The following is a 115,343-nucleotide window of genomic DNA, read 5'->3' as shown; positions in this document are numbered from 1 at the left end:
TCTCGATGGAGATCACCGATCCGACCGATTATCTCGGCGGCAGCGCGGAGATCACCGGCTCGATCCTGCTGAACGAGCAGCCTCCAGTCAAACCGGGAGCGGGCGGCAAGCCGATCATCGGCGTCCGGATCCACTTCCAGTACATCTTCAACTGTTCCGGCTTCAACCCGGAGATTCGCACCTTCGACGTCATCGTCTACGCCGACGGCACCTACACCCGCTCCCGGACGATGATCTGAGCCCGTCGAAGGACGGCCGGAGTTTCTGGAACTCCGGCCGTCCGATCAGCGGACGGGAGTGACGGCCGTCAGGTGCCGGCAACCATCATGCGGTCGATCCGGATGGTCGGCGCGTCCATGCCGTAGCGGAACTCCAGGTCGTTGGCGGGCTCCAGCGTCAGGAACATTTCCTTCAGGTTGCTGGCGACCGTCAGCTCGCTGACCGGATAGGCGATCTCGCCGTTCTCGATCCAGAAGCCGGCGGCGCCCCGGCTGTAATCGCCGGTGATCCCGTTGATGCCCATGCCCATCAGTTCGGTGATGTAGAGGCCTTCCTTGATCTCGCCGATCAGTTCCTCCGGCGTGCGGGTTCCCGGCGCCATGTAGAGGTTGCTGGGACCCGGCGACGGCGGGCCGGAGGTGCCGCGCGACGCGTGGCCGGTGGATGTGAGGCCCAACTGGCGGGCGGAGCGCAGGTCGAGCAGCCACGTGGTCAGCCGGCCCTCCTCGATGATGTTCCGCCTGGACATCGCGACGCCCTCGCCGTCGAACGGCTTGGAGCGCAGACCGCGCCGGACATGCGGATCGTCAACGATGGTGACGCCGGGGCGGAACAGCTGTTCCCCCATCTTGTCCTTGAGGAAGCTGGTGCCGCGCGCGATCGACGGCCCGGTGATGGCGCCCGACAGGTGGCCGATCAGGCCACGCGAGACGCGCGGATCGTAGATCACCGGCACCTGGCAGGTCTTGACCTTGCGCGGGTTCAACCGGCGCACCGCCTTCTCGCCGGCGCCCCGGCCGATCTCCTCGGCCGACGCCAGATCCTCGGCGAAGACCTTGGAGCTGTAGTCGTAGTCGCGCTCCATGCCGGTTCCGGTGCCGGCCAGCACCGAGACCGACAGGCTGCGCCGCGAGAGGGAATAGGCGCCGGCGAAGCCATTGCTGGCGGCGATGGCGACATGCGACCGGCTCCAACTAGCCTCGGCCCCTTCGGAATTGGTCACGCCGTCGACCGCCAAGGCCGCTTCCTCGGCGACCCTAGCCTGCTCGATCATCTGTTCGGCCGAGGGTTCGGTCGGATCGTCCATCTCCAGGTCGGTAGGCCAGTCGCGGGCGAGCTGGTCCGGGTCGGCCAAGCCGCTGAACGGGTCCTCGGGGACGTTCCGCGCCATCGCCACGGCGCGCTCGACCAGCGAGGCGAGGGTGTCGTCGCTCCTGTCGGTGGTCGAGACGATCGCCTGGCGCTTGCCGACGAAGACGCGCAGGCCCAGATCACCGGCTTCCGCCCGCTCCAGCCGCTCGGGCTGGCCCAGCCGCTGCGAGAGCGACAGGGACGCGCCGTCGAACAGCACCGCGTCGGCGGCGTCGGCTCCGGCGGCCTTGGCCTTGCCGATCAGGCCTTCGAGCAGCGAGAGGGCGGCGTCATGGGTATCAGAAGGCATCGGGATCTCCGGTCGATTTCAGGTCGCGCTCGTTTGGACGTTCCTATCCAGATGGGCGGCGTTCCCGGAAGATGGCAGGGGGGAGGCGGACATGTCCCGCTTATTTTCACCACGGCGGGTGTTTGACGGGGACGGATCGCCGTCAGTCGGTCGTGCCGGGCGCCGGAACCGCGTCCGGCGAGGGTCGCCGCGCGCCGATCGCCATGAGATAGGCGCCGACCGACAAGGCTCCCGCCACCACCATGACCAGGATCATCGGCATCTGGTCGTCGTCCTTGAGATAGCCCACGGCCACGGTCGCCACCGCCCCGACCGACATCTGGAGAAAGCCCAGCAGGCCCGACGCGGCGCCGGCGACCCGCGGGTTGACGCTAATCGCGGCGGCGATGCCGCTGGGCATGGCGATGCCGCTGCCGACCGCCGCGAGGCACATCGGCAGGAAGATGCCCAGCGCGTGGAAATGGCCCAGAAGCCCGAGCACGCCCATCACGGCGACGCCGGCGATGTTCGTCACCGTGCCGACCAGGACCAGCCGGCGGGCGCCGAGCCGCGTCGCCAGCCGGGCGGCGATGAAGCTGCCCAGCGCGTATCCGGCGGAAACCAGCACGAACAGCGCGCCGTATTCGCTGGGCGGCCGCTTCAGCAGCTCGATCATGATGTACGGCGCCCCCGCCAGGAAGGCGAAGAACACGGCGCTGACGAAGGCGGTGTTGAGGGCGAAGCCCAGATAGGCCCGATTGCGCAGCAGCGCCCCATAGCCCTTGACCATGCCGATGATTCCAGGAAGCGGCTGGCGCTGGAAATTGGTCTCGCGCAGCGATCCGAGGCTCCACAGCCAAACGGCGGCGCCACAGGCCAGGACCATTAGGAAGCTGGCGCGCCAGCCGAACCAGACCTCCAGGAATCCCCCCAGCGCCGGCGCGATGGCGGGCGCCACGGCCATCGCCATGGTGATGTAGGCGAGCGTGCTTGCCGCCTTGTCGCGCTCGTGGACATCACGGACGATGGCGCGGCTCAGCACCATGCCGGCGCAGCCGCCGACCGCCTGGACGATCCGCCCGGCGATCAGCGTTCCGATGCTGGGAGCGAGGGCGCAGACGAGACTGGCCGCGACGAAGATTCCCAGCCCGGCCAGCAGCACCGGGCGCCGTCCGAACCGGTCCGACAGCGGCCCATAGATCAGCTGGCCGCAACCGATGCCAACGAGGTACAGGGTCAGCGCCAGCTGCGCCGTGCCGTAATCGGTCTCGAACACCCGGACCAGTCCGGGGATCGACGGAATGAAGATGTTGAGCGCCATCGGACCGATCGCGGTGATGGCGATCAGGATGGCGATGTGCGGCGGCCGGACGGCGGCGAAACTCATCAGGCTGGCATCATGGGTTTGACTTCGCGGCGGATGAGACAACCGCAAGGGTAACCCGACTCCGCCGACAGCCAACCTTTGTCAGGACATGGCTGGGATGCGCGCGGCCACCTCAGGGATCGTCGCGGCGTTTCGCTGGCAGCGGAAACACGTCGGCGGCCACCCCGCGGCCATTGGGGGCGAGCCGGTCGGGGGCGGGGCTGTCGTAGACCACCAGGACCGACAGGGGTTGGTCCGGCCTCGCGAAGAGCGTGGCGCCCTCGGCGTGGTCGGTGCCGACGCCGTTGGGGATATCCATCACCCGCTCCAGCCGGCTTCGCGGGATGATGGTCTCCTCCCGCTGATTCCAGGCGTCGGGCCAGCGGTACAGCACCACCGGCCCATCCAGATCCATGGTCGGACCAGCCAGAATCAGCAGGTCATCGCCTTCCAGCGACAGTTCGCGGATACCCAACCCGTCGAGATCGAGGAAGTGCTTGCGGTAGCGCTCGCCCTCGGGACCGATCTTGCGGAGCTTCAGCCCGGTGGACTTGGCGTTATGGCCTTTCTCGGCCACCACCAGTTCGAGGATCACCGCCCAGCCGCGCAGCACGGGGCCGCGCATGCCCAGGAAGACCCGCTCGCCGCGCGCGGAGATGCCCTCGATGTCGAAGCCATTGTCCTTGGAGGGAATCGCCATGAAGCGGCCGAGATGTTCGTCCTTGGCGAGCGCCTTCGACAGGGCGTTGGCCCCGGCGGGGTCCATCTTCAGCCGCCCCGCCGTCAGCTCCGCCCCGCCATCATTGGATGGCGCCGACCGGCACAGGGTATAGACGCCATCAGCACCGTCCCTGACCAGGGGAATGCGCCCCAGCAGGTAGCGGTTGGGCTCGCACTCGATCTTGGTCAGCCGCTCCAGCGCCTCCTCGACGCCGTGCTCGTCCAAACTGGGCTTCTTGCGCTTGAGGCTATGCGAGCCGCAAATCCAGAGATAGTCGCCATCGACGGACAAGCCCTCGACATCGACCTCCCCCTTGACCGGCAGGTCGAAGAAGTCGGTCAGGCGGTAGGGAGTGTGCTGGCCGAAGCTCCGCCAGTCGTCGGTGGTCAGGCGCTCGATCGTGTCGGTCTCGTCCGAGGCGACCCAGAGACAGCTTCCGGACTGTTTGACCACCGACAGGTTGCCACGGAGCGGTTCGGTGACCTGCTCGCTCAAGGCGTCATGGTGATGGAAATCGAGCATGACGCGCTCCCGCGCGACCTGCCTCGCCGTGGAAGTCCGCTTCTTGCCCGCCATCGTGTTCCCCCAGTGCTCTTGCCCACGAGGCGACAGTGCGGGGGCCACACCATCATGGCAAGGGCGTGAAAGGTCGGCTGGGAAATCGAAGCCCCAAGATCCGCGCTGGCCGCGACGCCGTCATGGGCGGCGCGGCCAGCGCGGTTCATCAGACGATGTCGAAGGTGGCCAAGGCGCCAGCAACCGTGGCGCAGGTCGTATTGTAGGAGATGTGGCTGCCGGCCGGACCGGTGATCGTGTAGGTGCCGCCGACAACCAAGTCGTTCGTCGGGGAGAGCGCCATCACGGTCACGACGCCAGCGTTGACGGCCGCCGAAGCTCCGTGCCCCACGTAGCCAGTCTCTTTGCCGGTGCCAGTAACGTTGGCGAGGTGGAAATAATTCATAATCGTCTCCATGAAATGACAAGGGAACGCAAGCCCATCCTTGAAATCGCATACGAATGGATGCGCTCAATTCGTGACATGACGCCGAACTTGATAGTTAAATTTAAATAATTTCTCGATTATCTTCTATTAATTACAGGTTTGACTTTGAAATGATTCTTATATCTTAATTTTATATGTCAGAACTTACTTAATCTTAAAAATTCCCTTGCCTCGACATCTTCTCGATTGACTTGAAGATTGGAAAAATCAATTCCGCAGTCAAAACCTATTTGACCGCTTGGCATTTTTGAAACTGTACTCGGTCCAGATCGCCGGGCGCATGTACGCCTCGAAAAAGAACAGGACGGTCGACAGGTCGCGTTCGAGGTCGCTGGTGTCGGCGAATTGAGCGTGTGAATGTATATCGCCGACCTGCGACTCGAAGATGTTCGCGAACCGCAAAGCATCATCATGCGGACTGTTCGCCCGGACCATGGTCGTGGAAGTTCACCTCACCTCGCCCGCACTCAATCGACGGAACGATAGTTGTTCAGCATGTGGTGCCACTGCGCGATCATGGCTTTCCGGTGCCCGCGGGCGAAGGCGGCGGGCCTTTCAGGTCGTTGAACAGGAGGCGGTCACGCTGCTCCCGTATATTGTCGGAGAAGAGGCTGGCGATGTTCCAGCCGATGGGATGATCCTGTTGGCTCCCCACGGCCAGCACCATGACCGCTTCATGGAAAATTCATCTCATTTCCAAATCGGCTTGCCATGGAGCGGGATGCCGTAGCTATCCCATTTGCGGGTGACCTCGTCGATCACGTCGTCGGACATGCGGAGCTGCTGGCCCCATTCGCGTTTGGTCTCGGGCGGCCATTTGTTGGTGGCGTCCAGACCAACCTTGCCGCCCAGACCGCTTTCGGGGCTGGCGAAGTCCAGGTAGTCGATCGGCGTTCCCTCCACCACCGTGATGTCACGGGCCGGGTCCATGCGGGTCGAGACCGCCCACATCACGTCCTTCCAGTCGCGCGCGTTGATGTCGTCGTCCACGACGATCACCCACTTGGTGTACATGAACTGGCGGAGGAACGACCAGACGCCCATCATCACGCGCTTGGCGTGGCCCGGATAGGCCTTCTTCATGGAGACCACGGCGATGCGGTAAGAGCAGCCTTCCGGCGGCAGCCAGAAGTCGACGATCTCCGGGAACTGCTGGATCAGCAAGGGGATGAACACCTCGTTCAGCGCCTCCCCCAGAACGCTCGGCTCGTCCGGCGGCCTGCCGGTGAAGGTGGAGAGGTAGATCGGGTTCCGCCGCATCGTGATGGCGGTGACGTGGAAGACCGGGAACGGCTCGACCGCGTTGTAATAGCCGGTGTGGTCGCCGTACGGTCCCTCGTCGCCGAACTCGTCCAGGCTGACCAGCCCCTCGATCACGATCTCGGCCTGCGCCGGCACCTTCAGCGGAATTGTCTTGCAGTCGACCAGCTCGACCTTGCGCCCGCGCAGCAGTCCCGCGAACTGGTATTCCGACAGCGTGTCCGGCACGGGGGTGACGGATGCCAGGATGGTGCCGGGATCGGCCCCCAGCACGGCGGCGGCCGGCAACGGCTCGCGCTTGCCCGACGCGGCCCAGCGCTGGTGATGCTGGGCGCCGCCACGGTGCTTCAGCCAACGCATCAGCGTCGTGTTCCGCCCGGTCACCTGCATGCGATAGATGCCGAGGTTGAAGTCGTCCTCGCGCTTCTTGCCCGGCCCCTTGGTCACCACCAGCGGCCACGTGATCAGCGGAGCCGGCTCGCCCGGCCAGCAGCCCTGGATCGGCAGGCGGCCCAGGTCGATGTCGTCGCCCTTCAGCACGATCTCCTGGCACGGCGCCGACGAGACCGTCTTCGGCTTCATCGACAACACGGTCTTGGCCAGCGGGATCAGGTCCAGCGCCTCGCGGAAGCCGCCCGGCGGCTCCGGCTGGCGCAGGAAGGCCAGCGTCTCGCCGACGCCGCGCAACTCGTGGGGCTCGCGGTCCATGCCCCAAGCGACCCGTTCCACGGTGCCGAACAGGTTGATCAGCACCGGCATGTCATAGCGCGACCCATCGGGCCGGATGACGTTCTCGAACAGCACGGCCGGTCCCTGCTGGGCGAGCAGCCGGGTGTGGATCTCCGTCATCTCCAGCGCGGGAGAGACCGGCGTCTTGACGCGCACGAGACGGCCCGAGCGTTCCAGCCGGTCCATGAAGTCGCGCAGCGAGGAATAGGGCATTGGATCAGCGTCTCTGAAGGTCTGGGATGGTGGTCTCGACTCAGTCGGCCTAACATCGGCCTGCCGAACGCGCCGTCAAGCGGATTGACGACGCGGCGCGAAGACCGCACCGTCGGCCGCATGGCTTCCACCCCCCTCATCGACCCCGCCGTGATCGCGCTGGCCTGCGGCTATCCCTATGCCTTCGCGGGGTGCTCCTACCTGTTCGAGGGCGGCGAACAGCGCCCGTTGCCGGTCTTGACGCCCGCCTTGCTGGAGGGCCGCGTGCCGGTCATCGCCTGCGGCTCCAACCGGTCGCCCGAACAGCTCGCCCGCAAGTTCGCGGACTGGCCGCTTCCCCTCGCCATTCCGGTCCTGTGCGGTGCCCTGGAGGGCTTCGACGTCGTCCACTCCGCCCATTTCACCCGCTACGGCGCCCTTCCCGCGACCTTGTGCCCGGCGCCGGGCGCCGCCGTTGACATCGCGGTCCAATGGCTGACAGAAACCGAATTGGACCGCATGGACGCCACCGAGGGCATCGGTGTCAATTACGACCGCCGCCGGCTCGACGGCATCACCTTGCGAATCGAGGGGCTGGGCATGATCGGCGCGGCCGACGCCTATCTCAGCCGGCGCGGCGTCCTGACCCGGGACGGAGCGCCCATCGCTTTCGAGTCGATCGCCTGCGCCGGCAGGATCTGGCCGGCGCTGGACCAGCGCGCCGTGCTGGAACTGGCGCGCGACCGCTTGGCGCCGGGAACAGCCCTGGACGGCTTCATCCACCGGATCGTGATGGACCAGGAATACCGCGCCGAAATCACCGCCGTGCTGGCGCGCGACGCCTTGGCGCGAGCCTAGACCGTTCCCAGCAGCCGCCAGACCGTGGTCTCCCGGATCTCCTTGTCCTCCAGGTCGAGTGAGGTCGGCACCAGATAGCGCGCCAATGGCTCCAGCCCGGTCTTCGGGACATAGGCGCGGCCGGGATCGCCGAGCAACACCAGCACGCCGTCCCGGGCGAGCCCGCGCAGCCACGGGATGATCCGGTCGGCCATCGGCTTCTCGTAGCAGACGTCGCCGGCCAGCACGACCTGGATTCCGGGCATCGGGTCGCCGACGATGTCGCGGCGCGAGACCTCGATCGCGACGCCGTTGGCGGCGGCGTTCAACCCGATGGAGGCGACCGCGAAGTCGTCGATCTCCGCCGCGATCACCAGCGCCGCTCCGGCCTTGGCCGCCGCGATGCCGGCCACGCCGCCGCCCGCCGCGAAGTCGAGCACGCGGCGCCCCGCCACCAAGCCCGGATTGTCCAGGACGTGCCGGGCGACCGCCCTGCCGCCGGGCCACGCGAACGCCCAATAGGGCGGCGGCAGGTCGCGGGCGGCGAGGTCGACCTCGGTCGCCTCCCACAACGGCGTCACCTGGGTCGCCAGATGCAACGCCACCTCCGGCAGCAGCGGAGCGGTCGACAGCTCCGTGTTGGCCTGGATGAAGGCCTGCCGGGCGGCCGTCGTGTCACCGGGGGGTGGGCCGACCAAGGGGCCGAGGGGTGGGGAGTCGAGGTTTGGGGAAAAGGTCATCGCGCGGACTTGCCCACAGGGCTTACCCCCACGCAAGGGGATTCGGCGGATCAAGCCATCAGAGCACCCGGCCTGCGACAATGGCGCCCAGCACCAGCCAGCCGAACCAGCGGTTGGACTTGAACTTGACCAAGCAGTCCATTTGGTCGTCCGGCCGCCACGTGCCGACCTGCCACGCGAGTTGCAGCACGGCGGCCAGCAGGACCATCTGGAACCAAATACCCAAACCCGCCACCAGCCCCGCCGCCAGCAACCCGCCATAGGTCAGGGTGTAGAAGCCATAGATCCAGATCTTGGAGGCGTCGCCCAAGCGCAGGGCGGTGGACTTGACGCCGATCCGGGCATCGTCCTCCTTGTCCTGGTGGGCGTAGATCGTGTCGTATCCCAGCGTCCAGACGATGCCGGCGGCGTAGAGCAGGACCGCCGGCAGGTCCAGCCCTCCCGTCACCGCCGCCCAGCCGACCAGGGCGCCCCAGTTGAAGGTCAGCCCCAGGAACGCCTGTGGCCACCAAGTGATGCGCTTCATGGTCGGATAGGTGAAGACCAGCACCAGGGATGCCGCACCCAGCAGGATGGTGAACAGGTTGAACTGGACCAGCACCGCCAGCCCGATCAGCAGTTGAAGCACCAGGAACGCCAAGGCCTGGCGTACCGTCACCTGTCCGCTGGGAATGGGGCGGCTCCGGGTCCGCTCGACCATGCCATCGATGTCGCGGTCCAGGATGTCGTTGACGGTGCAGCCGGCTCCCCGCATCGTCACGGCGCCGACGGCGAACAGGATCATCATCCAGGGGTCCGGCCAGCCCTGCGTCGCCAGCGCCTGGCTCCACCAGCACGGGAATAGCAGCAGCCACGTGCCGATCGGGCGATCGAGGCGGGCCAGCTTCAGATAGGGCCGCGCCGCCGCCGGGGCGAGGCGGTCGATCCATCCGTCCGGCCGAATATCGGTGAACCCGTCGCGGCTCCCGGCTGAGGTCATGGCTGGCATCCGTCCATCAAAATTCCGCGAACCCTTCGGTGACGGCGGCACTCTAGCCCAGGAGATCACCGGTCCGCACCCCGCGATGATGGGAGATTAACGCGCGGCGGGGGTTGCGGTGGCGTCAGGGCGGCGTGCTACAATGCCTGAGTCCCGAGGAGGTTCCATGGCATTCAAGCCTAATTACAACCAGCAGCGCGCTGACCGCAACCGCGCCAAGGATCAGAAGAAACAGGAAAAACTTCGCCTGAAGGAGGAGGCCGCCGCGCAGCGCAAGGCGGGCAACCCCGAGGACGGAGACGCCGAGAGCGATGGCGGCGAGGACGCCGACGCCACGACGGAGGGGGAAACCGGGCAGTCACAGCCGGGTGGAGCCGCGTCGGGCCAAACGTCATAAGCCGATGGAGACGGTGTCGGCGAGTGGAGCCGATGCCCTAGAGAACGCCGCTGACCCTGTATCGCAATTGGGAGAGGGGCAATGGCCCGTAAGAAGCAACCGACGGACAACGCGTATGTCCTATTCGACGTCCTGTACCAGGACGGCGCGCGGACGTCGAACCGCAAGGTCCCCAGCTCGGATATCGGTGGGCTGGACGGCGACGAACCGGCCCGCGCGATCATCGAGGCGCAGGACCGCAAGATCGCGGAGATGTCGGGCAATCCACGTGGCCCGATAAAGACCATCACCCGCTCGCCGAACCAGTAGGCGGAGTGGCTGGAACCGGCGGATGGGCGTTTCCCGTCCGCCGTCCCCGTCCGCTTGGACGATGATTTCATCCAAAGGTTAACCTCTTGGCCAACCGGCGAAAAAATAGGACGGGCCAGGAAATGACCGCCCGCCAGGGGCGTAGTGATGGACGAGCGCCCATCATTTATGTAACGTCCTTAATCGGATGAGTTAAACTAGGTTAACTAACACCCTCCCCGTGAGCACGCTGGCTACCAAACACACGATCTTTCTGGCTGCGGCCGGCGCGGCACTGATGGCGACATCGGCGTACGCCCAAGTCCCGCCGGTGCAAACCGGATCGGGCGGGGCATCGATCGCGCTCGGCTCCATCCTGCTGGGCGCCACGGCCGCCGTTGGCTTGGCGGGATTCGCTTGGCAAACCTGGCGGTTGCGGGGCGAGTCGCGGCGGGCCATGGCCGCCAGAACGGATGCCGCCCGGTTGGAGGCCTTCCTGTCCGCGTCGCCCGACGCGTGGTGCGGCTGGAGCCAGGATGGCGCGCACGCGGTTTCCCCCGGTTTCGCGGCCATGCTCGGCGTCGACCGGTGCGACCGGCTGGAGGATATCGAAACGGCGCTGGCCCCCAGCGACGCGGCGGCGCTGAATGGCGCCTTCGGCCATCTGCGCCGGACCGGCAAGCCGTTCCAGATCGTCGTCTCAACCGCCGATGGCGGCCGGGTGCTCGAGTTGAGCGGGTCGCGCGGCGCTGGCGCTGACAATTTGAGCTTCGACGTGCTGTGGGCGCGCGACATCGGCCACGTCACCGGCGAGATCACCCGCCATACCCAAGCCCGTTCGGCCGCGCTCGAGACGCTGGCCGAGATCCAGTCCGCGCTGGACAGGATGCCCTTTCCGGTCTGGCTGCGCCGGCGCGACCTGTCGATCTCCTGGTGCAACAGCGCCTACGCGGCGGCGCTCGACCTTGGCCGCGACGAGGTCGTGGAGCGTCAGCGGGAACTGGTCCCAGACTTGCCGGAGGAGCCCCGGACCTCGCTGGCCGAACAGGCGCGGAACAGCGGCGAGGTCCAATCCGAGACGCGGCACCTGGTCATCGACGGCGCCCGCCGCCTGATCGCGATCACCGAGGCGCCGATCGCGACCTCCCCCGGAGGTTCGCCAGCCGGAGACCCAACTGGAGATAGGGCGGGATCCCTGGTTGGATTCGCCCTCGACGTCACCGCCCAGGAAGACCTGCAGCGTGAGCTGAACCGCCATATCGCTGCCCATGGCGAGGTGCTGGAGCAGCTTGGATCGCCGATCGCGATCTACGGCGCCGACACCCGCATGCTGTTCTACAATCAGGCCTATGTCTCGTTGTGGGGACTGGACGAGGGCTGGCTGGAGACGGAACCGACCTATGGCGAGGTCATGGAGGACTTGCGGGCCCGCCGCCGTCTGCCGGAACACGCCGACTTCCCGCGCTACAAGCGCGAACAGCTGTCCAAGTTCACCTCGCTGATCGAAGCGGCGGAGGACCTGCTGCACCTGCCCGACGGCACGACGCTCCGCATGCTGATCGTGCCGCACCCGTTTGGCGGCCTGATGTTCATCATGGAGGACGTCACCAACGCCCTGGCGCTGGAATCGTCCTACAACACCTTGATGGCGGTCCAGCAGGAGAGCCTGGACAACCTCGCCGAGGGCATCGCGGTGTTCGGCGGCGATGGCAGGCTCAAGCTGTCAAACCCGTCCTACGCGCGGATCTGGCGGCTGCGGCAGGAGGATCTGAACGGCGAGCCCCATCTGGTCGAACTGGTCGAGAAGATGAAGGACTTCTTCGACTACGGCAACGACTGGGACGGCTTCAAGAACGAGAGCATCGCCAGCACCCTGGAACGGACCGCGCGGAACGGCCGGATCGAGCGCGCGGATGGCTCGGTGGTCGAGTTCTCCAGCGTGCCCCTGCCCGACGGCGCCGTGCTGACCAGCTTCCTGGACGTGACCGACAGCGTGCGGGTCGAGCAGGCGCTGCGCGAGCGCAACGCGGCGCTGGAGGCGGCCGACCGGCTGAAGTCGGAGTTCATCGCCAATGTCTCGTACCAGCTCCGCACGCCGTTGAACGCGATCATGGGCTTCGCCGAGATCCTGGCGAACCAGTATTTCGGCGAGTTGAACGAGCGCCAGCTGGAATACAGCCGCGCCGTGTTGGACAGCGGTCAGCGCCTGCTGCTGCTGATCAACGACATCCTGGACTTGGCCACGGTCGAGGCCGGCTACATGGTGCTGGAGCGGGCCCCCGTGGACATTCCCGCCATGCTCGGCAGCGTGCTCAACCTGACGCGGGACTGGGCGCGGAAGCAGAACCTGAAGCTGGAGGTCGATCACGCCGACGATATCGGCACGATCGACGCCGACGAGAAGCGCCTGAAGCAGGCGGTGTTCAACCTGATCAGCAACGCCATCAAGTTCACCCCGCCCGGTGGCCGCATCCTGGTCTCGGCCGAGCGGGTCGGCGGCTCCTTCGTGCTGGCGGTCAGCGACACCGGCATCGGCATCCCGGCGGCCGACCAGGAGCGGGTGTTCGGTCGCTTCGAACGCGCCAACCCCCAGGCCCGCCAGACCGGCGCCGGCCTTGGCCTGTCGCTGGTCAAGAGCTTCATCGAGCTGCACGGTGGCCGGGTCGAGATCGAGAGCCGCATGAACGAGGGCACCTGCATCCGCTGCATCCTGCCAATCCGCGTCGGAGCGGCCAGCCAGCCCGCCCCCGCCGGAGCGGCGCGCGCCGGAAACTGACCACGCTCCGCGCGCGGAGCGAACCCAAGATCAAAAACGGTCCAAACGCAAAAAGGGGCCTCGGCGATGCCGAGGCCCCTTTTTGCGTCATGGTCGGAGTGAGAGGATTCGAACCTCCGGCCCCTGCCTCCCGAAGACAGTGCTCTACCAGGCTGAGCTACACTCCGTTACCCTGGCCGCCGCCCCCGTGGGTCCGTCACCGGACCGCCGTGGTGCGGCGTGGCGGGTATATACCGGCAAGGCCGGTCCCGCGCAAGCGGCGAATTCCGCGCCGCGCGGACTTTTTGGCGCGTGGCGGCTCAGAACTCCCGGTCGATCACGAAGTCGATCACATCAAGCATCGCGCGCTTCTCCGGACCATCGGGGAACAGGCCCAGGGAGTCGCGGGCGATGGCGCCGTAGTGGCGGGCCCGCTCGACCGTGTCGCGCAGCGCGCCGTGCTGGTTCATCATCGCGATGGCCTTGTCGAGGTCGCCGTCGGTCTGTTCCATCTCCTCGACCGTCCGGCGCCAGAACGCCCGATCCTCGTCGCTGCCCCGCCGGTAGGTCAGGATCACCGGCAGGGTGATCTTGCCCTCGCGGAAGTCGTCGCCAACCGTCTTACCCAGTTGCGCCTGAAGCGCCGAATAGTCCAGCACGTCGTCGACCAACTGGAAGGCGATGCCGAGGTTCAGTCCATAGGCGAACAGGGCGTCGGCCTCGACCGCCGGACGGTTGGAGACCACCGCGCCGATCTGGCAGGCGGCGGCGAACAACTCCGCCGTCTTGGCGCGGATGACGTCCAGATAGGCCTGCTCGCTGGTGCCGGTGTCGTTCGACGTGGTCAGCTGCAGCACCTCCCCCTCCGCGATCACGGCGGAAGCGTGGGAGAGGATGCGCAGCACCTCCAGCGAACCGTCCTCGACCATCAGCTGGAAGGACCGGCTGAACAGGAAGTCGCCGACCAGGACGCTGGCCTTGTTGCCGAAGACGGCGTTCGCCGAGGCGAGACCGCGGCGAAGGTCGCTCTCGTCCACCACGTCGTCGTGGAGCAGCGTCGCGGTGTGGATGAACTCGACACAGGCGGCCAGCGCTTGGTGGCGGCTGCCGTCATAGCCGCACAGCCGGGACGACGCGAGCGTCAGGACCGGCCGCAGCCGCTTGCCCCCGGCGGCGATGATGTATCCGGCGAGTTGAGGGATCAGCTCGACCGGGGACTGCATGCGGTCGATGATCAGGGCGTTGCAGGCCTTGAGGTCGTCAGCGACCAGGTCCGTCAGCTTATCGAGTGCGTTCACGTCGGGTTTTGATCGTTTCAGGCTGAGGTTGGTGACGACCGCCAATTTGGTCTCCAGCATGGCGTGGCAGGGCACGAATCGCTAGCGAGCATAAGGGCAGGACTTCATTGGTCAAGCCCGGTGTCGCGGTCGGATCGGATCAGGAGGCCATGCCCACCCCACGGACGCGCCCTGGAAACCCTATGACGGGGTGGTCATGACCCTCCGTGACACGTTCCACATCGGACGCCATCATGTTATTCGCAAGCCACGCACGTCCTCCGGACCCATCGGCGGATCATTGGGAGGGGGTGGTCCAGGGAATGGCCAGGAAGGAACGACGATGAGGGAGCTGCTGCGGACGGTGGACCCCGTCCTGCTGTCGTGGCTGACATCGCTGCTGGCCGACGCCGGCATCGACACGATCGTGCTCGACACCTACACCAGCATCCTGGAAGGCAGCATCGGCGCCATTCCGCGCCGCCTGATGGTGGTGGAGGAGGATTTCGCCGAGGCGCGCCAGATCCTGGTGGAGGCCGGACATCTCCCCGCCGACTGACGAGCCCGCGCGGACCGTGGACCAAGGCGTGGAATGCACCGCCGACCGGCTGCTAGGCGGCGGGATCAGCCTGCTTCAGCCGCGTGACGGATACCGGGCCGCGATCGACCCCGTGCTGCTGGCGGCCGCCACGCCCGCCATGGCGGGGGAGCGGGTGCTCGATGTCGGCGCCGGGGTCGGGGCCGCGACCTTGTGTCTCGCCTTCCGCGTGCCAGGCGCCGACGTGACCGGGCTGGAGCTTCAGCCAGACCTCGCTGCGCTGGGCGACCGGAACATCCGCGGCAATCGGTTCGAGGACCGTGTCCGCATCATGACCGGTGACCTTTTGTCGCCACCCCCGGAACTGGCTGGCACCGCCTTCGACCGCGTCATGACCAACCCCCCGTTCCAGAAGGCCGGCACCCACACCCCGGCACCCGGCGCCAGCCGGGCGATGGCCCATGGCGAGGGTGCCGCCGACCTGTCCGCCTGGGTGGACTTTTGCGCCCGCCGGGTCAAGCCGCGAGGCACCCTGACGATCATCCACCGCGCCGACCGGCTGGACGAGTTGATGGCGCTGCTCCACGGACGGTTCGGCGCGATCACGCTGATCCCGCTGTGGCCCCGGGCCGGCCAGCCGGCCAAGCGCGTCGTCGTCACCGCCCGGAAAGGGGCGCGCGGCCCGGCGGTGCTGTCGCCGGGCCTGGTCCTGCACCAGGCGGACGGCCGCTTCACATCCACCGCGGAAGCCATCCTGCGCGACGGCGCGGCCCTGGCTCCCTGATACATGGGATATCTTTGAAACACGGGATATCTTTGAAAAGCGAGGGGCCCGACACCATCTTGGGATCCATGCTGATCCGCCGCCTCATGACCGCCCTCGGTCGCAAACCCGCCCCCATCGTCTCCGTCCTGCGGCTCTCCGGCGTCATCGGCGCCGGGGGAGCCCTGCGGCAAGGCATCACCCTGTCGGCCCTGGCTCCCGCGATCCAGAAGGCCTTCGCCGTTCCGGGCCAGCAGGCCGTGGCGCTCCAGATCAACTCGCCCGGCGGGTCGCCGGTGCAGTCGGCGCTGGTCGCCGGGCGCATCCGGCAGCTGGCGGACGAGAAGAAGGTGCCGGTCTTCGCCTTCGCCGAGGATGTCGCGGCATCCGGAGGCTACTGGCTGGCCTGCGCGGCGGACGAGATCTACGCGGACCCCAGTTCGATCATCGGCTCGATCGGCGTCGTGTCGGCCGGGTTTGGCTTCCAGGACCTGATCGCCCGCCACGGAATCGAGCGCCGCGTCCATACCTCCGGCACCAACAAGGCGATGCTGGATCCGTTCAAGCCCGAGCGGGACGAGGACGTCGTCCGGTTGAAGGCGATCCAGACCGAGATCCACGACGCCTTCAAGACCATGGTCCGGAGCCGGCGCGGCGACCGCTTGAAGGGTGGCGACGAGGACCTGTTCACGGGAGAGTTCTGGACCGGCGCCAAGGCGCTCGACCTGGGTTTGATAGACGGCTTGGGCGACTTGCGGTCGGTGATGCGCGGCCGCTTCGGCGAGAAGGTCGATCTGAGACTGGTCCACGCCGACCGGCGCTGGTGGCGCGGCCGGATCAAGACGGAGGGTGGCGCCTTTTCTTCGATGGTGCCGGCGATGCTTCCGACCAATCTGGCCGACGACTTCGCGGGTGCCATGATAAACGCGATCGAGGAACGGGCGATCTGGTCGCGCTTCGGCCTCTGATCCGTCCAGGGGTTGCGCATCGGGGCACCCCGCCCTAACATATGGCGCGTTCTTGAATTTGAATGGCTGGGGTGCCGGTCCCTCGATGGACCGGCTGAGATCATACCCATCGAACCTGTTCGGGTCATGCCGACGAAGGGAGCCTCGTGACGACGACGATATCCTATTTCGAATCCTCCGATAACGCCAACGCCGTCAAACCGTCGGTCGCCATCGTCGGCGCCGGGGTGATCGGGCTTGGCATCGGCTGGCGGCTCGCCGCCGCCGGTTGCCGCGTCGATGTCTTCGACAAGGGTGAGGCCGGCACCGGGGCCAGCCACGCCGCCGCCGGCATGCTAGCCGCCGGGGTGGAGGTGGAGCCCGGCGAGGAGGGGCAGCTTCCGCTCAACCGCCATAGCCAGGAGCTATGGCCCGGATTCGCGGCGGAGCTGCGGGCCGCTTCCGGCATCGACGTCGAGCTGCGAACCGAAGGCACTCTCGTGGTGGCGCTCAACGCCGACGACGTGGCGCGGCTGCGCTTCAACTTCGACCTCCAGAAGAGCCTTGGCCTGGATCACGCGTGGTTGAGCGGGGCGGAGGTCAAGCGGCGGGAGCCCTATCTCCACACCGGCACCGTCGCCGCCATCCACAGCCCCGGCGACCATCAGGTCGACAATCGCAAGGTCGCGGCGGCGCTGAAGGCGGCTTTCGGGCGCGCCGGCGGCATTCTCCACGAGAACACTCCCATCGCCGAAATCCTGACCGAGGGTGGACGGGCCACCGGTGTCTTGCCCGAAGGCGGCGAGCCGCATCGCGCCGATGTCACGGTGCTGGCGGCGGGAGCGTGGTCGCGAGCCATCCCCGGCCTGCCCGACGGAGCCCGTCCACCAGTCCGTCCGGTCAAGGGCCAGATGGCGGCCCTGCGGATGGACCCCCACGAACCGTTACTCCGCCATGTCGTCTGGACCCCTGGCGTCTATCTGGTGCCCCGCCTGGACGGCCGTCTGGTGATAGGGGCCACGGTCGAGGAGCGCGGCTTCGACACCACCTTGACGGCTGGCGGCGTCATGTCGCTGATCGAAGGGGCTTGGCGGGCGTTGCCCGGCATCGAGGAACTGCCGATCGACGAACTTTGGGTGGGGTTCCGCCCCGGATCGCGCGATGACGCACCGATCCTCGGGCCGTCGGCCCTGGACGGGCTGGTGCTGGCGACCGGCCACCACCGCAACGGCATCCTGCTGACACCCATCACCGCCAACGCGGTCTCGGACCTCATCCTGACCGGGCGGATCGCCGATGTCATCCGCCCGTTCGGCATCGACCGGTTCGCGGCGAAAGCGGCGCCAAGCCGCCCCGACTCCATGGCCGATCCCAGGGCCGACCCCAGGAGGGAACAGACATGACCCGGCATATCCACGTGAACGGAAAGACCGAGCCTCTGGCGGCGGCGACCTTGGACGCCCTGCTGCGCGACAAGGGCGTCGCGGCCACCGCGCGGGGCGTCGCCGTGGCCTTGAACGGTGAGGTGGTTCCGGCGGCGAAATGGACGGACACCATCCTTACCGCCGGGGACGAGTTGGAGATCGTCCGCCCCTTCTCCGGCGGCTGAATCCGTTTCACCGCCCGAACGCGATCCCCCGAACGCACTCCACTGAAAGCGAACCAATGTCCGATTCCTTCGAGATCGCGGGCCGCGGCCTGACCTCGCGCCTGTTCATCGGAACCGCCGGCTACCCGAACCGCCAAATCATGCTCGACAGCATCGTGGCGAGCGGAGCCCAGGTCGTGACCGTATCGATCCGCCGGATCAGCCTCGAAGGCTACGCCGAGAGCATGGTCGACCTACTGGGATCCGACTACGTGCTGCTGCCCAACACGGCAGGCTGCTCGACCGCGCGCGAGGCGGTGCTGACCGCGAGGCTCGCCCGCGAGGCGCTGCGCACCAACTGGATCAAGCTGGAGGTGATCGGCGACCGCGAGACGCTGCATCCGGATGTGACCGAGCTGTTGAAAGCGACCGAGGAGTTGGTCGCGGACGGCTTCACCGTGCTGCCCTATTGCAACGACGACCCCGTCTCCTGCCGCAAGCTGGCCGATGCCGGGGCCGCCGCCGTGATGCCGCTGGGCTCGCCGATCGGCTCCGGCATGGGCATCGCCAACCCCCACGCGATCGAGCTGATCTGCGCCCGCAGCACTGTTCCGGTCATCCTGGACGCTGGCATCGGGACCGCGTCGGACGCGACGCTGGCGCTGGAACTGGGCTGCGACGGCGTGCTGCTGAACACGGCGGTCGCCAAGGCGCGCGACCCGCGCCGCATGGCGTCGGCCATGCGCGCCGCGGTGGAGGCCGGCCGCCACGCCTGTCTGGCCGGTCGCATCCCGAAGCGAACCCATGCCGAGGCTTCCAGCCCGCAGCTTGGCCTAATCGGCACGTGATCCAGTATCGCCAAAGTTGCCACCGACGCGGGGCGCCGATCCTCCGGGAATGAGACTAATTAGCCAGTCACTCAACCGTAGGTCGGGTAGAGCGCAGCGGCACCCGACACCAACTCGCCTGCTTGTCGGGTGCCGCTGCGCTCTACCCGACCCACGGCTACGGCCATGCTAGTATTTCGCCAGTCAGTTTCGCCAAAGCGAGAATGGAACCTGTGTGGGATCTCGCTCCCTTCACGCTCCTTTCGCCTTCGGCTGACTCTCAAGCACAACCCTTCGCAAATCGAGAAAGCGATTTGCGAAGGGTTTGGCAAAATGCGAAATCGAATTGAACTGAAACGCCTCGCAATAAACTAAAGACATAAGACATTCTGGCAGTCTTGGACCAGATCAACGAAGCTTTTCGCTCCGTGAGTCCATAAAAATATTCAAGATATATGCGATATGGATTAACTCATCCGTGGCGCGCTTTGTGCATCCTTGTTAGCCCATTGGAAGCCGAACACCAGCTGGGCAGCGGCACGCTGCCCGGTTGTTCGGCTTTGCGTGAGGCGGCCGCAAAAGCGAAGACAAGGAACTCCAGCATCATGAGTCCACTGAGAAGTTTTCAAAACGCGAAGCTCGGCGTGAAACTTGGTCTAGGTTTCATCGTCATGCTTTTGATTTCCTTGATCCTCGTCGTGAACGACCAGCGCTCCATGAGCGATTCCGAGGCGAATTTCGGCGACTTCTCCCTGATCGCGACGAACAGCCTGCTCGTCGCCGACGTGGAGAGCGCATTGCTGACCGTCGCCGTCGGCGCACGCGATTACCAGCTATCGCCAACTCCGCAAAACAAGGAGAAATTCAATACGGGCGTCCAGGCATTCCAGGAAGCCTTGAAGGGTGCCCGGGATAGGGTGAGGAACCCGGAACGGGTGCGTATCCTGGCGGAAATGGACGCCACTTGGCAAAACTATGAGAGCCTGCTTGTCAAGACCATTGGTCTGGTCGACACGCAGACGAGCATCCTCAACGAGGAAATGGCCCCCCTGGGCGCCAGCGCCCGAAGAGAGCTTTCCGCGATGAGCGAGCTTGCCGCCAAGGATGGCAAAATGGAGCTGTCCAGCGACATCGGCAATATCGTCGAATCTTTCCTGCTCGCTCGTTTGAATGTTTATCAATTTCTTCAAACAAACAGCCCGGATAACAAGAAGCGGATCGAAGATGAGCTGACGAAAACCGGAGCATTGTTGAAGGACGCGATGACCTATGCCCAAGACGCCGCGCTTGGCCAGCGTTTGACGTCGCTCACCGCGGAAGTCTCCAAGTATCGCGGTTTGGCCGCCAAGTTCACGGATGCCACCGCGCGGCGGACCGAGACGGCCTCGGAGGCCGTCCGGGTCCGGAGCGTGTTGGTGGGGCAGATAGCCGATGTGATGAAATCGCAGCAGGCCGATCAGTCCAAGCTCCGGCAGTTGGTGGCGGACGACTTTGGCAGCGCCCGCTTGTTCGCCTGGATTGGTCTGGCAGTGGCCCTGCTGATCGGAGCGCTCTGTGCCGTCGGCCTGACGCGGACAATCGCCGGTGCCGTCCAAGCCATGACCAAGGCGATGCAGACCTTGGCCCAGGGCGATACCCAGGTGGAGATCCCCGCCCGCGGCCGGGGTGACGAGATCGGCGCCATGGCGGCCGCCGTCCAGGTCTTCAAGGAAAACGCCATCGAGCGGATCAGGCTGGAAGGCGTGCAGGCGGCCGAAGCCGAGGCGAAGGAGAAGCGGACCAGGGCCGTCGAGCGGCTGATCGGCGATTTCGACGGCCAGATGGCGTCCATCCTGCGCACCGTCTCGTCCGCCGCGACCGAACTGGACAGCACCGCCCAGAGCATGGCGGCGACCGCCGAGGAAACCAGCCGGCAGGCGACGGCGTCGGCCGGCGCCGCCGAACAGACCTCCGCCAATGTCCAGACCGTCGCCTCGGCGGCGGAGGAGATGACCGGATCCCTGATGGAGATCTCGCGTCAGGTCACCCGCTCCACCGGCATCGCCAACGACGCGGTCACCCAGGCCGAGCGGACCGACGGCACGGTGCGGGGTTTGGCCGAAGCGGCGCAGAAGATCAACGACGTGGTCGAACTGATCTCGACCATCGCCGGCCAGACCAACCTGCTGGCGCTCAACGCCACGATCGAGGCGGCACGCGCCGGCGAGCATGGCAAGGGCTTCGCGGTGGTGGCGAGCGAGGTCAAGAACCTCGCCAACCAGACCGCCAAGGCGACGCAGGACATCACCGCCCAGATCGCCGCGATCCAGGCCGAGACCAACGGCGCCGTCACCGCGATCCAGGGCATCGGCGGCACCATCCGGCAGATGAACGAGATCACCACGACGATCGCCGCCGCGGTGGAGGAGCAGAACGCCGCCACGGCCGAGATCTCCCGCAACGTCGCCCAAGCCGCCGCCGGCACCCAGGAGGTCTCCCTCAACGTCGGCCAAGTGATGGAGGCGTCGGCCCAGACCGGCTCGGCGGCCACCCAGGTGCTGGGTGCGGCGGGCGAGTTGTCGCAGCAAGCCGAAATGCTCCGCGCCGAGGTCGAGCGGTTCCTGGCCGGCATCCGCGCCGCCTGACGACCAACCCGCCCCGGCCGAAACGCCGGGGCGGGCAGCACCAATCGATCGTAAGCCGTCCCTCGTCATGGGGCGGTCCTTGACCCGCCCGGTCACCGCGCCGTAATGAAGGCGCATGTTCACGAAGTTCCTCACCCTCGTCCTGCTGATCGTCATCGTGTGGTTCGGGTTCAAGTTCGTGACCCGCGCCAACGCCATCGCGGCGGCGAAGCGGGAAATGGCCGCCCGCCGCGAAGCGGGCCTGCCGCGCCCCCGCCCCCACAACGCGGAGGAGATGATCCGCTGCGCCGCCTGCGCGGTCTACGTCTCCGCCACGAAAGCCAGTGCCTGCGGCCGGCCAGACTGCCCGTACCGGTGAGCCGGATAAGCGCCCGCCAACCTCCCGCACTTGATTCCGCCAGACCGCCCGCGTATCGTCCGCGCACCGCAACAAAACGATAAAGTGTGAGCGAACATGGCGCCTGCAAGCGCGGCGATCCGGCCCTCCAGCGTTCAGGGCCTCAGCTTCCAGGCATTGATCCTGAAGCTCCAGAATTTCTGGGCCGAACAAGGCTGCGTCATCCTCCAGCCCTATGACATGGAGGTCGGCGCCGGCACGTTTCATCCGGCGACGACCCTGCGGGCGCTGGGCCCCCAGTCTTGGCGCGCGGCCTATGTCCAGCCGTCGCGCCGCCCCAAGGATGGCCGGTACGGCGAAAACCCCAACCGCTTGCAGCACTATTACCAGTTCCAGGTGATCCTGAAGCCGTCGCCGGCCGACGCGCAGGACCTGTACCTGAAGAGCCTGTACGCCTTGGGCATCGATCCCAAGCTGCACGACATCCGCTTCGTCGAGGACGACTGGGAGAGCCCGACGCTGGGCGCCTGGGGCCTTGGCTGGGAGGTCTGGTGCGACGGCATGGAGGTTACCCAGTTCACCTATTTCCAGCAGGTCGGCGGCATCGAGTGCGATCCCGTCGCGGTCGAGCTGACCTATGGGCTGGAACGGCTCGCCATGTACGTCCAGGGCGTCGAGAACGTCTACGACCTGGATTTCAACGGCGCCGGCGTCCGCTATGGCGACGTCTTCAAGCGGTCGGAGATCGAGTTCTCCACCTTCAACTTCGAATACGCCAACACCGACCGGCTGCTCCAGCACTTCAAGGACGCCGAGGCCGAGTGCCAGGTGCTGCTGGACGCCAAGCTGGCGTTGCCGGCTTATGACCAATGCATCAAGGCCAGCCACCTGTTCAACCTGCTGGACGCGCGCGGCGTGATCAGCGTGGTCGAGCGGGCCGCCTATATCGGCCGGGTCCGGGCGCTCGCCAAGGGGTGCTGCGAGGCTTGGCTGGCGGGCTTGCCCGCGTCGGCACCGTCCATCGCCGGCCCGACCACCTGATAGACCGCCGGAAACCATGCCCCAGCTTCTGATCGAACTGTTCTCCGAGGATATTCCGGCCCGCATGCAAGCCCGCGCGGCCGAGGATCTCCAGCGTCTCGTCACCACCAAGCTGGCGGCGGCCGGCTTGGAGGCCGGCGTCGCCGCGGCGCATTCCACGCCACGCCGGCTGGCGCTGGTGATCGACGGTTTGGCCGAACGCACCGCCGATGTCCGGGAGGAGCGGAAGGGTCCGCGCGTCGGCTCGCCCGAGCAGGCGGTCGCCGGGTTCCTGCGCGGCGCCGGCCTCTCTAGCCTGGAGCAATGCGAGCAGCGCGACACCGGCAAGGGCGCGTTCTGGTTCGCCGTGGTCGAGAAGCCCGGCCGCGCCACCGCCGAGGTCCTGCCCGGCATCATCGTCGAGACGATCCGCGAGCTGCCGTGGCCCAAGAGCATGCGCTGGGCGACCAGCGACTTCCGCTGGGTCCGCCCGCTCCACCACATCCTGGCGGTGTTCGACGGCAAGCCGGTCGAAGGCTCGTTCGATCTGGGTGGCGGCTTGGGCGTGCTGACATTCGTCGACACCACCAGGGGGCACCGCTTCCTGTCGCCCGACGCCATCGTCCAGGCCACCAGCTTCGACCAGTACCGCGACGGCCTGCGCGCCGCCCACGTGATGCTGTCGCGTGACGAGCGCCGGGCCAAGATCGAGACCGACGCCTCCGAGGTCGCCGGAGGCCATGGCCTCGTGGTGGCGCCGGACGATGGACTGTTGGACGAGGTCACGGGCTTGGTCGAATGGCCGGTCGTGCTGAGCGGCGCCATCGACCAGCAGTTCATGGACGTCCCGCCCGAGGTGCTGACCACCTCGATGCGGACCCATCAGAAATACTTCGCCACGACCGACGCCACCGGCGCCCTGGCGCCGCGCTTCGTCGTGGTCGCCAACATGGCGACGTCGGACGGCGGCGCCGCCGTGATCGCCGGCAACGAGCGCGTGCTGCGCGCCCGGCTGTCGGACGCCAAGTTCTTCTGGGAGCAAGACCGTAAGGTCAAGCTGGAGGAGCGGGTGCCGGCCCTCGAGTCGGTGATCTTCCACGCCCGATTGGGCACCGTGGCGGAAAAGGTCAACCGGCTGGAGACTTTGGCCGCCGAACTGGCCGCCTTCGTACCCGGCGCCGACCCGGATCAGGCGCGCCTCGCCGCCCGCCTCGCCAAGGCCGATCTCGTTTCCGGCATGGTCGGCGAGTTTCCCGAGCTTCAAGGCGTGATGGGCCGCTACTACGCGCTGGGCGAGGGTCTGCCCGCCCCGGTCGCCGACGCCATCGCGGAGCATTACAAGCCGCTCGGCCCCAACGACCGCTGTCCGACGGCTCCCGTCAGCGTCGCGGTGGCCTTGGCCGACAAGCTGGACACGCTGGTGGGATTCTTCGCCATCGACGAGCGGCCGACCGGCTCCAAGGACCCCTACGCGTTGCGCCGCGCCGCCCTTGGCCTGATCCGGCTGATCGTGGACAACGGGCTGCGGCTGGAGCTGGGCCGGGTGTTCGAGCTGGCCCATGGGCTGTACAGGGCTGAAAAGCTGGTGCCCGCGACCCAGACCGGGCCGCAGCTGCTGGAGTTCTTCGCCGACCGGCTGAAGGTCGTGCTGCGCGACCGGGGTGTGCGCCACGATCTGGTGGACGCCGTGTTCGCGCTGGGCGGCGAGGACGATCTGGTCCGCCTGCTGTCGCGCGTCCAGGCGCTCCAGGGTTTCCTGGGCACCGACGACGGCGCCAACCTGCTGACCGCCTATCGCCGCGCCACCAACATCGTCCGGATCGAGGAGAAGAAGGACGGCCGGACCCACGGCGAGGCGCCGGAAGCGGGTCTGCTCGAACTGCCGGAGGAGAAGGCCTTGTTCCAGGCGCTCGCCGACGCGGAACGGGCGGCGGTGCCGCTGCTGGCGTCGGAGGATTTCGGGGGATGCATGGGCGCATTGGCCGCACTCCGCCCGCCGGTGGACGCGTTCTTCGATAGGGTGACGGTCAACGCGGATCAGCCACCCCTACGTGTAAACCGTCTGCGTCTGCTGAGCCAGATTCCCGCGACCTTGAATCGCATAGCGGACTTCTCCAAAATCGAGGGATAAGGTGTCGCCACGAGCGACGCCTGGATCCGCCGTGGGATCAGCGATGAGAACAGCGGAATAGACCTGGAGCATCTCGCCGAGGAATCTTTCAAACTCGGCCAAGCCAGTATTTGAGTTCATCACAGGAGTACCGGGGAGCACCATGGGTAATCAGGTCACAACCCGCTGGGTCTACAGCTTCGGCGACGGCAAGGCCGAAGGCCGGGCGGAAATGAAGAACCTGCTTGGCGGCAAGGGTGCCAACCTTGCGGAGATGAGCAACCTGGGCCTGCCCGTGCCGCCCGGCTTCACCATCACCACCGAGCTCTGCACCTATTATTACAAGAACGACAAGACCTATCCGTCGGACCTGAAGGCGCAGGTGGCGGAAGCCCTGGCGACGGTGGAGCGTAGCATCGGCGCCGGTTTCGGCGATCCCGAGAACCCGCTGCTGGTCTCGGTGCGCTCCGGCGCCCGCGCCTCCATGCCGGGCATGATGGACACCGTGCTGAACTTGGGCCTGACCGACGTGACGGTGCTGGGCCTGGTCAAGCGCAGCGGCGACGCCCGATTCGCCTATGACAGCTATCGCCGCTTCATCCAGATGTACGGCAACGTCGTTCTGGGCGTCGAGCATCACCACTTCGAGGACATTCTCGAGAACGTCAAGCGCGACCGCAACATCACGCTCGACACCGAGCTGGTCGCGACCGACTGGCAAGCGGTGATCGAAGGCTACAAGAAGGTGGTCGAGCACGAGCTTGGCCGGCCGTTCCCGCAGGACGTCCACGAGCAATTGTGGGGCGCCATCGGCGCTGTATTCGGCTCCTGGATGAACCAGCGCGCCATCACCTACCGCCGCCTGCACGAGATCCCGGCCGAGTGGGGCACCGCAGTCAACGTCCAGGCGATGGTGTTCGGCAACATGGGTAACGACTGCGCCACCGGCGTGGCGTTCACCCGCAATCCGTCCACCGGCGAGAACGCCTTCTACGGCGAATATCTCGTCAACGCCCAGGGCGAGGACGTCGTCGCCGGCATCCGCACCCCGCAGCACCTGACCATCGCCGGCAAAGAGGCCAACAAGTCCGACCTGCCGTCCATGGAAGAGGTCATGCCCGAGGTCTTCCATCAGCTCGACGCGGTGCGCCTGAAGCTGGAGGGTCACTACCGGGATATGCAGGACATCGAGTTCACGGTGCAGCAGAACAAGCTGTACATGCTCCAGACCCGCACCGGCAAACGCACCGCCGCGGCGGCGCTGAAGATCTCGGTGGATCTGGCGAACGAGGGCGTGATCGACCGCGCCGAGGCGATCAAGCGGATCGACCCGGCCTCGCTCGACCAGCTCCTGCACCCGACGCTGGACCCGAAGGCCGACCGCACCGTCATCTCGCGTGGTTTGCCGGCCTCGCCCGGCGCCGCGTCGGGCAAGCTGGTGTTCAGCGCCGACGAGGCCGAGACCCAGGCCCAGCTTGGCGAGTCGGTGATCCTGTGCCGGATTGAGACGAGCCCGGAGGACATCCACGGCATGCACGCCGCGCGCGGCATCCTGACCACCCGCGGCGGCATGACCAGCCACGCGGCGGTGGTCGCGCGCGGCATGGGCCGGGCCTGCGTCGCCGGTGCCGGTGACCTGCGGGTCGATTACAAGGCGCAGACCGTCACCGTCCGCGGCGTCACCATCAAGGCCGGCGACACCGTGACGATCGACGGCTCGACCGGCGAGGTCATGCTGGGCGCCGTCCCGACGATCCAGCCGGAGCTGTCGGGCGACTTCGCCACCCTGATGGGCTGGGCCGACGAGATCCGCCGCATGAAGGTCCGGACCAACGCGGAAACCCCGCTGGACGCCCGCACCGCCCGCAAGTTCGGCGCCGAAGGCATCGGCCTGTCGCGCACCGAGCACATGTTCTTCGACGCCGACCGGATCGTCGCCGTTCGCGAGATGATCCTGGCCGAGACCGAACACGGCCGCCGCGCGGCGCTCGCCAAGATCGCGCCGATGCAGCGTCAGGACTTCGTCGAGCTCTTCACCATCATGAAGGGCCTGCCGGTCACCATCCGCCTGCTCGACCCGCCGCTGCACGAGTTCCTGCCCAACTCAGACGAGGAGATGGAGGAGGTCGCCAAGGGGGCGGGCACCGACATCCTGAAGGTGCGCCACCGCGCGTCACAGCTTCACGAGTCGAACCCGATGCTCGGCCACCGCGGCTGCCGTCTCGGCATCTCCTATCCGGAGATCTACGAGATGCAGGCGCGCTCGATCTTCGAGGCCGCCGCGCAGGTCTTCAAGGACAGCGGCGAGACCGTGATCCCCGAGATCATGATCCCGCTGATCAGCACCAAGAAGGAGTTCGACATCCTCAAGGCCGTGATCGACAAGGTCGCGGCCGAGGTGATCAGCAGCAGCGGCCGCAAGATCGAATACCTCGTCGGCACGATGATCGAACTGCCCCGCGCGGCGTTGCGGGCCGGTGATATCGCCGAGACGGCGGAGTTCTTCAGCTTCGGCACCAACGACCTGACCCAGACCACCTTCGGCATCAGCCGCGACGACGCCGGCAGCTTCCTGCCGGACTATCAGCGGAGCGGCATCCTGGAGCACGACCCGTTCGTGACCATCGATGTCGAGGGTGTCGGCGAGTTGGTCAAGATCGCGGCCGAGCGCGGCCGGGCGACCCGTCCGGACATCAAGCTCGGCATCTGCGGCGAGCACGGCGGTGACCCGGCGTCGGTCCACTTCTGCGAGACGATCGGCCTCGATTACGTCTCGTGCTCGCCCTACCGCGTTCCGATCGCCCGTTTGGCGGCGGCGCAGGCGGCGCTGTCGACCGAACGCGCCAACCGGGACTGAGAAGCCCCGTGACGCTGACCAAGCTCCGCGCGTCCCTGGCGCGCGGAGAGAAGGCGGCCCTGGCGGCGGCGCTGGCTGGGATCGAGCGCGATCCCGACGGCGCCGCCACCGCGGACCTGCTGGATGCCGCCCACAACGACCCGATCGCCCGCGTGATCGGCTTGACCGGCCCACCCGGCGTCGGGAAATCGACGCTGACCGGTGCTTTGATCTCGGAATACCGGCGATTGGACCGAACGGTCGGCTGCATCGCGGTCGACCCGTCGTCCCGCCGCAGCGGCGGCGCCCTGCTGGGCGACCGCACCCGCCTTGGCACCGATCCGGAGGACGCTGGCTGCTTCGTCCGCTCGATGGCCGCGCGCGACCGCCTGGGCGGTCTGGCGGGATTGACGGTCGCGGCGATGGTCCTGATGCGGGCCGTCTATGATGTCGTGCTGATCGAGACCGTCGGCGTCGGCCAGTCCGAGACGGATATCGCCGGCACCGCCGACACGGTCGTGTTCTGCGTCCAGCCCGGCTCGGGCGACAGCCTGCAGTTCATGAAGGCTGGCATAGTCGAGATCCCGGACATCGTCGCCGTGACCAAGGCCGACCTCGGCGCCGCCGCCCAGCGGGCCCGGGCCGACGTCAAGGGAGCCTTGAGCCTCGCCGAGGCCGCCCGGGGCGATTGGGAAATCCCCGTGCTGGCCCTGTCGGTCCAGCAACGCCAAGGCATCGGCGATCTGATCCGCGCGCTGGACGATCACGCCGCTTGGCTGGCGCGGACCGGCCGTCTCGCCAGCCAGCGTCAGGATCAGGCGCGGGTCTGGCTGGTGGAGGCGATCCGCGAGCGCTTCGGCCGCGAGGGCGTGCGCCGCGCCGGAACGATCGACTTGGCGCCGGGAACCGCCCCCTTCGGCGAGTTGCGGGCGATTTCCCAGCGTCTGCTCTGATCTCGCCTTTCGGACATGAGGAACCCCCGGAGCGGTGCTCCGAGGGCTCTCCCAGGTGCGTGCGAGGCTGTCGGTCCCCGGCGCGCACCCGGTCCTTCAGGCAACTTGACTACTGGGTATTGCCGCTCGTCGTTCCACCATTGGCGCCGGAAATGCCAGCGGCGCCGGGGGTGGTTCCGTGCTGGTCGGCCGTGGCGCCCGTGTCACCGCTCTTGTTGAACGAGGTCATGGTGTCGTTGTATTCGAATTCCGGCATGCCCTCGACATCGGCCTGTGTCATCCTACTGACCGTCAGGTGATCCTCGTCGCCATCCGCGTCGGCCTGAACCTTGACCTGCCCATAGTTGACGGCGATCTGCTTGGCGCCGATACCGAGGAAGCCGCCGCTGGAAATGACGACCTGCTCGGCCGATCCGGACGTTGGATCGAGGATCACGTCCTGGACGGATCCGATCTTCTCACCGTCGCTCCCCATCACGTCCTTGCCGATCAGATCCTCGGCGCTGGCCTGATCCATCGTCGATCCGGTCGTTGACAGCGCGGAGTTGGCGGACTCGCCCGTCATCGGGGCGGTATCCATGGCGGAGGGAGCGGCGACCGCGGGCGGGTTGGCTGTCGGGGAGGATGGCTCAGTCGTCGAAGTACCCTGCGCGAACGCGGCGCCCGTCATCAGGGCCAAGGCCGAGGCGGCGCCGATCAGTTCCTTACGCATCGAAGAACTCCTTTGAACTGGTTTCAGTCTCGTGTCTTCCCTTTCCCCAACACGCCGTGCGGGAAATCATCACGCACGCCGAATCGATTTTTCTCCGACCATTAACCAATACAGCCGCGGCGCGACCTCAAACGACGCTCACCAGGTGGCCCAATCCGGTTTCACCGGCACGATGGTGGCATCGCCCACCACCAGTGGCAGCCCCTCCGCCCTGGCACGCTCAACCTCCTCCAACCGCAGAAGCGCCAACGCCCGTCCATCGGCCCCGGTCCGCATCTCTCCGGCCTCCTTGTCGCCGAGCATCACGATGGCCCCGGACTCCGGCAGGGAACCCTCGACGGTCACCGGCATCAGGCGCTTCCGCACCAAGCCACGATAGCGGGTGCGGGCGGTCAGTTCCTGGCCCATGTAGCAGCCCTTTTGCCATGAGATCGCCTGTAGATCATCCAGGTTGTTCTCCAGCAGGATCGCCTTGTCGACGATCATGTCGCGGCTGCCGTCGGGCACCCCGGCTTCCAGCCTCAGGCGTTCATAGGCGTCGCCATCGGCCGGTGCGAAGTCCTCCAGCGCGGCGACCTCGGTCCCGCGCGGCAGGATGGCCCGGGCGCCCAGCGCCGCCAAGCGGGGATCGGTGAAGACGACGCCACCCCCCAAGGGAGCGGCGGCACCCGGCTCGGCCGTCAATCCCACCGCCTCCAGCGCGCCCTCGCCGAACAGCGCTGTGACAGAGTAGGCGGCCGTCGCGTCCTCCAGCGTGATCTTGGAGCGCAGCTTGTACATCTTGAGCCGGCGCTGGAGGTCTGCCAGCCTCTCCGCCTCGCAGTCCAGCAACAGCCTGCCATCCACCTCGCTGATGGTGAAGTCGTGCAGGTACTTGCCTTGGGGCGTCAGGAACGCGGAATAGACCGCCTGGGACGGGCCGACCTTGGTGACGTCGTTGGTCACCAGCCCCTGGAGGAAGGCGACGCGGTCGTCGCCGCCGATCGCCAGGATGCCGCGCGGCGCCAGGGTGACGTAGGATTTGGTCATGAAATGGCTCCACGGCGGTTTGTCGATGGGTCGGATCAGGGAACCGGATCAACTGAAAGGATATCATCACGTATTCGCGGGACGCGCCTTTGACAAGGTGACTTCTTGGCTCGCCCGGGCGGGGCGGCTATAAGCCGGGCGCGGTTGACCGTGTCGGAACCCTGGGAGCCAGCCTTGCGTATTCTGTTCATCGGCAACAGCCGTATCGGCGACTTCATCCTGTCGAGCGGCCTGCTGGCCCACTTGATCGACAAGCATCCCGACGCCAGGATCACCGTGGTCTGCGGGCGTATCGTCGCACCCCTGCTCGCCCATGCGCCCAACATCGAGCGCGTCATCGTGATGGAGAAGCGGAAGCGGCACCGGCATTGGCTCGACCTGTGGCTGACGACGGCCGGCACCCGGTGGGATCTCGTGATCGACCTGCGGAACTCGGCCGTCTCCCGCCTGCTGTTGGCGCGCGAGGTCAAACGGGTCGGCCGGGCCAAGGGCCAGCGCCTCCACCGGGTCGAGGAGATCGGCCAGGTTCTCGGCCTCGATCCGCCCCCCGATCCCCGGCTGTGGATCGGCCCCGCCGAGCGGGCCGCCGCGGCGGAATTGATCCCCGATGGTCCGCCCGTGCTGGCACTGGGGCCGGGCTCGACGCACGAGCACAAGCGCTGGCCATCCCAGCGGTTCGCCGAGTTGGCGCTGCGCCTGACCGGCCCCGACGGCATCCTGCCCGGTGGCAGGGTCGCGGTGATCGGCTCCCCGGCGGAGCGTGTCCAGGCGGAACCCGTGCTGGCGGCGATCGAACCGGCCCGCCGCATCGACCTGATGAGCAACACGCCGCTGCTGGTCGCCGCCGCGTGCCTGGAGCGCTGCGCGCTTTATGTCGGCAACGATGGCGGCCAGATGCACCTGTCGGCCGCCACCGGCATCCCCACGGTCGGGCTGTTCGGCCCGACCCCGGCACACCATTACCGCCCCTGGGGCCAACTCGCCGACCACGCCGCCGCCCCCGAGGCGTTCGAGGATCTGGCGGCGCGGATCCCGGACGCGCTTCGCACGGGGGACATCTCCCTGATGGGCGGACTGACCGTCGATGTGGTCGAGGCGACCGTCCGCCGCCTATGGCTGAAAGCCGCTTCGTCCGAAAATGGCCTCATTGGCGGGCGGGCGTCCGCTGTGCTAGGAGGAAGCTCATCGAACGAGGCTGACATCCCCAGCGGCAAACCAGGAACGACGTGATGGCTATCCTGATTGAAGTGGCTCCCGGCGAGCTGATCGACAAATTGACGATCCTGGAGATCAAGAAGGCCAACATCGCCGACCCCGCCAAGCTGCGGAACGTCCAACACGAACATGACGTGCTGGCGCGCGTGCTGGCGGAACAGGTGCCGTCGAGCGATGCCCTGACGGCGCTGACCGCCGACCTGAAGGCGATCAACGAGAGCCTGTGGAGGATCGAGGACGACATCCGCGACCTGGAGCGGGCGCGCGACTTCGGCGGCCCCTTCATCGAACTGGCCCGCGCCGTCTACCACACCAACGACCGCCGCGCCGCCGTCAAGCGCCAGATCAACGAGCTGCTCGACAGCGAGATCGTGGAAGAGAAATCCTACGCGGCCTATTGATCCCCCCGTGGATCCACACGCCGCCATGACCGCCTCACAGCTTGACTCCGCACTGGCCGAAAGCGTCGCCGTCTTCAGCTATGAGGAGATCATTGGCGATGGCCTCTACAAGCTTCCGTTCGTGCGGATGCTGCGCGCGGCCTATCCAACCGCCAGGATAACCTGGATCACCACGCGGAAGACCGTCTACGCCGGGCGGCTCCAGCCGATCATGACCGGGCTGATCGACGAGTTCCGTCAGGACAGCGGCATCGGCGAGAGCGTCGGCGGGGTGTTCCGCCCCCTGCCCTTCCGCCAGCGGTTCTCGGTGATCATTGACACCCAGACGACGCTGTGGCGCACTCTGACGATGCGGAGGATGCCGCACGACCTGTTCGTGTCCGGCTCCTTCGGGTTCCGGCTGTCCGACCGCAAACCGCCACCGAGCCAGATCCGGCCGTCCCACATGGTCGATCGGCTGGCCGACCTGGTGAGGCTGGCCGCCGGCGCCGTGCCGAAGGTCGCGACCGGCCTGCGCCTGCCCGGCGACCTGACGGCCAAGGCGGAGGCGGCGCTGCCGCCGGGGCCGGTCTATGTCGGTCTGGCACCTGGCGCCGGCAAGCGGTTCAAGTGCTGGCCGCTCGACCGCTTCGTCGCGGTCGCCAAGGCGCAGGCCGAACAGGGTCGCGTCCCCGTCTTCATCCTGGGGCCGGACGAGCTGGAATGGCTGCCCCAGCTGGCGGAGGCGGTGCCAACCGCCCTGTTCCCCGAGCAGGACCAGTCCGTCTGGGGCGACGCGTTCACGCCGCTGCGGACCATAGCGCTGGCCCGCCGGTTCAGTGCCGCGATCGCCAACGACAGTGGCGTCAGCCACATGTTCGGCGCCGCCGACATCCCTTTGCTAACCCTTTTTGGCCCCACTCCGGCGGCGAAGTTCCAGCCCAGGGTAACCGTCGGGGGTGCGATCACCGCGCAAGAGTTCGGCGGCCGCGACATGACCGATATTCCGGTGCAAACCGTTATCGAAAGGGTGGATCAGCTTTTGATACACCCGTCAGATGATGGCCACTACTCGAAAAACTGCTGAAATTCCCGCACCTTTTGCTGCATTGTGTCAAACAGACACGGACGAGCTGAGATCATGCCTCCAATCAACAGTGCCCAGACCATCCATCCAGTTCTCCTTTCCGGCGGTTCGGGATCGCGCCTTTGGCCGATCTCGCGGGAAAGCTATCCAAAGCAGCTTCTGCCGCTGGTCGGGGAACGGACCATGCTTCAGGACACCGTGGGCCGCGTCGCGGGTGAGGGTTTCGCGCGGCCGCTGGTGATCTGCAACGACGAGCATCGGTTCGTGATCGCGGAGCAATTGCGCCAGATCTCGGTGACGCCGTTCGCCATCGCCCTGGAGCCGGTCGGCCGCAACACCGCCGCCGCCGCGGCCGTGGCGGCGCTGATCATCGCCGATCAGGACCCCGACGCCCTGCTGCTGCTGCTTCCGGCCGACCACGTGATCCGCGATCCGGCCGCGTTCCACGCCGCCGTGGAGACCGCGGCCGGCGCCGCCGCCGCCGGCAATCTGGTGACGTTCGGCATCACGCCGACCCAGCCCGAGACCGGCTACGGCTATATCCGCCAAGGCGCCGAACTGACCGCCCATTCCGGCGTGTTCCTGGTCGACGCCTTCGTGGAGAAGCCGGGCATCGAGAAGGCGGCCGACATGCTGGCGGCCGGCGGCCATTTCTGGAATGGCGGCATGTTCCTGTTCTCGGCGGCCAAGCTGCTGTCCGAATTGGAAAAGTTCGAGCCGGCCATCGTGGCGGCCTGCCGCGAGGCGATCGCCAAGGGCTCGCGCGATCTCGACTTCTTCCGCCTGGACCCGGACGCCTTCGGCGCCGCTCCCAGCATCTCCATCGACTACGCGGTGATGGAGCGGACGGACAGCGCCGTCGTCGTCCCGGCCAATATCGGCTGGACCGATGTCGGCGCCTGGTCGGCCCTGTGGGACATCGGAGCCAAGAACGAGGACGGCAACGTCTTCGTCGGCGATGTCATGACGGAGGACGCCAAGAACTGCTACATCCGCTCCGAAGGCGTGCTGACCGCCGTCGTCGGGCTGGATGACGTGGTGGTGGTGGCGACCGACGACGCGATCCTGGTGGCCAGCCGCGACAAGGTGCAGGACATCAAGAAGATCGTCGAGCGGCTCAAGAAGGAGGGCCGTCCGGAGGCGAAGATCCACAGCCGCGTCCACCGGCCCTGGGGCTTCTACCAGTGCCTGCACGAGGGCGAGCGCTTCCAGGTCAAGCGCCTGACCGTCAAGCCGGGTGCCACGCTGTCGCTCCAGAAGCACTATCACCGGGCGGAGCACTGGGTCGTCGTCAACGGCACGGCCCTGGTCACCCGCGACGCCGACCAGGTGCTGCTGCGCGAGAACGAGTCGATCTACATCCCGCTGGGCGCCGTCCACCGCCTGGAGAACCCCGGCAAGGTGACGCTGAACCTGATCGAGGTCCAGTCCGGCTCCTACCTGGGCGAGGACGATATCGTCCGCCTGACCGACACCTACGGCCGGGTGTAAGCCCTAACCAAAGCCCCGGCGGGAGTTCTCCTCCCGCCGGGGCTGTCAGTTTCAATGCTTGTGGATCGGATCGACCCAGGCCACGGTCTCGGGCTTCTCGACCATGGGTATGTCCAAGTTGACCACGACCGCCTCCTGGTCGCTCCGCACCAGGACGCATTCCAGCGGCTCGTCGGTGCTGGCGTTGATCTCCTGATGCGGAACGAAGGGCGGGACGTAGATGAAGTCGCCCGGCCCCGCCTCGGCGGTGAACTCCAGCGCATCGCCCCAGCGCATCCGGGCGCGCCCGCGCACGACGTAGATCACGCTTTCCAGGTCGCCGTGGTGATGGGCGCCGGTCTTGGCATCGGGATGGATCGTGACCGTCCCGGCCCATAGCTTCTGGGCGCCGACCCGCGCGTGGTTGATGGCCGCCGCCCGGTTCATCCCCGGCGTCTGAGGCGTGTTGGAGTCGAGCTGGTCGCCCTTGACCACCCGCACGCCGTTCTCCCGCCAGTCCGTCTTATCACCGTCGGTGTTCTCCGGTTCCATGGCCGAACCCTCCCCCTTTGGCCGCGTCAGGCGGCGTAGATGTCCCGGTAGAGGCTGACGATCTCCTCCGCGGTCGGCACGCGCGGGTTGTTTCCGGGCGAGCCCGAACCCAGCGCCTGCTCGGCCATCAGCGTCAGCAGCCCCATGAACCGGCCCTCGTCGATGCCATAGGCCTGGGGAGTCGGCACCTTCAAGTCGGCGTTCAGCGCGTTCAGGGCATCCAGCAGGGCGACGCCGGCCGTCTCGTCGTCGGTGCCGGGAGCGCAGGCCCCCATCGCGCGGGCGCAATCGGCGTATCGGGCGGTCGCGGTCGGCAGCGAGAACGCCGTCACGGCCGGCAGCAGCATCGCGTTGGACAGCCCGTGCGGCACGTGGAAATGCGCGCCGATCGGGCGGCTCATGCCATGGACCAGCGCCACCGACGCGTTGCTGAAGGCGATGCCGGCCTGGTTGGCCGCCAGCATCATCTGCTCGCGGGCCTCGCGGTTGCCCGGCTCGAAACAGGCGGTGCGCAGATGCTTCGCCACCCGCGCCATGGCAGCCAGCGCCATGCTGTCGGAGAACGGGTTGGCCTTGCGGCTGACATAGGCCTCGATCGCGTGGGTCAGCGTGTCGATGCCGGTGTCCGCCGTCAGGCGGAAGGGACAGCTCAGGGTCAGCTCGAAATCGACGATGGCGCCCTGCGGGATCACGCCGGCCCCGGCGATCAGCATCTTCTCGTCGGTTTCGGTATCGGTGATCACGGTGAACTTGGTGGCCTCCGATCCGGTCCCGGCGGTGGTCGGGATCGCCAGCAGCGGCAGGCTCTCGTTGGGGATCGGGTTCGGCACCTTGTAGTCGCGCATCTTGCCCGGATTGGCCGCCATCACGCCCATCGCCTTGGCGGTGTCGATCGGCGAGCCGCCGCCCAGCGCTATCATGCCGTCGAAGCCACCGTCGGACAGCATCCGGGCGCCGGCGTAGACCACCTCGGTGGTCGGATCGGGCACCGTGTCGGCGAACACGTCAAAGGGGATGCCGGCCGCCGTCAACGGGTCGGTCAGCTTGGCGATGGCCCCGCTGTCCCGCATGAACGGATCGGTCACGATCAAGGGACGCTTGATGCCCAGCTTCGCCAGGGTGTCGGCGACCTGGGCGATGGACCCGCCGCCGATCAGCATCAGCTTGGGCATGGCGATGGTGGCGATCATGTTTTTGGTTCCTCCCGCAACTTATGTCTCGCCCTCAACTTGTACGCCGCCCCATGGCCCAGGGGCAAACGCTTCGACGGGGTTGCCCTTCCGGTGGTTGGCGCTATGGTGGGCCCAGCCGGGCGCCGCCCGCGCGTGTACGGTAGGAGGGCGAAGAGATGGCCCGTGATTTCTCCCAGGCCTATGATGTCTCGCAAGAGTGGCAGCGGGTCGCCACCGCCGAACAGCGGGCCAGGAACGTCTTTCTGCAAGCCCAGGAACGCGCCCTCCACCTGCTGAAGTTCCAGGAGCGCGAACGCGCCAACATCGAGAAATCGGCGGCCCAGGCCCATGCCGACTGGATCGCCGCGCGTGCCGCGCTGGACGCCTTCGTGGCCGACTGGCGGGAGTCGATGGCGGGACCGGACGGCGACACCCCCACCGGCTGAGGGTGGACGGCCCTAGGGTGGACGGCCCTAGGGTGGACTGAGGCCTCTTCCGACACATATCAGGCTGCCGACCCCGTTCGGCCGCCTTGTCCGGAGAGCCCCGATGCCCGATACCGTCAGCACCCCGAGCCCATCGCCCCAGGATGGCCCCCGGATGGATGGGCCGCGCTTCGGCTGGTGCTGCCAGTACATCCCACCCGACGGCGACGCCGAGACGGCCAAGCGGATGAACCCCGGCACCGTGACGGTGGCGACGCTGACCAAGCTGGACGGCGCCCGCGCGGCCGCCAAGCTGGAGGAGGTGCTTCGGCGAAACCTCCAATCGCTGCATCTGCAATTGGCCGAGGTGGCACGGCACCCGCCCTATCGCAGGCTGCTGCGCGTCAACAGCGGATTGCTGCCGGTCTACACCCACCCCGTCGGCCTGCCGCTATACAAGGAACCGGCGATCCGGTCGCTGGTCGAAACCGCCCTGGAGCATGCCGGCCGCAAGGCGCGCGAGGCCGGCATCCGGATAGGGCTGCACCCCGACCAGTTCTGCGTCATCAACAGCGCCAGCCCGGCGACCTTGAAGAACTCGATCGACGAGTTGGAATACCACGCCGACATCCTGAGGATCATGGGCCTGACCGGCGGCTGGCATCCCCACGGCGCCCACGTCAACATCCATGGCGGCGGTCGCGGCGAGGGTGTCGCGGGTTTCCGGCGCGGCTTGGCGCTGCTGTCGGACGACGCCCGCAACCTCGTGACGGTCGAGAACGACGAGATGTCCTATGGGCTGGACGACCTGCTGCCGCTGGCCGACGCGGTGCCGATCGTGCTCGACCTCCATCACCACTGGGTCAAGAGCGCCGGGGAGTATATCCGCGCCGAAGATCCCCGCGTCGCCACCATCGTCCAGTCCTGGCGCGGCGTCCGGCCGATCGCCCATGTCAGCGTCTCGCGCGAGGATCTGCTGGACGGCTGGCCCGACCAGGAACTGCCCGACTACGCCGTGTTGAGCGCCCGGGGCTTGAAGGCCCGCGACCTGCGGGCGCATTCCCAGCGGATGTGGAACCACGCGGTCAACCGGCTGGTGGCGGAACACATGGCCTGGGCTGATTTCGAGGTCGAGGCCAAGGCCAAGAACCTGGCGGTGGACGACCTGGAACGCGACGCCCTCGGCCTCGGCGTGGTCTCGGGGGGTACGGTCGGCGCATGACCATCCCGCCCCTGGACGTCGCCCGCATCCTGTACGAGCCGGCGGCGGCGGCGCATCCGCGCGGCCAGCAGATCCTCGACCGCTTTCCCGGCGCCGAGCGCGTCGAGGTCGCTTCGCACTGGAACATCCCCGACCTGCATGGCGACAGCGACAAGGTCGACGAATGGGTCAGGACCAAGCGGGGCGTGCTGGTGATCGGCGTCAAGAAGTCGCTCTCCGTCCGGCCCAACGGGCGGAGTGGCGACTTCATCGCTCCCTCCCACTCCAACGGCTGCGCCATGGCCTGCGTCTACTGCTATGTCTCGCGCCGCAAGGGTTACGCAAATCCCATCACGACCTTCGTCAACATCGAGGGCGTCGCCGCCACGATCGAGCGCCACGCCACCAAGTTGGGGCCCAAGACCGAGCCCAACCAAGTGGACGAGCGAGCCTGGGTCTACGACATCGGCGAGAATGGCGACTGCTCGGTCGATGCCTTGATCTGCGACAACGTCCGCGATCTGACCGCCCTGTTCCGCCGCCTGCCCAACGCCAAGGGCAGTTTCGCCACCAAGCACGTCAACCGCGACCTGCTGGACTACGATCCCGCTGGCCGCATGCGCATCCGTTTTAGCCTGATGCCGGCGGAGCTGGCGCGCACGCTCGACGTGCGGACCTCCCCGATCGCCGAGCGCATCGCGGCGATCGACGACTTCGTCCGCGCCGGCTGGGAGGTTCACCTCAACTTCAGTCCGGTCGTCGTCTATGACGGCTGGACCTCCGACTACACTGACTTGTTCCGGCAGGTCGACGCGGCCCTGTCGGACCGCGCCAAGGAACAACTGGCCGCCGAGGTGATCTTCCTCACCCATAACGAAGCCCTGCACGAGGTCAACCTGCGTTGGCACCCGAAGGCCGAGGACCTGCTGTGGACGCCGCGTTGGCAGGAGGCCAAGGTTTCGGAGAACGGCGCCGCCAATGTCCGGTACCGGGCGCGGATCAAGGGCAAGCTGATCGCCGTCTTCCGCGACCTGCTCGCCCGCGAGATGCCCTATTGCCGCATCCGCTACGCGTTCTGAGGGCGGATGATCCGGGAAGCGCGTAAGACGGCATAAAACTGCAATCATCGGGATATATACCTCCATGCGACCTCATAAATTCAGTCGTATGGAGAGCGAGGATGCTGAGAAAGTTGTTGGTTTCCGCCATTCTGCTCACCCCCGTCACGATCGGCCAGCCCCTTGCCGAAAACCAGCCCAACAGCGCGGATCATTCGCCTTCCCGGGTGACGGTGTCGGAGGATGTGTCCCATGGCTTTCCGGCGGGCCGTCTGAAGCGATTGGATGGCGCCATGGCCGACGCGGTCTCGAAGGGGTTGATCCCAGGCGCGGTGATCCTGATCGCCCGCGATGGCGAAGTGGTCCATGCCAAGGCCTTCGGCACGCTGGGCGGCGCCGGAACCCCGGCGATGCCGGAGAACGCGATCTTCAGGCTCGCCTCGATGACGAAACCCATCGTCACCACCGCCGCGATGATGCTGGTAGAGCGGGGCATGCTCTCGATCGATGAGCCGGTGACCAAGCACATCCCGGAGTTCGCGTCCCTCACGGTCGAGGTTCGCGGGACGGACGCCTCGGGCGCTCCGACCTTGGGCACGGCACCGCCGGCGCGTCCGATGCTGATCCAGGATTTGATGCGGCATACGTCGGGCTTGACCTACAGCTTCACCGGCCCGGCGACCGACCCGATCCGCAAGGCCTATGTCGACCAAGGCATCGAACAGATGACGGCCGATCTTCCGGCTGACGAGATGATCAGCCGCTTGGCCGCCATCCCGCTGGCCCATCAACCCGGAACCACGTTCGAATACGGCGTCTCCACCGACGTGCTGGGCATCATCCTGGAACGCGTCACCGGCAAGCGGTTGGACGCCATCCTGGAAGAGATGATCTTTCGCCCCCTGGGCATGAAGGACAGCGGCTTCGTCGTCAAGCCAGGCGACCACGCGCGGTTGGCCAGCATCCCCGCTGGCGATCCCCTCGGCGGTTGGTTGACCGGCTGGTTGAGGGTGGAGTCCGAGCATCCGGGGGGATACCTCAGCGGCGGCGGCGGCATGGTGTCGACCGCGCGCGATTACTTCCGGTTCGCCCAGATGATCCTGGACGGCGGTGAATTCGACGGAACCCGCCTGCTGTCACGGAAATCGGTCGAATTGATGCTGTCGGACCATCTCGCCGGCCTCGCCGGCGGCCCCACCGGCTATTCCGGTCCCGGCTATGGGTTCGGGCTGGGGTTCGCCGTCCGGACCCGGAAGGGGGAGGCGTCCTATCTTCCGGGCAGCACGGGCGACGCTATGTGGTTCGGGGTCACGGGAACCACCTTCGTGATCGATCCCGAAGAGAGGCTGGTGGCCATCCTGCTGACGCAATCCCCGTCGACGCGGGCGCGGACGAGGCCCCTGTTCAGGAACCTGGTGTACGGCGCGATGGGGGACTGAGCCCGCTCCCCCATCGCTTTAACGCTATTTCTCGCCGCCGCCCGGCTCGGCCATGCTTTTGTGCGCGCGGGCCAGGACGCCCGAGGGGGTGATCGAGGCGATGGCCGTCTGCAGCTTGTTCATCCAGCCGCTGACGACGTCGCCCTCGCCCTTCATCATGGCGTCGAAGCCGGTCTTGGCGACATCGGCGGGATCGTCCTTCTTGGCCTGCCCGATCTTGGTGTCCAGCATATCGGCCCGCGCGAAGAAGTCGGTCTCGGTGGCGCCGGGCATCAGGCAGGTGACGGTGACGCCGGAGTCCTTGACCTCGTGGCGGAGCGCGAAGGAGAAGCTGTCGAGCATCGCCTTGGTTCCGTTGTAGACGGCCTGATATGTGCCTGGCGCGAAACCGGCGATCGACCCGGTGATCAGGATGCGTCCCTCGCCCCGCGCCCGCATGTCGCGTCCGACCTTCTGGAGCAGATGGAGCGTGCCGGTGACGTTGGTGTCGATCACGCGGCGCACCTCGGCGAAGTCCTGGTCGAGGAAGCCCTTGCCCAGCCCGCGGCCCGCATTGGCGAGCAAGGCCGCGACCGGCCTTCCCTTGATCGCGGCGTAAAGCTTGTCGACGCCCTCCATCGTCGCGAGATCGGCCTGGACCACTTCGACCGCGGCTCCGAGCGGCCGCACCACCGACGCCGCCCGCTCGATCTCCGGCTCGTCGGCGGCGATGATCAGGTCGAAGCCGTTCGTGGCGCATACCTTGGCGAGTTCGAGGCCGATTCCGGTGGAGGCGCCGGTCACGACGGCGAGCGGTCTGGTGGTTTGATCGGCCATGGCGGATCCGTTCCTTTGATTTTCCGTCGGTTCATCCGAAATCCAGCGGCTTCAACCGGCCCGGTCCCGTGGGAGTTCCTCTGGAACTTCTCGACGCTCCGGCCGATTGACCACCTGGAAAGCCGGGCTCCACCACCGGAGAAGGAATCAAGCCATGACCGACCGAACATCGGAACTCGCCACCGACCAGTCCCTTGGCGGGCTGGAGCCTGTCGTTCACTTCAGCGGCGCCATGCCGACGGGCGTGAGCGTCTCCCGGACGGGCAGGATCTTCGTCAATTTTCCGAAATGGGGTGACGATGTCCAATTCACCGTCGCCGAGATCCGCGACAGCGCGTGCGTGGCATATCCCGACGAGGCCACCAACAGGACCGATCCGAACGATCCGGCCGCGGCGCTGGTCTCGGTGCAGAGCATCGTCGTGGACCCCAGCGACCGGCTTTGGATACTCGACACCGGTAGTCCCATGTTCCAGCCGACCGAATTTGGCGGACCGAAGCTGCTGTGCGTCGATCTGGAGACCGACAAGGTCGTCAAGAAGATCCTGTTTCCCCAGGACGTGGCGTTGCCGACCACCTATCTGAACGATGTCCGTTTCGACCTGCGGCGTGGCGGTGGCGGCATGGCCTTCATCACCGACTCGTCCGACCAGGGCCCGAACGGCATCATCGTGGTCGACCTGGCATCGGGTGAAAGCTGGCGCAGGTTGCACGAGCATCCCTCGACCAAGGCGCTGCAACCGCCGGAGTTCCTGCCGATCGTCGAAGGCAGGCCCCTGATGGAGCGCGATCCCGATGGCTCCGCCAAACCGGTCAAGATGGGTGCCGATGGCATCGCGATCGGCGCCGACGGCGGGCGCCTGTACTATTGCCCGCTCGCCAGCCGGCATCTCCACAGCGTCTCGATAGACGCGCTGATCGACCGGTCGCTGAACGACCAGGCGGTCGCCGCGACGGTGGTTGACGAGGGTGACAAGGGCGGCGGCTCCGATGGCCTGGAGACGGACGCGGACGGCAACATCTACGCCACCAATTACGAGCACAACGCCATCCTGCGCCTGAACGCCGGGACGGGGCAGTGGGAGACCGTCGTCCACGATCCCAGGCTGCTGTGGCCGGATACCATGTCTGTCGCGGCCGACGGCCATCTCTACGTCACCGCCAACCAGCTCCACCGACAGGCGAAGTACCAGGGCGGCCAGGACCTGCGCCGAAAGCCGTACACCTTGTTCCGCGTCGATCTGGGCATCCGTCCGATCGAGCTTCGCTGACCGGAAGTTGGCTTGAGCATCACCGGGGAAAACTTTATTTCAGCGAGGTATTCCGAAGATGATCGCGTCGGCGGTCGAGTGAAACCAAGGCACCACCCTGAAACCAGTTCCCGTTCCATCGAAGCCACACAATGGCTTTTTCTAGGCGGCACCGTGACAAATCCAGTAAGCGCACGGTCCGCCATCTTGGTTAAAAATAAAGATCCGACTCCGCAACGATATAGGCTGTCCTCGGTTCATGGTGGCGGGATTTGCACCCGTTGAACCTACAGGAACATCGATGTCGGACAAGATGAATGCCGGCCGCGCCGTCGAGGCGGGCGACTACACGGTGCTGGGCGCCACCTGGACTGGAGAAGGCACCAACTTCGCCATCTTCTCGGCCCATGCCGAACGCGTCGAACTGTGCCTCTTCGACGAGAAGAGCGGCGACGAGATCGAGCGCGTCACGCTGCCGGAATTCACAAACGAGGTCTGGCACGGTTTCCTGCCCGGCGTCGGTCCGGGGACCCTCTACGGCTACCGTGTCCACGGCCCCTACGACCCCGAGAACGGCCACCGCTTCAACCCGAACAAGCTGCTGCTGGACCCCTACGCCCGCCAGCTTCACGGCGAGGTCGAGTGGTCGCCAGCCCATTTCGGCTATATCCTGGACGCCGAGGACAAGGACCTGTCGTTCAACGACGCCGACAGCGCCAAGGGCATGCCGAAATGCGTCGTGGTCGATCCCAACGCCTATGACTGGAAGGGCGACGAGAAGCCCCGCGTGCCGTGGAGCAGGACGTTGTTCTACGAGACCCACGTGCGCGGCTTCACCAAGCTGCACGGCGCGGTCCCCGAGGAGCTGCGCGGCACCTTCGACGGAATGGGCGACAAGGCGATCGTCGACTACATCAAGAACCTGGGCATCACGTCGGTGGAGCTGCTGCCGATCCACGCGTTTCCCGATGACGAACACCTGATGTCCAAGGGCCTCACCAATTTCTGGGGCTACAACACCATGGCGTTCTTCGCGCCCGAGCAGCGCTATCTCGGACCGAAGGGCCTCAACGGGTTCCGCGACATGGTGCGGGCGTTCCACGACGCCGGTGTCGAGGTGATCCTGGACGTGGTCTACAACCACACCGCCGAGGGCAACGAGCTGGGGCCGACGCTGTCGTTCAAGGGCATCGACAACTTCAGCTACTACCGGACGATGCCCGACCAAGCCCGCTACTACATCAACGACACGGGCACCGGCAACACCGTCAACACCTCGCACCCGCGCGTCCTCCAGATGGTGCTGGACAGCTTGCGCTACTGGGCGACCGACATGCATGTCGACGGCTTCCGGTTCGACCTGGGCACCATCCTGGGCCGCGAGCCGCACGGCTTCGACCAGCGCGGCGGCTTCTTCGACGCGGTCGGCCAGGATCCCGTGCTGTCCAAGGTCAAGCTGGTCGGGGAGCCGTGGGACATCGGACCGGGCGGCTATCAGGTCGGCGGCTTCCCTCCCGGCTGGGCGGAATGGAACGACAAGTACCGCGACACCGTCCGCGACTACTGGAAGGGCACCGAAGGCGTCATGCAGGACCTCGCGGCCCGCGTCACCGGGTCGGGAGACACCTACGACATCCGCGGCCGGCGTCCTTGGGCGGGCGTCAACTTCATCACCGCCCATGACGGCTTCACCCTCAACGACACCGTCTCGTACAACGAGAAGCACAACGAGGCGAACGGCGAGGACAACAAGGACGGCCATTCGGACAACCGGAGCTTCAACCATGGCGTCGAGGGTCCGACCGACGACGAGGGCATCAAGGCCGTCCGGGAGCGTCAGAAGCGCAATTTCCTGGCCACCCTGCTGCTGTCCCACGGCACGCCGATGATCCTGGCGGGCGACGAGTTCGGCCGCACCCAGGGCGGCAACAACAACGGCTACTGTCAGGACAGCGAGATTTCCTGGGTCGATTGGGACGGCATCGGCGACGAGGGCCGCTCGCTGATGGCCTTCGTCCAGAAGTTGATCACGATCCGCCAATCGCAGACCCTGCTCCGCCGCGAGAGCTTCCGCGACGGCATGGTGGTGAGTTGGCTGAACCCCGGCGGTGGAGAGCAGACGCCGGAGCAATGGGCCGACGCCGGTGTCCGATCGATCGCCTTGCGGCTGACCCGCGAGGATCTGGGCAACGGTGAGGGCGATGGCGAGTGGAACGACGTGATCATCGCCTTCAACGCCTTCGATGGTCCCGTCCCGTTCAAGCTGCCCGAGCGCGAGGGCCGCGTCTGGAAAGCCGAGATCGACACCAACGCTCCCGACGGTGACGGCTTCGAGACGCCCGGCGGAGATGCCGAGATCGAACTGGCGCCGCGTTCGCTGGTTCTGTTCGTCTGATCGGGCGACAGGGGCGGCGCGCGGGCGCCGCCCCTCCCCTTTCGGTATCCGAAGTTCAGCTATCGCCCGGCTTGGCCGGCTTCAGGTTGGGATCGGCGTCGGTCGCCGGTGCCCGCGACGCGCCCTTGCCACCCGAGCCGCCCGAGGTCGTCGTGTCCACCTTGCCGGCGTTGCCTCCGCCCGACGGGATGTCCTGGTCGGTCTTGATCCGCTGCTGATCCTTGGCGGCGGCCTCGGCTTCGTCGGTCATGTCTGAATTCCTCTCCGGTCACGAACGGGGTGCGTGTCGGAGCCATCAACAGCGGGCGGCGGCTTTCGTGTCGGCCGCCTAATCGTCGTCATCGTCACGCGGGGCCGGCAGGATGGCGCCGTCCAGCTTGGTGCCTTCGAAATTCGCTCCGTTGATATTGGCGTCGATCAGGACCGCGTTGGTCATGTCGGCGCCGGTGAGGTCGGCGCCGGCGAGGTTGGCGTCCCGCAGGTTGACCCCCACCAGGCTGGCCCCCACCAGTTTGCATCCACTCAGGTTGGCGGGCCAGCGGCGGCCAGTCGTCTTGCCCGTCCCTGTCTTGAGGTCGACCGAGCCCAGCTTGGCGCCATCCAGCTTGGCGCCGGTCAGATCGCTTCCCCGTAGGTTGGAGCCATCCAGCGTGGCGCCGGTCAGGTCCACGCCGGCGAGCTTCGCGTCCGAGAGATCCGCCATCACGGCGAGCATCTCGCGGAGGGTGGCGCCGGTGAGATCGACACCCCGGAGATTGGCGCCGCTGAGGTTCACCTGGGACAGGTCGATGTGGGAAAGGTCCTGGCCGACCAGTTGGGCGCGTTCCCCCTTGGCTCCACCGGTCTTGACCCAGGCGTAGTGGTTCTCCAGCCCCTGCTGGATGGAGCGGGAAAACTGATCGGCGTTTCTCCGCATGTTGGCGCCGGCGCAATCGACACCGGTCATGTCGACGCCGTCCAGGTTCGCCCCCATCAGGTCGGCGTTCCTCAGGCTGGCGCCCATCAGGTTGGCACCCGCCAAGTTGGCGTCCTTGAGGGAGGCGCCCGACAGGTTGGCGCCGCTCAGATTGGCGCCCTTGAGGTCGGCGGATCCCAGATTGGCATCGCGCAACTGCGCGTTGGTCAGGTTGACGCCCGACATCAGGGCGCCCTGGCAATCGGCGCCATTCAGCCTCGCGTCCGACATGTCGGCACCGGACAGGTTGGCCCGCGCCAGCAGGGCGTCGTCGAAATCGGCGCCGCGCATGTCGGACTGGCGCATGCCGACACCGCCTTTGTGGTCGAGCAGCGCGCCACCCCGGAAATCGGCGCCCCGGAGGTTCGCGCGCCGCAGTCTGGCACCCCGGAGATGGGCGCCCCGCAGATCGGCGCGCGCGAGGTTGGCCCCCGTCAGGTCGGCGCATTTGAGATCGGCGGCGAACAGGTCGGCGTCGGACAGGTCGCTTTCCCGGATGTCGCAGCTGACCAGATTGGCTCCGGATAGCTTGATCCTGCGCAGGTCGGTCTTGGCGAGGTGCATTCCGCGGAGGTCGGCCATCGCCAGCGAGGCCCTGACGCCACCCGAGCGTTGGCCGAGCCAGCGGTCGTGCTTGTCGAAAATGGCCAACAGCTCGTGCGGGGTCATCGACGCTCCTGCGTGCGCAGATTGTGGTTAGTAAACGATGCAATACAATGTTTAAGATTTCCGTGTATTCCGGTATGAGCGCCGCCGACCCCACGGCGGTTTCACCACATCATGCGTGGCTCGACCAGGGCCATGGCTCGAAGAGGCCGGAAGTGATCAAAGGCCGCGTCTTCCACTACGAGATCATGGTTTCCAAAGAGGGTCGCTGGACGATAGACAGCGTCGTCAAAGAAACGGATGCGGGAAACGGCGAACAGGAGGCGGTCGACGAGGCGCGCCTGCTGCTGGCCGGCGGCGACTGCGATGAGGTCAGGATCATCCGGGTCCGGACCATGCCGACCGGCTACTCCACCAAGGCCGAGATCCTTCACGAGGTCAAACCACCGGTCAAGGCGGCGCCCGTCACGATCAAGGGCAAGGTCGACCGGGTCGGTCCGTGCGAGACGGTCGCGGATGTCTATGGCCTGGAAAGCCGTATGATCCTGGCGCGGCTGTTCCGGATGTTCCTGGACAAGCACCAGATCACCACGACCGAGATGCTTCACAACTGGATCTATCTGCGGAAGCTCCAGGACACCGGCAACCTGGTCAACACCGCCACCCACCAGATCGCCATGGCGCAGGCCAAGGAGCTTGGCATCCCCGCCAAGGACCGCATCCGCGCCCTGGAGAAGCTGATCCACACGGGAATGTCGCGGGCCCGAGACATCGTCGCCGAGAAGCGCAAGCTGCCCCGGTTCGATCCCCAGAACATGGAGTATCTGAGCCGCCGGATCACCGCGCGTGAGGGTGACGACAGCCACGACTTCGTGTTCACCGTCCTGGTGTGCGATCACCTGCTGGGCTCCCCCTCGGTCGGCGGCAAGCTGGAAGCGGTGCTGGGCCTGATGACCGAAGGGCTGGACCCGCGCCTGGGGCGGTTGCTGGAGGGGGTCGCCGCCGACGCGCTGGGCAACGCCGACATCGTCAAGGAGTTGCTGGGCCCCCAGCACCATTTGGCGGCTTCGCTGTGCCGTCTGGCCGACTTCCTGCACGGTCGCCTGGACCTCGACGTCAAGGGGACCAACCCGATGCTGGCGCGGCTGGGCGGGTTGATCAAGCGGGGCCAGGCCCCATCTTGCCGGGCGGTGCTGCTGGAGCGCCTGCTGTCGGAACTGAAGCGCGACCATCCCCTCGATCACAAGGAGCCGGACGCCGAGGGCGGGCTGCTGGAGCGGGTCGTCACGCACCTGCGCCGGGATGGAAGCGACGAGATGCTGGGTGGCCCCTTGGCGGAACAGGCGGTGTCGGCCCGGCTGCTCCGCCACCGTCAGGGAGTCATGAGAAAGTCCGGCATGCTGGAGGCGGCGGATGCCTTGGCGCGGACCTGGAAGCCCGATATCAAGCTGATCGGCCGAGGGTCACGCGATAGCTGAACTCGCGCCGCGCGCCCGGCGCCAAGCGCATGATGCCGGGCTTCGCGGAGAACTCGGCGTCGAAACCGGCCGGTGACGAATAGCCGTACCACGGCTCGACGCACAGGAAGTCACCGCCCGGCTTCGACCACAGGCCAAGCTGCTCGAACCCTTCCCACGATATGGTGATGGTTGGTGTTCCCGCCGGCGCCGCCGGGGCGGAATAGCGCACGGACCGGCTCCGAGGCTGGTCCAGGATCAGCGCGTCGGCCTCGAACAGACCGTCGTCCAGCCGCAACCGCCGGCCTTCGACCGGAGTCGGGAAGCTCTCGGGCATCAGCAAACCCTTGTCGATACCCATGTCGATGCGGCGGACCGGGGCTGGCTCCTCCGTCTCGAACTCCAGTTCATGGGCTTCCCTCGGGATGCCGTCGACGAGTGGCCAGCGGAACGCGGGATGGACGCCGAGCGAGGCCGGCAGGTCATCGGTTCCCGGATTAGACACCGCATGCCACACGACCAGCGAGTCACCCTCCAGCGCGAAGGCGATCTCCAGCCGGAAGGCGAAGGGATAGATCCGCCGGGTCTCCCCGTCATCCTCCAGCACCAGCCGGCAGGATGCCGGCCCTTGGTCGATCCAGGAGAAACGGCGGTCGCGGGCGAAGCCATGCTGGGTCATGCGGTGGCTGGCGCCGCCATGGACCAAGGCGTCATCCTTCAACCGCCCGACGATGGGAAACAGCACCGGCGCGTGCCGCGGCCAGACGGGACCGGCCTGCCACAGCAACTCGTCGCCATCCGTCCCGCGGAGCGAGCACAACTCGGCCCCCTCGGCCTTGATGACGGCGCGGAGACGCCCATTGTCGAGTTCGTGCCGATCCTCTTGGTGCTGGTCCGGGTTCATGCCGTGGGTCCCTCCTTCAAAAACGTCATCGATGCTCTCCGCTCCCGAAACATTGTGCCATGGCGGGGTCCTGGGTTGTTGACCACAGGAACACGGACCCAACCGAGCTTCTGGAAGGACGCATGATGGAATACGTCAATCTTGGCAAGACCGGGCTCAAGGTATCGCGCCTGTGCCTTGGCTGCATGACCTATGGCGAGCCCGACCGGGGCAACCACCCGTGGACGCTGGGCGAGGAACAGAGCCGTCCGTTCATCAAGCGGGCGCTGGAGGGGGGCATCAACTTCTTCGACACCGCCAACGTCTATTCCGGCGGGTCGAGCGAGGAGATCGTCGGCCGCGCGCTCCGCGATTTCGCCAAGCGCGACGAGGTGGTCATCGCGACCAAGGTCCATGGCCCCATGCGGAAGGACCCGAACGGCCGGGGCCTGTCGCGGAAGGCCATCATGACCGAGATCGACGCCAGCCTGAGGCGGCTGGGCACCGACCACGTCGATCTGTACCAAATCCACCGCTGGGACAGCGCCACTCCGATCGAGGAAACGCTGGAGGCCCTGTCCGACGTGGTCAAGGCCGGCAAGGCGCTCTACATCGGCGCCTCGTCCATGTTCGCCTGGCAGTTCTCCAAATCGCTCCATCTGGCCGACAGCCATCATTTGAAGCGCTTCGCCACGATGCAGAACCACTACAACCTGCTGTACCGGGAGGAGGAGCGCGAGATGTTGCCCCTGTGCCAAGCGGAAGGCATCGGTGTCATCCCCTGGAGCCCCATGGCGCGCGGGCGGCTGACCCGCGACTGGCGGAACGAGGAGGTCACCAAGCGCGCCGAGACCGACGAGTTCGGCAAGAAGCTCTATCAGACCACCGAGGACGCCGACCGCAAGGTGATCGATCGCGTCGGCGAGATCGCGGAGGCGCGCGGCATCCCGCGCGCGCAGGTGGCCTTGGCGTGGCTGCTGCACAAGCCGGCGGTCACGGCGCCGATCGTCGGCGCCTCGAAACCCCACCACTTGGAGGACGCCCTCGGCGCGCTCTCGGTCAAGCTGTCGGCCGACGAGATCGCCCGGCTGGAGGAACCTTACGTTCCCCACGCCGTCGCGGGCTTCTGAGGGCCAAAGCGCCCCCCTTACCGGGTCGGCGCTTGGTTCCTGATGGCGCGGTCGAGGATGTCCTTGATGACGGCGTCCTCGCTCCGCTTGGTCGCCATGGCCGTGCCCCGGACCAAGGCGTCGGTCAGGTCCATGGCGCGGGTCAGGTCGACCCGCCAGACTCCGTCCTCGCGCACGAAATCGGCGGGGACCATCACCGGGCGCTGGTTGACCACCAGCGTGCCGCTGGCGCGGTCGCCGCGAACGGAGATCCTCTCCATGCCGGCCTGAGTGATGACGTTGGGACCGAGCCAGTTCTTTTGAAGGCCGAACTCGACGATCTGTGCCGGCGTCATGCGCCGCAGCTCCGCCGGCTTCAGGTATTGCCGCAAGCCCAGCGCCCCGAACTTCTCCGACGGGCCGAGGCCGGTCATCTCGCCGTCCAGCGCCGCCTTGCGGGTCCGCTCGACGCGGTCGAGGCTGTCCCTGGACAGCAACTCGATCACGCCGCCGCCATCCTTGGCGAGCAAGGCCTGACGGGCCGCGACGAAGGTTTCGCCGACGGCGGTGACATCCTGATGGGCCGGCGCCGCCTGCGCGCTGGCCGGTGAACCCTGGGGATAGCCGGCGCTGATTCCCGCTCCCGCGAGAATCGCCACACCCAGCAACGCGTTCCGCACCGCGGCAGCAGTCTTCATTCCGTCCATGCCCGCCTAAAAAACCCGCCTTGAACAAGTCTCGGACCGCCATCGTCAAACGGCTGACCGGATCCCACACATAATGCGCGATTGCGGCGGCGCAAAGGCGTGACGCGGCTTGCCGAACCGCCGCCGCCAGCCCATTGTCAGGGGCATGACCGCGACCGACACCCGCTCCCCCACGCCGCTTTCCGGCATCGATGTTTGGATCTTCGATCTGGACAATACGCTTTATCCAGCGTCCAGCAACCTTTTCGCGCAAATCGATCAGCGTATGACCGAATTCATCGGCGAGCGCTTCGATCTGCCCTGGGACGAAGCCCGGCGGCGCCAGAAGCAATACTTCCGCGATTACGGCACGACCCTGCGCGGCTTGATGACCGAGCATGACATCGATCCGATCGAGTTCATGGACTATGTCCACAACATCGACGTCACGCCGGTTTCCCCCAGCCCCGAGTTGGACAAGGCGCTGGAACGGCTGCCCGGCCGCAAGATCGTCTACACCAACGGCTCCTGCCGCCACGCCGACAACGTGCTGGCCCGGCTCGGCATCGCGGGACGCTTCGACGCGATCTACGACATCGTGGCCGCCGGCTATGTGCCGAAGCCGGATCCCCGGCCCTATGCCGACATGATCCAAAAGCACGGCGTCGATCCCAGCCGCGCCTGCATGGTCGAGGACATCGCCCGCAACCTCGTCCCCGCCGCGGCGCTTGGGATGACGACGGTATGGGTCCGCACCGAGGCCGATTACGCGCGGCCGGACCACGGCGGCGTCGGCCATGGCGACCACATCCACCACGCGGTGGATGACTTGATCCCCTGGCTGGTCGAGTTGAGCGGGTCCGTCGGGAAGTGACCCGCTGGACGGTTGAGGAACTGTTCGAATGACTATGTTCCTGAACCGAATAGACTGATCACAGGTCAATTGTTAAACGCTAAAATTTAAACTCGCCAGCTGGTCAATCCAAGTATGTTGACAAGTTGGCGATCCGATCTCGCATGACTTCGATCGACCATCAACTCATGGAGACGACCTGTGAGTACGACCACGAATGTGACTGTGGGCAGCGGAACTTGGACGGTCGTGGCTCCAGACCATGTGACGGTCACGGCGCCAGTTCAGGGATCGCAGGTTTTTCAGATCAGTGTCGATTATACGCCGACGGCCATCTTTGGCGGCGCCGCCCATGGCATCACCGATATCGTGTTCACGGAGCCGGCCGGAGACGCCGCGAACGGGAACGGATTCAGGTTCTCGGATTTCCGGTTCCAGTTCACCAATGACCTTGGTGTTCCAGTGGATGGTTTCGTCCTTTACAACGCCAATGAATCCCCGCCCGCCACGCCTGATGTTGGCAGTCCACATCCCACCAACTACGCGCATTTCCATGGCGTCGAGGAAAATACCTTCGCTCCCCTCGAAAGCAGGGTGCTGCTCCAGGATTTCGTGACACCGGCCAATTTCGGACCGGTTGGCACCACTTCCCCGGAAATTCCGACTTACTCGGCACCCGGACAGATCCAGGCTTCCGGGACGATCCAGAATGGCCAGACGATCAACGGCGCGTCGATGACCCTCCATCAGGGGGAGAACACCGGGGTCAACGATAGCTTCCACATAGCCTTCTTCCCAATCCTCGACAGTGGTCAGGAACTTCTGGCCATGTCGGCGGGGGAGTTGACCCTCGCGGAGGGCACCGAGGGCACCACGACCACTTACACTTTCACGGCGCTGCGTGGCGGCGCCAGCGACGCCATCAACGCCAACACCACCACGGTGGACTACTCGATCGTACCGACCGGGACCGCTCCGGTCGACGCGAGTGATTTCGTGGCGGGAACTTCTCTTCAAGGCACGCTGACCTTCGCTCCCGGCGAGAACAGCAAAACGATCGACATCGTCGTCGCCGGGGACAGTGTTCACGAAGGCAATGAAACGTTCGTGGTGACGTTGTCCAATCCTTCGGGAGCCGCGGTGGTGGTCGACGCCGGCGCCGCCACCGGGACGGTCACCGACGACGACCCGGATGTCAGGAACTTGACCGACGGCAACGATCAGTGGCCGGGCCCGGCTTTTCCCAGTGCCAGCAACGGTGGCAACGAGACCATCAATGGACTGACGGGCAACGACGTGATCACTCCCGGCGCCGGAGACGACACGATCGATGGCGGTCCCGGATTCGATACCGCCGTGTGGTCGAGCGCCCGCCAGTATACCGCGATCTCGATCTCCCCCGGCGCCGCTGACACGGTGACCGGACCGGACGGAACCGACACGGCCACCAACATCGAGAGCTTCGTTTTCCTGGATGGGCAATACATCGCCGACGCCACCCATCCCGCGGCCCAAGTCCACAGGCTCTACGACGCCGCGCTGGACCGGGCGCCCGACATGGACGGGCTGAAGGCCTGGACCAACGCGCTGACCTCCAACAGCCAGACGCTCCAGCAGGTGGCCAACGGTTTCACGACATCGGCCGAGTTCCAGCAACGATACGGCGACCTGGATAATGGGGGCTTCGTCACGCTGCTGTACCAGAACGTCCTGGACCGCGCGCCGGACGCGCCCGGCTTGGCGGCATGGCAAGGGGCGTTGAACGCCGGCATGACCCGTGCCGAGGCCCTTGTGGGCTTCTCCGAGTCCCCCGAGAACGTCCAGAGGAGCGGCGTCACAACGGACAATGGCTTGTGGCTGCGTGACGATCAGGCCGCCACCATCGCGCGGCTCTACGACAGCGTGTTCGACCGGCTGCCCGACCCTGGCGGTTTGGGGGCCTGGAAGGGCGCCGTGCAGTCCGGGTTGGCATATCAACAGGTGGCGGAGGGCTTCACCAACTCGGCCGAATTCCAAGAGGCGTATGGCACGCTCGACAACGCCGGATTCGTCAGACAGCTCTATCTCAACGTGTTGGATCGCGAAGCGGATCCGGGAGGGTTCGCCGCTTGGAAGGGAGCCTTGGACGCCGGGGTCGGCCGCGCCTCGGTCGTGCTGGATTTCTCGGAGTCGCGGGAGCACCAGATCCATCTGGCGGGTCAGATAGACGACGGGATCTGGCTGCTGTAATCCCATCATGGCGGCCGTGGAAACGGTCTGCGGTTGACACGGGCTTCGCCGGTGAACCATGTTCCGGTTTCCTTGATATAGCGCCGGATCGAAGCCCGCCATGACCCCCGCCGACACCACCCAACTGCAGACCGTCATCGAATCCGCCTGGGAAAGCCGCGACCAGCTCAACACCGGCACCAAAGGCGAGGTCCGCGATGCCGTCGAGACGGCGCTGACCGGCCTCGACGAGGGGCGCTTGCGGGTGGCGGAGCGGTCGGAAGACGGCTGGCGGGTCAACCAATGGCTCAAGAAGGCGGTGCTGCTGTCGTTCCGCCTCAACGACATGACCACGATCCCCGGCGGTCCGACCGATCCCGTCCTGGGCGCGTCCCCGTGGTTCGACAAGGTGCCATCCAAGTTCGCCGGCTGGGACGACGCGCGGTTCCGCGCCGCGGGCTTCCGAGCCGTCCCGAACTGCGTTGTCCGGCGCTCCGCCCACATCGCCCCCGGCGTCGTGCTGATGCCGAGCTTCGTCAACATCGGAGCCCATGTCGATAGCGGCACCATGATCGACACCTGGGCCACCGTCGGCTCCTGCGCCCAAATCGGCAAGAACTGCCACATCTCGGGCGGCGCCGGCATCGGCGGCGTGCTGGAGCCGTTGCAGGCCGATCCGGTGATCATCGAGGACAACTGCTTCATCGGCGCCCGCGCCGAGGTGGCCGAAGGCGTGCGGGTCGAGACCGGCTCCGTCCTGTCGATGGGCGTCTATCTCGGCGCCTCGACCCGGATCGTCAACCGCGACACCGGCGAGATCCTGTACGGCCGCGTGCCGCCCTATTCCGTCGTCGTCTCGGGCACCATGCCAGGCAAGCCTTTCCCCGACGGCACCCCCGGCCCCAGCCTGTACTGCGCCGTGATCGTAAAGCAGGTCGACGAAAGGACCCGCTCCAAGACCTCGATCAACGAACTGCTGCGCGCCTGATGACGCCGAGCCCGTCCGACCCCGTCGCGCTGACGCGGGCGCTGGTGCGGTGCCCCAGCGTCACGCCGGCCGACGCCGGGGCGCTCGACGTCCTGGTCGGCGCGCTGGAGCCGCTGGGCTTCACCTGCCACCGCCTGCGTTTCGATGAGGACGGCACGCCGCCGATCGACAATCTCTACGCGCGCCTTGGCGGTGCCGGCCCGAACCTCTGCTTCGCCGGACACACCGACGTGGTGCCTCCCGGCGATCCCCGGGATTGGACGGCGGATCCCTTCGCCGGAGATATCATCGACGGCAAGCTCCATGGCCGGGGTACCTCCGACATGAAGGCCGCCATCGCCGCCTTCGTGGCCGCCGCCGCCCGCAGGATCGCGGCGAAGGGCGCGCCCGCCGGATCGATCAGTCTGCTGATCACCGGCGACGAGGAGGGTCCCGCCATAAACGGCACCCGCAAGGTGCTGGACTGGCTGGTGGAGAAGGGCGAGACGCTGGACGCCTGCGTCGTGGGCGAGCCGACCAACCCCAATTACCTGGGCGAGATGATCAAGGTCGGCCGCCGGGGCAGCATCACCGGCCATCTGACCGTCCACGGCACCCAGGGCCACGTGGCCTATCCCCACTTGGCCGACAATCCCCTGCCGCGCCTGGTGCGGATGCTGGCCGCCCTGACGGCGGAGCCGCTGGACCAGGGTAACGCCCATTTCCAGCCCTCCACCCTGGCGATCACCACCATCGATGTCGGCAACCCGGCCGACAACGTCATCCCGGCCAAGGGAACCGCCAGCTTCAACATCCGCTTCAACGACGAGCACACCTCGGACCGGTTGAAGGATTGGATCAAGCGGACCTGCGACACGGTCGGTGGCCCCTACGATCTCAAGTTCCGGGTCAGCGGCGAGAGCTTCCTGACGCCGCCCGGCGCCCTCAGCGCGCTAGTCGCCGACGCGGTGGAGCGGGTGACCGGGCATCGGCCGGAGTTGAGCACGACGGGCGGCACGTCGGACGCCCGCTTCATCAAAGCGCATTGCCCCGTCGTCGAGTTCGGCATCGTCGGACAGACGATGCACAAGGTGGACGAGCATGTCGCCGTGGCCGACGTGGAACGCCTGACCGACATCTACGAAGCCGTCATCGACGGCTTCTTCGCACCCACCGGAGGCACCGCGGCATGACGCTGACGGCACGGGAAGCTGTCTATTCGATCTTCGGCGCCTATCGGTTGGCGATGCTCGACCGCTCCGGCCTCAGCTATCTCGACCGCTCCCCGGAAGGCGCGCTCCGGTCCTTCGTCGCCGGGCTGATCGTCCTGCCGGCCTATGCCCTGCTGGTCGTCCTGCGGCTGTGGGACGTGCTGCCGCAGGTCTCCGCGTTCCGGTTCGTCACCGTCGAGGGGTTGGCCTATGTCATCAGCTGGACCGCTTTCCCGCTGGTGATGTTCCACATCAGCGACTTGCTCGACCGATCGGGCCGCTATTTCGATTTTCTCGCCGCCTACAACTGGTCGGCCATCATCCAGATGGGCGTCTACCTGCCCGTGGTCGCCATCGCGGATTCCGGACTGGTACCGGAGAGCCTGGGTGAGGGACTAGTCCTGGTAGTAACGCTGCTGGTATTGATCTATCAGTGGTTCATCGCCCGGACGACGCTGGAAGTCGGCGGCGGCACCGCCGCCGGCGTGGTCGTGCTGGACATGATCCTGGCCGTCTTCATCACGGGCACCGCCGACGGCATGCTCACCTGAGCGCCAGCCCTGGAACCCATAGGGCTTCCGCGGCGATCTAAAGGCATTACGGAAACGGATTAAAACATCCCGATCCTAAAATTCACGTACTTTTGAGTTATGATGATACAGAATTCGTGATGCCTTTACGAGTTCAGCTTAGGCGCATCGGACGACTTCCGCGAAACTTGGAACCGCTATAACCTGACAGCAAGTCGGGAACCCAACGTTTCGATTTGCCACCAAGGTCGATGGAGAACTTGGGAACGGCCGATCGCGAACGAATTAACGCAAAAGAATGACACCGCGATGATCAACATCCTGCATATCGACGACAGCGAGGCCTATCGCCGTCGGCTCATCGACATCGCGCCGCCCGACGCGTTCACCTTGGTCGGATCCCATGGCGATCCCGCCTTGGCGATCGGCGACCAGCGCGGTCTCGCCGGTTGCGACATCATCATCCTCGGCGGCGGCACCGGGGAAACCATCGTGACCAGCGTCAAGGCGCTGAAATCCGCCAACGCCGCCAAGCCGATCGTCGTGCTGGCCGACCATTTCTCGCTGGACTCGCTGGGAGCCGCTTTCGAGGCCGGGGCGATGGGCTATCTGGTCAAGTCGATCTCGCCCGACGCGCTGTTCGAATCGATCATGCTGGTGATCCTGGGCGAGAAGGTTTTCCCCGCCCAGTTGGCGGGCCTGCTGGTCGAGAAGACCCCGCATGAGCTGACCCCCGGTCTGGCGGAGCGCCGCCGCGCGCTGACCGCCAAGGAGCTCGAGGTCATGGGCCACGTCAAGCTGGGTTACAGCAACAAGCAGATCGCGCGGGTCCTGGGCATCGCGGACATCACCGTCCGACTGCACATCAACAACGCCTTCCGCAAGATGAACGTCAAGAACCGCATCCAGGGCGCGCTCTGGATGATCGAGCACGAGGCGGAGCTGAACATGGGGCAAACGATGCCAAAGCCTCGGCTCCAATCGAAGTAACCCCACGCGAGCGAGCGGTCCAAAGCCATGAACGCCGACTCAACCGACCAGTTTGGGAACGCCAACGCCGGCGAGCCGTCGGCCCCCGTCTCGACCGATGGGCCGACCCGTAGGTCGACCCAAGGGTCGACACATGTCTGGATCGCGCGTCCCGATGGCGGGTTGGACTATGCCAACGGCTGCTGGCGCCGGTTCGCCGGCCGCTCGTCGACGGAGATGCTGGGCCATGGCTGGCGGCACCTCGTCCATCCCGACGACCTCGGCGACTTCCTGAACGTCTGGCGGGACGCTTGCCGCACCAGAAGCGCTCTCCGGACGGAGACCAGGCTGCTGGCGGCGGACGGGTCGGACCGGCGTTTCCTGATCCGCGCGGAGCCCCTGACCGACGAGCGCGGTGTCATCGTCAATTGGCAGGGGGTCAACACGATGCTGGCCGATGCCTCGCCGAGTGAGCAGGACGGCGACGGCGGGGACACCTCGGCGGAGGACTTGTCCGAGGTCATGACGCGGGTGCGGACCCGGATGGCCGCCTCCGCCAACCACGACCTGCGGCGTCCCCTGAGCGCCGTCTCGTTCCTGTCCAACTCCCTGGCGAAGCGCCTGCGGGACCCAATCTCGCGCGATTTGCTGTCGGCCATGGTCCGGGCCGTGGAGTCGATGCAAAGCTTGGTGGACAACCAGCTCTACTTCGACCAGGTCGACACCGGGCAGGTTCAGCCACGTTTCGTCGACCATGGCGTCAACAGCTCGCTGGTCCGTCTCGCCAACGAGTTCAGCCCAATGGCGGAACGCAAGGGTTTGGGCTTCACGCTGCACCCCTGCTCCGCGACCATCCGCACCGACCCCGCCTTGCTCGACACCATGCTGAAGAACCTGGTGTGCAACGCGCTCCGCTATACGGTCGAAGGCAGGGTCGTGGTCGGATGCCGGCGCCAGGGCAACTGGCTGCGCGTCCATGTGCTGGACACCGGACGCGGCATCGCGGCGGAGGAGTTGGGCCTGATCTGGCAGGACTTCTTCCGCAGTTCCCGCAGCGTCCAGGAGTATCCCGGCGGCTACGGCCTGGGACTGTCGGTCGTCAAGCGGTTGGCGGAACGGTTGGGGCACACGGTCGAGGTCACCACCACGCCGCACCGCGGCTCCTGCTTCACGATCAAGATCCCCCTCAGCGACCGCGCGGCGTCCCCGCCCCACGGCGAGCTTTCGGTCACGACGCAGCCACTGGCCGGCCTCCGGGTGCTGGTGGTCGACGCCGACGCCACCGCGTTGAACGCCGTCCGGCTGCTGGTCGAGGAATGGGGCGGCACCGTCCGGTCGGCGCGGGGCGTCGCCGAAGCCGAAAGCCTGCTCGCCTCCGGATCGTTCCAACCGGACGTCATCCTGGCGGATTTCCGGCTGGGCGGGACCGCGAATGGCATCCTCGCGATGCACAAGCTGACCGGCATGGTCGCGCACGTCTTCAAGAGCCCCGCGCGCGGCGTGATCCTGACCGAGGAGAACACTGCGGTGCGGGAGCGCGAGATAGCGCTGGCCGGCTACGGCATGATCGCCAAGGCGATTTCGCCGGAAACCCTGTACAGGACCCTGTCCGCCGTGACGCGCAATCAGGACCCGACACCCGCGGGGGCGTAAGAAAAGCTGACACGCGGTCGGCGAGAGTGTTGGAAACCTTGCGGTTCCCCTGGAGGACGGCTTTTCCGAGGCGTCAATTCCGCTGACACATTCGGGTTAGCCGATTGGCTCCGGAGACGTGGGCCGCCCCTGGCGCTAGTGTCGCGTTCCCCGTAGCGCGGACAGAGAATGCAGCTCGACCAGACGATGATCGGCGCGGCCACTCATGGGGTCGCCGCGGTCACATATCTGATCCTGACGGCTCTGCTGGCGGGAACCTGGCGCCGTGGCGGAAGCCATTCCGGCCCGGGCGGAGCCCATTCCGGCCCGGGCGGAGCCCATGGCGTGACGCTGATGGCCGCCACGCTGCTGACATCGGCCTGGGCCGGCGCCGAGGTCTTCGCCCGCGTCGTGACACCCCTGCCGGCGGCGGTTCCGGAAGCGCTGCTGGTGCTTCGCGCCGCCGCCTGGCCGCTGTTCCTGCTGGTCGTGCTGAGCGAGGTGACCCACGGCCGCGCCAGCCGCTTCTGGCGGCAGCCGCTGGCGGCCGTCGTGGCGCTGGTCGCCGCCGTGGCGCTGGCCGACGCCGTGATCCCGCTGCCGCTCAACCGCCTCATCGACGTCGCGCCGCTGGCTGGGCTGGCCTTGGCCGTGCTCGGACTGCTGCTGGTCGAGAACCTGTTCCTGCTCACCCGCGACAGCGCCCGCTGGACTTTCAAGCATCTGCTGATCGGGCTGGGCGGGCTGTTCGCCTTCGACCTGTTCCTGTACAGCGGCGCCTTGCTGCTCGGCCGGACCGACGGCATGGCGCTGACCGCCCGCCCCCTGGTGCAGGTCCTGGCGGTGCCGTTCCTGCTGGTCTCCGCCGCCCGCATCCGGACGCTGTCGTTCGATGTGACGATCTCGCGCGAGACGGTGCTCCACACGACCGCCTTGGTCGGCAGCGGCGTCTACCTGCTGGGCGTCGCCGCGATCGGCTATCTCCTGCGCGAAACCAGCATGACGCTGGGGCCGCTGGTCCAGATGCTGTTCTTCATGGGCGCCGTCATGGTGCTGGCCGTGCTCCTGCTGTCGGGAGAGCTGCGCGCCCGTGCCCGCATGGTCATCGCCCGCAACTTCTTCACCTTCACCTATGACTACCGGCGGGAGTGGTTGCGCTTCATCCGCACGCTGTCGGACAGCGCGTCGCGGACGGGCCTGCACGAGCGTGCGGTGCGCGCCATGGCCGATGTGTTCGAGTGCAGCAGCGGCGCCCTGTTCCTGCGCGGGCGGGGCAACATCTACGCCATGGCCGGACGCCACAACTGGTCCGGAGCGGCCGGCATGCTGGCCCTGCCCAACGCCTTGGCGGAGCGGCTGGGCGAGCGCCGGGTCGTGCTGAACCTGCGTGATCTGAACCGGGGCGATCTGAACCGGGGCGATGGGCTCGACCTGTCGGACGATCCCGCCGAACAGGCCGTGCTGGTCTGGCTGCGCCGGCTCGACGCGCCGTGGCTGCTGGTGCCGCTGCGGCTGCGCGACGAGATCGTCGGCGCCATCGTGCTGAGCGAACCCCGGGCTCCGCGCGCGCTGACCTGGGAGGACGAGGACCTGTTGGAGATCCTGGGCGTCCAGATCGGCAGCTACATCGCCGAGGAGCGGGCCAGCCGCGCGCTGTTCGAGGCGCAACGCTTCGAGCGGCTGGGCCAGTCCTTCAGCTTCGTCGCCCACGATCTCAAGAACATGGTCAGCCAGCTCTCCCTGATCCTCCAGCACGCCGAGCGCCACGGCGACAAGCCGGAGTTCCAACGCGACACGCTGGCGACCATCGGCGACTCCGTCGAACGGATGCGGGCCCTGCTGGATCGGCTGAAGGAGCGGAGCGAGGCCGGGACCGACCCCGCCGCCGGGGCCGCAGACCTGCGGGCGATGCTGCTGGAGGTGGTCGAGCCGCGCCGGCCTGCCCTGCCCGGCCTGACGCTGGGCCGGCTCGACGCCGATGTCGTGGTCGCGGTCGACCGTCTGGGCTTCACGGCGGCGATCGAGAACCTGGTTCAGAACGCGATCGACGCCGCGCGCGGACGGATCAAGATCTCCGGTTTCGCGGAGAACGGCCACGCGGTCGTCGAGGTCAGCGACGACGGTCCCGGCATGACCGACGCCTTCGTCCGCGACCATCTGTTCCGCCCCTTCGCCTCGACCAAGAACACCGGCTACGGCATCGGCATGTACCAGACCCGCGACCTGATCGAGCGCTGGGGTGGCCATCTGGAAATCGAGAGCGAGGTCGGCGCCGGCACCACGGCGCGGGTCCTGATGCCGCTCGCCACGACGGAGATCCCATCCTCAACCTTGGCCCCAGCCTTGGAACGGCCCCCAGCCTTGAAACAGCAGGTGACCCCATGACGGCACGCACGCTGCTGCTGGTCGATGACGATCCCGCCATCCTGCGCGGGCTGAAATGGTCCTTCGACGACTGTGAGGTCCACACCGCCTCGGACCGGGAAAGCGCCCTGGCGCAGGTCAAGGCCCACCGGCCGGCCGTCGTGACGCTCGACCTGGGCCTGCCGCCGGCACCCGACGACGCGGTCGAGGGGTTGAGGACGCTGGCCGAGATCCTGGCGCTGGCGCCGGAGACCAAGGTGATCGTGGTCACCGGCAACGAGGAGCGCGCCCACGCCGTCCGAGCCATAGCGCTGGGCGCCTACGACTTCTATCAAAAACCGATCGACGGCCATGTCCTGAGCCTGATCGTCAAGCGCGCCTTCAACGTCTCGGACCTGGAGGCGGAGAACCGCCGGCTCCAGCAGGCGCGCGATCCCAGTTTCCAAGGCATCGTGACCGGCAGCGACGCCATGCTGGCCCTGTGCCGCACGGTCGAGAAGGTGGCCCCGACCGACATCGGCGTCCTGCTGCTGGGCGAGAGCGGCACCGGCAAGGAACTATTCGCCCGCGCCCTGCATAATCTCAGCCCGCGCCGCCGCGCGCCGTTCGTCGCGATCAACTGCGCCGCCATTCCGGAGAACCTGCTGGAGTCGGAGCTGTTCGGCCACGAGCGCGGCGCCTTCACCGGAGCGGTCCGGCAGGTCAAGGGTAAGATCGAATTGGCGCAGAAGGGCACCCTGTTCCTGGACGAGATCGGCGACATGCCGATGAGCCTCCAGGTCAAGCTGCTGCGCTTTCTGCAGGAGCGGGTGATCGAGCGGGTCGGCGGGCGCGAGCAGATCGCGGTGGATGTCCGGATCGTCTGCGCCACCCACCAGGATCTGGAGGCCAACATCCACTCCGGCGCGTTCCGCGAGGACCTGTTCTACCGGATTGGGGAGATGGCGCTGACCATACCGCCGCTCCGCGACCGCGACGACGACTGCATCCTGCTCGCCCGCCACCTGATCGACAAATTCTCGGCCGACCATGGCCGCCGCAAGCTCCAGCTCGGCCCGGACGCCATCGCGGCGCTCCGCCACCACCGCTGGATGGGCAATGTCCGGGAGTTGGAGAACAGGATCAAGCGGGCGGTCATCCTGGCCGACGGCCAGAGCATCACGGCTCCCAACATGGGGCTGAGCGTTCCGGGTGGCGAGGTCGCCGAGGTCTCGGCGACGCTCCAGCAAGCGCGTGACGAGGCCGAACGGAAGGCGCTGTCCAGCGCGCTGGCCTTGTCCGCCGGCAACCTGTCGGCGGCCGCCAAGATCCTGGGTGTCAGCCGCCCGACCATCTACAGCCTGCTGAAGCAGCACAACGTCAATTTGCCGTCCTAAGGAGGCGCACCAGATGAACACGCATCGGCCGACCACTTCCGCGCGGCGCTTGCGGCGCCTGATGGCAGCCGTGTCGCTCGTGGCCCTGAGCACCGGCTTCGCGCCGGCCCAGGCCGCCGATACCCAGCGCTCCCAGGGCTACTACGACGACGCCGTCCGGCAACTGCAAAGCGGCAACGCCAGCGCCGCGCAGATCCAATTGCGGAACGCGCTCCAGCAGGATGGCGACAACCTGAAGGCTCGCCAGTTGCTGGGGCAGCTCCATCTGCGGACCGGCGATCCCGTCTCGGCGGAGAAGGAGCTGCGGCGTGTGTTCGACGTCCAGCGCGGCGACGAGATCGAGTTGCTGCTGGCCCAGGCGCTGATGGCGCAACGGCGCTTCTCCGATGTCTTCGGCGTGCTCTCGCCCCAAGGCGCCACCCCCGACGCGACGCGGGCCAAGCTGGTGGTCAGCGGCCAAGCCTATATCGGCACCGGCCAGCTCGACGACGCCGAGACCATGTTCCGCACCGCCCTGGATGGCGCTCCCGAAGCGCCCGACGCCAAGCTTGGGCTGGCCCGGGTCGAGGCGTTGCGCAACCGCATGGACGACGCCGCCGCCAATGTCGACGCGGTGCTCGCCGCCGAGCCCGACAACCTGGAGGCGCTGCTGCTATCTGCCGAGATCGCCTTCGTCCAGCAGCGCGCCGATGACGCGCTGGCGGCCTTGAACCGGGCCGCCGCCAAAGCCCCCGACGATCCCCGCGTGCTTCTGCCGCGCGCCCGCGTCCGGCTCCAGACGGGCGCCGTGGACGAGGCCGAGAAGGACGTCGCGAGCGTGCTGCGCCAGGCGCCCCAGGACCTCATGGCGAGATACATGAAGGCCTCGATCCAGCTGATGCGGGGCGACGCCAACGCCGCCCGCGCGACGTTCCAACCGATCGAGGGGGCGCTGGCCGACTACACGCCGGCCCAGCTGCTGAACGCGCTGATCAAGTTCAACACTGGTCAGTACGCCCAGGCGGAGACGGTGATCAACCGCTTCCTGACGACGGTTCCCGACCATACCGGCGGCCGCCGGCTGCTGGCGGCGACCCGACTGCGCGCCGGCAACGCGCTGAGCGCCGTCGAGGTGCTGAAGCCCTTGATCGCGGACCACCCGGACGATCTGATCGCCCGGCAGATGCTGGCCGGGGCCCATATGCGGCTGGGCGACATCGATCAGGCGACGGCGGTCTACCGGGAACTGGCGTCGTCTTCCGATCGCCAGGTGGCGTCGCGCGCCCGCTCGGTGCTGAGCCTGCTCACCGCCGCGAACGACACGTCGCAGGAGATGCCGCCGGAAACGCGCCAAGCGGTCGTGGTCGTGCTGGATTACATCCGCAACGCCGAGTTCCAACGCGCCCACGAGGCCGTGGCGAAGCTCCAGAAGGCCGATCCGGACAATCCCCTGCTGGTCAGCCTGGACGCCTCCATCTTCATGGCCGAGGGCGATCTGGGAACGGCCCGGTCCAAGCTGGAGACGGCGCGCGCCATGGACCCGGCGATGGCGGAGATCGTCGGCAACCTGAACGCCGTGGATGTCCGCATGGGCAATCTGGAGGCGGTCGAGAAGCGCCTGCGCGACGCCGTTTCCGCAAACCCGCGCGAGGAGCAGCCGGCCCTGAGGCTGGCGCAATTCCTGACCTTGGGCCAGCGCGCCGGCGAGGCGGTGGCGGTGCTGGAGAACGCCGCCACGGCCCAACGGGCCTCGATCACGCTGCGCCGCGCGCTCGCCGAACTCTACGAGCGACAGGACGACAAGCCCAAGATGCTGGAGGTGGCGGGGCAGTTGCGCCAGATCGGCGCGGTCGACAAGCCGGAAGCCTTGGCGGCGTCGGCCGCCATCTACCGCGCCGCGGGCGACACCGCCAAGGCGGCGGAGGTTCTCCGCGTCTACTCCAAGGCGCGGCCGGACGAGGTCGAGGCCAAGATCGCCCTGGCCCAGAACCTGATGGCGTCCGGCAATGCCGGCGAGGCGAAACCGATCCTGGAAGGGATCAAGGCGAAGGACCCGGCCAACGCGCCGGCAACGCTGGGATTGATCGACCTCGCCCTCGCGGCCAACGACGGCGACGGCGCGCTCAAGCTGGCCGACGGCCTCCAGCAGGCCGATCCGGTGGCGGCGGCGCAGCTGCGCAGCAACGTGCTTGTCCGCACCAATCGGCAGGCGGAGGCCCTGAAGTCGGTGGAACAGGCGATGGAGCGCACGCCCGACCGCAGGCTGGCCCTGGCACTGTTCGAGCTGCGACGCCAGCAGAAACAGGTGGATCAAGCTTTGGTGGGGTTGGAGGACTGGGTCAAGCGCAATCCCGAAGACCTCCAAGCCCGCGCGGTTTTGGCCGACTCGTATCTGGCCAGCAAGGACCTGACTCGCGCCGAGGCCCATTACGACGTGCTGGTGCGCGCCCGTCCCAACGATCCGTTGCTGCTGAACAACGCGGCTTGGCTGAAGCACGAGCTTGACCGGCCCGAAGCGCTTCAGATCGCGCGCCGCGCCCACACCGTTTCGCCCAGCTCCCCGGAAATCGCCGACACGCTCGGCTGGATCCTGGCCCTGGCGGGAGAGACGGACGAAGCCGTCGGCCTGCTGCGCCAAGCCGCGGCGGGAGCTCCGGCCAACCAGGAGATCCTGTACCACCTGGCCTACGCCCTGAACGCCACCGGCGCCAAGGACGAGGCGCGCGACATCCTGGAGAAACTGGCCCAGGCCACCCAACCCTTCCCGGCGCGCGATGAGGCGGCGGAACTGCTGGCGTCGATCAAGCGATAAGGGAATGGCCATCCTGCGGGGGGAACTCGGAGGCACCCCCTCGGTCTGTGAGTCCTGGGGAAAGGGCGATCAGTCCGTGTAGGGCGTCACGAACTGGGCGGGTTCGATCCAGGCGAAGCTCTTCAGTTCGTTGCCGCGGAAGACGCATTCGAACTTGGCTTGGACTGGTTCGCGGAACTGGGCGGATTGCTCGATCGTGCCGGAGACCTGGATGATGCGGGTCGGGAACAGGCCGGGGGAGCCGGCGTCCGGCAGGTGGTCGATGCGGGCGTTCTGGATCGGCTGCCAGGGCCAGACGGAGGACGGCAGTTCGGCGCAAGCCTCCTCGGACGTCGTCTGGGGGAAGATCGCGCAGCCGCCGGCGGCCAAGGTGATTGTCAGGAGGCAGGCGGCGGTGATGAGAGGACGCATGGTGGATAAGCCCTGGATGCGGTGCGTGTCGCTGGTTCGGATCACCATGGCCCAACCCCGCTCGGGCGTCCACTGGCGAAAGGTGGGAGTGGTTTCGAAGCTCCGTCTCAGCCGCTGGGCGAGCATTGCCGGGCGGGCGGATGTGCTACGGGAACCCGGGCTCCTTGCTCGTCCCGGGTGAGGCCGGCGTGGCGCTTCAGCATCTCGCGCACCGACAGGGGGTCGCTGGTGACTCCGCCCAACTCGCCGAAGAAACGGTCGCAGAAGCTCTCGACCCGGTTCATGAAGACCTTGAGGTCGCGTTTGGTCCGGACATAGGGCGTGTTGCCCGGTACCATCGAGGGGCTGTGGTACGACAGCATGAAGATCCGCTGCCCCCGTCGAATCATCGCGCGGACCAGCGCCATGTGCTGCGCCGGAGGGACGCCTTCGGGCGTCAGGATGATGCGGTCGATCAACCCCAGGCGCGACAGCACGCCGGGAATGCGGCAAGTCTGGGCCAGGGGAGATTCGAGCGCGCTCTCCAGCCGCGGCCCCTGGTCCGACAGCAAGCCGACATAGCCCCGTGTCAGCGGCAGTTCCAGCAACCGGCCGGGCGTGCCGATCCAGTGCGGCTGCGAGGGAACGCGCCGGAAATCGGGGCCATGATGGGCGCGGAGGTCGGCTCCGGGAACGGCGCTGAGATCAACCTGATAGCCCAGTTCGGCCAGCGTCCGGAAGGTCCGCGGCCCCAGCCCGTAGCGGCCGGCCTTGTAGATCCGGGGAGTCAATCCCAGGCCGTCCTCGATCGTCCGAGTCAGCACCTCCAGCTTGGCGCGCTCCAGGTCCGGCGGCAGGTTGCCGGGGAACGAGTTGCGTTCGGAGATCTCCTCGTCGAACGGTGGGTTGACCCAGGGATGAAGCTGGGTCCCGATCAGGCAAGCCCCGTCCTTCAGCAGGTCGCGCAACGGTTCCAGCCCGTCGCGCTGGCTCGCCACCGGGTAATCCACGACATATGTGGGCGTGATGCCGTACTTCTCGAAGATGCGGTGCATCGGCCCTTGGGCCGCCATCGACCGCACGCTGCGCTGGTCGCGCGAGAATGGCGCCGACCAGTCGAACTCCTCCTCCGCGTCCACGACGACCACCAGCACGGGAGGGAGATCGGGCGGTGCCTTGATTGGGTTCCAGTCGTCCTCGAACAGGACTTTTTGTTTTTCCGCCCGCATGTTTCCGCGTTCGTCCGAGTTGCGCGCCTGAATCGTTCCGGCCTGAATCGTTCCGGCTGGGGTTTGGTCCGGTTGGCTGGCGCCGGAGAGGGAGTGGTTGAGTGGATTGATCAGGGTTGCAGTCCAAAATGCAGGGCCACCGCCGATCCGATGCTGATGCCGATCGCGGCCAGCGCCAGAAGCCCGGCGACCCAGTCCGGCACCAGCGACCGGCGCCGTTCGCGGATCAGTGTGTCCAGTTCCTCCTGCCGCGCCACGATGGCGTCGAGCCGGTCGAGCAGCGCGTGGCCGAACTGGTCGTCGCGCTCCCGGTCGGCCTCAAGCCGGCGCATCAAACGGTCCACCCGATCGGAGGTCGCCCGCATGCCCTGCGTGTGGTTGAGCAAGAGCGACGCCAACTCCTCGCGCTGACGGGCACCGGCCTGTTCATGGGCGCGTTCGAGCCGCGCCGCCAGTTCGGTGGACAGCATCTCACCGACCAGCCGGATCGCCGGCGGCATCGCCGCGTCAGCGCCGTCGCCGTTCGCCCGCGCCGGGTCCAGGCCCATAACGCGCGTCGTCATGATTTGGCCCGACAGGGTCCGCAAGTCGGACGCCATCTCCTCAAGCGATCTGTCCTCCGAGGTCGTGTCCCGGACGGTATGTGACACCTCCCGCTCCTCTGTGGTTTCGGCTTCGGCCCTCGGGACCTCCGGCCAACTCATCGTGGAAACCGATCTAACCATGAGAACCCATGGAGTTGCATGACGCGACAGCGGCTTTTCCGCTGTCCTTACGAGGTATCCGAGCCGTTTCGACCCGATTTCGCCCCCAATGTCGCGAGGGGGAGTTAGGCACTGATGCGGCCAAACGGTAACGGATTGAAAGCGTTGCTGGCCGCATTCGGAGTTTTCCCGAATCCAGTGCCTGACATGCAACAATCCATATGAAGTATCAACCTCACCATTGGCGTCATTGATGGTCGATTACGGTTCCCCCAACCTCCCCGAAGCGGCTTTGGAATGTTTGTATTTGTCATTTTGTTTATGCGGATGGTTGGCTTGCCGTTGATCGGACGCGGGCTCGCCAACCGATATCGACACTCGAGAAAGTTGGGAAGGAAGCTGGATGGTCGCGAACCCTGGCGAAAGCGCCGCGACACCACCGGAAGACCGCAAGCGCGTCCATCGGATGATCGAGGCCACGGTCCCGGCTCCCCTGCTGCGGGCGGCGAGCCGGCTGTTGCCCCGTGGCGTCAAACGGGCGGTCAACGCCGTGATCACGTCCAGTGGTGCGGCGTTGATCGAATCGTCGCTCGCCAAACGGTCGGAGCGGCGGCATGGCGAGGGCCGGCGTCCGATCAGGCTAGCGGAGTTGGAAGGAGACTTGGCGGCGGCGGGCCTGCCGGACGGCGCGGTCGTCTTCGTCCACAGTTCGCTGTCCAAGCTGGGCTTCGTGGAGGGAGGTGCGGCCACCGTGCTGGCGGCGCTCGAAAGCGCCGTCGTGGCGCGCGGCGGCACGCTGGCGATGCCCGCCTTCACCATGACCGGGTCCATGTACGAGACGCTGAGGTCCGGTCCCCGGTTCGACGCGCGGATGACGCCGACCGGCATGGGGAAGATCGCCGAGACCCTGCGCCAAGACCCGCGCGCGCGCCGCAGCATCCACCCGACCCATTCGGTGGTGGCGCTGGGTCCGCGCGCCGACTGGCTGGTGGCGGACCATCATCATTCGCCCTTCGCGTTCGACGCCGATTCGCCGCTGGGGCGGGTGCTGGAGGCCGATGGCTGGCTGATGGGACTGGGAACCGACCTGGGTCCCGTCACCTTCTACCATGTGCTCGAGGACCTGCGCGGCGACAGCTTCCCGTTCCCGGTCTACACGCCGGACAGCCCGATCGTGCGCGAGGTGACCGGCTGGGACGGCGAGACGGTCAAGGTCGCGGTGATGGCCCATTCCTCGGTGGTCTCCGCCGACCGGATCGACAAACCGACGGGGGCCGGTGTGCGCGGGCACATCACCCGCTACCTGGAACGCGACGGTGGCCTGCGCTGGATCAAGCTGGGCGACGGCGAGGCCTGGGTGATCCGGGCCGCCGACATGTTCACTTGCCTGGAATGCCTGATGGTCCAGGGCGTGACGATCTACCGCGACCCGAACGAGGGCACGGTGCCTGACGAGGAAAAGGAAGTTTTCGGTGCCGGTTCAAGAATTTCTGCCCAAGATAATCAAAGACGGGCTGCGTCCGCTTAAGCGGGCGGTCGATTTCCAGCGGCTGCCCGAAGCCGCCAAGGCCGCCGTAAGGCGCGACCGCTCCGGCGTTCGCCTGATCGATCCCGGCATCGAGACGGCGATCACGGCCTCCCTGGACTGGTTGCGCGAAGCCCAGGACAAGTCCGCGTCGCGCGATGGCGGCGTCGCCCGGCACTTCAGCCTGCTGGAGGGATGGGCCGCCTCGTATCCGGAGACGACCGGCTACATCGTGCCGACGCTGATCGCCCAGGCGCGGCTTCGCGGCGACGACGACCTGCGCCAGCGGGCCCGGCGGATGCTGGACTGGCTGGTGTCGATCCAGTTTTCGGAGGGAGGATTCCAGGGTGGCGTGATCGGCCAGACTCCGCGCGTGCCGGTGACCTTCAACACCGGACAGATCCTGATCGGGCTGGCGGCCGGGGTGGCGGAATTCGGCGACGCCTACCGTCCGGCCATGACGAAGGCGGCGGACTGGCTGGCGTCCTCGCTGGACGAGGACGGCTGCTGGCGGCGCTTCCCCACGCCCTTCGCCAAGGCGGACGACAAGAGCTACGAGACCCACGTGGCGTGGGGCCTGCTGGAGGCGGCCAGGCTGGATCCGGCGCGCGGCTGGGGCGAAGCGGCCCTACGCCAGGTGCGCTGGGCGATCTCCCGCCAGCGGCCCAACGGCTGGATGGCCGACTGCTGCCTGGAGGAGCCGTCGCGGCCCTTGACCCACACCCTGGGCTACGCCCTGCGCGGCATCCTGGAGGCGTCCCGCTTCGCGCCCGAACAGGGGGAGTTCCGCTCGGCCGGAGTCCGGCTGGCCGATGGGTTGCTCGGCTGCGTCGGCTCCGACGGGGCGTTGCCCGGACGGCTGACGGCGGAGTGGAAACCGGCGGTCGATTGGGTCTGCCTGACCGGCGCCGTCCAGGTCGCCCATTGCTGGCTGATGCTGTACCAGGATACCGGCCGCGCCGACTACAAGGACGCGGCGCTGAGGGTCAATTCCCATGTCCGCCGGACGGTCGATCCCGCCGGCCCGCCCGAAACCCGCGGCGGCGTCAAGGGCTCGTTCCCGGTGGACGGCGACTACGGCACCTTCGAGTACCTGAACTGGGCCGCGAAGTTCTTCATCGACGCGAGCCAGTTGGAGCGGGAGGTGATGGGGCGGACTTGACCCATGACCGCTCATCCGTTCGGGTGCGCGAATGTAGGTCGGCTATGGTTGCCACAGCCGCGGTTCGGCGGATGGAACCTGAAACTCTCAAGCATCGCGCGGCGTCTGGGTGGCGCAATCAGGGGTCGCGGGTTGCAGGACCTTGACACAGAAATCCAGCAAGCGCTCGAACTGGATGTCCCGTGACAACCCCTCGCGCGCCGTCGGCGGCAGACCTTCCAAGCGGCCGCCATTGGCGTCCTTGGCGGCTAGCCAGCGGCGGATCTGGTCGGCGATGGCGTGCGGGTCGTTGGAGAAGAAGCCGGCGTCGCGCTCCCGGATTAGGCGGGCGGGCACGCCGTCCTCCAGGCCAATGCCCAGGATCGGGCGCAGCACCCCGAAATACTCGAACAGCTTGGCCGGGACGTTGCCCTGCTCGCGCGGGTTGTTCCATTGCAGCAGCAGCAGCACGTCGGATTGGCGCTGGATCTCCAGTGACCGCTTGTACGGAACGGCGGGGTGGACGGTCACCCGGTCGGCCACGCCGGCCCGCTCGGCCGGGGGAAACACCAAGCCGGGATCGCTGCCGTAGAAATCGATCCTGACCCGCGAACGCTCATCCCCCAGCAGGGCCAGCGCCTGGAACAGCGCCGAGGGGTCGCGCCGCCCGGAATAGAGCACGCCGGCATAGGTGATGGTCAGGTCGGCGGAGGCCGGATGCTCCCTGGTCGGCAGTGGGAAATCCTGTGGGTCGTAGCCGTTGTAGATGGTCGCGACCGGCTTGCCGTATTTGGCGCGGTAGAAGGTGGTCCAGGGCTCCGACACGGTCACGATGCCGCTGGCGGTGCCGGCGACCCGGCGCTCCATGCGGTCGAGCAAGGCCATCCGCCAGTCCGGCGCCTCGAAATAGGGATCGTCCGCCCAGCGGTCGCGGAACTCGGCGATCCAGGGCACGCCGAGCGCGCCGCTGAGGTGATGGCCGGCCAGGAACGCGGTGAAGGGCGGTCCGGTCACGTAGATCAGGTCGGGCTTCCAGTCGCGGCAGACGCGCTTGGCTCCCAGGACGGCCCAGGGCAGCCAGCCGACATAGCGATCCGGTAGATTCGACAGATTGAGGTAGAAGTCGCTGACGGTCGAAAGCACGCGGCCCACCAGCGACGCCCGGCCGGCACCCGCTCCGCCGCCACCTCCGGCACCCACCCCCGCGCCGGAACCGGGCGTCGGGGTGCGGCGGAGCAGCCGGTTTCGCAGGTTGCCGATCACGTCGATCGGCCGGTTGACGTCGACCGCGCGGGTATATGTCACGCGCTCCGGCGGGATTTCCAACGGCAGCGTCTTGGCGAGGTCGGGCTCGCGCGCGGTGACGACCCGCACGTCGATGTCGTGGCGCATCAGGTATTTGGCCAGCTTGCCGACACGGATCGCGCCGATCGTGTTGGACGGCGGGAAGTACCAGGACAGGATCAGGACCTTCATGGGATCTCCGCCGCTCCGGTCGCCGCCGTCACGCCGGGATGCCGAAACCAGGGGCTGATCAATCGTCGAAGAAGCAAACCCAGTCAACCTCGTTCCTTTCGGGCCCGATCCTTCAGGCGGCTCCACGGGACAAACGAACGGCGGGCCTGGAAGGATGCCGTGGGTCGCCCGGATTTATCGCCATGCGGCATCAAACACACCCGTGACGTTGCCATGCAAAAAGTCAAATGGGGCCAATAGGGCGAAATGGGCTTACTTCCAAGTTCAAATTGACCCTCCCGTGGTCCGGCACCGTAAATGACGCCGCCACCCGGGCCGCTCCCTGGATTGATCAGGCTGGATGCGGGTCTTTTCGCTTAATTGTAGTCATATTGGAATTTGTGGTGGACGGGAACTGAATGCGCTCCCTCATTCTGTTCATGTGCTTCGTGATCCTTTGCGTGGTGTCGCTGACCGTACCTTCCGTCGGCGTGCTCACCTGGGGTTGGATCGCGATCATGAGCCCCCACCGCCTGACCTGGGACTTCACCTACACCCTGCCGTTGAACATGGTCATCGTCGCGATCACCTTCATCGCCTGGATGGTGTCGCGTGAGCGGAAATACCTGCCGATGAACGGCACCACCGGGCTGATCCTGATCTTCATGGGTTGGCTGACGGTGACGACCCTGACCTCGCTGGCGCCGACCAATTCGTGGTTCTACTGGAACCTCCACATCAAGAACCTGATCTTCGCGCTGGCGGTGATGGCGATCATGCGGACCCAGGTCCGCATCCAGGCGCTGATCTGGATGATCGCGCTGTCGATCGGCTATTTCGGGGTCAAGGGCGGTGGCTTCACCCTCGTCAACGGGGGAGCCTACACCGTGCTGGGGCCGCCGGAGTCGGTGATCGAGGATCGCAACCACTTGGCGCTCGCCTGCTGCATGGTGATCCCGCTGCTGAACTACCTGCGGCTGACCACGGCCAACCGCATGATCAAGATCGGCTTGGTCCTGGCGATGGCCCTGACCGTCGTCTCGGTGATCGGCAGCTATTCGCGCGGCGGCTTCATGGCGCTGGCGGTCACCGCCTTCGTGTTCTGGCTGCGCTCGTCGGGCAAACTGCTGACGGCGGTCATGATAATCGGGCTCTTCATCCCGGCCATGACCTTCATGCCGCAGGAATGGAAGGAGCGGATCACCTCGATCGAGGATTTCCAGAGGGACGAGTCGGTCCGGGGCCGTTTCGACGCCTGGAACTACGCCACGCGGGTGGCGCTCGACCGTCCGTTGATCGGCGGCGGCGTGGCGTCGACCGAGAACGTGTTCGTGTTCCAACGCTACGTTCCGGGCCGGCCGCCCCGCGCGGCGCACAGCATCTATTTCCAGGTGCTGGGCGACCAGGGCTTCATCGGGCTTGGCATCTTCCTGATGATCGGTCTCGCCGGCTGGATCAACAGCCGCAAGATCATCATCCTCGGCAAGAAGCGGGCGGAATACGGCTGGGCGGTCGAGTTGGGCCGGATGATGCAGGTCAGCTTCATCAGCTATCTCGTCGCGGGCGCCGGGTTGTCCATGGCGTATTATTCGGTGTTCTTCGTGCAGGTCGTGATCGTCTCGACCGTCAAGGCGATGCTGCTGCAAGCCGAGCGCCAAGCCGCCCAGGCACAGGCCCCCGCTCCGGCACGGGTCAGCCGCGGCGGCTTCCTGCGGCCGCCGCCAACGCCGTCTCCCACGCCGGCGCCGGCGAACTGAGCCCCGAAGCTGGAACCAAGCGCTGAATCAGACATGATCGTCGTGACCGAACCGATCATCTGGGGCGACGAGCACGTCCCGGTGAACACCGGACTGCTCGAAACGGTGGCGCGCGCGTTCCCCGACGAGCCGGTGTCCTTCCACGCCGAGGCGGGCCACCTGGAGAGGGTTCGGGCCTTGATGGATCCGGTCGACCGCGCGCGGGTGGATTTCCAGACGATATCCCCACCGCCCCGCTCGGCTCCTTTCGCGAAACGCTTCGCCCACGATCTGGCGCTGATGGGCCGGCTGCTGGACTTGGCCGCCGGATCGCACCTGATCCTCGCCAGTTCGTTCCCGTCTCTGATCACGGCCCTCAAGGTCCAGGCGCTGAAGATCCGGGGTGCCAGAGCGCGGGCGCTCGACGTCCATATCGTGCTGCACGGCAATCTGGCGGCCCTGTGGTCCTGGCGGTCGCGCAACCCGCTGACGCGAATGACGGACATGAGGTCCGCCATGTCGCTGCCCAGCCGCCTGCCCGTCCGCTACTTCGTGATGGAACCGCCGATCCGCGACGAGTTGCTGGCGACGCTGCCCAAGCTGCCGCCAGACGCGGTCCGGCTGTTGCCGCATCCGGTCAGCACGGCCGAGGCCGCCACCGTCGTCCTTGACGGGGCGAGCCTCGAGATGGGCGAGCCGATCCGGATCGGCTTCATGGGAGCGGCGTCGCGCGAGAAGGGCTTCCTGAGCTTCCTGGAGATCGCGCGCCGGGCCGCCCGGCCGGGCGTCGAGTTCCACGCCATCGGCAAGCTGGCGCCGGATCTGGCGGGAGCCGACCTGGAGGCCGGCATGGCGGCGCTGACGACCCGTCCCGCCACCGGCAAGCTCGATCGCGCCAAATATGTCCAGCGGTTGTCGCGCATGCATTACGTGTGCATGCCCTATTCGGGAGGGCATTATCGCTACTCCCCGAGCGGGGTTCTGGCCGACGCCCTGGCGCTGGCGCGGCCGATCCTCGCTTTCGACCTGCCCATTTTCCGTGACCTGTTCGACCGCTTCGGCGAGGCCGGGCACCTGTGCCGCGACGAAGAGGAGATGATCGCCGTGATCCGCGATGGCCTGAACGACCCCGCCCGCCACAACGCGCAGGCGACGGCCATGGCCGCAGCCCGAGCGCCACGATTGGCCGGCCAGCTCAAGGATACCCTGCGCGGCGCCCTGAAGGGCGGGCCCAAAGCCGAGCGGATGACCGGAACCCACGCCAGACCTTCCGGGCCGCCCCGCTTCAGCGTCGTGATCCCGGCGTACCAGCGGGCGGATCGGTTGGTTGCGACCATTCGCTCGGTCCAGGCCCAAAGCTATCCCGCCCACGAGATCATCGTGGTGGACGACGGCTCGACCGACGGGACGGAGGCGCTGGTCAAGAAGCTGGCGGCGTCTGACGGCCGTGTCCGTTTCGTCTGGCAATCCAACGCTGGCGTCGCCACCGCCCGAAATCGCGGCATCCGCATGGCGACCGGCGACTGGATCGCCCTGCTCGATTCCGACGACACCTGGCTGCCGGACAAGCTGGAGAACGCCCGCGCCCTGATCGGCCGGGCCGACGACATCGATTTCGTCCATTCCCGTTGCGTCCACGATTTCGAGGTCGATACCGGCGCCTCGTCGCCGTTTCCGCTGACGGCCGAACAGAAGTGCGAACCGCTGACACTGCTTGACGGCTGGCATATCAAGACATCCAGCGTGATCCTGCGCCGCTCCCTGCTGGAACGGCTGGGGGGGCTGTTTCCCACCGATCTGCGGACCTGCGAGGATTACGAACTGTTCTGGCGCGCGGTGATCTCGGCGCGGCGGATCGCCTTCTCGGCCGAGCCGGATACCGTGATCGGCAACCTGCCGACCAGCCTGTCGCGCGCGAACGACCGGGTGGTCTCGCGCATGCTGGACAATGTTCGCGCCATGACCCTGGTGATCCGCTGGCTGGGCGATCAGCCGGGACCGCTCCAGGACCAATCCCTGCTGATCCTGAAGCGCCGGCGCTATTGGGCCGCCCGGCTGGCGCTGACCCGCGCCGCGCGGGACGGCAGCTTCGTGGAGGCGCTGCGGACCCTGCTGCGCGATGGGCACGGCTTGACGCGCGGCGAGGTCGGACGGGCCGTCGTGTCCGCCGGCCGCGGCATCGTTCGGGGCGAGAAACCGCTCGGCCTGTGACGCCGCCGCATATTTTCCCGAAGTGGAGACCAGCCCCATGACCGTGGAAACCTCCGTCGCGGCCCGATCCCGCTCCCACCCCGTCTTGAACGCCGCGGCGGTGCCGCTGGCGATCGTCGCGCTGGCCCTGACGGCCCGGCTCGCCGCCTTCGACGGACATCTGTGGTACGACGAGATCTATGGCGCGGTGTTCTCCGCCCTCGGCCCGGTCGACATGCTGGTCGCGATCCTCCGCTTCGACCTCCATCCACCGCTGTATTATCTCCAGCTCGGCCTATGGGCCCTACCGTCGGGCGCCGATCCGTGGCTGGCGCTCAACGCGCTGGCCTGGAGCCTCGCCGCGCTGGCCGGCTTGTATCTTGGAGCCCTCCGGGTCTTTGGCCGGGACGTGGCCGCCGGGGCGGCGGCGCTGTTCGCGCTGATGCCGATGGCGATTTACGAGGCCGATCAGGTCAGGATGTACGCCTTCCTGATGGCGCTGGCGGTGGCGGCTTGGTACGGGATCGAGCGTCTGGCCGACGAAAGCGGCGCCGCGGCGTGGAAACGCTGGGCGGTGCTGGCCGGGGTCGCGGAACTGGCCATCGCATACACCCACGCGACGGGCATGCTGATGATCCCGGCTTTTCCGGCATATCTGGCGCTCCGCGCGTGGGAGGCGGGTCCGGGCCGGCGCGGCGCCTTGCTGAAGCGGGCCGTCCTGCTCCACGCCATCATCGCGGTCGCCAGCCTGCCGGCGCTGGGCAACAGCATGGTCCGTTCGGTCAGCCACACCTCGGCGCCGTCGGCCTCGCAGGTCTGGTCGACGCTGACCCAGCTGGTGGTCGGGCCGCCGTCCTGGATCGCGGCGGCGCTGATGGCGCTGGTCCTCGCCACCCTTCTGGGGGGAGCGGTCGCCGACCGGCGGGTCCGCGCCCTGACGCTCGCCTTCGTGGTGCTGCCCCCAGCCCTGCTGCTGGCGATCAGCCACGGCTTCCGCCCGGCGTGGCACATCCGGGCCCTGCTGTTCTCCGAACCGCTGGTGGCCCTGGCGCTCGCCGCCGCGGTCGTGGCGCTGGCGGAACGGATGCGCGCCGCGGCGATGGTGGTGGCCGCCGTGCTGGCGATGGGTTTCGGGGTCCAAGCCGCCGTTCAGGTGGCGCGCGCCGGCAAGAGCGACGATTTTCCGGCCGCCGCCGCCTTCCTGGATAGCCGGCGCGAGGCGGGGGACGCGGTGATCGCCCCGGACACGACCGTGTTCTGGGGGCTGGCCCGTCAGTATCTCGGCCCCGATTGGGGCTCGCCGCTCCGCGTCCAGGCGAGCGACCCGCCGGAACGCTGGGCGGACATCCGCGCCAAGCTGGGACCGGAGTGGTGGCGCCGGCTGGGACTGGAGGCCGAGGGCGACGCCGCCGGCCCCGACGGCCGCCGCCTGCTGGTTGGCTGGGGCGCCCTGCCAGAGGCGACGGCGGCTCCCCGGATCTGGCTGGCCCAGGTGCCGCCGCTGGAAATGGAACCGCTCGCCAAGCTGGGCTGGCGAGCGGTCGAGGAACATGATTTCAAGGGCTTGAAGCTGTCGCTGTGGCGCCCCGCCCCCTGAGGCGCCCCCTAAGGCGCCTAGGTCGGGACGCCTCAGTTCATGATCACCATGTCGGCGTGCAGGTGCGAGGGTTGCACGCCGACCAATAGGATCTCGATGCCGCCACCCAGGTGAAGCACGGCGTCGCCGTCCTCGTTCGCCGTGGCGGTGGATATGACCTGGGCCGCCGTCTTCAACCCGTTGTTGTTGAGGTTGGCTTTGATCTCCAGGTGATCCTGGCCGTACTGGAAGTCGGCGATGGTGTCGCGGCCCCCGGCGTCGGCACCGAACACGAAGGTGTCTTTGCCGGCGTTGCCCTTCAGATAGTCGTTGCCCAAACCGCCGATCAGGCGATCGTTGCCGTCACCTCCGTACAGGAAGTCGTCGCCGGGTCCGCCGGACAGGGTATCGTTGCCCTCGGCACCGAACAGGAAGTCGATGCCCTTGCCGCCGGTGATGGTGTCGTCTCCGAGCGATCCGTGGATCAGTTCGTTCTTGTCGGTGCCCGTGATGGTCTGGCGGCCCGACGAGCTGGTGATCTTGATGTCGGCCAGTTCGAGCAGGCTGCCATCCGACAGCTTGGGCGCGATGTTCCAGGTCGGGTCGTAGAACCACGCGGCGGCGCCCTTGGCGTGCACGATCGACTTGGTCAGGAAGCCATAGGCCTCCATCGCGTCGGGCGACTGGGTGGCGGTGAAGATCGAGGCGACCGCCGCGCGGGCGTTGTTGGCGTAGCCATAGGGGGATCCGGGCGAGCCGAGGATGCCTTCCTCCGGGGCGGTCGGCGAGCTGCCGAAGCTGCTCTTGAACATCTCCGCCCAGGTCGTGTAGTCGGCCCCGCCGCTCTTCCCGTGGATGTTCAGGGTGTACGCCGCGCCGAACCGGGGATCGAAGCCCTTGTCGGCGTTGATGAAGCGGCCCGACAGGAACGGGTCCATCCATTCCAGCATCTGGCGGGCCGCGTCGCTGCCGCGCTCGGCGGCGCCGCTCAAGGCGATCGCCACGAAGTCGAGCTGCCAGACCCGAAGCTCGCCATCATAGCCGGCGTCGGGTAGGAAGCCTTCCAGTTCGCCGTATTTGTCCGCCTTGCCCTCGACGATGTAGCGCTGGACCAGCCCCTCCATGTTGCTTTCCAGATAGTGCTCGAAATAGGTCTTCATGTCGCTGTCGTCGGGCGTGATGTAGGCCGCGTCGCTCAGGTTGCGCCATGTCCAGGCCCGGCCGCGCACCTGGTCGAAGTCCAGGAACCCTTCCTCGTAACCGCGATAGTGAGGGGCGAAGGCCGCCAGAGAATAGGCGGTCTGGGCGGTCAGGCCGTCCAGGTAATACTGCGAGCCGGTGACCAGGTATGGCAGGTAGTTCAGGGCCGGCTGGTGCGAGGTGTCCATCTCCCAGCCGACGCTGTAGCCGGCGGCGAAGCCGTTTGTCAGCCCGTCGGAGCCGAACTGCGGCCAATTGGTGCGGCCGTCCATCCACAGCTTGGGATGCTGGTCGATCCTGAGATACTCGCCGGTCGCCTCGTCACGGTAGTGCCACGGGATGCTGCCGCTGGCGTCGGCGTTGGCGAGCATGGTGTCCATCGCCTTGGCGTCCTGGCTCGCCAGATAGCGCGCGTTCCAGGTCGGCATGATGCCGATGTCGGCGCGGCCGCCCACGTCGGACATCTTCTTGTAGATCATGGCGTTGCCCATCGGGTCGGTGTCCGCCCCCGTTGGCAGGCCGACGCTGCTGGCGAGCACGCCCATGGAGCTGTCGATCGCGGGCACCGCGCCGGTCTTCTCCAGGTAGTCCACGTCGTAGACGACATGGGTGCCGGGTGCCCCGCCGGACCAGATCTCCTTGTGCCAGGTGGTGTTGCGGTAGTGCGCGATGCCGGCCATCGAATAGGCCACCTTGCCGTGGTCGAGCACCTGGACGTCGTAGTTGTGGAAGGTTGGAACGCCGGCCTTGTAAGAGCTTTCGACGCCCATGATCACGTCGGTCCGCACCGTGCCATCCTTGAAGGCGCGGATGTCCAGCGTGACGTTCAAGTGGTCGTTGATCGCCTTGACCACCCGGAATTCGCTGGCCAGCGGTCCGCTGATCCAGGTCGTCAGGGTGCCGGCGGCGATCGCCTTCGACAGCTCGGCCGCCGCGTCGACCGAGATCTTGCTGACGGTTCCGTCGGCGTTCCTCATCGTCAGGTTGATATCGACGTCATAGCCGTGGGCCAGGATATCGGCGGCCTTGATCGCGGCACCGGCCGGCGGGGCGGACGCCAGTTTGAGCATCACATCGACCTTGGCCCCCGCCGCCAGGGCCGGCTCGGCGATGGTCAGCAGGGCGTGGCGGACGGAGCCGTCCTGGTGGGTCGCCTTGACATCCAGTTGGACCGGCACCTCGCGCCCGTTGATCACGGCGACCAGGTATTTGCCCGGCCCGACGTCGCCCTCCTTGAAGACATGGCCGAAGGTGATCTCGCCGGCGGCCTGCGCCTTGGTGGCGCTTTCGTTCTGAAGCTGGAGCGAGACGATCCCACCCGACTTGGTGGCATCCGCCAGATCGGGTGCCTTGATCAGCGCCCCCGTCGGCTTGACCTCGACGACGGCGGGCAGGATCGTCACCGCCGGGCCGTTGAAGACGAGGCTGCCGGCCCAGTTCATCGACTGGGTGCCCGTGATCGTGCTGAGGCTCGACCGGACATAGGTCGCGTCCTCGGCCTCCAAGCGGGTGCCATTGACCTCGATATAGTCCACGAACAGGTTGCGGTCGCCGCTGGCCGAACTGTCGTTGGTGTAGCGCAATTCGATCTTGGTCCCCGCCGTGGTGCCGGTGGGCGGCGTGAAGCTGAAGGTCTGCCAGTCCCCCGTGGCGTGCGACGCCGTCACCGACGTGGACGAGCCGACCTTGAGGCCGTTGACGTAGAGGTCGAATTTCGGCGGGACGCCGCCGGCCGTGTCGCCCGACGCCTTGACCGTGATCAGGCCGGAGCCGGAGCCGGTCTCCGTGCCTCCACCATTCCCCGTGCCGCCCCCCGTACCAGCCTCAGCGCCTGGGCTGGGAGCCGGCGCCTCCGCCCCCGTGACGAAGGTCAGCTTGCCACCCCACAGCAGCCCTTCCTGACCGGTGATGGTGGTCTTGCCGTTCCGCTCGTACTTGCCATCGCCCGGCAGGTAGCGGGTGCCGCGAACATCCATGTACTGGATGTAGAGGTTGCGGTCGCCGCCGCTGTCGCCCAGGTCGTTCTCGTAGCGAAGCTCGACCTTGGCCGGATCGACGCCGCTCGCCAGCTTGAAGACCACGTCCTGCCACTGGCCCAGCTTGTGCGACGCCTGGACCGCGACCGACTGGCCGATCTTCTGGCCATCCAGGTAGAGGCCGAACGTGGCGGCGCCCTTGTAGTTGTCGCCGGAGACCCGCACCACGATGTCGTCGCTGACTGCCTTGGCGAGTTGCACCTCGACCTTCTTGGAGGTGGTGGCGGCGCTCTGGTTGGAGGTCTCGACCGAGCGGGCCGCGACATTGAGCGAGAAGCTGTTGGCCAGCCCCGCCGGCAGGATCATCCTCAGCCCGGCCAGATCGGGCGGCTGCAGGATCCAGTTTCCGGCGTCGTCCAGGTGGCCCGCCGTGAAGGTGACCCCCTGCGGGACCGCGCTGACCATCACGGTGAGGTTTTCGGAACCGTCGAGATCGACAAGGTTCGCGGCGATATCGATGGGCACTATTGTCGTCTCCGTCGTCTTGACCACGGCTCGGAGAGTGCCATCGACCGAAAGCAGGGGTTTGTCCGCCACCGCCGAGACCTCGACCGACACGGTACCCGTCGTGGTTCCGTGCTCGCCGTCGCTCAGGCTGTAGGTAAAACTATCCTCGCCGCTCCAATAGTCCTTCGGGATATAGGTCAGGGTACCGTCGGCATTGATGGTAACCATCCCGTTGGCCGGTTGTGCCACGCCGGTCAGGTGAAAGGTCCCGCCGGCCGGCACCGTGTCGTTGGCCAGCGCGTCGACCACCACCGCCGACCCCTCCTTGGTGCCGGCCCTGTCGGATGACGCGACGGGCACCAGATCCTTCAGATCCACCGTGCCGTCGGCGAATTTCAACTTCTCGATATTGGTCAGGTGATCCGTGGCGCCGGCACCGGTGACGATGACGGAGCCGTCGGCCTGGGCGGTGACCGTATGGTCGGCGCGGCGCCCGAGATATCCCGCCGTGTCGATGCCGGCGCCGCCATCCAGCGTATTGGCGCCGGTGCCACCATGAAGCAGGTCGTCGCCGGCGCCACCGATCAGCGTGTCGGCCCCGCTCCCCGGAGCCCACGCGGGATGCGTCGCGGCCGGATACTTGGAGACGTCGAAGTTCAGCGAGCCGCCCCACATCATGCCCGACTGGCCGGCCTGCTTCTTCCAGCCGAGATCGTAGGTCGACTGTTCGGGCGCCAGGGAGACGCCGTTGACCTCGATGCCGTCGATCCAAAGATTCCGATCCTTGGATGGGGCGCCCCCAAAGACGTCGTTGACGTATTCGATCCGGATCTTGGCGGCGCTCGACAATCCCGCCTTCGAGAACTCGTAGTCCTGCCACACGCCATCCTTGTGAAGGGCGGTGACCGTCACATCGCCGAGCAGGACGTTGTCCGCCCATACCCGCATCCGCGGCGCTCCCTGGTACAGGTCCGCCGAGGCTTTGACGCGCAGGGTGAAGGGTTCGGTGACCGTCACCGGAAGCCCGTCGCCCCACAAAACGTCGTTGCCCGAACCACCGGTGAGAACGTCGTTGCCGCCGGTGCCGACAAGGGTCTGGCCAACCGATTGAGCAATCATGATACGGATACCTTGCTTGAGATTTTTCTCTGGCGCGGTCGACGCGTCCAAGATATCCCAAGCATACCCATCCCAAATTAATGATCAGTAAAAGCAACTCTCCTTTCAAATCGCAATCCAATACACATGGTTTATAGAGCATTAACTATAGGGTCTCATTTATATGCTGAAGCGTTTTGATTTATTCCGATATTTATCACAGCTTCCACATCATGTTTACCAGCGAAATGCTATGAAATTCATTGCAAGGTCGCTCCGCTTTCAAAGCCTCCAGCCCCTCACTTCGGGGTAATGCCGCAGGGCGGCACGGCATTGGCGGCGCGTCTGCTAGAACGGCGTGCGATCCGGGCCGATCAACCAACGCCGGAGCGAACCTCGCCGGACGGAACTTTGATTGAGCCGAAGCCCATGATGGAGCGCCTGACCTGCACCGTGATCATCCCGACCCTGAACCGGGCGGCATTCATCGGGGAGGCGATCGACGGCATCCTGGCCCAGACCAGGAAGCCGGATCAGGTCATCGTCGTCAACGATGGCTCGACCGACGGCACGATGGCGGTGCTGGAGGGCTATGGCGACCGGATCGAGGTGATCTCCAAACCCAACGGCGGCAAGGCGACGGCCATCAACATGGCGATCCCCCGCGTCCTGGGCGATTGCGTCTGGGTCTTCGACGACGACGACGTGGCGCTGCCCGACGCGCTGGAGCGGCATCTGAGCGCGCTGGAGAACGATCCAGAGGCGGGCTTCACCTATAGCGCCGTCAAGATCGGGCATTCCGGCCCCGATGGCCGCATGGCACTACGGCACGAAACCCGGCTGCCCAAGGTGGAGCGCGACGAGTTCCTGATCAGGATGATGGAGCACTGCTTCGTCCAGGGGCAGCCCGCCGTCGTCGTCCGGACCGACGCCCTCAAGCGGATCGGCCTGTTCGACACGCGGCTGGTGCGCTGCCAGGACTATGACGTGATGCTGCGGCTGGCGCGTCATTTCCCCCCCGCCAGGATCGAGGAGGCGACCTTCATCCAGCGCCGCCACGACGGCCCGCGGGGAACGCTCAGCCAATCCCACAGCGGCACCGATCCGTTCACGCAGTGGAGCCGCCACAACGCCATCTTCATATCCGAACTGCTGGACGACCTGCCGCTGACCGGCTACGTCCGCCAGTCCCAGCGCTTCCCCCAACCTTTCGACGAGCGGCTGGCGCGCGTCCAGCGCTTCGTCATCGCGGCCCGGCACGGCATCCTGGAACACGCCGAGCGCGATCTCGCCTGGATCGTGGCGAGCGGCGACGACCTGACCGCCGAAGAACGCCAGATGCTTTTCCGCTCGCTGACCCATTTCACGGCCCTGCGCGAGATTGGGCCGCGGACCTGCCTGCGGCTGGCGCGCCTTTGCTGGGGCAGGCTGGGCCGCCAGATCCGGGTCGCGATGGCGAAGGGCCTGATCTACGAGATGCTCGCCCCCAGCCCGGCGGGCGATCGGCGCTTTTCCAGCGCCCGCATCCTGACGCCGCGCGTCGTGGCCCTGATCGGCGTGTCGGGCGCCTTCGAACTGCTTCGGGAAAAGCTCAGCGGCAAGTTGGGGGGAGCGCGGGAGGCGGCCTGAGGCTCAGGCGCGGGCTGTCCGCAGCCAGCCGGCCACCCCGGCGCCGGCGACCCGGATCTCGCGGCGGATCGGATGGTCGAACACGAAGACCGCCGCCAGCCAGCCACAGGCCCCGCCGAACGCCGGCAGCACCAGCGAGAACCATGGGAAGCCCCGCTCGACCGCGGCGCCGGGGATCAGCAGCGGGACGGCCGCGGCCACAGCCATGGTGGTGAGCGTCACCGCCAGGCTGCGCCAGGTCGCGCGCGCCAGATCTCCGACGCCGAACCCGATGTACCTCCGGGTGGAATCGATCGTGACGACCAGCGCCACCAGATAGGCCGCGACCTGGGCCACGGCCACCGCCTCCAGGCTATGGAAAGCCGCCACCAGGGTGAAGCCGGCGCGCGGCACCTGGATCGCGATCTCCCGCCACAGGTTGGCCTTGACCTTGCCAATCGCCGTCAGCAGGGGGCCGCTCAGGATGATCAGCGCCATGACCGCGCCGCCAGCGCAGCAGATTTGGGTGACGACCACCGCCTGCTCCCATTGGTCGCCGTAGAGCAGATGGATCACCGGCCCCGCCAGCAGCGCCAGCATGCCGTAGAACGGCCAGGCCAGCCCCGTCATCAGGGCGGCCGCCCTGCCATAGTCGGGCCGCATGTCGATGCCCGCCCGGTACTGGTCGGCGAAAGCCGGCAACGCCACGCTCATGACGGTCGCCTGGACGGTCATGCGGAAGATGTTCAACAGGCCCATCGCCCGGCTGTAATAGGCCACCGCGCTGAACCCGAGCATCCGGCCGATGATCAGCTCCGCCATGTTGACGCCGAAGGTGCCGACCAGGTTGGCGCCGCTGGAGAAACCGCCGAACGCGGCGATGCCCCGCCATCCGGCCAGGGACGGCGTCATGAGGACGAGGTCGCGCCGGAGGAAAGCCAGGGCCGTGACCCCCGCCAACCCGCCGCCCAGAGAGGCCAGGGCCATGCTGAGATAGCTGAACCCCAATATCGCCAGCGTGATCGTCAGCGCCACCTGGATGGTCGAGGAAATCAGCTGGACGATGTAGAGCTTGCCGAATTGAAGCTCGCGGATCAGCATCGCCTGCGCCGGCAGGCCCAGAGGCGAGATGACGAAGGTCAGCGCCAGGATCAGCAGGACGTCCCGGATCCCGGCCCGGCCGTAGAAACCGGCGAGTGGTCCCGCCGCCACCGCGATCAGCGCCGCGACGACCCAGGCGAGCACCAGGGCCACTCCGAAGGCGGAACGCAGCTTGTCCCGGGTGAGGTCGCGCTCCTGGACGACATAGGCGCCCAACCCGAATTCCCGCATCGTCTGAGCCAGCGCTATGAACGCCACGCTGATGGAGAAGATCCCGATCTCTTCCGGTGTCAGGACGCGGGCGATCACCATGACCGACACGAACTGGATGATCATGTCGCTGTAGCGCGCGACGGCGGAGAGATAGACCGCCCTTCTCGTCTTCGACAATCCCGGCTCCAGTGACGGCGGATAGCGGCGGGCCGGACCTTAGTGCCGCCCCGCCGCCGTTGCCAGCGCGCGGAGAGCGCCGCCATCACCTCTTATGGATGATGTTCAGGGTGATGGCACCGGAGCCGGGTCCGCCGTCCCGGTCACCTTTTCCCCGGCCACCTTCGCCCCGGCCACCTCGGCCCCGGTCACCTCGGCGACACGCTCCTCCGGCACGAACAGGTAGTTGCAGTTGTCCGGATGGTAGGGGATGTCGTAATCGGTCGTCTCCAGCAGCTTGGCGTCGGCCAGCATCCGGAAGGACCGGTAGCCCCGCGCCCCGTTCATCCGCGACAGGCGCTCGACCGCCGCGAGGCGGCCTTCCCGGATCGAGGCGGCGACGGGACCGTCCTGGTCGATCCGGCTGACGCTGTAGGGCAGGATCTCGATCGATATGTAGGGACGGTGGCGCGCCACCGTCCGCTCCAACCCCTCCAGGACGTCGGCCTCGCCGCCCTCGACATCGATTTTCAGGACCGCGATCCGGTCGAGCGCCAAATCGTCGATCACGTCGTCGCCGATCCGCAAGGGAACCATGCGCGAGATCGGCTGCCAATCCGGAGGCCAGAAGCCCTCGACCGTCGTGGCGCGCGGATCGGCCGGCCCCTCGCTGGTCAGGGTGGCCAGACGATTGGCGTTGGACAGCCCGATCGGCAGGACCTTGAAACTGTCCAGCCGGTTGACCGAGATGAGCTGATCGACGTAGTGCAGGCAGAGCGGCTGCACCTCGAACCCGACATAGAAGCGGGCGCGGTCGTGCCGCGCCACCTTCAGCAGCGTCTGGCCGCAATTGACGCCGACATCGACGAACCAGCCGGGCCGCAGGTCCAGCAGGTGGGCGATCATGCGGTCCAGGATCGGCTCGTGCCCTCTCAAATTGTCGAAACCGAAACCCTCGATCACCGGAACCTTGAAGCCGCCGCCATCGGCGATGTCGAACCGGCAGTGGTAGCGGAGGAACGGAGACGACAGGATCGCCAGCTTCATTCGGTCGGCGAGGCTCTTCATACAGGCGTTCCCTATTTACCATGGCGCGATGCATATGAAACGAGCCGCCGTGATAGCCAAGGTCAACCGCCACCGTGAAGCGCTTAAAGGGTGTAGCGCGGTAAGTTTCGGCATCGGCGGCTATCGTTCGTATGAAGAAGCGCCAAGGACACGCACTGTCGAAATCGGCGTCCCGCTGTCGAATGACCCGGTTCCCGGTCCGTACGGTAACTGTTAGCCCTTTAGTGGTTGCCCGTACAGACCGTTGAAAACCCGTGGCATAGATGATTGTTTTCTATCGTTTTCGCGCGGAAACTTGGCGATTCGCTTAAAAAGCCAGCATTTCGATAAAGGGGTAGTGGGGTGGAGGAATGATTTCGCGCCGTTCTCGCGGTCGGGCGATGACGTCTGTCATGACGTTGGCGTCGGCGATCCTCCGCAGGGTGGATGCTGGTTCGGAACCGGCCCGCAGGTGGCTATCCGGGGCGCGGCTGTCCAAAGCCGCGTCAAGGATGGCGGCGGTGTGCCTGATCGCGGTCGGCGTCACGGGCTGCTCGTCGATCACCAGCCTGTTCAACGGCGACGATCCGCCAGCGCCGGGCAACGTCATGGTCCAGCAGCCGACGACGCCGGACTATCGCATTGGTCCGCTGGACACCATCCAGATCTTCGTGTGGCAAAGCCCCGAATTCTCGGTGACGGTGCCGGTCCGTCCCGATGGCCGCATCTCCACCCCCCTGATCGAGGATCTGGAGGCGACCGGCAAGACGCCGACCCAGCTCGCCCGGGCGATCGAGCAGAAACTGAAGGTCTACGTCCAGGATCCGCTGGTGACCGTGATCGTCAGCGGCTTCGCCGGTCCGTTCGACCAGCAGGTCCGCGTCGTCGGCGAGGCGGCCCAGCCGCGCGCCATCCCCTACCGGGCCAACATGACGATGCTGGACGTCATGATCGAGGTCGGTGGCCTGACCGAGTTCGCGTCGGGCAACCGCGCCGTCCTGGCGCGCGGCGGAAGCGCCACGACGGACAAGACGACGTTCAACGTGCGGCTGGACGACCTGCTGCGCGACGGCGACATCCGCGCCAACGTGCCGGTGCTGCCCGGCGACGTGATCATCATACCGCAGAGCTGGTTCTGAGGCCGGGAAAGGCCCTGGAGCGCGTGGAAAAATCCGGACGGTTCACATGAACGACCTGACGCTCAACCTCAAAGACCTGATGCGCCACTACGTCTCCGAGATGTGGGCGCGGCGCTGGTGGGTGGTCGGCATCGTCTGGCTCGTCAGCTTGGCGGGGTGGTTGGTGGTGGCGCGGTTGCCGGACAGCTACAGCGCCAGCGCCCGCGTCTATGTCGACACGCAGAGCCTGCTGAACCCTTTGATGAAGGGCATGACGGTTCGTCCCGACGTCGAGCAGCAGGTCGACATCATGCGGCGCACGCTGATCTCCCGGCCGAACATGGAGCAGTTGCTGCGCCTGACCGACTTGGACCTGACCGTCGACAGCGAGGGTGCGCGCGAGGCGCTGCTGTCGAACCTGGAGCAGCGGATCAGGTTCTTCGGCGAGGGCCGGCAGATCTTCAGCATCCAGTTCGAGGACTCCGACCCCAAGCTCGCCCATTCCGTCGTCCAGTCGATCCTGCAGATCTTCGTCGAGCAGAATGTCGGCGACAACCGCCGCGACATCGAGAAGACGCGCCGGTTCATCGAGGGCCAGATCACGGATTACGAGAAGCGGCTCAGGGACAGCGAAGCCGCCGTCTCGGAGTTCCGCCGGATCAACGCGGATGAACTCCGCTACAAGGATGTCATGAACAGCCGGCTGCAAACGGCCGAGTTCGACATCCGCCAGCTCGAGAACCAGCTCCAGTCGACGACGTGGCAGCGCGATCAGCTGCGCGCCCAGTTGGCCAGCACGCCCGAGACGCTGGCCGGGGCCGATCCCGCCCAAGCGCAGGCGGCCCAGGCCGCGACGCCGGCGGGCCAGCGGCTGGAGCAGCTGCGCCAGCAATTGAACGACATGCGGCTGCGCCTGACCGACCAGAACCCGTCCGTCATCAGTGTCCGCCGGATGATCCAGCAGGCCGAGGCCGATGTCCGCCGCCAAGCCACCAGCAGCTCGGTGCCGAACCCGGTGCGCCAGCAGATGCAATCGGAGATCGAGCGGCTGGAGTTCGAGATCAGCTCGCTCAACCGGCGCGTCGATCTGCGGAACAAGGATCTGGCCGACCTGCGGCAGCGACAGAACGAGGTTCCGGCGGTCGAGCTTCAATTGGCCCAGATGAACCGCGATTACGGTGTGTTGCGGCAGAACTACGAGCAGTTGATCGAGCGGCGCGAATCGATCCAGATGGCGGAGCGGCTGGATACCCAGACCACCAATGTCGACTTCCGCGTGGTCGATCCGCCGATGGTGCCCAACCGGCCGAGCGGACCGAACCGGATGCTGCTGTTCGGCGGCGTGCTGGGTGCGGCGCTGGGCGCCGCCCTGGCGGTGGTCTTCGTGCTGATCCAACTGAAGGACAGCTTCACCAACGCCAACGCGCTTCGGGACACCTTCAACCTGCCGGTGCTGGGCAATGTCAGCATGGTCGAATCGCCCCACCACAACCGCTGGCGGCGGCTGGAGGTGTCCGCCCTGGGTGGCTCGGTGGCGGTGCTGCTGGTGGTCTTCGCCGGGCTGATGGTGCTGTACCAGCCGGGGGCGCCGAAACCGACCCTGTCGGGTCTGGCCAGCGTCCTGTTCGAGCGCGGCGAGACCTGATCTCCGCGAAATCGCCCTTGGAAGGGCTGTACGAGAAGCTCGATAAGGGCAAGGCGACAAACATGGATCTCATCCACAGAGCGGTGCGGCAGTCGAACGCGGCGCGGCGCGCCCAGGTCGAGGAGCAACCACCGGCCCTCGAACCGCAAGCGTCTCCCCGGCTGGCGCCGGTGGCGCCGCCGGCGTGGGAAGCGGCCGACCCAGTCGAGAAGCAGGGGGCCGACAGGCCGGGAATACGGGAGATCTCGATCGACCCGGCGCACCTGCGCGACATGGGCCTGATCCATCCCGGCGACCGCCGGTCGCGGCTGGCCGAGGAGATGCGGCTGCTCAAGCGGCGGCTGATCCAGAAGATGAACCCGATGGACGCCGACGCCACCGGACGCACCAACATGGTGATGGTGACCAGCGCCGTCCCCGGCGAGGGCAAGAGCTTCATCTCGCTGAACCTGGCGCTCAGCTTCGTGGCGGACGAGCATTTCGACGTGCTGCTGATCGACGCCGACGCGATGCGCCCGAGCATCCTCCGGATGCTGGGCCTGCCGCCCGCGCGCGGCTTGTCGGACCTGCTGCTGGAACCCGACCTGGACCCGTCGGAGGTGCTGCTGCGCGATTCGAAGATGCGGCTGACCCTCCTGCCGTCGGGCGGCGAGGTGCCCTCGGCGACCGACCTCTACGCCAGCCCTTCCATGAAGGAACTGATCACGCGGCTGGCACACCAGCAGCCAAACAGGATCGTCATCCTGGACGCGCCGCCGGTGCTCGCCACCACCGAACCCGTGGTGCTGTCGCATCTGGTCGATCAGGTGCTGATGGTGGTGGAGGCCAACCGGACGCCGCAAGCCCAGGTCCAGCACGCGCTCGACCTGCTGGAGCCCTGCGACAACGTCAACCTGATCCTGAACAAGTCGGCCGTGACCAAGACCAGCGAGCATTTCGGCTCGTACTACAGCGGCTATTCCAAGGGGCGTTACGGCTACGGAAGTTCCAAGGACGCGAAGGACGAGGCCGGCAAGGGCAAAACCGCGGCGTCCGAAGAGAAGGCCTGATGAGACGGAGACCCAAACGTCGGCGGGCGCTGCTTCCCGTCGCCGCCCTGCTGGCGTTCACGCAGGGAATCGGCCCGGCTTTGGCGCCATCCGCGAAAGCCGCCAATATCCAGGTCGACAAGAGCGCCGGTTTCAACGTCACCATAACCGACAACGTCGACCTCGAACGGGACGACCAGGCGGACAGCGCGCTGATCCTGTCGCCTTTCGTCGGCATCAACGCGCGCGGCGACGGGGGGCGGGTCAACTTCGCCTTCGACTACCGGCTGACCATGGACACCATCCTGTCCAAGGACACCGACATCAACATCCGTAACGACTTCATCGGGTTCGGACGCACCGAGCTGATCGAGGACATGCTGTTCATCGACGCCGACGGCAGCGCCAGCCAGCCCCTGATCGATCCCGGCGGACGGACCTCCGGCAATTCCTCGTCCGGCCGGTCCAACAGGACGCAGGTCGTCAGCGGCTCGATCAGCCCCTATCTGCTGAATCGCTTCGGCCGCTACGCCGAGAGCGAGCTGCGCTACCGCTACTCCTACACCTTCGTGGGCAAGAACGAGCTTGGCGACAGCACGACGAATTACGGGCTGGCCAGGCTGTCGACCGGCCCGATCTTCAGCCGGGTCCGCATCGACGCCATCGCCGAGCAGGAGATCACGGAGTCGGACAACCGGACCGGCGACATCGACCGCTCGACCTACCGGCTGAATGGCCAATACGCGCTGTTTCGCCAGTTCTTCGCGCTGGGCTCGGTCGGCTACGAGCAGATCGACACCAACTCGCTGAACGACGACCCCGACGGGCCAATCTGGTACGCGGGCTTCCTGACCCGACCGGGTCCGCGCACCGAGCTGCGGTTCACCTATGGCGAGCGCTATGGCGAACCCGACATCAACGGTTCGCTGTCCTACAGGATCTCGCCGAACCTGACCTTCCAGGCCGGCTACGCCCATATCCTGGAAACGACCCAGCGGCAGTTCAGCAACTTCCAGCTGGCGGTGGACGACTCCGGCCAGTTGATCGACCCGATCACCAACCTGCCGGTCGACATCACCGATCCGGGATTCGGGCTGCGGACGGAGGCCTTCATCGCCAGCCGGTTCCAAACCTCGCTGGTCGGCAACTACGACCGCAACACCCTGACCCTGGCCGGCACGTCGGAGAAGCGGGAATACGACATCCGCCCCGACGAGAGCTACCTCTCGGCCCGCGTCGGCTGGACTCGCCGGCTGTCGCCCCAGACCAGCCTGTTCTCGGGCGTGGGCTGGCGGCGGACCGAGAGCGACGCCGCGACGACGGCGACCGCCACCACGGGCACGGCCAGCGGTGGATTGCTGGGCGGCACGGCGATCGACGCCGACACCTTCAGCGCCCGGCTGGCCCTGACCCACACTCTCGCCAAGGACGTTTACGGCAGCGTCTCTCTCGGCCGCACCCAGCGCGTGGCCGACGACGAGGACGACGAATACACCGAGAACTCCCTGACCTTTGGCGTACGGATCGTGTTCTGATGTTCGAGGATTTCTACAAGCTGACCGGGTCGCCCTTCAAGCTGGGGCCCGACCACCGGTTCTTCTTCCCGAGCCGGAATCACGACAAGGCCCTGTCCTATCTGAGGTACGGACTTCAGCAGGACGAGGGTTTCATCGTGGTGACCGGCGATGTCGGGGCTGGCAAGACCACGCTGGTCAGCCAGCTTTTCGCCGAGTTGGACAAGAAGCGCTTCCTGGCGGCCCAGATCGTCACCAGCAACATCGAAGCCGACGACGCGATCCGCATGATCCTGTCGGCCTTTGGCGTCACCACCCGCACGGGCGACAAGGCGACGCTGCTGCGGGCTTTCGAGGCTTTCCTGCTGTCGCGCCACACCGCCGGCCAGCGGGTGCTGATGGTGGTGGACGAGGCGCAGAACCTGCCGCTCCAGACGATCGAGGAGCTGCGGATGCTGTCGAACTTCACCGCCGACGGCAAGTCGCTGTTCCAGAGCTTCCTGGTCGGCCAGCCGCAGTTCAAGGAGGTGCTGGCCAATCCCGCGCTTGAGCAGTTCCGCCAGCGGGTGATCGCCTCGTATCACCTGGGTCCGATCTCGGCCGATGAGACGGCGGAGTACATCCAGCATCGCCTGCGCCTGGTGCGCTGGGACGGCGATCCCGTGATCGAGCCGGAGGCCTACGACCTGATCCACCGCCACAGCGGCGGCATCCCGCGCCGGATCAACACGCTGTGCGGCCGCCTCCTGCTGTTCGGCGCGCTGGAAGGGCTCCATGTGATCGACGCCCAGGCGGTCGAACTCGTGGTCGCCGACCTCAGGACCGAGGTTGCCGAGGTGACGTCGGGACCCGGCACCGTCAACGGGGGCGGGTCGGCGCTTCCCGATGGACAGGTCGCCGCCCTGCTGAGCGGGCTGGACGAGCGGATGGGACGCCTGGAGGCGCTGGCCGGTCGGGTGGACAGCCATGACCGCACGCTCCGCCATCTGCTGGAGACGGCGATCGGCTACCTCTCGGCCGACGCCGAGGCACCCCGCTGGAACGGCGCCGCCATAAAGGAGACCGGCGATGACCGGACCTGACACCGTCCGCGGTCCCTCCCCCGCCGCCATCGTCAACGCGATGTCGGTGGACGTCGAGGACTACTACCAGGTCTCCGCCTTCGCCGGATCGGTCGACCGGAGCCGCTGGGATGGTTTTCCGTCCAGGGTCGGCGCCAACACGCGCCGCATCCTCGACCTGTTCGCCAAGGCCGACGTCAAGGCCACCTTCTTCACGCTCGGCTGCGTCGCCAAGCGCGATCCTGGCTTGGTGCGCGCCATCGCCGACGCCGGCCATGAGGTCGCCAGCCACGGCTGGGAGCATCACCGCGTCGGCCAACAGACCCCGGCGGAGTTCCGCGCCGACGTGACGCGGACGCGGCTGCTGCTGGAGGACCAGTCCGGACAGGCGGTGACCGGCTATCGCGCGGCCAGCTTCTCGATCGACCGCTCGACCTGGTGGGCGTTCGACGAACTGGCGGAGGCTGGATACCACTACAGCTCCAGCATCCATCCGATCCGCCACGACCATTACGGCGTGCCGGACGCGCCGCGCTTTCCCTTCACACCGTCGGAAAGCGGTCATGATGATCGCCCAGGACTGACCGAGATTCCGGTCGGGACCATCGACCTGCGCGGGAGGCGGCTGTCCTGCGCCGGTGGCGGCTTCTTCCGCCTGCTGCCCTATCGGTGGTCGTCCTACGCGATCGGCAAGGTCAACCGCGTCGAGCGCCAACCGGTGACCTTCTATTTCCACCCTTGGGAGATCGATCCCGGCCAGCCCCGGATCAGCCCGGTTCCGCTGCGCTCGCGCATCCGCCACTACACCAACCTGTCGGTGATGGAGGCGAAGCTGAAGCGCCTGCTGGCCGACTTCAAGTGGGACCGGATCGACCGCGTCTATGGCGAACACCTGTCGCGAACCGGGACCACCCCATGACGGCCATGGTCGAGATCAAGACGCTGGACGGGGCTTCCGAACCAGCGTGGGAGGCGTTCGTCGCGGGCTCGCCCGAGGCGACTTTCCACCACCGTGCCGGCTGGGCGCGGGTGATCGCCCGAAGCTACCGCCATCCGACATATTTCCGCTACGCCAGCCGCGGCGGCCGGATCGTCGGCGTGTTGCCGCTGGTTCATGTCAAGAGCCCGCTGTTCGGCAACGCCCTGATCTCAACCGCCTTCGCCACCTTCGGCGGCATCGCGTCCAGCGATCCCGCGGCGATCCAGGCGCTGGCGAAGGACGCCGCCGATCTGGGAACCAAGCTGGGCGTCGACCATGTCGAATTGCGCCACGTCGATCCGCTGCCGATCGACTGGGCGGTCAAGTCCGAGCTTTACGCCGTGTTCCGCCGTCCGCTGGACGAGGATGTCGGCGTCACCTGGGGCGGCCTGCCGGCGCAGAAGCGGCAGGAGCTTCGGCGCGGCATCCGGAGCGGGTTGCGCCAGAGGGTGGGTCCCGACCAGTTGGAGACGTTCAACTGGATCTACGCCAACAGCGTCCGCAATCTCGGCACGCCGGTCCCGCCACGCGGTTTCTTCAAGGCGATCACGGAGGAGTTCGGCGACGCGGTGGAACTGGCGGTCGTCCACGGCGCCGCCGGACCGGTCTCGGCCGTCATGGCGTTTTACTTCCGTGACACCGTCTGCCCCTATTACGCCGGGGGTTTGCCAGCGGCGAGGACAGAGCACGCCTATGATTTCATGTACTGGTCCCTGATGGACAGGGCCACCGAACGGGGCGCCCGGCTGTTCGACTTCGGACGCAGCAAGCGGGGAACCGGCGCCTTCGATTACAAGCTGGGTTGGGGCTTCACGCCTCGATCGATGCATTATCAATTCCATCTGGTGCGCGGGCGCGAGTTGCCCAACGTCAACCCGCTCAACCCCAAATACCGCGTGATGGTGGAGACCTGGAAGCGCCTGCCGCTGCCCGTCGCCAACCTGATGGGTCCCGTATTGGCCCGCCAGATCGGCTGAGAAGCCATGCGAGACCTTTTGTTCCTGGCCCACCGCATCCCCTATCCACCGAACAAGGGCGACAAGATCCGGTCGTGGCATTTGCTGCGCCATCTGGCGGAGCGCCACCGCGTCCATCTCGGCTGTTTCGTCGACGATCCCGAGGACAGGATCCATGAGCCGGTGCTGCGCGCGCTGTGCGCCAGCTGCCACTTCGCCCCCATCAACCCTAGGCTGGCGAAGCTGGCGAGCCTGGGCGGATTGCTGAGGCGCGAGGCGCTGACCTTCGCCTTCTACCGGAACCGGGGACTGACCCGCTGGGTGCGCGAGACCCACGCCGCGCGCGACATCGCGGCGCAGTTCGTCTTCTCCTCGTCCATGGCGCCCTTCGCGGCGGCGGCCGATGGGTTTCAGGGCACCCGGATCGTGGATTTCATCGACTTGGACAGCGACAAGTGGCGACAATACGCCGATGCCGGACGCCCGCCGATGAGCTGGATCCACCGGCGCGAAGCCCGCCTGCTGGGCGCGGCGGAAGTCGCCATCGCCGCCGAGGCGTCGGCCAGCCTGTTCGTCAGCGAGGCGGAGGCCGACCTGTTCCGGCACCGGCGCGGCGTCGCGGCGGAACGAGTCCATGGGCTGGGCAACGGCGTCGATCTTGAATACTTCGACCCGCGTCGCGACTATCCCAACCCCTGGGCTGCGGGCGGACCGGTGCTGGTCTTCACCGGCATGATGGATTACCGCGCCAATGTCGACGCCGTGTGCTGGTTCGCCGCCGAGGTGCTGCCGGCGATCCAGGCGCGCCATCCGTCGGTCCGGTTCGCGATCGTCGGCGCCCGGCCCGACGCCAGGGTGACGCGGCTGGCCCAACAGCCGGGTGTGATCGTGACCGGGCGCGTGCCGGACGTGCGGCCCTTTGTCGCCCACGCCGCCGTGGCGGTGGCGCCGCTCCGCATCGCGCGCGGCATCCAGAACAAGGTGCTCGAGGCGATGGCCATGGCCCGCCCCGTGGTGGCGACCGTCCAGGCCCACGAGGGGATCGACGCCGAACCGGGGACCGACCTGCTGGTCGCGGAAGACGCCGCCGGTTTGGCCGATCACATCGGCGATTTGCTGGACGCCCCCGACGCCGCCCAAGCCCTCGGCGAGCGCGGCCGGCGTCGGCTTGCCGGTCACTACACCTGGGAACGCCGTCTGGCGCCGCTCGACCGAATCATGGATCAAGCCCCCATCGTGGCATCTGGCATGACCGGCGCCACATCCCCGCACGGACCCCGCGAGGAGCGGGCATGACCCACCGGATGACCCACCAGTCGACCGGGGGAGCCGGACCCGATATCCGCCACACCGCGCTGGCCGTCGGCGCCGACCCGGCGTGGCCCCTGGCGCTGACCAGCTTCGCGGGTCTGGCCGTCCTGATGGTGGCGCTGCTCCACGATGTCGCGGGGGCCATGGCCCACACGTGGTGGACCAACGTCACCTACAACCACGGCTTCTTCGTCCTGCCGACCAGCCTCTATCTGATCTGGCTGCGGCGCGCCGAACTACGCCGGATCACGCCCCGGCTCGAACCTCTTGGCTTGGTGGCGCTGGTCGCCATGATGGGCGGCTGGCTGCTCGGCCGGGCCGCCGACGTGCTGGCGGTCGAGGAGACGGCGATGGTCGGCATGCTGATCGGCCTGTTCGTCTTCATCTTCGGCCGGACGATCACCCGGCGGCTGGTGTTCCCCCTGGCCTTCCTGTTCTTCATGGTGCCGGTGGGCGACGCGCTGATCCCGCCGCTCCAGGACCTGACCGCCCAGTTCGCGGTGGCCCTGCTGCGGCTCATCGGCATCCCGGTGTTCCACGACGGCATCATGATCGAGATCCCGAACGGGCTGTTCCGGGTCGCCGAGGCCTGCGCGGGGGTCCGCTTCCTGATCGCGAACGTGGTGATCTCGGCGCTGTTCGCCCATTTGGCCTATCGGCGACGCTGGAAGTTCTGGCTGTTCCTGGGCATTGGTTTCGTCCTGCCGATCGTCGCCAACGGCTTTCGCGCCTTCGGCATCATCCTGATCGCCCATCTGAGCGACGGCAAGCTGGCCGCCGGGGTGGACCACCTCGTCTATGGCTGGCTGTTCTTCTCAATCGTGATGATCGTGCTGCTGGCGATCGGCAACAGCTTCGCCGACCGCCGGCTCGGCGACTTCTCGCGCGAGGCCATGGCCGTCCCCCTTCGCGCCGGGGGCAAGGGTTGGCCCTGGCGGATCAGGACGGCGACGCTGGCGGCATTCGTCCTGCTGGCCGGTCCAGCCTATGCCTGGACCGTGATGGCCCCGGCCGAAATCGTGTCCATGTCCACCGCCTTGCCGGCACCCACCGTGGCGGGCTGGCGGCAAGTGCCGGGAACGGGCTGGCAACCGGACTTCCCGGGTGCCGATCGAACCCTGTTGAGCGCGTTCGAGGGGCCGGAAGGCCGCCCGGTCGAGCTGTTCGTGGCCTATTACGCCCAACAGCGGCAGGGCGCCGAGGTGGTCTACTACGCCAACCAGCTCCAAGGCGGCGGCTGGTCCCGCGTCGCCAGCGGCGGCGTGGGAGGCATCGCCGACATGCCGACCGCGCGGCTGGACCGCATGGCGCGGGGCAACCAACAGAAGTTGGTGCTTTCGTGGTACTGGGTCGGCGGACGCTTCACGGCGAACGAGTATGAGGCCAAGCTGTACCAGAGCCTCGCCACCCTGTTCGGCGTCCACCCCGCCGCCGCGGCCATCGCGGTCGCGGCCGACACGCCGGAGGACGCCGCCCGGTTCATTGGAGCTTTCGCGCTCGAGCCCTATCTGGACTCCCTGGCGGAACCCCCCGTCCAGTGAGCCCCTATCTTTTACGAAAGCGCCGGTGAGTCGCCATGGACAGCCTGTTGTTCCTTCTTTCCCTGATCGGCGTCATGGTCGTGATCGGCTGGGCCGTCGTCAACGACAAGGTCCCCGATGGCGGCAAGACCAAGGGTCTCCTGGCCATGCATCACCCGGACGACGAGACCGCCAAGCCGAAACGCCGAAGCCGCCGATGAGATGGGGTCTCTTTGGTCTACGGGAGCTTGGTCTTTTTGGGCTCGGCTTCTGCGGGCTGACGGCTCTGGGCGGCTGTGTCGCGTATTCGCCACCGGACTTGGCCGACCCTCCGGCCGCGGCCAGCGCCGAACCGCCGATCGCGATATGCTACGAGCCGGACCAGGATGTCGTCTCCCGGGTGACTCCCGCCGACTGCCGGGGCCGCGTCGTCACAGAGGAGGAGGCGGAGGCCCTGGCCGATGCCCGCGCCCGCCGGCACCGGGCCCAGATCATCGGTGATCGCCAGTCCCGCCCGGACGACAAGGTCGAGATCCGAACCGCCGGATCCGGGTTCTACATCAACTCCCAAGGTCAGGTGCTGACCGGCTTCCATGTGGTGGCGCGTTGCGCGGCGGTGACGGTCTCGACCATCACGGGCGGGCGGACGCCGGCCCATGTCGTCGTGTCGGATTATGGGTTGGACTTGGCCGTGCTCCAGACCAAGGCGAGGCCGAAGAGCTTCGCCCGCTTCAACCCGGCACCCGACCGCGACCGCAGCTTGACCGGTTCCGTCGTGGGATACCCGGCCCTGGGCGCCGCCACCATCGTACCCAGCCGGACGCCGGTGGAGGCGTGGCCCGCCCAGCTCACCAGCGGCGGCACGGAATTCTCGGTCGAGGGGCGCATACGCGCCGGACACAGCGGCAGCCCCGTGCTCGACCAGTCCGGCAGGGTGATCGGGCTGATCCGCAGCAAGGTGGACGCGGTGACGACCTACCGCGAGACCGGCCAAGTCGTCGAGGACGTGGCCCAGGCGGTGACCAACGAGACGATCTTCCGCTTCCTGGCGCCCCAGCACGTCTCCCACGTCACCCAGGCGCGCGGGCCCGAGCTTTCCGATGACGAGATCCTGGAGCGGGCCAGCGCCTTCGCCGCCCGTGTCGAATGCTGGAACTGAGCCTTGCCCGCCTTGAAGAACCTGACATTTCCGCTCCTGGCGTCGGCGCTGTTCCTCGCCACCCGGCTGGGCTGGACGCTGGCTGTCGACGCCGCCCCGATGAGCGACCAGCTCTGGTACTTCCAGCGTGCGGTCGGCCTGCTGAACGGTGAGGGCTACGCGATCGGCGGCTCGCCGACCGCGTTCTGGCCGGTGGGATATCCAGCCTTCCTGGCGGGGCTGTTCGCGGTTTTCGGAGCGCATGTCGAGGTCGCCAAGCTGGCCAACCTCGTGGTGTCGGCGGTCGCCTTCGTCTTCCTGTTCCGCATCGCCCGCCGGGCGACCGGGTCGGAGATCGCGGCCAAGGTGGCGGTGGTGCTGGCGGTGCTGTCGCCGACGTTGATCTTCTACACCGAGCTGCTGTATTCCGAATTGTTGTTCATGGCGCTGCTCCTGGCCGGCCTGGACGCGCTGCTCTCCAGCTTGGACACTCCGAACGCCAGCTTGCGAAGCTGGCACCGGCCGGCGCTCGCCGGGCTGTGCTTCGGCTTGGCGGCGCTGGTCAAGACCCAGGCGCTGCTGCTCCCGGCGGCCGTGCTGGGGGCGGCCTGGGTGCTGCGCCGCGTCGGGCTCCGCCGGGCCATCGTGGTTGGATTCGCGCTGCACGCCGCCTGCCTGCTGGTGATGGCACCTTGGACGATCCGCAACACGCTGGTGCTGGGCGAGCCGGTGCTCGTCTCGACCAATGGCGGCTTCAACCTGTACATGGGCAACAACCCATGGAACCGCTGGGGCAACTACATGTGGCCGGCTCCCGCCGAATTCACGGCGGCGACCGAGGGAATGAACATCCTGGAGGCGATCCCCGACGAGGTCGGCCTCAACCACCGCCTGAACGACGCCGCCCTCGCCTATATCCGCGACAATCCGGAGCAGGCCCTGTTGCGGGTGCCGCGCAAGCTGGACCAGTTCTTCCGGTTCGACACGCTGCCGCTGGCCCAGGCGGAGATCGGCGCCAAGCGCAATGGTCAGGATATCCACGCGCTGGTGGCGGCCGTCACCCCGGTGGCGGAGGTCTGGCACTGGGCGATGATCGTCCCGGCCTTCCTGTTCCCGTTCCTGTTTCCGCTGATCGCCCGGCCGCGCGACACGGCCCTGGCGGCTTTCGTCCCGATCGGGTATTTCGCGGCGATCACCGGCGTTTTCTTCGGCGAACCCCGGTTCAACCTGCCGCTGCTGCCGCTTTACACGCTGCTCGCGGTGTCGCTGGTGACCGGCCTTACGCGGGCGGCGCCATGGCCCTTCGCGAGGGCCGGAAGGAACGCATGAACATGGCACCCTCTCCGCTCCCCTCCGTGCGCGCCGCCGTCATCGGGGGCGGTCCCGCCGGCCTGATGGCCGCCACGGTCCTGGCCGAGGCGGGGGTCAAGGTCGAGATCTTCGACGCGATGCCATCGGTCGGACGCAAGTTCCTGCTGGCTGGCCGCGGCGGTCTCAACCTGACCCACTCCGAACCCCTGGCCGACTTCGCCGCCCACTATGGCGACCGGGCCGATGTCGCGCGGACATGGCTGGAGCGCTTCTCCCCCGACGATCTCCGCGCCTGGGCCACCGGCCTTGGCATCGAGACCTTCGTCGGCAGCAGCGGGCGGGTGTTTCCGGTCCAGTTCAAGGCCTCGCCGCTGCTCCGCGCGTGGCTGCGGCGGCTCGATGGATTGGGTGTCACGCTCCACCGGCGGCACCGCTGGGTTGGGTTCGACGATGCCGGCGCCGCTTTGGTCGAGGGGCCGGACGGCGCCCGGTCGCCGGTCGCGGCGGACGCGGTGATCCTGGCCCTGGGCGGAGCCAGCTGGCCCCGGCTTGGTTCCGATGGCGCCTGGGCCGGCATCATGGAGGCGAAAGGCGTCGTGGTCCGTCCGCTGCGGCCGTCCAACTGCGGCTTCGACGTCGCCTGGGACGAACGCTTCATCGAGAAGCATCAGGGCGAGCCGCTGAAGAACCTCGCCCTGACCTTCGAGGGGCACACCGTCCGGGGCGAGCTGATCCTGACCCGCACCGGGGTCGAGGGCGGCGCCGTATACGCCCTCAGCGCGCCGCTGCGCGACGCGATCGAGCGGGATGGGTCCGCCACGCTGACCATCGACCTGCGTCCCCAACTGACCACCGATCAGATTCGTGATCGGCTGCGCCGGCCTCGCGGATCGGAATCCTGGGCCAACTGGCTGCGGAAGTCAGTGAATTTGACAGGTCCCCTGCCCGGATTGCTGCGGGGCGTCGCCGGAGCTGACAGCGGCCCCAGCCGGATCGCCGAACTGGTCAAGGCCCTGCCCTTGCGCCTGACCGGTGTGAAACCGATCGAACGGGCGATTTCCACCGCTGGCGGCGTCGATTTGGCCGAACTGGACGACGATTTGATGCTCCGACGTCTCCCCGGCGTGTTTTTGGCCGGCGAAATGCTGGACTGGGAGGCTCCCACCGGCGGCTATCTCCTCCAGGCTGCGCTGAGCGGAGGCGTCGTCGCGGCTCAGGGAGCGCTTCGCCGGCTTGGTTTGGCGACCCGATAGGGTGATTCCGTCAGCTTTCTTTACACTTCGGCCACGCCTCACCCAATCCAAATACTTACCGCATTGATTTCGAACATATTTTTCCGTTCGGCACACCGCTTGCTTACATCCCTGTGCAATCGCATCCTTGCGACTTGGAGGGCAAAGTTAATGAAAAGCATGATCAAAAAGGCGATGACCGCCGCCGCCGTCGGCACCGTCATGACGCTGGGCGCGGGCTCGGCGATGGCGGTGGAGACTCCGGTCGCTGGCATCTACGTGAGCGGTCCTGGCGACACGACGTTCGAGTTCACCAACATCACCGAGACCTTCGTCGGCGGCGTCGGCGACGTTCTCAGCGGCTTTGGCCGCGTCTCGCAGATCAACTCCCGCTTCGGCAACGACATCTGCGTCAGCGGCGCCTGCGAATTGACCTTCACGTTCGACAACTATGTCGTGCGGGAGTTCAACACGGCGGATGATGACAACACCGTGGCCTTCGGCGGCGGGTTGATCAACTTCTACGTCGACGAGACCCCGGACAGCGATCTGTCGACCATCTCCGGCTTCTCCGATGGCGATCTGTGGATGACGCTGACCGGCCGGGAAACCACCGCGGTGATCGGCCCGAATGCCGGCCAGACCGGCACCCTGTTCGGAACGGGCAACCAGTTCTCCGACAGCGAGTTGGTCAACGGCACGGGTATCGGTGAGCTGAACGTCAGCGGTGGCGCCGCCGCCAGCTACTTCGGCCTCGGCACCCTGGTCAACCTGACCAGCAGCTTCCAGCCCTCGATCGATGGTTGGGCGCTGCCGGTTTCGGGTAACGCCAACCTGACGCTGGTCGCCGCGGAGACGCCGCCGACCGAGGTTCCGGAGCCCGCCACCCTGGCGTTGCTGGGCATGGGCCTGCTGGGTCTCGGCGCCGCCTCGCGGTCCCGCAAGCACGGCTGATCGCTCCAGCCTTCCTGGCGCGAAGAACTTGGAGGGCTCGGGGGTTTCCCCCGGGCCCTCACGCTATTCTGGATGCGAGCGTGCGACACAAGCAACCCGGCACCTTCGTGGACGAAAGCGCCACGGACGGCGCGCGGCGAATCATAACTATCCTAAGCGTCGCCTACATCCTCGCGACCCTCGCGGTCCTGCCCTTCGCGGCGCTACCCGGCCCCGTCATTCCCGCCGTCACGACGACCTTCGGCGCCGGAGTGCTGATCGCGGACCTTTGCACGGGCTTCCTGCTGATCGTCCATTTCCGGGCGATCCGGTCCCCGTCGCTGCTTCCGCTGGCCGGCGCCTATTTCTTCAGTGCCGCGATGGCGCTTCTCCACATCCTGACATTTCCAGGCGCCTGGATTCCGAACGAGCCCTTGATCGGCAGCGCCCAGTCGGTGGGATGGCTATTCATCTTCTGGATCGTCGGGTTCCCGTCGCTGGTCCTGCTGGCCGTCGCCATCGAGGCCCGGTCCGGAGGGCGCCAGATCGCGGAACCCCATGCCGACCGGGCGATGGTCTCGGCCATGGTGGCCGTGCTGGCGCTCGTCGGGGCGCTCACGGTGATCGCCACCGCCGGCGAAGCCTGGATGCCGGCACAACTCCAGGGAAATGTCTTCGCCTCGTGGGGCAACACCGCCCAATGGACTTCGGTGGCGCTGTCGATGGCCGCCTTCGTCGCGCTTTGGCGGAACTCACGCGGGCAGGATGCGCTGTTCGGATGGCTCGGCTTGGCCTTGATCGCCTTCGCCGCCTTCAACGCGCTCGCCGTCTCGGGCGGCGCCCGCTACACCATCGGCTGGGACCTGAGCCGGATCAGCGGCTTCATCTCGTCCTGCTTCCTGCTCATGTTCTTCCTGAGCCAGTTCTCCCGGCTGCACCGCTCGCTGGCGGGAGCGCTGGCCCGCCTGCGGCACGTCAATGAGAACCTGGAGCGCCGCGTCACCGAACGCACCGCCGAACTCGAGCGGTCCAACCAGCGCCTGCGCCAAGCCCTGGACGAGCGGAGCCTTTTGCTGCGCGAGGTCTATCACCGCGTCAAGAACAACCTCCAGGTCATCGACAGCATCGTCGCCATCGAGGCGTCCAGCCTGCGGGGACCGCCCCCCGAGGACGTCCTGCGCAATCTGCGCCGCCGCATCAACGCCCTCGGGCTTGTCCACCAGCAGTTGATGACGTCGAGTGATCTGGCGACATTCGACATCCGTCCCTTCCTCGATGAACTTGGCCGCGATCTCATCGCCTCCAGAGGCGGAGGCGGTGGAAGCGCGAAGGTCGACGTCGACATCTCCGTGGAGGCGGACGCCCTGACGGTCGATCTCGATTTCGCCATCCCCCTCGGCCTGCTGGTGACGGAATTGGTCCTGGACGCCCTGAGGCGCCAGGATCCCCGCGACCGGGCTGGCGAGGTGCGGATCCGCCTGCGGAGATCCCCGGATGCCGGCGTGACGCTGACCGTGATGGACAATGGAGGCGCGATCGGACCGGGGCATGGAACTCCCCACAAGGGTGGGCCGTTGGGTCTCAGCGTCGTTGAGGCTCTCGTGGTCCAATTGGAGGGTGGAATGGCGGTGTTCCATGCTGGCGGAACCAAGGTCGAAGTCCGGATGCCCTTACCCGAAATCAAGTCATGACGATCGAAAAGACCTGCGTCCTGGTCGTCGACGACGAGCAGTTGATCGCGCTCGCCCTGACCATCGCCCTCAATGACATGGGGTTCACGGTTTGCGGGACCGCGGCCACGGCGGCCAAGGCCGTCGAACTGGCACGGACGCACCGTCCTTCGCTGGTCCTGATGGATGTCAGGCTGAAGGGACAGGCGGACGGCGTGGACGCCGCGCGCGAAATCCACGACACGCATCCCACGCCGGTGATTTTCATCACCGGCTCACGCGACGCGGAGACCGTGAAACGCATTCACGAGGATCACCCCTCCGGGATCCTGTTCAAGCCCGTCCTGCCAAACCAGCTGGAGGCGGAGATCAACCGGGTCCTGGGGCTTTAGACCGTCAGGCGCTACGGGCCACGACGGCTTCCGGCCCCTCGCCCACCAAATCCTCCTGAACGGCGGCTTGGCGCTGGTCGCCGGTGATCAGGTCGGCGAGCGGCAGGCGGTGCGATCGGCTGACCGGTCGGGTCGTCTTCGGATGGCCGATTCGGCCCATGAAGACCAACGCGTCGACCTCATGGCCCGTCACCCGACCAAGCTCGACCGCCAGCTTCTCCGCCTTGGCGATCAGCTTTGGCGCTTCGGTGAAACGGGTGCCGGTGACGGCGTAGGTGGCGAAGGCGAGCGGCGCCAGGCTGGGCTGCAGCGCCAATCCGAAACGTGTCGCGGTCAGCCAGAAGCGTTGCAGCCGCTGGCCGGCGTTCAGCAGTTCGTCCGCCGTTGGCGGTGCCACGCGCGGCTCGCGCCAGCTGATGGTGAAGTGGCCGGCACAGGCCATGCCCGGCAGGATGTCCAGCTGCAGGCTCGCCGCCCCCGTGCCCAGCAGGTTCATCCGCTCGACCCTGGACCAATCCTCCAGGGCCCACCGCATCATCTTTCGGGTCACGCTGTCGAGACCGATCGCCCCGGCTGGCAAGCCATGCGGGCTGAAATGGTTGTCCCAGTCGATCATGCGGCGATGGACGTCGTAGGCCTCGCGGCAGCGCAGGCGGATATCGGTCGCCAGACCGTACAAGCGGGAGAATTTCCAGCGTTGGCCGCGGCTCTCGAACCAATCGATCACGAGATCGGGACCCAGCGCCTCGGCCATGGCGGCCTTATGGACCGGCGTCAGGGCGTCGGTCTTGTAGCTGGCGCGGTCGACCGAACGCAGCTTGACGAAGCTTTCCAAGGGATCGGGCCGCACGCCGGGCTGGCGCGGGAACCTGACCTTGATATCCAGACTGGCACCCCGCTCGCCTGATTGGCTCCACTCCATCCGCCGGCCGAAGCGCGCGGCGGCGATCCGCATCGACTCCAGCAGGTGACCGGCCGACAGCAGGGTCGGCTGGCCGTTGGCGTATTCATAGACGTTGACGCCACCCTCGTTGCGGATCCTCACCGTCACCGCCTCGTCGTCCTCGATATGGAAGCGCCAAGGCTGGCTGTTGTCGCCGCTGGGTGCCCAGCGCGCCAGATCGAGGATCCTCTCGATCTCGGTGGCGGGTGGCTCCGGCTTGACCCGCGGCGCGTTGCGGGCGATCGCCTTCATCATGCGCAGGCCCAGCTTCTGCTTGAGGCGCTGGCCGATGTGGCGGCTGCCGCCGGGCAGCTTGCGGCTGACGAATCGGCTGCGATAGGCGTCGAACTGGTGGAACCAGGGGGCCGCCTTGACGCCACCGCGGTTCAGCAGGATGCGGAGCGCCTCGATCCCGGTGACGCCGGCGCAGATCTGGCAGGCCATGGCGGTCGACGGACCCCGCTGGTTGACCAGATCCAGCCTGGAGGGATCGACCAGATAGGAGCGGTGCATGCCGCGCGGGGTCAAGCCGACCAGGAAGTTGACGTATTGCTGCTCGATCGGCTGGCCCTCAAGCCCGAAATACTGCTCGAAGGTCATGCCGCCCGGCATGAAGACGATATAGGCGGTGCCCATGCCGATCGGGCCGGCGGTGATAGCCGGGATGCCAAGCTCGGCGCAGCGGGCGAAAACCTTGGCGCGGACATCCAGCACGAAGAAGTCGAATCCATCGATGAACAGATCGACGCCATCCAGGAATTCGTCGATGTTCGCGTCGTTGATCCCATCGGGGAAACGCCGGATCTCGGCGGTCGGGTTGATGTCGCGCGCCATCGCCGCCATCACGTCGACCTTCGGACGGCCCAATGTGGCCGTGCTGGCGCCGATCTGGCGGTTGAAATTGACGGTCTCGAAGACATCCATGTCCGAGACGTTGAAAGCGCCGATGCCCAGTCTGGCCAAGGTCAGGAGATGGACGCCGCCTACTCCCCCCATGCCGGCGATGGCGACCCGCTTGGTGCGGAGGATCTGCTGTTCCCACTCGGTGACCCACCCGATGTTGCGGCTGAACGCTTCGTCATAATCGAAGTCGAAGCTGCCCGCGGGCATCATGGGGGTCGTCATGGCTGTTGTTTCCTCAATGACAGGGACGCTGTTTGATCTCGCGCGCCCCATACCGGTCGATCACCGGTTAGAGCGCCATGGCACGGCGTGACGCCTGGGCGGCGGGAACCGCCATGGCATCGATGGAGGCGGTTTCGTCCAGCGGCCACAAGCGGCCACCGTCGGTGATGATTTCCCACACGTCGGGACGCTCGGCGTGGACCCTGCTCAGCAGAGCCCCCAGATCGGCCCAGCAGGGCTGACGGCGGCCATGGTACTCGACCAGCGAACCCAGCGGGGTGAAATGGATGCCAAGGCGGGTCAGCAGGCGGAGCAAGGCTGGCTCCATCACGGCCGCCCAATGGGTGATCCCTTCGCGGGCACTCATCTCGACACAGGATTTAATGAGCCCGAGCGGCAGATGGAAGAGCATCTTGCGCCATTCCTCGGGAGAAAGCGTCGCCTCGACACCGGCGGCCGGGACATGCTGGCGGAAGCTCTTGACGATCGAGAAGCGGGAGATCTCGGCTGTGCGGTGGATCGGGAAGGGAACCACGCCGTCGGCGGCGACGGCACCCGCGATCCGGCGCATCGGCAGCATCCGGGTCTCGCCGGCGTCCCGCGGCAGGACGAGGCGGACCGTGCCGATCGCGTCGCCGGTGGTGCGGTGGGTCATGATCGCGTGGGTGGAATGGCCGTCGGAGGCGTCGCTCTCGAGACCATCGGGGCTGTTCGCCGGGTCCTCGAAGGCGTTATCGATGCAATAAACCTGATAACGAATACGGAAACAGTCATTCTTTCGTTCTGAAGTCGTCGCGATCGCGGAGTCAAAAACCGAATTGTAATGTTCCAAACCACTAAAACCGGAAGATTTTCGCGCCTCGGCCATATCGTTCGTGAGTGAAGTGGCGTTTCCGATGGCCTGACCTTCGGAAACCAATCGCTCTACTCCAGATCTCGAATGGTACATGGTGTCTTCCAGTTTGTTTTTGGTTGCACAAACCACCACTCTCCGGTGGCGGCGGCTCCTGCTCTCAAATTCGTTGGCGGCGGCACGCGCCCGCCGCTCTGCCCCAGCCCCGTCCGCCGTTGTCCCACTTTCGCCCCATCGGGTGATCCATCGTGGTCTGTGGCCTGTCGATGGAATAATCCGACGTCTTCGTGCGGCGTAAGCGAAGCCAAGTAAACGAACTGCGAATTCGCACTCCAACAAGTCACTGCAAGGAAACAGGATCACCAGGACCCAGACTACTTACAGCAGATCAAGCATTAGGTCCGACCCACGGCATCTCGCCATGTATCTAAGCACTCAAAAGTTAAATTTCACTTAAGCGAATGCAGACTAGCTCTCTCTCTTGGTCGCGAATGTATTCGAAATAGAGAAAAATTTAACGTGGCAAAGATGTGACCTCGATGAGAATTGCTGTGACTTTGAAAGGCTATTCCTGTGAATTTTCCGGCATATTCATTGTCAATTTCGAAGCAGGTTCGTCTTGGCCAGCGTACTAATTCGCAAGGATTCGTGACTCGAGAAAGGTGGCGGACCATGCCAAGGGAGTTGCCCCACACCTGCGAAATCGCCATTCTGAGCATGTTTTCAGAAACCAACGCGGCCGGAGCTTCGTGGACGATGGCGGGTGTTTCGAAGGTCGATCTGAACTGTGACATGGGAGAGAGCTTCGGCGTCTACACGCTGGGCGCCGACGCCGAGATGCTGAAACTGGTGACGACCGCGAATGTCGCCTGTGGTTTCCATGCCGGCGATCCGCTGGTGATCGACCGCACCATCCGGCTGGCGCTGGACGCCGGGGTCGCGGTCGGCGCCCATCCGAGTTTCCTGGATCCGTGGGGTTTCGGCCGCCGGCCCATCCAGGGCGAGGATCCCGGCGACATCGAGAGGATGGTGATCTACCAGATCGGCGCGGTTCGCGCGCTGGCCGAGGCCGCCGGCCACCGCCTGACCCATGTCAAGGCGCATGGCTCGCTCGGCAATATGGCGGCGGTGGATCTCGATCTGGCGCTGGCCTGCGCGCGGGCCGCGCGGGCGGTGGACCGCGATCTGATCCTCGTCGTCATGCCGGGAATGGAGACGGAGCGCGCGGCGCTCCAGCTGGGCCTGCGGGTGGCGCGGGAGGTCTTCGCCGACCGCACCTATGACGACAACGGCAACCTGACGTCCCGCAAGAAACCCGGCGCCGTGCTGCACGACGCCGAGATGGCGGCTGACCGCGTCCTGGCGATGCTGGAAGCCCAGGCGATCACGACGGTCACGGGAGCCACCATCCCGGCCCGAATCGACACCATCTGCGTCCATGGCGACAATCCGGCGGCCGTGGAGATGGCCCGCGTGATCAGGGCCCGGCTGGAGACCCAGGGCATCGCCATCGAGCCATTCAGCCGGACACTAAGGTGATCGCCGCCCTCTCGGGCGGCTGAGGGGGATGATCGCCGCCATCACGGACGGTCGAAGATCGGGGCCGTCTTGTCGGAGCGGAGAGTTTGGGCGGAGTGGACGCGCGGCGGATTGTCGCGCCCGGTCTGTCCCAGCGTGTCGGCGGCGACATTGGTCACCGTATCGGAGTGGGACGCCGACCCATCCGGCATGGCCCAGCCAACCGTCACCTCGTCGCGGTCGTCCTCGTCATCCCGCGTGAGCCGGTATCCCAGCCAAGCCGCCAGCAGGATGCCGGCGCTGGCGGCGAACAGGACGAAGGGAACGGGATGCTCGCGGATCACGTCGCTGATCCCGCCACCCGATCGGCCGCCCATCCGGGTGCGGCCGACGCGCATGCGGCCATAGGCGCTGGGCGTGTCGTAGGGGATGTAGGGATGTTCGGGCGTGCTGTCGAGATAGCGGCGGTGCCCTCGGTCGGAAGCGGGTATGGCATCAACCATTTGCTGGTCCTTCTCCCTGTGGTCGTTGGGTCGGTGGAATCGCCGGGCCGCGCGCGGCGGCCGCTCCTGGTTCCAACCATGGGGAACGGTGGAACGTTCCGTGACCGGCCTGTTGCCTCCGCCCGCGCGCGCGGGTATGACGGCGGCTCCCCACTCATGGAGTTGACCTTGAACGATACCGGGATCGCCGCCAGTGCCACGACGGCCGAGCAGCTGAAGCAATTCGCCGACCGCATGGAAAATCTGCTGAATGAGATCGAAGGGCTGAAAAGCGATCTGAAGGATTTGAAGGGCGAGGCCAAGTCGGCCGGCTTCAACATCAAGGCTCTCGACCGGCTGGTCGCCATCCGGCGCAAGGACTCGGCCGACGCCGAGAGCGAGCTGCTGAACGACCTGCTGCTCTACGCCCACGCGACCGGCACGCGCCTGGACCTCGCGATGCCCGAGGGATCCGAGGAAGCCGCCTGATTTTCCAGCGGGGTCATTTGATCACCCCCCGCGTCGATCGGCCAGGAGACAAGGGGGAAAGTTCGGTGTCCCGCCTCGAAGTCCGGCAACAAAGGAGGGACCAAGCGCGTTAGACCTCAAATGCGCTGGTGGTGGCCGCGTCAGGATGTTCCGCTCATTGGCGGATAACCCGGAAATGTGTTTTTCATGACATTAATTCCGTGCATCATCCTAGCCTGATCGATCTTCCGGGTTCCTCAATCCCGGAAGATGTTCAATCCACCAGTTTTCCGATCTATTGGGACCATTCACCTTGATGGGCAGCGCCATTCCTGGGCAGCAGATCTCCGAGATCCAGCGGCTTGAAGCACTTCGCGGTTACGGCATCCTCGATACTCCCCGCGAGGAGGAGTTCGACGATCTGACGCGTCTCGCCGCCTATGTCTGCCGCGCGCCGGTGGCTCTGGTCAGCTTCGTCGACGCCAACCGGCAGTGGTTCAAGTCGGAGGTTGGGCTTGGCGCCAGCGAGACCGATCTGGATTCCTCGGTCTGTCAGTTCGCGATCCGCCAGCCGGGCCTGTTCGTCATTCCCGACCTCAGGGCGGACAAGCGGTTCATCGACAATCCCCTGGTGACGGGCGCTCGCCACATGCGCTTCTACGCCGGCGCCCAGCTCAAGACCGCCGACGGGCTGGCGCTCGGCACCCTCTGCGTCCTCGACCACGAACCGCGCGACCTTGACGAGGAGCAGCGGGCCGCGCTCTCCACGCTCGCTCGTCAAGTGATGGCGCTGCTGGAACTGCGGCGGTCGATCCAGCAGAAGGACCTGATGCTGAAGGAGGTCAACCATAGGGTCAAGAACAGCCTCCAGCTCGTCTCCAGCCTGCTGCGCCTGGAAAGCCGCCAGATCGCCGATCCCGTCACCCGCCGCCATTTCGACGAGGCCTGCGCGCGCGTCGCGACGATCGCCCGGGTCCACGAGCGCCTGTACAAGACGGACAAGGTCGGTGTGGTCGAGTTCGGCCAGTTCCTCCGCGACCTCTGCGCCGATCTGGCCCATTCCGCGATGATAGAACAGGGCCACCACATCGAGGTCCAAGCCGACACCCATGAGTTGCCGACCGACAAGGTGATCCCGCTGGCGCTGATCATCAACGAACTGGTCACCAACGCCGTCAAATACGCTTATCCGGCGGGCCGCCGCGGCGTGATTCGGGTCGGCTTCAAGACTCTGCCGGATGACGACGGATTCACCGCCAGCGTAGAGGACGAGGGCGTCGGATTGCCAGCGGGGCTGGACCCCACGAAGACCGAAAGCCTCGGGATGCGCATGGTCTTCGCCTTGCTGAGCCAGGTCGGCGCCGAGCTGACGTGCGATTCCGGCAAGACCGGCACCCGATTCCTGATCTCGGCGGTGGGATGACGGCCTGCCGGGGAATGGCCCTTTCGAGCGACCGCTTCGTGGGCGTCAGGACAAATCGAGCCGCCGGGTGTTGACGTGATGCCCCTTTTGAGTCCGAAACCGTAGCCTGGCGACATGCAAGCAATCTCGAAGATCAGACTCGTCCATTCCAGACAAGCCGGCCCGCGGCCCTTGGAAAAGCCGCCCTCCGACAAGCCGGAGCGGGAGCCGTCGAGCGACGTCCGCATCCTGATCGTCGAGGATGAGGCGATACCCGCGATGCTGCTGGAGGAAATGGTCGAGGATCTGGGATTCTTGGTGTGTGGCAAGGCGGTGTCCGGTCCCGGCGCGGTGATGGCGGCCGAGGATTACCGACCCGACCTGATCCTGATGGACATCAGGCTGGCCAACGGCACCGACGGCATCGACGCCGCCGTCGAGATCCGCCAGCGCTGGGGCATCCCGTCGCTGTTCATGAGCGCCTTCAGCGACCACGCCACCATGACCCGCGCCCAAGCCGCCGATCCGGTGGGCTTCGTCGGCAAGCCCTATGACGATGTCCGCCTGCGCAACGCCCTGACCGCGGCCCTCAAGAACATGGGCTTGGCCGAGGGGTAGGAGTCCAGGGCTGATCATTCCGGGATCGACAGCGTGGCGCCATCGAACTTGATCAACGAATCGGCGCTGGCGTCCTGGCGGATTGGCGGCAGGTTGGCGGGACCGATCGGCGGCGCTCCCATCCCGGTCCCCTCTCCTGGTCCGCGCGGCGCGGTGTGGACGACTTGGCTCGGTGGCAGCGGCGCCCCATTGACCAAATGATCCCACATCAGGTCGAGCGCCTGGAAATAATAGGCGTGCAGCGGCACATACCTTGTGTCGAAGCCGGGAAACGCGTTGAACGCGTCCAGGTGCGTCGCGTTGGTGACCTCGTAGTACCGGACATCGCCACCCCTTTTCCCCGCTTTGAGGGCCAAGGCGTAATAGGGCCGGGCCGCGTGGTTTGGCGGAATGATGCCGTCGGCGCGTCCCTGGACGATCACGACCGGCTTGCCACGCGGGTTGCCGGTGGCCTGGACCGCCGCGATGCCCTCCTCGACCCGCCGCCGCCGCTCGGCCGCCTCGCCGGTCAGGGGATTTCCCGAGACCGGATCGGTTCCGGTAGCCAGGGCGCGCAGGCACAGCGCCCCGGCCATGTTCTGATCCGGCGTCGATGACCGATCCTCGCGGGGACCGCCGGGCGCGTCGTTGTTGATCAGCACGACCTTGCCGGTGGGAGGAATGCCATTGCCGACCGCGAACAGGTTCGCCGCGTCCACCTCGGAAAGCGGTGCCGGGACGCCGTTCTCCTGATAGGCGAAGCCGTAGCCGCAAAGGTTTTTCTCGACGCCCGCCCTCGCATAGGCGCTGGCGTAGGTGACCGCGATCGACTGGGGCACGAAGAAGGTGTTGTAGGCCGGCTGAAGGAAATTCTGCTCGGGCAGGATGCCGTGGGCGTTGATCGCGGCCCGCGCCTCCACCGCCTGGGCCACCGTCGTGCTGGCCTTCAGCAACCCCGCCCGCGCCAAGGCCTCGCAGCGCCCCGCCGACGCCGCCGTGTTGAGGGGAGCGTCGGCGATCGAGAGGGCGGCGCAGGGTTCGTACAGGTTGACCAGGGTGATGTAGTCCAGCAAGGGGCGGCTGTGGTCCCGGACCGGTGGGCCGTCGCCTTGACGGATCGCGAACGAAGGGTCGAACCGTGGCTGGACATTCGGCTCCGACACCGCCACGCCGTCGATCAGGTTGCCGCGGTCCTCCTCCGCCGCCCGCAGCGAGGCGCCGCCGCCATTGGAGACGCTGGACGCGATCACCACCGTGTTCTCGGGCGTGTATTTCCGACCGTTGGGTGCGGCGTGGTACCGGTTGAGCACCGCGAAGGCCAATTCGATCGAGTTGAGGACATCCTGGCCCCAGTGGCTTTCCGGATTGTCTCGGGAATGGGCGTGCTTCCAGGCCAGCCGATGGGGAAACGCGGCGGCGAAGGCGGCGCGCTCCGGCTCGCTTAGGTCGGCGCGGAAATTGACACGGTCAGGTTGAGCGCTGGCCGACACCCGCTCCCCGGTGATCAGGTTGACCGTGTCGCGATCGAGGTCGTGGACGCCCATGCCGGTGCCCTTGTCGGTATAGGCCACCGCGCAGCCCCGTTTCAGCCCCCACTCGCCCGCCGTCGCGATGGCGCCATAGACCCCACGCGAACCCGAGGACGGCGCCGTCACGATGCAAGCCTGTCCCATGGCGAAGCCATCGGGCACCTGCACCATCAGGGTGACCCGCTCGCCACCCCATTCCTGGGTCCAGGATGCGATGCCGTGCCGCCTTCCGCCGTCGGCCAAGGCGATATACTCATGCCCGGCGATCAGGCCGGCGCCGCCGATGCCGACGGCTGGCCCGTAGAGCGAGCCGTACCCTCCGCCAGGCGTCATGTCGACCAAGGCCCGATAGTTGGCGTGGATCGCGCGCGTCCGCAGTTCCGCCGCCGTCGGATTGGCCGGATCGGCGAAGGCGGGGGGCGTCGCGTTCGCCAGCCCGGCCGAGCCCAGGCCGCCGGTCAGCAGATCGTTGGTCTTGCCATCGAAATAGGTTCGCTGAAGATCCCCCCGGACGAAGTCGGGCATCCCATCGCCGGGCGTACCGACGCCACCGCAACCGGAGACGATGGCCATCATCGCCGTCAGCCCGGCCATCATGCGCGTGACTTTCCTGATGATCACCGACTTCCCCCGTCTTTTGGCCCCGTATTTTGGCCCCGTATTTAGGCCCCGTATTTAGGCACTTTGGCCGGCATGGTGGACTGGAGCTTGGACGGCCGCAAGAACACCACCAGCCACAATCCCATCACCCTCGATCAAGAACCATTGGCCAATCAAGGACCATAGGCGGTAAGCCGTCCAGAAGTTTGGCGGTCTAAATCTCTCAAGGGCATGTAGCGGTTGAAGCAGGCGGGACAATACCGTTACACACGGGGATATCCCATCATTGGTTCTCGGGCTTGCCCTGGGACAAAGGACAACGGAAACGTTGCGGAAAATTAGCGATAATCTGAACATCGAGCCGATGGACACGTGTCTCGTCTTTCGGTCCCGGCTGGAAGACCTTGTCGGCGAGTTCGACCGGTCACGTCTCGTGTTGCTGTCGGGACCAGCCGGCATCGGCAAGACCGTGTTGATGGCGCGGTGGCACGCCATCGCGCGCAACCGCGGCATGTCTGTCGGGTGGCGGTCGCTTCTCCAGGATGGCCTGGACCCGAAGAGCGTCCTGGCGGATCTGTCCGAGGTGTTCGAGCGGGATGGCCAACCCGTCATCCTGTTCCTCGATGATTATCAAGCGGTGACCGATCCGACGATCCATCGCGACATCAACCTGATGCTCAGTACCCTACCCGCCAGTCACACCTTGGTGATCGCGGCGCGGAGCGAACCACCGCTGCCGTTGGAGCGCTATCGCGCCTGTGGCGCCTTGCTGGAGCTGGGCGCCGCCGACTTGCGCTTCACCTTGGACGAGGCGCGCTACTACCTGACGCGCGTCCAGGCGCTGGACCTGTCGGAGGATCAGATCCGGGAAGTGACGGAGAAGACCGGCGGCTGCGCCTCGGCCCTTCAACTCGCGGTCCTGACGCGCCGTGTCATGGCGAAGGAGCGTGACGCCTTGCCCGAGATCCAACGGCGGGCGAACCGTTGGCTGGAGCGCTTCGACGCCGATGACGAAGGGGTGCTGCGGGGCTTCGCCGCCGTCATGGTCGGCTATGCGGCGGGCACCGCCGTCGACATAGACACCGCCATCTCCCAATGCCGGGAGGCGATCGAGACATCCGGTCGCGTACTCGAAACGCTGCGACCCGATAGCGCGCGGTCGGCTCCGGCGGCGTCGGACCAACTGCATCACCGCGAGGTCCAGATCCTGCGGCTGGTGTCGGAAGGATTGCGAAACCGCGAGATCGGCGAGCGACTGCGCATCTCAGAGGACACGGTCAAATGGTACCTGAAGAGGTTGTTCGCCAAGCTGTACGTCACGACCCGTACCAGCGCCGTCGCACGGGGACGGGAATTGGGATTTTTGCCGTAGGTCTTTGGAGTTTCGGCAGAAAGCCACCCTTTCGGGTGGTGTCACTGGATGGCCGCAGCCCCTAACTACACGCAAAATCCAGGACATCCGACCGCCCCCGGGGCGGCTGTCCGTCAAGGGGAGGTACGCATGGACGGGGATCACATACTCGAGACCCGAGGACTGACCAAACAGTTCAAGGGCTTCATCGCGGTCAAGGACGTCAACCTGCAAGTCAGGCGGGGCAGCATCCACGCGCTGATCGGTCCCAACGGCGCCGGCAAGACGACGG

The 115,343-nt window shown here is 66.7% G+C and carries 97 protein-coding genes, 1 tRNA gene and 1 riboswitch (1 of these 99 running past the window's edge); of the genes, 67 read left to right on the top strand and 31 right to left on the bottom strand.

Annotated elements, in window-relative coordinates:
- A protein-coding gene (locus tag N825_RS07245; protein ID WP_037449039.1) for a papain-like cysteine protease family protein crosses the window boundary here: on the top strand, positions 1-239 show its 3' portion. 994 nt of this gene lie to the left of the window's left edge; the window shows 239 of its 1,233 coding nt (coding positions 995-1,233); the start codon falls outside the window, past its left edge; it ends in the stop codon at positions 237-239.
- 68 nt (positions 240-307) lie between these two features.
- Here the strand turns inward: N825_RS07245 and N825_RS07240 are convergent, their stop codons facing one another.
- From N825_RS07240 to N825_RS07215, 7 genes are all read right to left on the bottom strand, one after another.
- Positions 308-1,660 carry a TldD/PmbA family protein gene (locus N825_RS07240; RefSeq protein WP_037449036.1) on the bottom strand — a complete coding sequence of 451 codons (1,353 nt, stop codon included), beginning with the start codon at positions 1,658-1,660 and terminating at the stop codon, positions 308-310.
- Between the two features lie 142 nt (positions 1,661-1,802).
- Positions 1,803-3,026, bottom strand: a complete 1,224-nt coding sequence (locus N825_RS07235) for a multidrug effflux MFS transporter (RefSeq protein WP_051511680.1) — start codon at positions 3,024-3,026, stop codon at positions 1,803-1,805.
- A 112-nt stretch (positions 3,027-3,138) separates the two neighbouring features.
- A complete protein-coding gene (locus N825_RS07230) occupies positions 3,139-4,302 on the bottom strand; it encodes a DUF3616 domain-containing protein (protein ID WP_063833660.1) in 1,164 nt (387 codons plus the stop codon).
- 148 nt (positions 4,303-4,450) lie between these two features.
- A complete protein-coding gene (locus N825_RS07225; RefSeq protein ID WP_157619033.1) occupies positions 4,451-4,687 on the bottom strand; it encodes a hypothetical protein in 237 nt (78 codons plus the stop codon).
- 261 nt (positions 4,688-4,948) lie between these two features.
- Positions 4,949-5,164, bottom strand: coding sequence for a hypothetical protein (locus N825_RS07220; RefSeq protein WP_037449028.1), 216 nt, complete (start codon positions 5,162-5,164; stop codon positions 4,949-4,951).
- Between the two features lie 79 nt (positions 5,165-5,243).
- Entirely contained in the window at positions 5,244-5,396 is a 153-nt protein-coding gene (locus tag N825_RS38735; RefSeq protein WP_157619032.1) for a hypothetical protein, read from the bottom strand.
- A 23-nt stretch (positions 5,397-5,419) separates the two neighbouring features.
- A complete protein-coding gene (locus N825_RS07215) occupies positions 5,420-6,931 on the bottom strand; it encodes a UbiD family decarboxylase (protein WP_037449025.1) in 1,512 nt (503 codons plus the stop codon).
- Between the two features lie 120 nt (positions 6,932-7,051).
- On the opposite strand from N825_RS07215, the gene N825_RS36275 reads away from it, so the two are divergent.
- Positions 7,052-7,768 carry a gamma-glutamylcyclotransferase family protein gene (locus N825_RS36275; RefSeq protein WP_157619031.1) on the top strand — a complete coding sequence of 239 codons (717 nt, stop codon included), beginning with the start codon at positions 7,052-7,054 and terminating at the stop codon, positions 7,766-7,768.
- Here N825_RS36275 and N825_RS07205 read toward each other — a convergent pair.
- Both N825_RS07205 and ubiA read right to left on the bottom strand, forming a co-directional pair.
- Positions 7,765-8,487: a class I SAM-dependent methyltransferase gene (locus N825_RS07205; protein WP_157619030.1), complete on the bottom strand. Its 723-nt coding sequence runs from the start codon at positions 8,485-8,487 to the stop codon at positions 7,765-7,767. The genes N825_RS36275 and N825_RS07205 overlap by 4 nt on opposite strands.
- A gap of 58 nt (positions 8,488-8,545) precedes the next feature.
- Positions 8,546-9,466: a 4-hydroxybenzoate octaprenyltransferase gene (ubiA, locus tag N825_RS07200; RefSeq protein ID WP_037449022.1), complete on the bottom strand. Its 921-nt coding sequence runs from the start codon at positions 9,464-9,466 to the stop codon at positions 8,546-8,548.
- 166 nt (positions 9,467-9,632) lie between these two features.
- Here ubiA and N825_RS07195 point away from each other — a divergent pair, with 166 nt between their 5' ends.
- From N825_RS07195 to N825_RS07185, 3 genes are all read left to right on the top strand, one after another.
- Entirely contained in the window at positions 9,633-9,863 is a 231-nt protein-coding gene (locus tag N825_RS07195) for a hypothetical protein (protein WP_037449019.1), read from the top strand.
- 81 nt (positions 9,864-9,944) lie between these two features.
- Positions 9,945-10,172, top strand: a complete 228-nt coding sequence (locus N825_RS07190) for a hypothetical protein (protein WP_037449017.1) — start codon at positions 9,945-9,947, stop codon at positions 10,170-10,172.
- Positions 10,173-10,449: 277 nt separating this feature from the next.
- The gene (locus tag N825_RS07185) at positions 10,450-12,927 is read left to right on the top strand and encodes a PAS domain-containing sensor histidine kinase (RefSeq protein WP_245613037.1); all 2,478 of its coding nucleotides are present in this window, start codon (positions 10,450-10,452) and stop codon (positions 12,925-12,927) included.
- A 90-nt stretch (positions 12,928-13,017) separates the two neighbouring features.
- On the opposite strand, the gene N825_RS07180 is transcribed toward N825_RS07185, so the two are convergent.
- Together N825_RS07180 and N825_RS07175 are read right to left on the bottom strand one after the other, a co-directional pair.
- A tRNA-Pro gene (locus tag N825_RS07180) sits at positions 13,018-13,094 on the bottom strand.
- 132 nt (positions 13,095-13,226) lie between these two features.
- The gene (locus N825_RS07175; RefSeq protein ID WP_037449480.1) at positions 13,227-14,249 is read right to left on the bottom strand and encodes a polyprenyl synthetase family protein; all 1,023 of its coding nucleotides are present in this window, start codon (positions 14,247-14,249) and stop codon (positions 13,227-13,229) included.
- A 277-nt stretch (positions 14,250-14,526) separates the two neighbouring features.
- On the opposite strand from N825_RS07175, the gene N825_RS07170 reads away from it, so the two are divergent.
- The 12 genes from N825_RS07170 (at position 14,527) to N825_RS07115 (ending at position 28,726) form a co-directional block, all read left to right on the top strand.
- On the top strand, positions 14,527-14,742 hold the full coding sequence (locus tag N825_RS07170; RefSeq protein ID WP_037449014.1) for a putative signal transducing protein: 216 nt from the start codon (positions 14,527-14,529) through the stop codon (positions 14,740-14,742).
- A 28-nt stretch (positions 14,743-14,770) separates the two neighbouring features.
- Complete coding sequence (locus tag N825_RS07165) at positions 14,771-15,505, top strand: tRNA1(Val) (adenine(37)-N6)-methyltransferase (protein ID WP_245613036.1); 735 nt, start codon at positions 14,771-14,773, stop codon at positions 15,503-15,505.
- Between the two features lie 86 nt (positions 15,506-15,591).
- A complete protein-coding gene (locus N825_RS07160) occupies positions 15,592-16,452 on the top strand; it encodes a S49 family peptidase (RefSeq protein ID WP_245613035.1) in 861 nt (286 codons plus the stop codon).
- A 57-nt stretch (positions 16,453-16,509) separates the two neighbouring features.
- A riboswitch (TPP riboswitch) is annotated at positions 16,510-16,610 on the top strand.
- Entirely contained in the window at positions 16,599-17,834 is a 1,236-nt protein-coding gene (gene thiO, locus N825_RS07155) for a glycine oxidase ThiO (protein ID WP_063833678.1), read from the top strand. Its footprint overlaps the riboswitch before it by 12 nt.
- The gene (gene thiS / locus N825_RS07150; RefSeq protein ID WP_037449008.1) at positions 17,831-18,040 is read left to right on the top strand and encodes a sulfur carrier protein ThiS; all 210 of its coding nucleotides are present in this window, start codon (positions 17,831-17,833) and stop codon (positions 18,038-18,040) included. The genes thiO and thiS overlap by 4 nt, the downstream gene beginning before the upstream one ends.
- Before the next feature lie 56 nt (positions 18,041-18,096).
- Positions 18,097-18,867 carry a thiazole synthase gene (gene thiG / locus N825_RS07145; protein WP_037449006.1) on the top strand — a complete coding sequence of 257 codons (771 nt, stop codon included), beginning with the start codon at positions 18,097-18,099 and terminating at the stop codon, positions 18,865-18,867.
- 650 nt (positions 18,868-19,517) lie between these two features.
- Entirely contained in the window at positions 19,518-21,470 is a 1,953-nt protein-coding gene (locus N825_RS36270) for a methyl-accepting chemotaxis protein (RefSeq protein WP_051511676.1), read from the top strand.
- A 115-nt stretch (positions 21,471-21,585) separates the two neighbouring features.
- Positions 21,586-21,828: a hypothetical protein gene (locus N825_RS07135; protein ID WP_037449004.1), complete on the top strand. Its 243-nt coding sequence runs from the start codon at positions 21,586-21,588 to the stop codon at positions 21,826-21,828.
- A gap of 96 nt (positions 21,829-21,924) precedes the next feature.
- Entirely contained in the window at positions 21,925-22,848 is a 924-nt protein-coding gene (locus N825_RS07130; protein WP_051511675.1) for a glycine--tRNA ligase subunit alpha, read from the top strand.
- Between the two features lie 16 nt (positions 22,849-22,864).
- Positions 22,865-24,958 (top strand): glycine--tRNA ligase subunit beta, encoded by a 2,094-nt coding sequence (gene glyS / locus N825_RS07125; RefSeq protein WP_037449002.1) that lies wholly within the window; start codon positions 22,865-22,867, stop codon positions 24,956-24,958.
- Between the two features lie 142 nt (positions 24,959-25,100).
- Complete coding sequence (gene ppdK, locus N825_RS07120) at positions 25,101-27,794, top strand: pyruvate, phosphate dikinase (protein ID WP_037449000.1); 2,694 nt, start codon at positions 25,101-25,103, stop codon at positions 27,792-27,794.
- Positions 27,795-27,802: 8 nt separating this feature from the next.
- A complete protein-coding gene (locus N825_RS07115; RefSeq protein ID WP_037448999.1) occupies positions 27,803-28,726 on the top strand; it encodes an ArgK/MeaB family GTPase in 924 nt (307 codons plus the stop codon).
- A 109-nt stretch (positions 28,727-28,835) separates the two neighbouring features.
- On the opposite strand, the gene N825_RS07110 is transcribed toward N825_RS07115, so the two are convergent.
- Positions 28,836-29,438: a PRC-barrel domain-containing protein gene (locus tag N825_RS07110; RefSeq protein WP_037448996.1), complete on the bottom strand. Its 603-nt coding sequence runs from the start codon at positions 29,436-29,438 to the stop codon at positions 28,836-28,838.
- 138 nt (positions 29,439-29,576) lie between these two features.
- Positions 29,577-30,467, bottom strand: a complete 891-nt coding sequence (ygfZ, locus tag N825_RS07105) for a CAF17-like 4Fe-4S cluster assembly/insertion protein YgfZ (RefSeq protein WP_037448994.1) — start codon at positions 30,465-30,467, stop codon at positions 29,577-29,579.
- Positions 30,468-30,641: 174 nt separating this feature from the next.
- Between ygfZ and N825_RS07100 the strand changes: the two genes are divergently transcribed.
- From N825_RS07100 to N825_RS07085, 4 genes are read left to right on the top strand one after another with little or no spacing between them, the layout of a single operon-like run.
- Entirely contained in the window at positions 30,642-31,697 is a 1,056-nt protein-coding gene (locus N825_RS07100) for a glycosyltransferase family 9 protein (RefSeq protein WP_063833658.1), read from the top strand.
- The gene (locus N825_RS07095) at positions 31,697-32,083 is read left to right on the top strand and encodes a DUF6165 family protein (RefSeq protein ID WP_037448992.1); all 387 of its coding nucleotides are present in this window, start codon (positions 31,697-31,699) and stop codon (positions 32,081-32,083) included. Before N825_RS07100 ends, N825_RS07095 begins: the two co-directional genes overlap by 1 nt.
- A gap of 25 nt (positions 32,084-32,108) precedes the next feature.
- A complete protein-coding gene (locus N825_RS07090; protein ID WP_051511674.1) occupies positions 32,109-33,149 on the top strand; it encodes a glycosyltransferase family 9 protein in 1,041 nt (346 codons plus the stop codon).
- Positions 33,150-33,203: 54 nt separating this feature from the next.
- Positions 33,204-34,640, top strand: a complete 1,437-nt coding sequence (locus tag N825_RS07085; protein ID WP_037448989.1) for a mannose-1-phosphate guanylyltransferase/mannose-6-phosphate isomerase — start codon at positions 33,204-33,206, stop codon at positions 34,638-34,640.
- Between the two features lie 51 nt (positions 34,641-34,691).
- Here N825_RS07085 and N825_RS07080 read toward each other — a convergent pair whose 3' ends face one another.
- Together N825_RS07080 and N825_RS07075 are read right to left on the bottom strand one after the other, a co-directional pair.
- On the bottom strand, positions 34,692-35,171 hold the full coding sequence (locus N825_RS07080) for a cupin domain-containing protein (RefSeq protein ID WP_037448986.1): 480 nt from the start codon (positions 35,169-35,171) through the stop codon (positions 34,692-34,694).
- A 26-nt stretch (positions 35,172-35,197) separates the two neighbouring features.
- Complete coding sequence (locus tag N825_RS07075; RefSeq protein ID WP_037448983.1) at positions 35,198-36,361, bottom strand: iron-containing alcohol dehydrogenase; 1,164 nt, start codon at positions 36,359-36,361, stop codon at positions 35,198-35,200.
- A gap of 158 nt (positions 36,362-36,519) precedes the next feature.
- Between N825_RS07075 and N825_RS07070 the strand changes: the two genes are divergently transcribed.
- From N825_RS07070 to N825_RS07055, 4 genes are all read left to right on the top strand, one after another.
- Positions 36,520-36,789, top strand: a complete 270-nt coding sequence (locus N825_RS07070) for a hypothetical protein (protein ID WP_037448980.1) — start codon at positions 36,520-36,522, stop codon at positions 36,787-36,789.
- 103 nt (positions 36,790-36,892) lie between these two features.
- Positions 36,893-37,990 carry a UV damage endonuclease UvsE gene (locus N825_RS07065; RefSeq protein WP_063833654.1) on the top strand — a complete coding sequence of 366 codons (1,098 nt, stop codon included), beginning with the start codon at positions 36,893-36,895 and terminating at the stop codon, positions 37,988-37,990.
- Positions 37,987-39,048, top strand: a complete 1,062-nt coding sequence (locus tag N825_RS07060) for a spore photoproduct lyase family protein (RefSeq protein WP_037448977.1) — start codon at positions 37,987-37,989, stop codon at positions 39,046-39,048. The genes N825_RS07065 and N825_RS07060 overlap by 4 nt, the downstream gene beginning before the upstream one ends.
- Positions 39,049-39,149: 101 nt before the next feature.
- On the top strand, positions 39,150-40,466 hold the full coding sequence (locus tag N825_RS07055) for a serine hydrolase domain-containing protein (RefSeq protein ID WP_037448974.1): 1,317 nt from the start codon (positions 39,150-39,152) through the stop codon (positions 40,464-40,466).
- Positions 40,467-40,490: 24 nt separating this feature from the next.
- On the opposite strand, the gene N825_RS07050 is transcribed toward N825_RS07055, so the two are convergent.
- The gene (locus N825_RS07050; protein ID WP_037448971.1) at positions 40,491-41,282 is read right to left on the bottom strand and encodes an SDR family NAD(P)-dependent oxidoreductase; all 792 of its coding nucleotides are present in this window, start codon (positions 41,280-41,282) and stop codon (positions 40,491-40,493) included.
- Between the two features lie 154 nt (positions 41,283-41,436).
- Between N825_RS07050 and N825_RS07045 the strand changes: the two genes are divergently transcribed.
- Positions 41,437-42,552, top strand: a complete 1,116-nt coding sequence (locus tag N825_RS07045) for an L-dopachrome tautomerase-related protein (protein ID WP_037448967.1) — start codon at positions 41,437-41,439, stop codon at positions 42,550-42,552.
- 280 nt (positions 42,553-42,832) lie between these two features.
- Positions 42,833-44,926 carry a glycogen debranching protein GlgX gene (glgX, locus tag N825_RS07040; RefSeq protein WP_245613034.1) on the top strand — a complete coding sequence of 698 codons (2,094 nt, stop codon included), beginning with the start codon at positions 42,833-42,835 and terminating at the stop codon, positions 44,924-44,926.
- 55 nt (positions 44,927-44,981) lie between these two features.
- Here glgX and N825_RS07035 read toward each other — a convergent pair whose 3' ends face one another.
- Together N825_RS07035 and N825_RS07030 are read right to left on the bottom strand one after the other, a co-directional pair.
- The gene (locus N825_RS07035) at positions 44,982-45,176 is read right to left on the bottom strand and encodes a hypothetical protein (RefSeq protein WP_037448964.1); all 195 of its coding nucleotides are present in this window, start codon (positions 45,174-45,176) and stop codon (positions 44,982-44,984) included.
- Between the two features lie 78 nt (positions 45,177-45,254).
- A complete protein-coding gene (locus N825_RS07030) occupies positions 45,255-46,550 on the bottom strand; it encodes a pentapeptide repeat-containing protein (protein ID WP_037448961.1) in 1,296 nt (431 codons plus the stop codon).
- Positions 46,551-46,702: 152 nt separating this feature from the next.
- Between N825_RS07030 and N825_RS07025 the strand changes: the two genes are divergently transcribed.
- Positions 46,703-47,965 (top strand): hypothetical protein, encoded by a 1,263-nt coding sequence (locus N825_RS07025; protein ID WP_157619028.1) that lies wholly within the window; start codon positions 46,703-46,705, stop codon positions 47,963-47,965.
- Here the strand turns inward: N825_RS07025 and N825_RS07020 are convergent.
- Positions 47,931-48,848, bottom strand: coding sequence for an aldose 1-epimerase family protein (locus tag N825_RS07020; protein WP_037448959.1), 918 nt, complete (start codon positions 48,846-48,848; stop codon positions 47,931-47,933). The two genes, N825_RS07025 and N825_RS07020, sit on opposite strands and share 35 nt — an antisense overlap.
- Before the next feature lie 122 nt (positions 48,849-48,970).
- Between N825_RS07020 and N825_RS07015 the strand changes: the two genes are divergently transcribed.
- A complete protein-coding gene (locus N825_RS07015; RefSeq protein ID WP_425423716.1) occupies positions 48,971-49,957 on the top strand; it encodes an aldo/keto reductase in 987 nt (328 codons plus the stop codon).
- 17 nt (positions 49,958-49,974) lie between these two features.
- Here N825_RS07015 and N825_RS07010 read toward each other — a convergent pair whose 3' ends face one another.
- Positions 49,975-50,634: a hypothetical protein gene (locus N825_RS07010; protein ID WP_157619027.1), complete on the bottom strand. Its 660-nt coding sequence runs from the start codon at positions 50,632-50,634 to the stop codon at positions 49,975-49,977.
- Between the two features lie 154 nt (positions 50,635-50,788).
- On the opposite strand from N825_RS07010, the gene N825_RS07005 reads away from it, so the two are divergent.
- From N825_RS07005 to prsT, 10 genes are all read left to right on the top strand, one after another.
- Complete coding sequence (locus tag N825_RS07005) at positions 50,789-51,496, top strand: pyrimidine 5'-nucleotidase (protein ID WP_037448957.1); 708 nt, start codon at positions 50,789-50,791, stop codon at positions 51,494-51,496.
- A 228-nt stretch (positions 51,497-51,724) separates the two neighbouring features.
- Positions 51,725-53,704, top strand: coding sequence for a DUF4214 domain-containing protein (locus N825_RS07000; RefSeq protein ID WP_157619026.1), 1,980 nt, complete (start codon positions 51,725-51,727; stop codon positions 53,702-53,704).
- Between the two features lie 100 nt (positions 53,705-53,804).
- Entirely contained in the window at positions 53,805-54,671 is an 867-nt protein-coding gene (dapD, locus tag N825_RS06995) for a 2,3,4,5-tetrahydropyridine-2,6-dicarboxylate N-succinyltransferase (RefSeq protein ID WP_037448951.1), read from the top strand.
- Positions 54,671-55,843 (top strand): succinyl-diaminopimelate desuccinylase, encoded by a 1,173-nt coding sequence (gene dapE, locus N825_RS06990; RefSeq protein WP_037448948.1) that lies wholly within the window; start codon positions 54,671-54,673, stop codon positions 55,841-55,843. The genes dapD and dapE overlap by 1 nt, the downstream gene beginning before the upstream one ends.
- Positions 55,840-56,412, top strand: a complete 573-nt coding sequence (locus N825_RS06985) for a hypothetical protein (RefSeq protein WP_037448945.1) — start codon at positions 55,840-55,842, stop codon at positions 56,410-56,412. The genes dapE and N825_RS06985 overlap by 4 nt, the downstream gene beginning before the upstream one ends.
- A 288-nt stretch (positions 56,413-56,700) precedes the next feature.
- Positions 56,701-57,381 carry a LuxR C-terminal-related transcriptional regulator gene (locus N825_RS06980; RefSeq protein ID WP_037448942.1) on the top strand — a complete coding sequence of 227 codons (681 nt, stop codon included), beginning with the start codon at positions 56,701-56,703 and terminating at the stop codon, positions 57,379-57,381.
- Between the two features lie 27 nt (positions 57,382-57,408).
- On the top strand, positions 57,409-59,013 hold the full coding sequence (locus tag N825_RS06975; RefSeq protein ID WP_037448938.1) for a PAS domain-containing hybrid sensor histidine kinase/response regulator: 1,605 nt from the start codon (positions 57,409-57,411) through the stop codon (positions 59,011-59,013).
- Positions 59,014-59,181: 168 nt separating this feature from the next.
- Positions 59,182-61,377 (top strand): XrtA/PEP-CTERM system histidine kinase PrsK, encoded by a 2,196-nt coding sequence (gene prsK / locus N825_RS06970; RefSeq protein WP_037448934.1) that lies wholly within the window; start codon positions 59,182-59,184, stop codon positions 61,375-61,377.
- Positions 61,374-62,732: a PEP-CTERM-box response regulator transcription factor gene (gene prsR, locus N825_RS06965; protein ID WP_037448931.1), complete on the top strand. Its 1,359-nt coding sequence runs from the start codon at positions 61,374-61,376 to the stop codon at positions 62,730-62,732. The genes prsK and prsR overlap by 4 nt, the downstream gene beginning before the upstream one ends.
- 13 nt (positions 62,733-62,745) lie before the next feature.
- The gene (gene prsT, locus N825_RS06960; protein WP_037448928.1) at positions 62,746-65,523 is read left to right on the top strand and encodes an XrtA/PEP-CTERM system TPR-repeat protein PrsT; all 2,778 of its coding nucleotides are present in this window, start codon (positions 62,746-62,748) and stop codon (positions 65,521-65,523) included.
- Positions 65,524-65,592: 69 nt separating this feature from the next.
- Here the strand turns inward: prsT and N825_RS06955 are convergent, their stop codons facing one another.
- From N825_RS06955 to N825_RS06945, 3 genes are all read right to left on the bottom strand, one after another.
- The gene (locus N825_RS06955) at positions 65,593-65,934 is read right to left on the bottom strand and encodes a hypothetical protein (protein WP_198038215.1); all 342 of its coding nucleotides are present in this window, start codon (positions 65,932-65,934) and stop codon (positions 65,593-65,595) included.
- A gap of 107 nt (positions 65,935-66,041) precedes the next feature.
- Complete coding sequence (locus N825_RS06950; protein ID WP_051511670.1) at positions 66,042-67,142, bottom strand: polysaccharide deacetylase family protein; 1,101 nt, start codon at positions 67,140-67,142, stop codon at positions 66,042-66,044.
- Between the two features lie 110 nt (positions 67,143-67,252).
- Positions 67,253-67,792: a hypothetical protein gene (locus tag N825_RS06945; RefSeq protein WP_157619024.1), complete on the bottom strand. Its 540-nt coding sequence runs from the start codon at positions 67,790-67,792 to the stop codon at positions 67,253-67,255.
- 457 nt (positions 67,793-68,249) lie between these two features.
- On the opposite strand from N825_RS06945, the gene N825_RS36265 reads away from it, so the two are divergent.
- On the top strand, positions 68,250-69,374 hold the full coding sequence (locus tag N825_RS36265) for an AAC(3) family N-acetyltransferase (protein ID WP_051511669.1): 1,125 nt from the start codon (positions 68,250-68,252) through the stop codon (positions 69,372-69,374).
- The gene (locus N825_RS06935) at positions 69,319-70,533 is read left to right on the top strand and encodes a prenyltransferase/squalene oxidase repeat-containing protein (RefSeq protein WP_051511668.1); all 1,215 of its coding nucleotides are present in this window, start codon (positions 69,319-69,321) and stop codon (positions 70,531-70,533) included. The genes N825_RS36265 and N825_RS06935 overlap by 56 nt, the downstream gene beginning before the upstream one ends.
- An 87-nt stretch (positions 70,534-70,620) precedes the next feature.
- Here the strand turns inward: N825_RS06935 and N825_RS06930 are convergent, their stop codons facing one another.
- The gene (locus N825_RS06930) at positions 70,621-71,988 is read right to left on the bottom strand and encodes a glycosyltransferase family 4 protein (protein ID WP_051511667.1); all 1,368 of its coding nucleotides are present in this window, start codon (positions 71,986-71,988) and stop codon (positions 70,621-70,623) included.
- Between the two features lie 398 nt (positions 71,989-72,386).
- Between N825_RS06930 and N825_RS06925 the strand changes: the two genes are divergently transcribed.
- From N825_RS06925 to N825_RS06915, 3 genes are read left to right on the top strand one after another with little or no spacing between them, the layout of a single operon-like run.
- The gene (locus tag N825_RS06925) at positions 72,387-73,724 is read left to right on the top strand and encodes a putative O-glycosylation ligase, exosortase A system-associated (protein WP_051511666.1); all 1,338 of its coding nucleotides are present in this window, start codon (positions 72,387-72,389) and stop codon (positions 73,722-73,724) included.
- A gap of 33 nt (positions 73,725-73,757) precedes the next feature.
- On the top strand, positions 73,758-75,914 hold the full coding sequence (locus N825_RS36260; RefSeq protein ID WP_051511665.1) for a glycosyltransferase: 2,157 nt from the start codon (positions 73,758-73,760) through the stop codon (positions 75,912-75,914).
- 37 nt (positions 75,915-75,951) lie between these two features.
- Positions 75,952-77,490, top strand: coding sequence for a glycosyltransferase family 39 protein (locus N825_RS06915; RefSeq protein WP_037448919.1), 1,539 nt, complete (start codon positions 75,952-75,954; stop codon positions 77,488-77,490).
- 32 nt (positions 77,491-77,522) lie between these two features.
- Here the strand turns inward: N825_RS06915 and N825_RS40740 are convergent, their stop codons facing one another.
- Positions 77,523-82,271 carry a carbohydrate-binding domain-containing protein gene (locus N825_RS40740; protein WP_037448917.1) on the bottom strand — a complete coding sequence of 1,583 codons (4,749 nt, stop codon included), beginning with the start codon at positions 82,269-82,271 and terminating at the stop codon, positions 77,523-77,525.
- A gap of 408 nt (positions 82,272-82,679) precedes the next feature.
- Between N825_RS40740 and N825_RS06905 the strand changes: the two genes are divergently transcribed.
- The gene (locus tag N825_RS06905; protein ID WP_037448915.1) at positions 82,680-83,879 is read left to right on the top strand and encodes a glycosyltransferase family 2 protein; all 1,200 of its coding nucleotides are present in this window, start codon (positions 82,680-82,682) and stop codon (positions 83,877-83,879) included.
- Between the two features lie 3 nt (positions 83,880-83,882).
- On the opposite strand, the gene N825_RS06900 is transcribed toward N825_RS06905, so the two are convergent.
- Together N825_RS06900 and N825_RS06895 are read right to left on the bottom strand one after the other, a co-directional pair.
- Positions 83,883-85,349: an oligosaccharide flippase family protein gene (locus N825_RS06900; protein WP_037448913.1), complete on the bottom strand. Its 1,467-nt coding sequence runs from the start codon at positions 85,347-85,349 to the stop codon at positions 83,883-83,885.
- A gap of 105 nt (positions 85,350-85,454) precedes the next feature.
- On the bottom strand, positions 85,455-86,396 hold the full coding sequence (locus N825_RS06895) for an FkbM family methyltransferase (protein ID WP_037448910.1): 942 nt from the start codon (positions 86,394-86,396) through the stop codon (positions 85,455-85,457).
- A gap of 392 nt (positions 86,397-86,788) precedes the next feature.
- On the opposite strand from N825_RS06895, the gene N825_RS06890 reads away from it, so the two are divergent.
- From N825_RS06890 to N825_RS06820, 16 genes are all read left to right on the top strand, one after another.
- A complete protein-coding gene (locus tag N825_RS06890; RefSeq protein WP_245613033.1) occupies positions 86,789-87,514 on the top strand; it encodes an XrtA/PEP-CTERM system exopolysaccharide export protein in 726 nt (241 codons plus the stop codon).
- Between the two features lie 46 nt (positions 87,515-87,560).
- Positions 87,561-89,138, top strand: coding sequence for an XrtA system polysaccharide chain length determinant (locus tag N825_RS06885; protein ID WP_037448904.1), 1,578 nt, complete (start codon positions 87,561-87,563; stop codon positions 89,136-89,138).
- Between the two features lie 62 nt (positions 89,139-89,200).
- The gene (locus tag N825_RS06880) at positions 89,201-90,187 is read left to right on the top strand and encodes a P-loop NTPase (RefSeq protein WP_063833674.1); all 987 of its coding nucleotides are present in this window, start codon (positions 89,201-89,203) and stop codon (positions 90,185-90,187) included.
- Positions 90,187-91,701, top strand: a complete 1,515-nt coding sequence (locus N825_RS06875) for a TIGR03016 family PEP-CTERM system-associated outer membrane protein (RefSeq protein WP_084164470.1) — start codon at positions 90,187-90,189, stop codon at positions 91,699-91,701. Before N825_RS06880 ends, N825_RS06875 begins: the two co-directional genes overlap by 1 nt.
- The gene (locus tag N825_RS06870) at positions 91,701-92,762 is read left to right on the top strand and encodes an XrtA/PEP-CTERM system-associated ATPase (RefSeq protein WP_051511663.1); all 1,062 of its coding nucleotides are present in this window, start codon (positions 91,701-91,703) and stop codon (positions 92,760-92,762) included. The genes N825_RS06875 and N825_RS06870 overlap by 1 nt, the downstream gene beginning before the upstream one ends.
- Positions 92,749-93,660 carry an XrtA system polysaccharide deacetylase gene (locus tag N825_RS06865; protein ID WP_084164468.1) on the top strand — a complete coding sequence of 304 codons (912 nt, stop codon included), beginning with the start codon at positions 92,749-92,751 and terminating at the stop codon, positions 93,658-93,660. The genes N825_RS06870 and N825_RS06865 overlap by 14 nt, the downstream gene beginning before the upstream one ends.
- Entirely contained in the window at positions 93,657-94,697 is a 1,041-nt protein-coding gene (locus N825_RS06860; RefSeq protein WP_037448899.1) for a FemAB family XrtA/PEP-CTERM system-associated protein, read from the top strand. The genes N825_RS06865 and N825_RS06860 overlap by 4 nt, the downstream gene beginning before the upstream one ends.
- 6 nt (positions 94,698-94,703) lie before the next feature.
- Positions 94,704-95,972: a TIGR03087 family PEP-CTERM/XrtA system glycosyltransferase gene (locus N825_RS06855; RefSeq protein ID WP_051511662.1), complete on the top strand. Its 1,269-nt coding sequence runs from the start codon at positions 94,704-94,706 to the stop codon at positions 95,970-95,972.
- Positions 95,969-97,528 (top strand): exosortase A, encoded by a 1,560-nt coding sequence (xrtA, locus tag N825_RS36255; RefSeq protein ID WP_051511661.1) that lies wholly within the window; start codon positions 95,969-95,971, stop codon positions 97,526-97,528. Before N825_RS06855 ends, xrtA begins: the two co-directional genes overlap by 4 nt.
- Before the next feature lie 35 nt (positions 97,529-97,563).
- Positions 97,564-97,728, top strand: a complete 165-nt coding sequence (locus N825_RS39675; protein ID WP_198038214.1) for a hypothetical protein — start codon at positions 97,564-97,566, stop codon at positions 97,726-97,728.
- Positions 97,725-98,666: a S1 family peptidase gene (locus tag N825_RS06845; protein ID WP_084164467.1), complete on the top strand. Its 942-nt coding sequence runs from the start codon at positions 97,725-97,727 to the stop codon at positions 98,664-98,666. Before N825_RS39675 ends, N825_RS06845 begins: the two co-directional genes overlap by 4 nt.
- Positions 98,667-98,669: 3 nt before the next feature.
- Positions 98,670-99,974 carry a glycosyltransferase family 39 protein gene (locus N825_RS06840; protein WP_037448894.1) on the top strand — a complete coding sequence of 435 codons (1,305 nt, stop codon included), beginning with the start codon at positions 98,670-98,672 and terminating at the stop codon, positions 99,972-99,974.
- 2 nt (positions 99,975-99,976) lie between these two features.
- Positions 99,977-101,209, top strand: a complete 1,233-nt coding sequence (locus N825_RS06835) for a BaiN/RdsA family NAD(P)/FAD-dependent oxidoreductase (protein WP_037449415.1) — start codon at positions 99,977-99,979, stop codon at positions 101,207-101,209.
- A gap of 150 nt (positions 101,210-101,359) precedes the next feature.
- On the top strand, positions 101,360-102,142 hold the full coding sequence (locus N825_RS39670; RefSeq protein ID WP_037448891.1) for a PEP-CTERM sorting domain-containing protein: 783 nt from the start codon (positions 101,360-101,362) through the stop codon (positions 102,140-102,142).
- An 80-nt stretch (positions 102,143-102,222) separates the two neighbouring features.
- Positions 102,223-103,812 (top strand): sensor histidine kinase, encoded by a 1,590-nt coding sequence (locus tag N825_RS36250; protein WP_051511659.1) that lies wholly within the window; start codon positions 102,223-102,225, stop codon positions 103,810-103,812.
- Entirely contained in the window at positions 103,809-104,183 is a 375-nt protein-coding gene (locus N825_RS06820; protein WP_037448888.1) for a response regulator, read from the top strand. Before N825_RS36250 ends, N825_RS06820 begins: the two co-directional genes overlap by 4 nt.
- Before the next feature lie 4 nt (positions 104,184-104,187).
- Here the strand turns inward: N825_RS06820 and N825_RS06815 are convergent, their stop codons facing one another.
- Positions 104,188-106,251, bottom strand: a complete 2,064-nt coding sequence (locus N825_RS06815; protein ID WP_063833652.1) for a ThiF family adenylyltransferase — start codon at positions 106,249-106,251, stop codon at positions 104,188-104,190.
- Between the two features lie 67 nt (positions 106,252-106,318).
- On the bottom strand, positions 106,319-107,119 hold the full coding sequence (locus N825_RS06810; RefSeq protein WP_245613047.1) for a PEP-CTERM/exosortase system-associated acyltransferase: 801 nt from the start codon (positions 107,117-107,119) through the stop codon (positions 106,319-106,321).
- A 741-nt stretch (positions 107,120-107,860) separates the two neighbouring features.
- On the opposite strand from N825_RS06810, the gene N825_RS06805 reads away from it, so the two are divergent.
- Complete coding sequence (locus N825_RS06805; protein WP_037448885.1) at positions 107,861-108,643, top strand: LamB/YcsF family protein; 783 nt, start codon at positions 107,861-107,863, stop codon at positions 108,641-108,643.
- Positions 108,644-108,684: 41 nt separating this feature from the next.
- Here the strand turns inward: N825_RS06805 and N825_RS39665 are convergent, their stop codons facing one another.
- Entirely contained in the window at positions 108,685-109,125 is a 441-nt protein-coding gene (locus tag N825_RS39665) for a hypothetical protein (protein ID WP_037448882.1), read from the bottom strand.
- Positions 109,126-109,293: 168 nt separating this feature from the next.
- Between N825_RS39665 and N825_RS39660 the strand changes: the two genes are divergently transcribed.
- From N825_RS39660 to N825_RS06785, 3 genes are all read left to right on the top strand, one after another.
- Entirely contained in the window at positions 109,294-109,593 is a 300-nt protein-coding gene (locus tag N825_RS39660) for a GapR family DNA-binding domain-containing protein (protein WP_198038213.1), read from the top strand.
- Between the two features lie 295 nt (positions 109,594-109,888).
- A complete protein-coding gene (locus N825_RS06790) occupies positions 109,889-110,995 on the top strand; it encodes a sensor histidine kinase (protein ID WP_063833672.1) in 1,107 nt (368 codons plus the stop codon).
- Positions 110,996-111,166: 171 nt separating this feature from the next.
- On the top strand, positions 111,167-111,592 hold the full coding sequence (locus tag N825_RS06785; RefSeq protein ID WP_051511655.1) for a response regulator: 426 nt from the start codon (positions 111,167-111,169) through the stop codon (positions 111,590-111,592).
- A 14-nt stretch (positions 111,593-111,606) separates the two neighbouring features.
- On the opposite strand, the gene N825_RS06780 is transcribed toward N825_RS06785, so the two are convergent.
- Positions 111,607-113,721, bottom strand: a complete 2,115-nt coding sequence (locus N825_RS06780) for a 3-hydroxybutyrate oligomer hydrolase family protein (RefSeq protein WP_211098385.1) — start codon at positions 113,719-113,721, stop codon at positions 111,607-111,609.
- A 343-nt stretch (positions 113,722-114,064) separates the two neighbouring features.
- Here N825_RS06780 and N825_RS06775 point away from each other — a divergent pair, with 343 nt between their 5' ends.
- Positions 114,065-115,072, top strand: a complete 1,008-nt coding sequence (locus tag N825_RS06775; RefSeq protein WP_037448879.1) for a helix-turn-helix transcriptional regulator — start codon at positions 114,065-114,067, stop codon at positions 115,070-115,072.
- A gap of 129 nt (positions 115,073-115,201) precedes the next feature.
- The coding region (locus tag N825_RS06770) for an ATP-binding cassette domain-containing protein (RefSeq protein ID WP_037448877.1) at positions 115,202-115,343 on the top strand (142 nt) is incomplete at its 3' end.

This window comes from Skermanella stibiiresistens SB22 (assembly GCF_000576635.1).
GTDB lineage: Bacteria > Pseudomonadota > Alphaproteobacteria > Azospirillales > Azospirillaceae > Skermanella > Skermanella stibiiresistens.
Note: the sequence above shows the minus strand (reverse complement) of the source record. Positions and strands in the feature narration are given on the sequence as shown.

Excerpts from the sequence above, each read along its gene's own strand:
- N825_RS07240 (WP_037449036.1), bottom strand. The coding sequence starts at position 1,660 with ATGCCTTCTGATACCCATGACGCCGCCCTCTCGCTGCTCGAAGGCCTG.
- N825_RS07235 (WP_051511680.1), bottom strand. The coding sequence starts at position 3,026 with ATGAGTTTCGCCGCCGTCCGGCCGCCGCACATCGCCATCCTGATCGCC.
- N825_RS07230 (WP_063833660.1), bottom strand. The coding sequence starts at position 4,302 with ATGGCGGGCAAGAAGCGGACTTCCACGGCGAGGCAGGTCGCGCGGGAG.
- N825_RS07225 (WP_157619033.1), bottom strand. The coding sequence starts at position 4,687 with ATGAATTATTTCCACCTCGCCAACGTTACTGGCACCGGCAAAGAGACT.
- N825_RS07220 (WP_037449028.1), bottom strand. The coding sequence starts at position 5,164 with ATGGTCCGGGCGAACAGTCCGCATGATGATGCTTTGCGGTTCGCGAAC.
- N825_RS38735 (WP_157619032.1), bottom strand. The coding sequence starts at position 5,396 with ATGGTGCTGGCCGTGGGGAGCCAACAGGATCATCCCATCGGCTGGAAC.
- N825_RS07215 (WP_037449025.1), bottom strand. The coding sequence starts at position 6,931 with ATGCCCTATTCCTCGCTGCGCGACTTCATGGACCGGCTGGAACGCTCG.
- N825_RS36275 (WP_157619031.1), top strand. The coding sequence starts at position 7,052 with ATGGCTTCCACCCCCCTCATCGACCCCGCCGTGATCGCGCTGGCCTGC.
- N825_RS07205 (WP_157619030.1), bottom strand. The coding sequence starts at position 8,487 with ATGACCTTTTCCCCAAACCTCGACTCCCCACCCCTCGGCCCCTTGGTC.
- ubiA (WP_037449022.1), bottom strand. The coding sequence starts at position 9,466 with ATGACCTCAGCCGGGAGCCGCGACGGGTTCACCGATATTCGGCCGGAC.
- N825_RS07195 (WP_037449019.1), top strand. The coding sequence starts at position 9,633 with ATGGCATTCAAGCCTAATTACAACCAGCAGCGCGCTGACCGCAACCGC.
- N825_RS07190 (WP_037449017.1), top strand. The coding sequence starts at position 9,945 with ATGGCCCGTAAGAAGCAACCGACGGACAACGCGTATGTCCTATTCGAC.
- N825_RS07185 (WP_245613037.1), top strand. The coding sequence starts at position 10,450 with ATGGCGACATCGGCGTACGCCCAAGTCCCGCCGGTGCAAACCGGATCG.
- N825_RS07170 (WP_037449014.1), top strand. The coding sequence starts at position 14,527 with ATGAGGGAGCTGCTGCGGACGGTGGACCCCGTCCTGCTGTCGTGGCTG.
- N825_RS07160 (WP_245613035.1), top strand. The coding sequence starts at position 15,592 with ATGACCGCCCTCGGTCGCAAACCCGCCCCCATCGTCTCCGTCCTGCGG.
- thiS (WP_037449008.1), top strand. The coding sequence starts at position 17,831 with ATGACCCGGCATATCCACGTGAACGGAAAGACCGAGCCTCTGGCGGCG.
- thiG (WP_037449006.1), top strand. The coding sequence starts at position 18,097 with ATGTCCGATTCCTTCGAGATCGCGGGCCGCGGCCTGACCTCGCGCCTG.
- N825_RS36270 (WP_051511676.1), top strand. The coding sequence starts at position 19,518 with ATGCTTTTGATTTCCTTGATCCTCGTCGTGAACGACCAGCGCTCCATG.
- N825_RS07135 (WP_037449004.1), top strand. The coding sequence starts at position 21,586 with ATGTTCACGAAGTTCCTCACCCTCGTCCTGCTGATCGTCATCGTGTGG.
- N825_RS07130 (WP_051511675.1), top strand. The coding sequence starts at position 21,925 with ATGGCGCCTGCAAGCGCGGCGATCCGGCCCTCCAGCGTTCAGGGCCTC.
- glyS (WP_037449002.1), top strand. The coding sequence starts at position 22,865 with ATGCCCCAGCTTCTGATCGAACTGTTCTCCGAGGATATTCCGGCCCGC.
- ppdK (WP_037449000.1), top strand. The coding sequence starts at position 25,101 with ATGGGTAATCAGGTCACAACCCGCTGGGTCTACAGCTTCGGCGACGGC.
- N825_RS07110 (WP_037448996.1), bottom strand. The coding sequence starts at position 29,438 with ATGCGTAAGGAACTGATCGGCGCCGCCTCGGCCTTGGCCCTGATGACG.
- ygfZ (WP_037448994.1), bottom strand. The coding sequence starts at position 30,467 with ATGACCAAATCCTACGTCACCCTGGCGCCGCGCGGCATCCTGGCGATC.
- N825_RS07095 (WP_037448992.1), top strand. The coding sequence starts at position 31,697 with ATGGCTATCCTGATTGAAGTGGCTCCCGGCGAGCTGATCGACAAATTG.
- N825_RS07090 (WP_051511674.1), top strand. The coding sequence starts at position 32,109 with ATGACCGCCTCACAGCTTGACTCCGCACTGGCCGAAAGCGTCGCCGTC.
- N825_RS07085 (WP_037448989.1), top strand. The coding sequence starts at position 33,204 with ATGCCTCCAATCAACAGTGCCCAGACCATCCATCCAGTTCTCCTTTCC.
- N825_RS07080 (WP_037448986.1), bottom strand. The coding sequence starts at position 35,171 with ATGGAACCGGAGAACACCGACGGTGATAAGACGGACTGGCGGGAGAAC.
- N825_RS07075 (WP_037448983.1), bottom strand. The coding sequence starts at position 36,361 with ATGATCGCCACCATCGCCATGCCCAAGCTGATGCTGATCGGCGGCGGG.
- N825_RS07070 (WP_037448980.1), top strand. The coding sequence starts at position 36,520 with ATGGCCCGTGATTTCTCCCAGGCCTATGATGTCTCGCAAGAGTGGCAG.
- N825_RS07065 (WP_063833654.1), top strand. The coding sequence starts at position 36,893 with ATGCCCGATACCGTCAGCACCCCGAGCCCATCGCCCCAGGATGGCCCC.
- N825_RS07060 (WP_037448977.1), top strand. The coding sequence starts at position 37,987 with ATGACCATCCCGCCCCTGGACGTCGCCCGCATCCTGTACGAGCCGGCG.
- N825_RS07055 (WP_037448974.1), top strand. The coding sequence starts at position 39,150 with ATGCTGAGAAAGTTGTTGGTTTCCGCCATTCTGCTCACCCCCGTCACG.
- N825_RS07050 (WP_037448971.1), bottom strand. The coding sequence starts at position 41,282 with ATGGCCGATCAAACCACCAGACCGCTCGCCGTCGTGACCGGCGCCTCC.
- N825_RS07045 (WP_037448967.1), top strand. The coding sequence starts at position 41,437 with ATGACCGACCGAACATCGGAACTCGCCACCGACCAGTCCCTTGGCGGG.
- glgX (WP_245613034.1), top strand. The coding sequence starts at position 42,833 with ATGTCGGACAAGATGAATGCCGGCCGCGCCGTCGAGGCGGGCGACTAC.
- N825_RS07035 (WP_037448964.1), bottom strand. The coding sequence starts at position 45,176 with ATGACCGACGAAGCCGAGGCCGCCGCCAAGGATCAGCAGCGGATCAAG.
- N825_RS07030 (WP_037448961.1), bottom strand. The coding sequence starts at position 46,550 with ATGACCCCGCACGAGCTGTTGGCCATTTTCGACAAGCACGACCGCTGG.
- N825_RS07020 (WP_037448959.1), bottom strand. The coding sequence starts at position 48,848 with ATGAACCCGGACCAGCACCAAGAGGATCGGCACGAACTCGACAATGGG.
- N825_RS07015 (WP_425423716.1), top strand. The coding sequence starts at position 48,971 with ATGATGGAATACGTCAATCTTGGCAAGACCGGGCTCAAGGTATCGCGC.
- N825_RS07010 (WP_157619027.1), bottom strand. The coding sequence starts at position 50,634 with ATGAAGACTGCTGCCGCGGTGCGGAACGCGTTGCTGGGTGTGGCGATT.
- N825_RS07005 (WP_037448957.1), top strand. The coding sequence starts at position 50,789 with ATGACCGCGACCGACACCCGCTCCCCCACGCCGCTTTCCGGCATCGAT.
- dapD (WP_037448951.1), top strand. The coding sequence starts at position 53,805 with ATGACCCCCGCCGACACCACCCAACTGCAGACCGTCATCGAATCCGCC.
- dapE (WP_037448948.1), top strand. The coding sequence starts at position 54,671 with ATGACGCCGAGCCCGTCCGACCCCGTCGCGCTGACGCGGGCGCTGGTG.
- N825_RS06985 (WP_037448945.1), top strand. The coding sequence starts at position 55,840 with ATGACGCTGACGGCACGGGAAGCTGTCTATTCGATCTTCGGCGCCTAT.
- N825_RS06980 (WP_037448942.1), top strand. The coding sequence starts at position 56,701 with ATGATCAACATCCTGCATATCGACGACAGCGAGGCCTATCGCCGTCGG.
- N825_RS06975 (WP_037448938.1), top strand. The coding sequence starts at position 57,409 with ATGAACGCCGACTCAACCGACCAGTTTGGGAACGCCAACGCCGGCGAG.
- prsK (WP_037448934.1), top strand. The coding sequence starts at position 59,182 with ATGCAGCTCGACCAGACGATGATCGGCGCGGCCACTCATGGGGTCGCC.
- prsR (WP_037448931.1), top strand. The coding sequence starts at position 61,374 with ATGACGGCACGCACGCTGCTGCTGGTCGATGACGATCCCGCCATCCTG.
- prsT (WP_037448928.1), top strand. The coding sequence starts at position 62,746 with ATGAACACGCATCGGCCGACCACTTCCGCGCGGCGCTTGCGGCGCCTG.
- N825_RS06955 (WP_198038215.1), bottom strand. The coding sequence starts at position 65,934 with ATGCGTCCTCTCATCACCGCCGCCTGCCTCCTGACAATCACCTTGGCC.
- N825_RS06950 (WP_051511670.1), bottom strand. The coding sequence starts at position 67,142 with ATGCGGGCGGAAAAACAAAAAGTCCTGTTCGAGGACGACTGGAACCCA.
- N825_RS36265 (WP_051511669.1), top strand. The coding sequence starts at position 68,250 with ATGGTCGCGAACCCTGGCGAAAGCGCCGCGACACCACCGGAAGACCGC.
- N825_RS06930 (WP_051511667.1), bottom strand. The coding sequence starts at position 71,988 with ATGAAGGTCCTGATCCTGTCCTGGTACTTCCCGCCGTCCAACACGATC.
- N825_RS06925 (WP_051511666.1), top strand. The coding sequence starts at position 72,387 with ATGCGCTCCCTCATTCTGTTCATGTGCTTCGTGATCCTTTGCGTGGTG.
- N825_RS36260 (WP_051511665.1), top strand. The coding sequence starts at position 73,758 with ATGATCGTCGTGACCGAACCGATCATCTGGGGCGACGAGCACGTCCCG.
- N825_RS06915 (WP_037448919.1), top strand. The coding sequence starts at position 75,952 with ATGACCGTGGAAACCTCCGTCGCGGCCCGATCCCGCTCCCACCCCGTC.
- N825_RS40740 (WP_037448917.1), bottom strand. The coding sequence starts at position 82,271 with ATGATTGCTCAATCGGTTGGCCAGACCCTTGTCGGCACCGGCGGCAAC.
- N825_RS06905 (WP_037448915.1), top strand. The coding sequence starts at position 82,680 with ATGATGGAGCGCCTGACCTGCACCGTGATCATCCCGACCCTGAACCGG.
- N825_RS06895 (WP_037448910.1), bottom strand. The coding sequence starts at position 86,396 with ATGAAGAGCCTCGCCGACCGAATGAAGCTGGCGATCCTGTCGTCTCCG.
- N825_RS06890 (WP_245613033.1), top strand. The coding sequence starts at position 86,789 with ATGACGTTGGCGTCGGCGATCCTCCGCAGGGTGGATGCTGGTTCGGAA.
- N825_RS06885 (WP_037448904.1), top strand. The coding sequence starts at position 87,561 with ATGAACGACCTGACGCTCAACCTCAAAGACCTGATGCGCCACTACGTC.
- N825_RS06880 (WP_063833674.1), top strand. The coding sequence starts at position 89,201 with ATGGATCTCATCCACAGAGCGGTGCGGCAGTCGAACGCGGCGCGGCGC.
- N825_RS06875 (WP_084164470.1), top strand. The coding sequence starts at position 90,187 with ATGAGACGGAGACCCAAACGTCGGCGGGCGCTGCTTCCCGTCGCCGCC.
- N825_RS06870 (WP_051511663.1), top strand. The coding sequence starts at position 91,701 with ATGTTCGAGGATTTCTACAAGCTGACCGGGTCGCCCTTCAAGCTGGGG.
- N825_RS06865 (WP_084164468.1), top strand. The coding sequence starts at position 92,749 with ATGACCGGACCTGACACCGTCCGCGGTCCCTCCCCCGCCGCCATCGTC.
- N825_RS06860 (WP_037448899.1), top strand. The coding sequence starts at position 93,657 with ATGACGGCCATGGTCGAGATCAAGACGCTGGACGGGGCTTCCGAACCA.
- N825_RS06855 (WP_051511662.1), top strand. The coding sequence starts at position 94,704 with ATGCGAGACCTTTTGTTCCTGGCCCACCGCATCCCCTATCCACCGAAC.
- xrtA (WP_051511661.1), top strand. The coding sequence starts at position 95,969 with ATGACCCACCGGATGACCCACCAGTCGACCGGGGGAGCCGGACCCGAT.
- N825_RS39675 (WP_198038214.1), top strand. The coding sequence starts at position 97,564 with ATGGACAGCCTGTTGTTCCTTCTTTCCCTGATCGGCGTCATGGTCGTG.
- N825_RS06845 (WP_084164467.1), top strand. The coding sequence starts at position 97,725 with ATGAGATGGGGTCTCTTTGGTCTACGGGAGCTTGGTCTTTTTGGGCTC.
- N825_RS06835 (WP_037449415.1), top strand. The coding sequence starts at position 99,977 with ATGGCACCCTCTCCGCTCCCCTCCGTGCGCGCCGCCGTCATCGGGGGC.
- N825_RS39670 (WP_037448891.1), top strand. The coding sequence starts at position 101,360 with ATGAAAAGCATGATCAAAAAGGCGATGACCGCCGCCGCCGTCGGCACC.
- N825_RS06820 (WP_037448888.1), top strand. The coding sequence starts at position 103,809 with ATGACGATCGAAAAGACCTGCGTCCTGGTCGTCGACGACGAGCAGTTG.
- N825_RS06815 (WP_063833652.1), bottom strand. The coding sequence starts at position 106,251 with ATGACGACCCCCATGATGCCCGCGGGCAGCTTCGACTTCGATTATGAC.
- N825_RS06810 (WP_245613047.1), bottom strand. The coding sequence starts at position 107,119 with ATGGCCGAGGCGCGAAAATCTTCCGGTTTTAGTGGTTTGGAACATTAC.
- N825_RS06805 (WP_037448885.1), top strand. The coding sequence starts at position 107,861 with ATGGCGGGTGTTTCGAAGGTCGATCTGAACTGTGACATGGGAGAGAGC.
- N825_RS39665 (WP_037448882.1), bottom strand. The coding sequence starts at position 109,125 with ATGGTTGATGCCATACCCGCTTCCGACCGAGGGCACCGCCGCTATCTC.
- N825_RS06790 (WP_063833672.1), top strand. The coding sequence starts at position 109,889 with ATGGGCAGCGCCATTCCTGGGCAGCAGATCTCCGAGATCCAGCGGCTT.
- N825_RS06775 (WP_037448879.1), top strand. The coding sequence starts at position 114,065 with ATGGACACGTGTCTCGTCTTTCGGTCCCGGCTGGAAGACCTTGTCGGC.